This window comes from Pseudomonas sp. AMR01 (assembly GCF_041946035.1).
Classification (GTDB): domain Bacteria; phylum Pseudomonadota; class Gammaproteobacteria; order Pseudomonadales; family Pseudomonadaceae; genus Aquipseudomonas; species Aquipseudomonas antarctica_B.
In genome coordinates this window covers 56113-138375 of sequence record NZ_JAUTYR010000013.1, presented here as the reverse complement: position 1 = coordinate 138375, position 82263 = coordinate 56113, and the positions used below count along the sequence as shown (strand labels likewise).

The following is an 82263-nucleotide window of genomic DNA, read 5'->3' as shown; positions in this document are numbered from 1 at the left end:
CCGAGTGGTGGGGCGGAGCGTTTTTGGTTACTTTTTGCGCTCTTCAAAAAGTGACCCGCTGTAAGAGCGGAACCGATATCAGCCGTTACCCAAATAACGGATATACACACCGACAACCCACCCCCATCACCGCGAAGATCACCCACAACCCCGCCTTTTCGCCAAGCGGCCTGCCGTTCGCCCCGGTTTGTCGTTATACTCGTCGGCTTTCAAAAGTTCGCCAACGAGTGCTGCCCGCCATGGAAATCAACCCGATCCTTAACACCATCAAGGACCTGTCCGAGCGCTCCGAAACTATTCGGGGGTATCTTTGACTACGATCAAAAGCATGAGCGTCTGACCGAAGTCAATCGCGAGCTTGAAGATCCGGCTGTCTGGAACAAACCTGAATACGCCCAGGAGCTGGGCCGCGAGCGCGCTGCGCTGGCGCAGATCGTCGACACCCTCGACGAACTGAACACCGGTCTGGGCGATTGCCGCGACCTGCTGGACATGGCCGTCGAAGAAGACGACGAAGGCGCAGTGGGCGATGTCGTCGCCGAGCTGGCCCGTCTCGAGGAAAACCTCGCCAAACTCGAATTCCGCCGCATGTTCAGCCATGAAATGGACCCGAACAACGCCTACCTGGACATCCAGGCCGGTTCCGGTGGCACCGAAGCCCAGGACTGGGCCAACATTTTGCTGCGCATGTACCTGCGCTGGGCCGACAAGCGCGGTTTCGACGCGACCATCATGGAATTGTCGGCCGGTGAAGTCGCCGGTATCAAAGGCGCGACCGTGCACATCAAGGGTGAATACGCCTTTGGCTGGCTGCGTACCGAAATCGGCGTACACCGCCTTGTGCGCAAAAGCCCGTTCGACTCCGGCAACCGTCGTCACACCTCGTTCAGCGCGGTGTTCGTCTCGCCAGAGATCGACGACAAAGTGGAAATCGAGATCAACCCGGCGGACCTGCGCATCGACACCTACCGCTCCTCCGGTGCCGGTGGTCAGCACGTAAACACCACCGACTCGGCCGTACGTATTACTCACGTACCGACCAACACCGTGGTGAGTTGCCAGAACGAGCGTTCCCAGCACGCGAACAAGGACACCGCCATGAAAATGCTGCGGGCCAAGTTGTACGAGCAGGAAATGCAGAAGCGCAACGCCGCTTCCCAGGCGCTGGAAGACACCAAGTCGGATATCGGCTGGGGTCACCAGATCCGTTCTTATGTGCTTGATGCGTCGCGGATCAAGGATCTGCGCACTAACATCGAACGCAGCGACTGCGACAAGGTGCTCGACGGCGATATCGACGAATACCTGGAAGCCAGCCTGAAATCAGGCCTGTAACCCCTGTAGGAGCCGGTACGCCGGCGATTCCCAGGCCGCAGGCCTGGGGGCAACGAACCTGTGATGGAATTTCAAAAGACATGAGCGACCAACAACTCGACCCGCAAGCCCTGCAACAGGAAGAAAACTCCCTGATCGCCCTGCGCAAGGAAAAGCTGGCCGCCGAGCGCGCCAAGGGCAATGCCTTCCCCAACGACTTCCGCCGCGAAAACTACTGCGATGCCTTGCAGAAGCAATACGCGGACAAGACCAAGGAAGAGCTGGCAGACGCGGCGATCCCGGTCAAGGTGGCAGGTCGCATCATGCTCAACCGTGGCTCGTTCATGGTGATCCAGGACATGACCGGTCGCATCCAGGTCTACGTCAACCGCAAAACCTTGCCTGAAGAAACCCTGGCCTCGGTGAAAACCTGGGACATGGGCGACATCATCGCTGCCGAAGGCACCCTGGCCCGTTCCGGCAAGGGCGACCTGTACGTTGAAATGACCAGCGTGCGCCTGCTGACCAAATCCCTGCGCCCGCTGCCGGACAAGCACCACGGCCTGACCGACACCGAGCAGCGCTACCGCCAGCGCTACGTTGACCTGATCGTCAACGAAGACGTGCGCCAGACCTTCCGCGTGCGTTCGCAAGTCATAGCGCACATCCGCAGCTTCCTGATGGCGCGTGACTTCCTGGAAGTGGAAACGCCGATGCTGCAAACCATCCCCGGTGGTGCTGCAGCCAAGCCGTTCGAAACCCACCACAATGCGCTGGACCTGGAAATGTTCCTGCGTATCGCGCCGGAGCTGTACCTCAAGCGCCTTGTTGTCGGCGGCTTTGAGAAAGTGTTCGAGATCAACCGCAACTTCCGTAACGAAGGCGTTTCGACGCGTCACAACCCTGAATTCACCATGTTGGAGTTCTACCAGGCCTACGCCGACTACGAAGACAACATGGACCTGACCGAAGAACTGTTCCGCGAGCTGGCGCAGCTGGTGCTGGGCAGCACCGACGTGCCGTACGGCGACAAGGTGTTCCACTTCGGCGAGCCGTTTGTGCGTCTGTCGGTGTTCGACTCGATCCTCAAGTACAACCCTGAGTTGACTGCCGACGACCTGAACGACATCGACAAGGCCCGTGCCATCGCCAAGAAAGCTGGCGCCAAGGTGCTGGGCTTTGAAGGCCTGGGCAAACTGCAGGTGATGATTTTTGAAGAGCTGGTCGAGCACAAGCTGGAACAGCCGCACTTCATTACCCAGTACCCGTTCGAAGTGTCGCCACTGGCCCGTCGCAACGATGACAACCCGAACGTCACCGACCGCTTCGAGCTGTTCATCGGCGGCCGTGAAATCGCCAACGCCTACTCCGAGTTGAACGACGCGGAAGACCAGGCCGAACGCTTCATGGCTCAGGTGGCCGACAAGGACGCCGGCGACGACGAAGCCATGCACTACGACGCTGACTTCGTTCGCGCGCTGGAGTACGGCATGCCGCCAACGGCGGGTGAAGGTATCGGCATCGACCGCCTGGTGATGTTGTTGACCAACTCGCCGTCGATTCGGGATGTGATCTTGTTCCCGCACATGCGGCCACAAGCGTAAGCGTAGCGAAATCCGAAGCCGCCTTTTATAAGGCGGCTTTTTTGTGTGGCGTATTCAGCCGTCAGGCGTGATCGTTCCCACGCTCTGCGTGGGCATGCATCTCGTGACGCTCTGCGTCACCAACGGGCGCGGAGCGTCCAAAGCGGTATTCCCACGCGGAGCGTGGGAGCGATCATTCATCGGTGTATAGGAAGGTCCGTTTGAACCGCGTAATGGCTCAAGAAGGCGCCGCCGGCATTGCTGCAGCCGTGGCTGAAAGTGTCCAGTACCAGGGCCGCAAGGCCAGTCGCCGGGGCAGCGAACAGCGCCGGCAAGAAATTCTCGATGCGGCCATGCGCATCGTGGTGCGTGATGGCGTGCGGGCCGTGCGCCATCGCGCGGTGGCGGCGGAGGCCGGGGTGCCGTTGTCGGCCACCACCTACTATTTCAAGGACATCGATGATCTGCTCACCGATACCTTCGCCCAATACGTGGAACGCAGCGCTGCCTTTATGGGCAAGTTGTGGGTGCGCAACGAGGGCCTGCTGCGCGAGATGGTTGCCTACGGCGATGGCAGCCCGCAGTCGCGCTCTCAGTTGGCCGATGACATTGCACGGCTGACCGCTGACTACGTGCAGCGCCAACTGATCAACCGCCGCGAGCACCTGATGGCCGAACAGGCCTTTCGTCAGGAGGCGTTGCTGAACCCGCGCCTGGCCGAGCTGGTGCGGTCCCATCAACAGATCCTGCTGCAAGGCACCGGGCAGTTTTTCCAGATGCTGGGTTCGCGCGAGCCACAACAGGATGCCAAAGTGTTGACGGCGATTATCGGTCGGATGGAATATCAGGGCCTGCTTGGCGGCCCAGAGCCTCTGACCGGTGAAGACATGCTTGAGATCCTCAAGCGCTACATGCATTTGGTATTGGCCTCGGTCTAGCCCTGTGCACACTCTGCTTTAGGTGGGAGCTGATGGGGTATTGGATGAAAACCTGGCGTGTGTTTGTAATCACCTTGTCATTCCTGTTGCTCAGCGGTTGTCTGGTGACATTTAAAGACCCACTGCCAGCCAGCCAAGCCGCGCCCGACGCGTTGATCGGCCGCTGGTCGAGCAAAAACGCCTGGGGCGAACCGCTCAACCTGCAGATTAGCCGCGCCGGTGGGCACCGCTATAAAGCCGTGAGCTACCCTAAGGCCAAACCGGGGCAGCGCGACGAATACCTGTTTAGCGTGTCGCACCACGGCGGCCGCTGGTATTTGTCGGCGCCGTTACCGGCCAAACTGGGTGGGCATTTCATCCTGGCCGGTTTTGAATTCGACGAAAAACACGAATTGGTGGTCTACAACCTGGACCTGGAACAGATTCACCAAGCCATAGGCCAACAGTCATTGCACGGCAGTACCGTGGAAACCGTCGAAGGCGACGGCGTACTGGTCGACAGCCCCATGAGCCAGGTGTTTGCCTACCTGGATGACCCGGCCAATGCCGATGTGTTCGTTGAAGCCGTGCGCTACAAGCGTACGGGCCAATAACGTTTAAAGAGGAAACACCGGGTGGACGATTACCAGCAGACGATACGCACTTTGTCCGATCGCATTGTGCTGGCGCAAACACCGATTCGCGTCCTCGACGCCGTGAAGTGGGACGAGAATATTCGTCAGGGTTTCCTCAAGGCCAAGGGCAAGGAAATGCCTGCCGTGAGCCGCGATTACTACCTCAACCGGCCTTTGTCATTCGACTCCAGCGCGGTGAAACTGGAGTTCCAGAACATCGAGCGTGACATCACTCGGCGCCTCGGCCAGTTCAGCCCGGTGGGGCAGATCATGCGCCGCATGTGCCGGGAATACCGCATGGTGGTGCGCATGCTCGAAGCGCGCGGCACCGAGGACTTTGGCCTGATCTCGCAAGAGCTGTACGGCGCTGCGTCCGATGCGTTTCACGCCGGCGACCCGACCCTGGCCGACCTGGGGCTGATGCTTTCCGACTACTTGAATAACATCGACGGCCGTGGCGACCTCAAAGACGAACCCAAGACCCTCACCGCCAAAGATGCCGTCGCGCTGCTGCAAACCCGTTTGAACAAGGTGTTTGGCGAGGCTGAAGAAACCATCCGCGTGTTTGAGTCCGATGGCATTGTTGCCGACGCCGCGGCGGGCGCCGACTACATCAAGATCCGCGCCGACGCGATGTTCAACGACCGTGACGTGCGCGCCCTCGAAGTGCATGAGGGCCTGGTGCACGTCGGCACCACGCTCAACGGCCAGAACCAGCCGATCTGTACGTTCTTGTCCAAGGGCCCGCCGTCGTCCACCGTGACCCAAGAAGGCCTGGCGATTCTGATGGAGATCATCACCTTCGCTTCCTACCCGAGCCGCCTGCGCAAACTGACCAACCGCACCCGTGCCATCCATATGGTGGAAGAGGGCGCCGACTTCCTGCAGGTGTTCGAGTTTTTCCGCGAGCAAGGTTTTGAAATGGCTGAAAGCTACGGCAACGCCAGTCGCGTATTCCGAGGTTCTACGCCGACTGGTCTGCCATTTACCAAGGATTTGTCCTACCTCAAGGGCTTTATCATGGTCTACAACTACATCCAGCTCGCCGTGCGCAAGGGCAAGCTGGAACAGGTGCCGTTGCTGTTTTGCGGCAAGACCACGCTGGAAGATATGCGAACCCTGCGCCAATTGGTCGACGAAGGTTTGGTGGTGCCGCCCAAATACTTGCCGGAGCAGTTCCGCGACATGAACGCGCTGGCGGCATGGATGTGCTTTTCCAACTTCCTTAATCACCTGAGCCTGGATCGGATCGAGGCGGATTACTCGAATATCCTCTGAAGAAACCGCGTTCAGAATGTGGGAGGCTTGTTGTGGCGAGCAAGCTTGCTTGCGCTGGGGTGCGAAGCAGCCCCAAAAGCCGACTCCAGCTACGCTGTCGAACGGGAGCAAGCTCCCTCGCCACAGCAAGCCCGCTCCCACATTTGGATCTCCACAGGTCTACAAATTTCAGCTCAACAGCGAGGCTTCAACGGATGAGAATCCTCGGCATTCTTTGCCTGCTACTCACATTGAACGGCTGCAGCTCCCTGCTGTTCTACCCCGAGCCCGGCCTGCCGTTTACGCCGCAAAAAGCTCACCTGGCGTATCGCGACGTCACCCTCACCACCGCCGACGGCGTAAAACTGCACGCCTGGTGGCTGCCGGCCAAGCCCGGTGTGCCGCTCAAGGGCACGGTGCTTCACCTGCACGGCAATGGTGGCAACCTCGCCTGGCACCTCGGCGGCAGTTGGTGGTTGCCGGAGCAGGGCTACCAAGTGCTGCTGCTGGACTATCGCGGCTACGGGTTTTCGGAGGGCAAGCCATCGTTGCCGGCGGTCTATCAGGACATCGACGCCGCCTTCAGCTGGCTCGATAAAGCCCCGGAAACTCAGCATCAGCCTTTGATCGTGCTCGGCCAAAGCCTGGGTGGCGCATTGGCGGTGCATTACCTGGCGGCCCATCCCGAGCGCCAAACCCAGCTCAAGGCGCTGGTGCTGGACGGCGTGCCCGCCAGTTATCGTGACGTAGGACAATTCGCCCTCAGCACCTCTTGGTTAACATGGCCGTTTCAGGTGCCCCTGTCGTGGCTTGTGCCGGATGGCGACAGCGCGATCAACGCCATGCCCCGGCTGACCGGTGTGCCCAAATTGCTCTTCCATAGCCTGGATGACCCGATCGTGCCGTTGGCCAATGGCATCCGCCTGTACCAGGCCGCGCCGCCGCCGAGGGTGCTGCAACTGACCCGTGGCGGGCATGTGCAGACGTTCGCCGACAAAACCTGGCAGACCGTCATGCTGCGCTATCTGGACGATCCGCAGCACTTCAACGGCCTGCGCCGCCTGGGCGAAGTTCCGAATTATCCGACTCCAAAAGTTGATTCATCAGAGAGCCCGCAATGAGCGAAGAACGCAACATGATCCCGCTGATCCTCACTGGCATCGGTACCATCATCGGCACCGTTGGTTGCCTGTGGTTCTACGGTTACCTGCATTTTGCCAAGCCTGAGGACGCGTTGCTGCTCAGCGAGTTCACCATGCTCAAGACCGTGCCGGGCGAGGATTACAAGGTCTCTCTGACTCCGGCCGCGCAAGTAGCGCAATGCGTCGACGGCGTGCTGGTGATGTTCGACACCGAGCAAAAAGGCTTGAGTGGTGTGCTGGTCAATAGTCAGAAGCAGGCGGTGCGTTGCATGGGCCAGGAAACACCGCAATTGCAGCAATAACCTTCGCGTTGGAAATATCTGGAACCGTATCCCGTAAGAAGCCACTGACTGGGTTGTCAGTGTTGCTGATAGCCAACTTACGTAGTGCGAATCTGGGAGCGGGATCATGGATATTGCTGCAATTGGCAAGATGTTGGGCATGGCCAGGGGCCAAAGCGAACTGGATCAGGGTGGCGCTCAGGAAGTTGAGCAGCAGGAAAAACAGGAGCCCGACCTGATCAAGAAACTGATGGAAATGTTGTCAGTCGCTGGTGCTCAAGGCGCCGGTGCCTCAGGCTCTGATTCTTCGGATACTCAGAAGAGCCCCGAGGAGCTTGAACAGCTCGCCGCGGGTCGCCAAGGCCTGGAGGCCATGATGCCGGGCAATGATAACGGTCGCCAAATCAACGTCTGACCGGCAATAAAAAACCCCACCATGAAGGTGGGGTTTTTTTATCCAGCGTCAATCAATCAGTTGGCCATCGACGAACGTGGCTTAACCGGCTGGTTGTCATTGGAGATAGTCACTTCAACGCGACGGTTCATGGCACGGCCCGACGCGCTGCCGTTATCGGCAACCGGGTATTCCTTGCCGTAACCCTGGGTCACGATGCGCGAGATATCCACGCCTTGCTGAGCCAGTGCACGTTGTACGGAGGCCGCACGACGCTCGGACAGGCTCTGGTTGTAGGAGTCCGAACCGGTGCTGTCGGTGTAGCCTTCGACGATCACTTTACGGTCCGGGTTGTCGCGCAGGAACTGAGCCAGCTTGGTGATGTTAACCAGACCGGCGGATTTCAGGTCGGACTTGTTGGTGGCGAACAGTACGTCACCGAACGTTACCAGCGTGCCGCGCTCGGTTTGCTTGGCGTTCAGGCTGTTTTGCAGTTGCTTGATCTGCGCATCACGGGCGTCAAGCAGTGCACGGGCGCGTTCGTCACCGGCGTTTTTCAGCTTGGCTTCGGACTCGCGCAACACGATGGTGTCTTTCGCCACTTCAACGCGCTGGTTGGTCAGATAAGCCAGTTGGTCGACTTTCTTCTCGTCTTCCTTGTCGCGGTAAGCCTTGTCAGCCTTGTCCAGCCAATCGCTGGCGTCTTTGGTTTCCAGGGCCGCAAGCTTGGTGGCTTGTGGGTTGGTTTGCAGGGCCGAGTAGTTGGTCCGTGCGTTTTCCAGGTTCGCGTTAGGCGGGGTAGAGCAGGCCGCCAGGGCAACGCTCATCGCCAGCAAAGCAGGGATCATCACTTGTTTACGCATAATCGTGTCGTCCTTTCAATTCGTTATCAGGTGCGATGCAGTCAAGAGGCAGTGGCTTATTGCTGCTGGATAACAGCAGGGCGCATGCCTTCTTTGCGCAGCTCATCAACGGCTTTCTGAGAGTCTTTTACCGCCTGTTGAGCCTTGGCGGCCTGAGATTTACGCTCAGCAACGCGAGCATCCCACTCGGCCTGTTCAGACAGCTGACGGGCCTTTTCGTAGTTCTTGTCGTGCATGGCGATTTCGGCTTCTTTGAACTTGTCCTGAGCCGACTTCATTTCTACAGGTGCGTACTCGGTGCCGCCGGCGCTGACTGCGCTATTCACCGCAGACTGAGTTACAGCGTACTGTTCGGTTGGCGGGTTGCCGGCGCAACCAGCCAAAACAAAGCTGGTGCCGATTGCCAGCGCGGCCAATTTGAGCCCGCGCAGGTGGTTAAACGAGGATTTGGCAGTGCTGGTCTTCATCGTCTTCAACTCCATTAGGTAACTCCTGAAAAACATCAAAATCCATCTGGATGGGGCGGTTGCGGGTCCGGCGGTTAAGCACATGACGCCTATTCAAACGGCCGTTCCAATGTGATGGCTTACCTGCTGTGACCGGAGGCTTTTTTCAAAAGTTCAGCGAAGATGGCGAATTGCCTAAAAAAAATATCTGACCGAATGGTCAGCATGATAACGGTGGAACTTTAGCTGTGCGCAAAGGTACGCCGAGCCCCCGCCAGGCCCGGAATATTTGGGTTAAACCGGCTTTTTGGATGTTTATCAATGGTTCTGTTCGTCGGTACTGTCTGACAAATCATGTAGATAGCGGCGCGATAAAGTCAGAAAGCGCGGGGTAGGGCCGACGTCTTCGTACAGCGGATCGCCCTCTTCATCGGTGGCGACCACATGCTGGCCCTTAACGTATGGAAAGCTCGCTTCAAGCTCTTCAAGCGCGGCGCCGATCAGCTCGCCGAGCAGCTCATCGGTGGTGCGCTTGGGGTACATCTCGGAGATGGCGGCCAGCCGCGCGGCGGACTCCACATCCAGATGAATCGCGTATTCGGTTTGGGTCAGGCGACCCTTGGCATTCTCTTCCCAATGCTGGGCCAGCTCTCGAATTTTCATGGCAACCTCAGTTAAGCCCACAGGTTGCGGGCGGTGATGAGCGACCAGCCGCTCGCGTGGATAAACGCAGCGACTCAGTATTGAGACTAGCTGTAAGTCACAAGGTTTAAAGTCTTGTCAGAAATGGAAGCTGGCGGCACTCTGGACCCCCTGCGCGTCCCGGATTTCTGGCTGGAGATTGGCTGATGAGTGATATCGATGCACGCTTGCGTGAGGATGTTCACCTGCTGGGTGAGCTGTTGGGCAACACCATTCGAGAGCAGTACGGCGATGATTTTCTCGACAAGATCGAGCAGATCCGCAAAGGCGCCAAGGCGGACCGGCGTGGAGCTGACTCGGAGAAAGCCGCAGGCGATGAGCTGAGCGCGAGCCTGAATCAGTTGCAGGAAGACGAGCTGCTGCCGGTGGCGCGGGCCTTCAACCAGTTTCTCAACCTGGCCAACATCGCCGAGCAGTACCAGTTGATTCATCGGCGTGATGAGTCGCAACCGGCGCCGTTTGAATCCCGCGTCTTGCCGGAGTTGCTGGCCCGCCTGCAAAGCGAAGGTCACAGCGATGAATCCCTGGCCCGGCAGTTGGCGCAGCTGGAAATCGAACTGGTGCTGACTGCCCACCCCACCGAAGTGGCGCGCCGTACCCTGATCCAGAAATACGATGCGATTGCCGCGCAACTGGCGCTGCAGGATCACCGTGACCTTACCCCTGCCGAGCGCGAGCAAATCCGCGAGCGCCTGCAACGGCTGATCGCCGAAGCCTGGCACACCGAAGAAATCCGCCGCATCCGGCCCACCCCGGTGGACGAAGCCAAGTGGGGCTTTGCGGTGATCGAGCATTCGCTGTGGCACGCCATCCCGAATTACCTGCGCAAGGCCGACAAGGCGCTGCATGCTGCGACGGGCCTGCATTTACCGCTTGAGGCGGCGCCAATTCGCTTTGCCTCGTGGATGGGCGGCGACCGTGACGGCAACCCGAATGTCACCGCGCCGGTCACCCGCGAAGTGCTGTTGCTGGCGCGCTGGATGGCGGCAGATTTGTATTTGCGCGACATCGATCACTTGGCCTCCGAGCTGTCGATGCAACAGGCGAGCCCGGCGCTGCAAGCCAGGGTCGGCGACTGCGTCGAGCCTTATCGCGCGTTGCTCAAGCAACTGCGTGAACGCCTGCGCGCCACTCGCCAGTGGGCCCACGCTTCATTGACCGCCAGCACCCCGGCACCGGCGGAGGTTTTGCAGGACAACCGCGACCTGCTCGACCCGCTGGAGCTGTGTTTCCAGTCGCTGCACGAGTGCGGCATGGGCGTGATCGCCGACGGCCCGCTGCTCGATTGCCTGCGGCGTGCCGTGACGTTTGGCCTGTTCCTGGTGCGCCTGGATGTGCGTCAGGATTCCAGTCGTCACTCGGCGGCCATGACCGAAATCACCGATTACCTGGGCCTTGGTCGTTATGAGGACTGGGACGAAGAGGCGCGCATCAGCTTCCTGACCAAGGAACTGGCGAACCGTCGACCGTTGTTGCCCGGTTACTTCAAACCGTCGGCAGACACCGCCGAGGTGTTGAACACCTGCAAGGAAGTCGCCGCTGCGCCTGAGGCCTCATTGGGCTCGTACGTCATTTCCATGGCCGGCGCCGCGTCCGATGTGCTGGCGGTGCAACTGCTGCTTAAAGAGTCGGGCGTGCAACGGCCGATGCGGGTGGTCCCACTGTTCGAAACCCTGGCCGACCTGGACAACGCAGGGCCGGTAATGGAGCGCCTGCTGCAACTGCCGGGCTACCGCGCGCGCTTGCAGGGCCCGCAGGAAGTGATGATCGGCTACTCGGACTCGGCCAAGGACGCCGGCACCACCGCTGCGGCCTGGGCGCAGTACCGCGCCCAGGAGCGTCTGGTAGATATCTGCCGCGAACAACAAGTGGAACTGCTGTTGTTCCATGGTCGCGGCGGCACCGTTGGCCGTGGTGGCGGCCCGGCCCACGCGGCCATTCTGTCGCAGCCGCCAGGCTCGGTGGCGGGGCGGTTCCGCACCACTGAACAAGGCGAGATGATTCGTTTCAAATTCGGCCTGCCGGACATCGCCGAGCAGAACCTCAACCTTTATCTGGCAGCCGTGCTCGAAGCCACACTGCTGCCACCACCGCCGCCCGAACCGGCATGGCGTCATTTGATGGACGAATTGGCGGCAGACGGTGTCAGCGCTTACCGCGCCGTGGTGCGGGAAAATCCGCAGTTCGTTGAATATTTCCGTCAGTCCACCCCGGAGCAGGAGTTGGGTCGTTTGCCGCTGGGCAGTCGCCCGGCCAAGCGGCGTGCCGGCGGCATTGAAAGCCTGCGCGCGATTCCGTGGATCTTCGGTTGGACCCAAACCCGCCTGATGCTGCCAGCCTGGCTGGGTTGGGAAGCCGCACTGAGCAAGGCGCTCGAACGCGGTGAAGGTGAGCTGTTGGGGCAGATGCGCGAGCAGTGGCCGTTCTTCCGTACGCGCATCGATATGCTGGAAATGGTGCTGGCCAAGGCGGATGCGGACATCGCGCGCCTCTATGACGAGCGCCTGGTGCAGCCTGATTTGCTGCCGTTGGGTGCGCACTTACGCGACCTATTGTCGCAGGCATGCAGCGTGGTGCTTGGCCTGACTGGCCAGTCGCAACTGCTGGCCCACAGCCCGGACACCCTGGAGTTCATCCGCCTGCGTAACACCTACCTCGACCCCTTGCACCTGTTGCAGGCCGAATTGCTGGCGCGCTCGCGTGAGCAGCAAGCGGCGCAGGACAGCCCTCTGGAACAGGCGCTGCTGGTGTCCGTGGCCGGTATTGCCGCAGGGTTGCGCAACACTGGTTAAGGTTTTCTACGTAATCTCAAAGGCTTGCAGCTGAACCGCGATGGCCGCCCTGAAATGGGCGGCCATTGTTTTTATGGCCGGGTTGCGCCTGGAGACACCCCGGCAATGTGCAGGCACAGCATGGGTTCCTGCGACTTTCGGCGGCTTGTGTGGTTTGGGCCTGCTGTGTATCTTGATCAGCCTTTGGCCGTTTGATCGGCCTGGACCCATATTTACGAGATTTGCCCCCATGCGGTGAATCCGAGCGTCATCTCTATAAAAAATTGAGGAGCACATCAATGCGCGTCATTCTGCTGGGAGCTCCCGGGGCCGGTAAAGGTACTCAGGCAAAGTTCATCACTGAAAAGTTCGGCATTCCACAAATCTCCACCGGCGACATGCTGCGTGCGGCTGTAAAGGCTGGCACCGAGCTGGGCCTGATCGCCAAGAGCGTGATGGACAGCGGCGGCCTGGTTTCCGATGACCTGATCATCAACCTGGTCAAGGAGCGCATCAGCCAGGACGACTGCAAGAACGGTTTCCTGTTCGACGGCTTCCCTCGCACCATTCCCCAGGCCGAAGCCCTGGTGAAAGCCGGCGTTGAGCTGGACGCAGTGGTCGAAATCGCGGTTGAAGACGAAGAAATCGTTCAGCGTATCGCTGGCCGTCGCGTTCACGAAGCCTCGGGCCGCGTGTACCACACCGTCTACAACCCGCCAAAAGTGGAAGGCAAGGACGACATCACCGGCGAAGACCTGGTGCAGCGTAAAGACGACACGGAAGAAACCGTGCGTCATCGCTTGTCGGTCTACCATTCGCAGACCAAGCCACTGGTGGACTTCTACCAAAAGCTGTCCGCTGCCAATGGCAAGCCGAAGTACAGCCACATCCCGGGTGTTGGCTCGGTGGAAGCAATCACCGCCAAGGTACTGCAAGCACTCAGCTGATTCAGTAGTCAGCGGTGTACACAACGGCCCGCTTGCGGGCCGTTGTTGTTTATACTGGCGCACTTTTTTTCGACTTGGACACCCACACCGATGAGCACCCTGCTGGCCCTGGACACCGCGACTGAAGCTTGCTCCGTTGCCCTGCTGCACGATGGCAAGGTCACGAGCCACTACGAGGTGATCCCGCGCCTGCATGCGCAGAAGCTGTTGCCGATGATCAAGCAATTGCTCGAAGACGCGGGCACTACGTTGTCTGCCGTGGATGCTATCGCCTTCGGCCGTGGCCCGGGCGCGTTTACTGGTGTGCGCATCGCCATCGGCGTAGTGCAGGGCTTGGCGTTCGCGCTGGAGCGCCCGGTGCTTCCGGTCTCCAACCTGGCGGTGCTGGCACAGCGCGCGTTGCGTGAGCACGGCGCTGCGCAGGTTGCGGCGGCGATTGACGCGCGCATGGATGAAGTCTATTGGGGCTGCTACCGCGAAACCGCTGGCGAAATGCGCCTCGTGGGCTTGGAGGCCGTGCAGCCACCGGAATCTTCCGTGCTGCCTGCGGACGCCAGCGGTGACTGGTTCGGCGCCGGCACCGGCTGGGGCTACGGCGAGCGCATCGGCGTAAACCCCGCTGGCCAGGACGCTGCCATGCTGCCACACGCCGAAGACTTGCTGACCCTGGCGCGATTCGCCTTCGAACGTGGCGAAGCCATCCCGGCCGATCAGGCTGCGCCGGTCTATCTGCGTGACAAAGTTGCGCAAACCAAGGCCGAACGCGGCCTCTAAGTGTGGCGAGCGATCTTGTTATGGCAAGCAGGTTTGCTGTGGCGAGCGGGCTTGCCCCGCGTTGGGCTGCGAAGCAGCCCCAAAAAAGGCGCCTGCGGTAAGTCAGGTATACATAATTGGCTGATTCAGGGCCGCTTCGCAGCCCAACGCGGGGCAAGCCCGCTCGCCACAAACAATCGCCAATCGTCAGAATTTGCCCGCGCGCTTAAACCTTTTTCAAAATATGTGTTCTAGTTATCACCAGAGCATTTGCGCACTATGGATTGCGCCACTAAAATGCCACCACCGATGCCGAGTTTGTGTCCATGCGTATAGATGGCTTTTCCTCACAGTCCTACCCTATCAAGCGTAAGCCGCGTAAGGCGAACGTCACGGTAGACGAGTCCGTTGAGGATTCGCCGGACTTCATCGAGGTCCATTCCGATGCGCAAGGCTCTACTCAAGCACGTATCAGCGGTCTTCCTGCCCGCCAGCAAGACATGATCTTCCCCCGCTCCATGAGCAAAAGCGTTGCCAACGCCCTGGCCAGCTACCTGACCACCGCCGGCTTTGTGGAATGGGATATGGAAGTGCTGGGTCTCGACATCCATATCTGATGCGCCTGCCTTACTTTATTGGTTGCCCGTCCTGGAGTGAAAACGCCTGGCGCGAGTACCTGTACCCGGCCGATGCACGCTCCAGCGATTACCTCGCCCTGTATTCCCACGTCTTCAACGCCGTTGAAGGCAACACCACGTTTTATGCCCGACCCTCGGCCGCCACGGTGCAGCGCTGGGCTGAAGTCATGCCCGACCATTTTCGCTTCACCGCCAAATTCCCCGGCGACATCAGCCACGGCGGCGACCTGCGCGAGCAGTTGCCGGCTGCCGAGAGTTTCATCGGCTTGATGAGCCCGTTGGGTGAGCGCGTTTCGCCCCTGTGGCTGCAACTGTCGGCGAATTTTTCGCCGCAGCGCCTCGGCGAGTTGGCGGGCTTTATTGATGGCCTTGAACGTCCAATAGCCGTGGAAGTGCGCCACATGGAATTCTTTGCCAAAGGCGATGCCGAGCGCACGCTCAATCGCCTGCTGCGTGACCGTGGCGTCGAACGGATCTGCCTGGACTCGCGCCCGTTGTTCAGTTGCACCTCTACGTCGGCGGCGGTGCTGCATGCCCAATCAAAAAAACCCAAGGTGCCGCCGCGTCCTGCAGCGTTGACCCTGTTTCCCCAAGTGCGCTTCATTGGTCATCCCGAGCTGGAAGCCAATGACCCGTTCCTGATCCCCTGGGTGGAAAAAGTGGCCGGCTGGATCGAAGAAGGCCGCACGCCCTATGTGTTCCTGCACACCTCGGACAACCGCCTCGCCGCACAGCTGGCGCTGCGCTTTCACGACAAGCTGATGGCGCGCCTGCCAGGCTTGCCGCCATTGCCGACCCTGCATCGAGAACCCGAAGCGGAGCAACTGGGGTTACTCTAAGGCTCCTTTTCCGCCAGGAGTCAGTCATGGATGCCCAAACCCTTCGCGCCGAAACCTTCAAGGCCCTGCATGAACGTGATCGTGCGTTCGTGATGCCCAACCCGTGGGACGCGGGTTCCGCCGTCATGCTCGCCAGCCTCGGGTTTGAAGCGCTGGCCACCACCAGTGCGGGTTTTGCGTTCAGCCTGGGGCGGCCGGACGCGGAAGGGGCGTTGTCGCTGGAGGACACCTTGGGCAATGCGTCTGCGATTGTTCGAGCGACCGCGCTGCCGGTGGCGGCCGACCTGGAAAATGGCTTCAGCGACACCCCCGAAGGCTGCGCCCAGACCCTACTGCGCGCGGCGGCCACCGGGATCGTCGGTGGCTCGATCGAAGACGCCACGGGTATTGCCGTCGACCCGATCTATCCCTTTGACCTGTCCGTCGAACGCGTGGAAGCCGCCGTTGCCGCCGCGCGCAGCTTGCCGTTCGCTTTCACCCTGACCGCCCGCGCGGAAAACCTCCTGCACGGTCGCCTGGATTTGCCTGACACCATCCGCCGCCTGCAGGCCTACGCCGAAGCGGGCGCTGACGTGCTGTATGCGCCAGGCCTGCGCAGCGCCGAAGAAGTGCTGGCGGTGGTCAAGGCGGTCGCGCCAAAGCCTGTGAACGTGTTGATGTCCGGCGGTTTGAACCTCAGCGTGGCGCAATTGAGTGAGATGGGCGTGCGGCGCATCAGCGTGGGTTCGGCCATGGCCTTGGCCGCCTATGGCGAGTTCTACCGCGCGGCGCAGGAGGTGTATGAGTTGGGCACGTTCAGCTTCACCGACCGCAAGATGCCGTTCAGTCAGGCCAACGCGTTCTTCAAGGGCTGAGGCGTGCGCTTTATCAACGCAGTGGGCGTGCTGCTGTTGCTGGCCGGAGCAGTCGCGGTGGGGGTGTGGCGCGGCTGGGTACCGCTGCCGGCTGAGTGGAACCCTTGGGCGCCGCTGGATGTGCGCGCCAGCCCGAACCTGCTGACGCGCTTCAAGCTCAGCCGCTTGCAGGATGATCCGGCGCTGTGCGACCAGGTGCTGAAAACCTCCGGTTTACGCGTCAGCCATCAAGCGGATACGCCCGTCGACGTGGCGTGCCCGCTGAGCAATATTTTGCGCGTGCAGGGTGCGGACGTGGCCTTGAGCAGCAGTTTTCTCGCCAGCTGCCCACTCGCCGTAGCATTTGCCCTGTTCGAGCGCCACAGCCTTCAGCCGGCGGCACAGGCGGTGTTTGGCCAGGCGGTGACGCGGGTTGATCACTTGGGCAGCTTTGCCTGTCGCAATATCTACAACCGCGCCGAGGGGCGACTCAGCCAGCATGCGTCGGCCAATGCCCTGGATATCGCAGGCTTTCGGCTCGCGGACGGGCGCAGCATCAGCGTGCTCAAGGATTGGCCAGGGGAGGGTGCCAACGCACGCTTTTTGCGGCAAATTCGCGATGGCGCCTGCGATGATTTCAACGTGGTGTTGAGCCCGGATTACAACGCGGCTCACCGCAACCATTTCCATTTGGACATGGGGCGCTGGGGCGTGTGTCGCTGAGGCTCAGGCGGCCAGGCGCAAGTTGTTGATGATCAACGGGCGCGCCCAGTGGCAGTCGAAGTCCAGGGCTTTCTGCTGCGCGGCCAGCGCTTCAGTCGGGTATGGAACGGCGGCCGGTGGCAACAGATCCAGTTCAAACTCGGCAATCGGAAGGTGCAATGGGCGGGGTGCCGGCGCGGGGCCAGGCTCCGGCAGCGGCTGGCCTGCGGTCAGTACGATCGGGCGTACCCAGCCGCTTTCGAAATTCTGCTGGCGCTGCTGAGTGACGATCTCTTCCGGCGGGAAGGGCACGGCGGCCGGTGGCAGCAAGTCGGTTTCGAGTTCGGCAATGGGCAGGAACAGCGGTTCAGGCGGAGCGATCTCGGTGTCTTTGACGTCGCATTCACGCTGAGTGAGGATCTGCGACAGCAGGTCGGCGCCTTCGCTGGGTTCCACCGCCGGGTCCGCCGGTGCCAGCGCCTTGGCGGCGAGCGCCTCTGGCGTGCCGCCGAGCTGCTCGGCCAACGCACGGGCGAAGAAGTCCTGCCACACATGACTCACCCCGGCCAGCGCTTGAGTATTGCGCAGGCCGTAGTGGTTGTGGGTCGGCAGTACACCGATGGTTAGGGGAAGAATGTCTGACATTTTTTTCGGTCGACGCTCAGCTCTGGCAAAATACCTGACTGTTGTTTTTATCGGCCGCTATTTGCCGATCCTTAATATTTTTGAGCGTAGCTATTGATGAGCGAACAACCAGCGGCCAGCCGCATTCGGGTCGAGGCTTTGGCCGACGGTTTCCAGGCGCGCGCCGAGCAGTGGGCTGACCAGCTTGGCTTGCCTATGCAGCTGGATGCGGCGGACTTTTCCCTGCAAGTCGGGGAGCACGGCCTACAGCTGCAACAGCTCGGGCCTGACGCACCGGGGCCGGTGCGCGTCGACTTTGTCGAGGGCGGCGCGGCGCACCGGCGCTTATACGGCGGGGGCAGCGGGCAGATGATTGCCAAGGCTGTTGGTGTTGCTCAAGGTGTGCGCCCGCGCGTGTTGGATGCTACGGCGGGGCTCGGTAAGGACGCGTTTGTGCTGGCAAGCCTTGGCTGTGAGATGAGCCTGATCGAGCGTCAGCCGTTGATCGGCGCTTTGCTCGAAGACGGGCTGGCACGCGGGGCGGGTGACTTTGAGGTGGCGCCGATTGTGGCGCGTATGAAGTTGCTTAAAGGCAACTCCATTGACGTGATGCTGAGCTGGGAAGGGGAGCCGCCTCAGGTGATCTACCTCGACCCGATGTTTCCGCACCGTGAGAAGACTGCGCTGGTGAAGAAGGAAATGCGCTTGTTTCGGCCTTTGGTGGGTGATGATCCGGATGCGCCAGCGTTGCTGGCTGCCGCTTTAGCCTTGGCCAGCCATCGAGTGGTGGTGAAGCGGCCGCGTAAGGCGCCTTGTATTGAAGGGCCCAAGCCGAGTCATGCGTTGGATGGGAAGTCGAGTCGGTATGATATTTACCCGAAGAAGGCGTTGAAGTCCTGAACCTTCATGGTTGTTCAAGGCCTCATCGCAGGCAAGCCAGCTCCCACATTGAAACGCGACTGCCTGTGGGAGCTGGCTTGCCTGCGATGGCGCCAGTTCAGGCAGAGCAAGGCTTCAGGGCCGATAAGCCCGCATAAACAACCCCACCACCTCCTGCACATGCGCCTCAGCCGCTTCCTCGCTCAACTGCCCGCCGCAGCCGTACAGCAAGCAAAAATTCGCCGCGCCCTTGAGCAGGCAGAAGAAGTGCTCGGCCGCCGTAAACGGTTTGTCGATGCTCAGCGCGCCACTCTCGTCGATCTTGCTAAGCAACCGCTCCATGCCCTGCAGCATGCGCATTGGCCCGGCTTCGAAGAAGATCTGTGAGAGTTTCACGTCCTGATTGCCGGTGGTCATCATCAGGCGATGCAGGTTCACCGACTCCTCACTGTTGATCAGCCGATGAAAGCCGCGCGCTATGTTCAGCAGCACGGTTTCCACCGGCATGCCCACGGGCAGTTCGAAGTACATCACCGGCAATTGCTCCTCGCACTTGGCCACTACGGCGGCAGTGAACAAGGTCTCTTTGTCGGTGAAGTGGCTGTAGACGGTCAGCTTCGACACGCCGGCCTCGAGCGCCACGGCATCCATGCTGGTGCTGGCGTAGCCATTACTCAGAAACAGGGTTTTCGCTGCTTCGAGGATAGCCTGGCGTTTTGCCATGTCCTTGGGGCGCCCAGGGCTATTGGTGTTAGCAGGATTGTCGGACATTTTCACCTTTAATACTGGACTGGTGAGTTTGGTATTAATAACATACCCGCCAGTATAATAATTCCTAGCTCCATTAGCGAAAGGTCCTTCAGCATGCGCAGCACTTTCCTGCCTCTTGCGTTGCCTGTCAGCCTGATCTTCCTGTTGGCCGCCTGCGGCCATGAAGAAGCGGCCAACACCACGATCCGTCCGGCCATGGTGGTGCAACCGCAGCCTTCGGCGCAGGCGATGGACAGTTACCCTGGCGAGGTGCGTGCGCGTTATGAGCCGGACCTGGCTTTTCGCATTGGCGGCAAAGTCAGTAAACGTCTGGTGGAGGAGGGCGAGCGGGTCAAGGCCAATCAGCCGCTGGCAGAACTCGACCCTCAGGATGTGCGCCTGCAACTGGAAGCCACCCGCGCCCAGGTCGCCGCCGCCGAGGCCAACCTGAGCCTGGTGCGCGCCGAGCGTGACCGCTACAAGACCCTGATGGACCGTCAGATGGTCAGCCGCTCGCAGTACGACAATTCCGAAAACCTCTACCGATCCGGTGAAGCACGCCTCAAGCAGATCAAGGCCGAGTTCGATGTGGCCAGTAACCAGGCCGGTTACGCCGTGCTGCGCGCGCCCCAAGACGGCGTGGTCGCCAAGCGGGCCGTGGAGGTTGGCCAAGTGGTGTCGGCCGGGCAGACCGTATTCACCCTGGCCACTGATGGCGAGCGTGAAGTGCTGATCAGCCTGCCCGAGCAAGGCTTTGGCCGCTTCAAGATCGGCCAGCCGGTGTCGGTCGAATTGTGGAGCCAGCCAGATCAGCGTTTCACCGGGCGTATTCGTGAACTGTCACCGGCAGCCGACCCCAAATCACGCACCTTCGCCGCCCGAGTCGCCTTCACCGGCGGCAAAGTCCCGGCCGAACTGGGCCAGAGCGCCAGGGTGTTCATACAGGCTGACGGCGTGATCCCGTTGTCGGTACCGCTGTCTGCCCTCAGTGCGGAGAACGGCGCGTCCTACGTTTGGCGCGTACAACCCGACAACACCCTCAAACGCACCCCGGTACGAATCGGCGCGTTTGGCGAAAAAACCGTGCCGATACTGGAGGGCTTGACCCCCGACGACTGGGTGATCGCAGCCGGCGTGCACGTGCTCCATGAGGGCCAGCGTGTGCGCCCGGTGGATCGCTCTAACCGAGTGGTGAATCTGGCGGCGAACAAGGAGTAGTCCCCATGGGTTTCAATCTTTCCGAATGGGCGCTGCGTAATCGCCAGATCGTACTGTTCCTGATGATTCTGCTGGCAGTGGTTGGCACCTTGTCCTACACCAAGCTGGGACAAAGCGAAGACCCGCCGTTCACCTTCAAGGTCATGGTGATCAAAACCAACTGGCCCGGTGCCACGGCGCAGGAAGTCTCGCGCCAGGTCACCGAGCGTATCGAGAAAAAACTGATGGAGACCGGCGACTACGAGCGCATCGTCTCCTTCTCGCGCCCCGGCGAATCCCAGGTCACCTTTATGGCCCGCGACTCGATGCACTCGGCGCAGATTCCGGACCTGTGGTATCAGGTGCGAAAGAAGATCAGCGACATTCGCCAGACCTTGCCGCCGGACGTCCAGGGGCCGTTTTTCAACGATGAGTTCGGCACCACCTTTGGCAATATCTACGCCCTGACTGGCGACGGTTTTGACTACGCCGTGCTCAAGGACTACGCCGACCGCATCCAGATTCAACTGCAACGCGTGCCGGATGTCGGCAAGGTCGAGTTACTTGGCCTACAGGACGAGAAGGTTTGGATCGAACTGTCCAACCTCAAGCTCGCCACCCTAGGCTTGCCGTTGGCAGCGGTGCAGCAGGCCTTGCAGGAACAGAACGCGGTTTCCACCGCAGGCTTTTTTGAAACGCCCACCGAACGCGTGCAACTGCGTGTGTCGGGTAACTTCAAAACCGTCGAGGAAATCCGTCATTTTCCGATCCGGGTAGGTGATCGCACGTTCCGCATTGGCGATGTCGCCGACATCCACCGTGGCTTCAACGACCCACCGGCACCGCGCATGCGCTACATGGGCGCGGACGCCATCGGCCTGGCTGTGGCCATGCGTGACGGCGGCGATATCCTGGTGCTGGGCAAGGCGCTTGAAAGCGAATTCGCACGCCTGCAAAAGAACCTTCCGGCAGGCATGGAGCTGCGCAAGGTGTCGGACCAACCCGCAGCGGTGAAAACCAGTGTCGGAGAATTCGTGCAAGTACTCGCCGAAGCGCTGGCCATCGTGTTGCTGGTGAGTTTCTTCTCCCTCGGCGTGCGCACCGGCATGGTGGTGGCGCTGGCGATTCCGCTGGTGCTGGCGATGACCTTTGCCACCATGTATTACCTCGGTATCGGCCTGCACAAGATTTCTCTCGGCGCGTTGGTTCTGGCGTTGGGTTTGCTGGTGGACGACGCGATTATCGCCGTGGAAATGATGGCGATCAAAATGGAGCAGGGCTACGACCGAATTAAGGCCGCGAGTTTCGCCTGGACCAGCACGGCGTTCCCGATGCTCACCGGTACGCTGATCACGGCGGCGGGTTTTCTGCCGATCGCCACCGCGCAATCGAGCACCGGCGAATACACCCGCTCGATCTTCCAGGTGGTGACCATCGCGCTGCTGGCCTCGTGGGTCGCCGCGGTGGTGTTCGTGCCGTATTTGGGGGAAAAGCTCCTACCGGACTTGGCGAAAATTCATGCAGCCAAACACGGCACCAATGGGCCGGATCCCTACGGCACACCCTTCTATCAGCGCGTAAGACGTTTGGTCGAATGGTGCGTGCGTCGCCGCAAGACCGTGATCGTGCTGACCCTGCTGCTGTTTGTCGGCTCGGTCGCGCTGTTCCGTTTTGTGCCGCAACAGTTTTTCCCTGCGTCCGGTCGCCTGGAACTGATGGTCGACCTGAAACTGGCCGAAGGTGCCTCTTTGAGCAACACCGCAGATCAGGTCAAACGCCTGGAAGCCTTGCTGAAGGAACACGCGGGCATCGACAACTATGTGGCCTATGTCGGCACCGGCTCGCCGCGTTTTTACCTGCCCCTCGACCAGCAACTGCCGGCCACCAGCTTTGCTCAATTCGTTGTACTGGCCAAAACCATCGAGGAGCGCGAAAGCCTGCGCACTTGGTTGATTGAAACCCTGAACGAACAATTCCCTGAACTGCGCTCGCGCGTCACGCGCCTGGAAAACGGCCCGCCCGTGGGTTACCCGGTGCAGTTCCGTGTGACCGGCGAGCACATCGAAGAAGTCCGCGCCCTCGCTCGGAAAGTGGCGGCCAAGGTTCGCGAAAATACCCACGTGGTCAACGTGCACCTGGACTGGGAAGAACCGAGCAAGATCGTCTACCTGAACATCGACCAGGACCGCGCCCGTGCCCTCGGCGTGAGCACCGCCAACCTGTCGAAGTTTCTGCAAAGCTCCCTGACCGGCTCAACCGTCAGCCAATACCGGGAGGACAACGAATTGATCGAGATCCTCCTGCGCGGCACCGTGCATGAGCGCACTGAGCTGTCGCTGCTGCCGAGCCTGGCGGTGCCGACCGACAACGGCAAAAGCGTAGCGCTTTCCCAGATCGCCACCCTCGAATACGGTTTTGAAGAGGGCGTCATCTGGCATCGCAACCGTCTGCCGACGGTGACCGTTCGCGCCGACATTTACGGTAAGGAACAACCGGCGACGCTGGTCCAACAGATCCTGCCGACCCTTGACGGTGTGCGCGCCGAATTGCCGGATGGCTACCTGCTCGAAGTGGGCGGCACCGTGGAAGACTCAGCCCGTGGCCAGAACTCGGTGAAGGCGGGTGTGCCGCTGTTTATCGTGGTGGTACTGACGTTGTTGATGCTGCAACTGCGCAGTTTCTCACGCACCGCGATGGTCTTTCTGACGGCCCCGCTGGGCTTGATCGGGGTGACCTTGTTCCTGCTGATATTTCGTCAGCCGTTTGGTTTTGTGGCCATGTTGGGGACGATCGCCTTGTCGGGGATGATCATGCGCAACTCGGTGATCCTGGTGGACCAGATCGAACAGGACATCAAGGCCGGCCTTGCTCCATGGCAAGCGATTATCGAAGCCACCGTCCGACGCTTCCGCCCGATTGTTCTTACGGCTCTGGCGGCTGTACTGGCGATGATCCCGTTGTCGCGCAGCGTATTCTTCGGGCCGATGGCCGTGGCGATCATGGGCGGTTTGATTGTGGCGACGGCGTTGACACTGTTGTTTCTACCGGCCCTGTATGCTGCGTGGTTTCGAGTGAGGAAGGACGTCGCCTAATCATGCTGGTCACTGTTTCAGCCCTGATGCTGTTATTGCTCGCCCCCGGCCCGACCAACACCCTGCTGTTTCGCGCCGGGCTGTTGTTCGGGTTTCGAGCCTCAATGACGCTGGCCCTGGTCGAGTGCCTGGCGTACCTGTTACAGGTGTCGCTGTGGGGCGTGGCGTTGCTTTATCTGGCCGCCTTTTCGCCATGGGCGTTGAAAGCTACGCAACTGCTGGCGGCGTGTTACCTGTTGTATGTCGCGTATTCGCTGTGGCAGCGCAAAAACGGTGATATCGACCCCGGAAAGGATCGTTTTTCCGGGCTGTATTTTTTCTGGCTCACCGTGTTGAACCCCAAAGGCTTGCTGATTGTTTTGTTTATCGCACCGGTCGGCGCCTTCGCCACATTGCAGGGCTACATCGGGTTTATGGCAACCCTGGCGCTGGTGGTGATACCGGTTGGCGCGGCCTGGATTGTGTTGGGCAGCCGCTTCGAGGGGGTTCAGAGAGCCTGGCTGACACCGTTGAAGATCAACCGCGCGACGTCGCTGGCGATCTGCTGCTTTGCCACGCTGCTGATGGGGCGCCTGGCTGAGTCGGTTCTGCACTGATCGGTTGCTCGCGGTATTTACATGCGGATGCAAACCTCGATCGCTACCGGCGGAACGTTCCTCTTTTTCACTCCACTCAGAAAAGCCTGATGGACAGGCACGGGTTTCGTCTTTGCCAGTCAGCGGACGAGCCTGTATTCACTGAGTTAACGGAGCGTCATATGTCGTTTTTTAATGCCATTGTAAATTTCAAGTCTGCACTTTTAGAGGCATTGCTGGGCAACCATTCACCTCGCCCGGAATTTGAATCAGCGAAGCCGCAACGGCCAGGGTATGGCAATTCCGGCCATCACCATCACCGTCCTCACACAAGCCAGCCGGCGTATAACTGCCCCCAACCCGCCAAGCCGATTCATCACACGCCACACGCTCACCCGGTCACTGAGCATCAATGGCCCAGCAGGCCGGCGGATCACGTGTGTTCATGGCATCGCTAAGCGCTAGTCAGAGACAACTGCGCCCAGGCCCGCGAAAAGCGGTCTGGGCGCAGTAAGGGGAAGGGAAGGGTTACAACGCGCCAAACACTTTTTTCGCCAAGCTGGTGGCCGCAGCCGCCGGGTTCTTGCGAAGGGTTTCTTCCTGTTGGGCGATCATCTTGAACAGGCCATCCAGGGCTTGCTCGGTCACGTAGTTTTCGACGTTGGCACTTTTTGCATCCACTGCACCAAAGGCCGCGGCCTTGCCGGCCAGAGCGTTGTATTGCTGGGCGACGCCGACCTTGTCGGTGGCTGCCTTGACGATGGGCAGGAACTTGGCGCGGATCTCTTCGCGGCTGCTTTTGTTCAGGTACTGAGTCGCCGAATCCTGACCACCGGCGAGGATGCCCTTGGCGTCAGTCACGCTCATGTTTTTAACCGCATTCACCAGAATCGGCTGAGCCTGGGTCACGGCGGTTTCTGCCGCCTTGTTCATGCTGGTTTCCAGCTGCGTGACCTGGTCACCCATGCCAAACAGTTTCAGTTTGTCGGCGACTTTGCCCAGCTTGCCTGGCAGGCCGATTTTCACTTCAGGGTTATTGCTGAAACCACCGGGTACGCCCAGTTGCTTCACGGCGATTTGTGCGCCTTGGGTCAGTGCGTCCTTGAGGCCGCCGGAAGCGTCGCCCTGGGACAGGCTGGAAAGGTCCAGCGCCATGGCGTTGGCACCGAGCAGCAGGCCGGCGCACAGGGCAGTCAAGCGAAGGGAGTTACGCAGCATGGGTGATTCCTTATAGTCGAATTCAGTGGGCTACAGCGTCCAAGCGCAGGCGCAGCGGTTGTGGATCCTGGCCGTTGAGTTTTACAGCGTGCCGTTCGGTGGTAATAAACAGTAGCTTGCCGTCCAGCTCGATGCGAGCGCTCACCGAGTAAGTGTGGCCCGGTTTGACCTGGGCCGGGTCGTAGCTCAAATGAAACGGCAGCGGCACCTGGCCTTTGACCGGGCCTTTTTGTTCGGCGAGGGTCACGGCTGGCGCGTCCATCAGAGATACGTCTTGCAGGCTGACGCTCAAGATGGCGGCAGGCGGCAGGGCAATGCGTTGCAGGTAGAACACTTCGCCGTCGAGGCTGGCCTTCGGGGCAGGATTCATCGATTGGCAGGCTCCGAGCAGGGCGGTCAGGCCCAGCAGGATGATCTTTTTCATGGTGCAGCTCCTTGTCAACGGCGCCGGCATCCAACCGGCGCCTGTTTAAATCCAGCGGCTTTATTCAGGGTTGACCGGCTCAGGTTCGGCGGGTGTTTCCACCGCACCATCGACGCGGTGCAATGCCACCTGGCGAATCGACAGGCGAATATCCGCCGGCAACACGCGTTTCGCCGCGCCTTCCGCCAGCTCGCCGAGCAGGTCGTGGTAGCTCAACTTGCCGGCCTCATCGCGGCGCAGCACATCTTGCTCCAGCAACGTCTGGATAAAATGTCGGAAAAGGCTCTTGTCGAAAAACTCCGGGGCGTTCAGGCCATGCAGGATCGACAGGCGCTGGGCCATGATCGTGCACAGGTCTTCCAGCTCCTCGGCGCTGATGCTGTTCCGGCCGCTGTTGAGCAGCAGCGAGATCGCCATATAGAAGCGCTGCAGGGTTTGCGCGATGCTCTTGGACAGCAACGTCAGCAGCACAAAGTGCCGCGAACTTGGCGCCGGGCGCAGGTACACCGCGTTCTCGAAACGCAGCAGGCCTTGTTCGACAAACGCCTCCAGCCACTGGTCGACCACCGCGTCCAGATCGTCCAGCGACCAGCGAATAAACAGCTCTGATTGCAGGTACGGGTACAGCGCGCGGGTGTAGCGCAGGATCTGTTCGCGGCTCATGCGCGAGCTGCTCTGGAAGAAACTCGCCAGCAGCGCAGGCAGGGCGAAGATGTGCAGCACGTTGTTGCGGTAATAGGTCATCAGGACGGCGTTCTGCTCGTCCAGGTACAGAATCTTGCCCAGTGCATCGCTCTGTTCCGAGAGCAGGTCCATGTCCTTCACGTGCTTGATCAGCGCCAGGCCATTGCCTTCCGGCAAGGTGGTATGGGGCGAGTAGGGCACGCGGCGCAACAGCGCCAGGTACAGGTCCAGCTGGCGCGCCATGGCTTGTTCATCCAGGGCCAGACGTGTGGTGGACAACAGCGCCAGGGCCACCAGATTGACCGGGTTTACGGCGGCGGCTTCGTTCAAGTGGCGCGCCACCTGCTCGCTGAGGCGATTGGTGGTTTCGTTGAGCCAGGCGGGTTTGTAGTTAGGGCTCAGGTCCTGGGTGCGCCAGTCCGGTTGCTCGGCGTCAAGGAACTGCGCCAGCTTGATCGGCTCGCCAAAGTTGACCGCCACTTGGCCAAAGCGCTGTTTGAGCGCGCCGACCACTTTGAAAATATCGAAGATCGACTCTTTCTTCTTGGTCGCACCGCGCAACTCGCCGAGGTAAGTGCGGCCTTCCAGCACGCGTTCATAGCCGATATACACCGGGACAAACACGATTGGCATGCGCGAGGAGCGCAAAAAGCTGCGCAGGGTGATCGCCAGCATCCCGGTTTTCGGTTGCAGCATGCGCCCGGTGCGTGAGCGTCCGCCTTCTACGAAATACTCCACCGGGAACCCCTTGGTGAACAAGGTGTGCAGGTATTCGTTGAACACCGAGGTGTACAGCGGGTTGCCCTTGAAGGTGCGGCGCATGAAAAACGCACCGCCACGGCGCAACAGGCTGCCGATTACCGGCATGTTCAGGTTGATCCCGGCGGCGATGTGCGGCGGGGTCAGGCCGTTTTTGAACAGCAGATAGGAGAGCAACAGGTAGTCGATATGGCTGCGGTGGCAAGGCACGTAGATCACCTCGTAACCCTGGGCAACCTGTTGCACACCTTCGATGTTATTGACCTTGATGCCGTCGTAGATCTTGTTCCAGAACCAGCTCAGCACCACTTCCAGGAAGCGGATTGCGGTGTAGGTGTAGTCCGAGGCGATTTCGTTGCCGTAGCGCAGGGCCTGAGCCTTGGCTTTTTCCGGGGAGATTTTTTCCCGTTCGGCCTCTTCCGCGATGGCCTGGCGTACCAGCGGCATGTTGACCAGGCCTTTCACCAGGTTGCGCCGGTGGGACAGGTCGGGGCCAATCACGGCGGTCTTCAGGTTACGAAAGTGCACACGCAAGATGCGCTGGGCCATGCGCACGGTGCGTTCGTGACCTTTATTGTGCTCGATCAATTCACGCAGGTTGATAGGCGCGGAGAATTGCACACGGGTCTTGCGGCCAAGGATCAGGATGCTCAACAACCGGCGCAAGCGCCCGGTGACGGCCCAGCTGTCGGCGAACAGCAGTTTCCACGGGCTGGACTCGCTCTCGGGCGACTGCCCCCAGAACACGCTGACGGGAATGATTTGTGCATTCTCTTCGGCGTGATCGGTCAGGGTGTTGACCAGGCGGGTCAAGGTCGGTGGTGCGCCGCGCTTGTCTTGACGGCCCAGCCAGTCGGGTTCCGGGGTGAGGTAGAAGAATGCCGCGGACTCCATCAGCGGGCCAACCGCTACTGGCAGCACCGGGCGCGGCAGGCCGGCCTTGGTGCACTCTTTATCAACCACCGCCAGTTCGCTGAGGGAGGGTGATTGCAGGACGTAGAACACCGGCCGGCTGCGGTCCAGGTTAAGGGTTAGGGACGACTGGTTGGTCGTCTCCGAGCGAACCCAGAGGTACAACAGTCGGCGCAAGGTGCCAAACACCAGACGGCGGAACGGGGAGCGGGTCATAGGCGAGCTGCTTCAAGTGGAAAAAACCGAGCAGGCGCTCGGGCGGGTAGTGTGCCGTATTCGCCGAAAATCGGCAAAAAAGCAGCGATGTAAACTTGAGTTGATCGTTTTGAGCCTGTCTTATACTCGGCAGTTCAATGCGACCCGCTCAACAATAAAAATGCATGTGGGAGTAAGACAAATGGCAACGCGCGAAACCGGCAATGTGAAGTGGTTTAACGATGCAAAGGGCTATGGCTTCATTCAACGCGACGACGGCAAGGATGTGTTTGTGCACTACCGCGCCATTCGCGGTGATGGCCACCGTTCCTTGGCAGAAGGCCAGCAGGTGGAATACGCCGTGGTGACCGGCGAGAAGGGGCTGCAGGCGGAGGATGTGGTGGGTCTTTAAGCATCACCCCGTTCAAGTGTGGGAGCGGGCTTGCTCGCGAAAGCGGAGTGTCAGTCACAACAGATGTTGGCTGATCCACCGCTTTCGCGAGCAAGCCCGCTCCCACATTTAACGGGATTCACCATTCAGAATTTATGCAGTTTTCCAGGTGATTTGCTCTTCACCGTCTGCGCTGATGCGAATCCAGGTGTCGGCGCTTTCCTCACCTTCTTCCTCGACCCACGTCCCCGGCGCGCAGCGCACTTCAACGTTCAGCGCGGCAAAGGCGGCGCGGGCACAGGCGATGTCGTCGTCCCACGGGGTTTCATTGCTTTCCAGGAACAGGCTGTTCCATTTGCCTACAGCCTTGGGTAACCAGGTCACCGGCACGTTGCCGGCCTTGCACTTGTAGGTTTGGCCCTTCTGGACCCAGTCGGTGCACGGGCCCAACGCAGCGCCCAGCCAGGCGGCGATGGCCTTGTGGTCGACGTCGGCGTCCTTCAGGTAAATCTCGATATCAGGTTGGCGCATGGATGTTCCTCGTTGCGGGATTCGAAAATCCATTCGCGGATGCTTAAAAGTCGGTTATTGAAGCACGAAATAATCGTAGCGCATCGACACCGTGACGATCAGCGGCTCGGCCGCCTCAATCACCTGTGCACGGCGCTCGGCGCTGGCGCGCCAGCCGTGAGGCGTCATCGCCAGCAGGTTGGCGCGGTCTGCGGGCTCGGCCAGGCTCAGCGTGAACTCAAGGGTCTCGCTGTGCGCCAGGCTCATGCCGTCCGGCACCAGGGCCAAGTGCTTGTCGTCGGTGTACTCGCGCACTTCGTCGTACAGGCGCTCACGCAGTTCCATCAGGTGGCCGCTGGTGGGTCCGACTTTCATCAAACCGCCGCCAGGTCTGAGCAGGCGCTTGGCCTCTTCCCAGTCCAACGGGCTGAATACGCTGGCGAGGAATTGGCAGCTGGCATCGGCCAATGGCACACGGGCCATGCTGGCGATCAACCAGGTCAGCGCCGGGTTGCGCTTGCACGCTCGCTTGACCGCTTCTTTGGAGATATCCAGCGCGTAGCCATCTGCGTGGGGCAGGGCCTCGGCGATTTGCGCGGTGTAGTAACCCTCGCCACAGCCGATATCCACCCAGCGCGCCGGGGCACGTTCAGCGGCCAGTTCAGCCAGGCGCCTGGCGACCGGGGCGTAATGCCCGGCGTTGAGAAAGTCGCGACGCGCCTCAACCATGGCCAGGTTATCGCCCGGATCGCGGCTGTTCTTGTGCTGCACCGGCAACAAGTTCAGGTAGCCCTGGCGCGCGCGGTCGAAGCGGTGCCCGGCCGGGCACGCCACGCCGTTGTCCACCGCGTTGAGCGGTGCGCTGCAAAGGGGGCACGCGAGCATCAGGCGAGCAACTTGATCAGGGTTTGGTAGTAGATTTCGGTCAGCACATCGAGGTCGCTGGCGAGGATGCGCTCGTTGACCTGATGGATCGTCGCGTTGACCGGGCCGAGTTCGACCACCTGGGTGCCGAGGGTGGCGATGAAACGCCCGTCGGAGGTGCCGCCACTGGTCGACGCCTTGGTCTCGCGACCCGTGATCGCCTTGATGCTGGCGGACACCGCATCCAGCAGAGCGCCCGGCTCGGTGAGGAACGGCAGGCCCGACAGTGCCCACTCCACGTGCCAGTCCAGGCCGTGTTTGTCGAGTATCGCCGCAACGCGGTGTTGCAGGGCTTCGACGGTGGACTCGGTGGAGAAACGGAAGTTGAACACCGCCGTCAGGTCGCCCGGAATCACGTTGGTGGCGCCGGTACCGGAATTGAGGTTGGAGATCTGGAAGCTGGTTGGTGGGAAGAAGGTGTTGCCGTCGTCCCAATGCTCGGCGGCCAATTCGGCCAGGGCCGGAGCCGCGAGGTGGATCGGGTTCTTCGCCAGATGCGGGTAGGCCACGTGGCCTTGCACGCCGCGCACCGTCAGGGTGGCGCCAAGGGAGCCGCGACGGCCATTCTTGACCACGTCGCCCACCAGCGTGGTGCTCGACGGTTCGCCGACGATGCACCAGTCCAGACGTTCTTTACGCGCTGCCAGGCGCTCGATCACTGCCTTGGTGCCGTGGTGCGCCGGGCCTTCTTCATCGCTGGTGATCAGGAAAGCCACCGAGCCCTTGTGGTCCGGGTAGTCAGCGACAAAACGCTCCGAGGCCACCAGCATCGCGGCCAGGCTGCCTTTCATGTCCGCCGCGCCACGGCCGCAGAGCATGCCGTGTTCATCGATCAGCGCGTCGAACGGATCGTTCTGCCAGGCCGTCACCGGGCCGGTCGGCACCACGTCGGTGTGACCGGCGAAGCACAATACCGGGCCTTCGTGCTTGCCGTGGGTGGCCCAGAAGTTATCCACATCTTCAATGCGCATAGGCTCAAGCTTGAAACCGGCGTCGCCCAGGCGCTGCATCATCAGCTTCTGGCAGTCGGCGTCGATCGGCGTCACTGAAGGGCGACGGATCAGGTCGATAGCGAGTTGAAGGGTCGGCGAAAGGTCGGCGTGGGCCGTCATGGGAAAACTCCGGAAAGCGTGTGATGGGCGCAGGACGAAATTGGAATACGGAGCCTATGTGGGAGCTGGCTTGCCTGCGATGCAGACGCCGCGATCCGGCAGGTACACCGCGGCGATGCTATCGCAGGCAAGCCAGCTCCCACACAGACCTGCTCCACATGAAGCATTGGCGCAGGCCAAGTCTTGCAAAACGGCCGTTATCTTATAGCAAAACGGCGGCCAGAGGCCGCCGTTTAGTGCATTGCGCAAGTTTTTACACGACTGGCGCAGGCTCCGGAGCCGGCGCTGGTTTGGGCAGCGACGACAGGAACGCCATGATCAGCGCCGCCACGTACGGCAGCGACTGCACCAGCAGCATCACCACCCAGAAGCGCATGTCATTGCTCGGCAGGCCCTGCACCAGGTAAATCCCCAATGCGGCGCCCCACAACAGCAGCATGATGAACATCTCTTCGCGGGCTTCGGAAATGGCGACCCAGAAGCCGTGGTTATCGGCGTTTTTCGGCGTACGAAAGAACGGAATGCTGGTGGTGAAGAAACCGTACAGCACCGCCTTGGCGATGGTGTGCGACAACGCCAGCCCGGCCAGGGCCGCGCAGAACGCATCTTTCAGGTTAACGCCCACCGCACGGCGGTAGAGGAAGATGATCTTGCCCACTTTGAACACAAACAACGCCAATGGCGGGATCGCGAAAATCAGCAACGGCGGATCAACCCGCGTCGGCACGATGATCATCGCCGCCGACCACAACAGCGCGCCGACGGTGAAGAAGATGTTCATGCCGTCCGCCACCCACGGCAACCAGCCCGCGAGGAAGTGGTAGCGCTGGCCACGGGTCAGCTCGGTGTCCTTGCCGCGCAAGAGACTGGCGGTGTGACGCTTGATGATCTGAATCGCACCGTAGGCCCAGCGGAAACGCTGTTTCTTGAAGTCGATAAAGGTATCCGGCATCAAGCCCTTGCCGTAGCTGTTGTGGTAGTACGCCGCCGACAAGCCTTTTTCGAACACGCGCAGGCCAAGCTCGGCATCTTCGCAGATGCACCAGTCAGCCCAGCCGAGTTCCTCAAGCACCGAGCGACGGGTCATGGTCATGGTGCCGTGCTGGATGATCGCATCGCGGTCGTTACGGGTGACCATGCCGATATGGAAGAAGCCTTTGTATTCCGCGTAGCAGAGCTTCTTGAAGGTGCTTTCGTTCTGGTCGCGATAGTCCTGCGGTGACTGCACCACGGCGATTTTCGGGTCGGCGAAGTGCGGCACCATGTGCTTGAGCCAGTTCGGCGAGACGCAGTAGTCCGAGTCGATCACCGCGATCACTTCGGCGTCCTTGGCGGTGTGCGGCAGCAGGTAGTTCAACGCGCCGCCCTTGAAACCGGCCAGGGGCGAGACGTGGAAGAACTTGAAGCGCGGGCCGAGGATCTCGCAGTAGTCGCGCACCGGTTCCCACACTGCCGGGTCTTTGGTGTTGTTGTCGATGATCAGGACTTCGAAGTCCGGATAATCCAGGGCCGCCAGAGCATCGAGGGTCTGTTTGACCATTTCCGGCGGCTCGTTGTAGCACGGCACGTGAATAGACACTTTCGGGCGGTAGTCCGAATCCCCCTCGACCGGCAGGAATTCACGCCGGCGCTTGTGGGTCCACACCGCCTCGGCCAGTTCGTGGGCCTCGGTCAACAACACGATAAACACGCCCATGGCGCCGAGCGCCAACAGGAAACCCACCGTGAGGCTGAACCAGGTGCTGTATTGCTGGCTGTAGTCGTAACCGATCCACACCAGCACCGAACCGCAGAGGAACGCGATAAAGGTCAGGAAGGTACGGCCACGCTGGCGCAGGGCCGAGCCGTCGATCATCAGCAGCGTCAGCGACAGCAGTGCCAGCACCACCGAACCGATGGCCAGCACGCGCCATTGCGGGATCGCGACCACGGGCCCTTCAAAGTTGAATTTTTGCTGACGTGCGGCGTTGAACACGCCCCAATAAGCGCCCGCCGAGCCTTCGTCGCTGACTTTCCACGGCTGATCGAATGCCTCGATCACGAAGTAGTTATAGCCCTGACGGTTCAGTTTGTTTACCAGCGTGCGCAGGTAAATCGCCTGGTCCGCTGGCGACGTTTCATTGCCACCGCGCATGCGCCCGTTACTCGGCCAGCCAACCTCCGACAGCAGCAGCGGCTTTTTCGGGAACATTTTTTTCAAGTCCCGGGCGCGGTCGAGTACGTATTGGCCGGCCTTGTCCATCGGGATAAATTCCCAGAACGGCAGGATGTGCGCGGCGATCAGGTCGACGTGCTTGGCCAGTTGCGGGTACTTTTCCCAAATGTGCCATTGCTCGGACGTGGTCACCGGCACCTTGACGGCGGCGCGCACGCGGTCCAGCAGCACGATCAGTGCTTCAGGGGTGATTTCTTCACGGAACAACGCTTCGTTGCCGACCACCACCCGCACCACGCTGCGCGAGCTGTTGGCCAGTTCGATGGCGCGCTGGATTTCGCGTTCGTTACGTTCCTGGTCCGGGCTGATCCAGATACCAAGGGTCACGCGCAGGCCGAACTCTTCCGCCAGCTTTGGGATATCGCCCAGGGTGCCGTCGACCGAGTAAGTACGGATGTTGTCCGTCAGCTTGCTCATGATCGCCAGGTCCTCACGCATCTGGTCGTCGGTGGGGTACTGATTTTTCTGCGGGAACTGGCCTTGCTGGAACGGCGAGTAGGAGAACCCGGAGATCTGTTCAGGCCAGTTAGGGGTGGTGACCGGGCGGTTGATCAGCGCCCAGAAACCGGTGAACAGCGCGGCAATAGCCAGCACCACCACCAGGTTGAGTCCAAATTTACGCGATGACATGGCGATTTCGGGTTCCAAAGGGTGCGGAACGAAGAGAGGTGTCGGCATGCGCCGAACGGCGCGCATCCTACACCGGCCTCTCCCTGAGCGTACAGCAGACAGAGAAAAGCCGGACGTTAGTCAGCGAAAGACCATCTAAGTTCTTAACAAGTAACTTGTAGCTTAAAACTTGCCGCTGTGTAGCCCATAATGCGCGCCGGTTTTTGGGGTATTGGTCATGAGCACAGAAGATCCACGGTTTGCAGGCGTCGCCCGCTTGTATGGCATTGAAGGCCTGGAACGCTTGAAAGCGGCCCATGTGGCGATCGTCGGCGTCGGCGGCGTGGGTTCGTGGGCGGCGGAAGCCATCGCTCGTTGCGGGGTGGGGGAGATTTCGCTGTTCGACCTGGACGACGTCTGCGTCAGTAACAGCAACCGTCAGTTGCATGCGCTGGACAGCACCGTGGGCAAACCCAAGGTTGAGGTGATGGCCGAACGCCTGCGCGGCATCAACCCGGACTGCACGGTGCATGCGGTGGCAGACTTCGTGACCCGCGACACCATGGCCGAGTACATCACGCCGAACATTGATTGCGTGATCGACTGCATCGACGCGGTAAACGCCAAGGCCGCGCTGATTGCCTGGTGCAAGCGCCGCAAGATCCAGATCATCACCACCGGCGGCGCGGGTGGGCAGATCGACCCGACGCTGATTCAGGTATGCGATTTGAACCGCACGTTCAATGACCCGCTGGCCTCGAAAGTGCGCTCCACACTGCGCCGCGACTACGGCTTCTCCCGCACTGTGACTCGCCATTACAGCGTGCCGTGCGTGTTTTCCACCGAGCAACTGCGCTACCCGAAGCCGGATGGCAGCATTTGTTTGCAGAAGAGTTTTGTCGGCGATGGCGTGAAGCTGGACTGCGCGGGCGGGTTTGGTGCGGTGATGATGGTGACTGCCACGTTCGGCATGGTCGCGGCGACCAAGGCCGTGGACAAGATTGTGGCCGGGGTGCGCAGGCCGTCGGAGCGGGCCAAACCTGACTGAATCTCACTGCCGAGCATAGATCCAAATGTGGGAGCGGGCTTGCTCGCGAAAGCGTAGTGTCAGTCGATAAATCATTGACTGAACCACCGCTTTCGCGAGCAAGCCCGCTCCCACATTTAGTGTTGTGTACGGCTTAATTTGCGCATGCGTTGCAGTACAGCATTAAGCCCATTGCTGCGCGACGGCGACAGTTGGCGCGAAAGCCCCAGTTGAGTGAACCAGTCGGACAGGTCAACCGCTTGCAACTCACTTGCCGACAACCCATTGACCCGCGCCAACAGCAACGCCACCAACCCCCGAATCATCCGCGCATCACTGCTCGCCGCAAATTGCCAATGGCCGTCCTGCAAACGCCCGACCAACCACACCAGGCTTTCGCAGCCGTGCACCAGGTTGGCCTCGACCTTGTCCTCATCTGCCAAAGGCGGCAGCCGCTCGCCCCATTGCATCAGCATGCGCGCGCGCTGCTCCCAACTGCCCACGGCCTGGAAGGCCTCAAGCGCAGCCGCCGCCTCCATCGGCAAGCTCATCGCAACATGTCCAGTGCCTGGTCCAGCGCTTCAAAAAAGCGCTCCAGATCATCCGAATCGTTATACAGCGCCAGTGACACACGAATCGCCCCCGACAACTGCATCGCCTTGAGCAGCGGCATCGCGCAATGGTGCCCGGCACGCACGGCAATTCCTTGTTCGGTCAGCAGGTGCGCCAGGTCGGCGTTATGCACGCCATCCACCACAAAACTGGCTAACGCCACCTGCGGTGAACCCAATACGCGTATGCCTGTGCGCGCTGTCAGCCCGCGCAACAGGTAGTCATGCAACGCCGCTTCATGGGCGACCACCGCCGGCGGGTCCAGCGAACTCAAGTAATCCAGGCTGGCGCCCAGGCCGATCACACCGGCGATAGGTGGCGTTCCAGCTTCGAAACCCAGCGGGGCAGGGCGGAAGCTGGCGCTGTGGTAGTCCGCCTGTTGCACCATCTCGCCGCCGAACTGCCAGTGACGCAGGTGATGCAACGCCTCGTGGCGGCCAAACAGCACGCCGACGCCGTCCGGCCCGTAGAGTTTGTGACTGGAAAATACATAAAAATCGCACGCGAGGGCCTGCACATCGTGGCGACCATGGACGATCCCCTGGGCGCCATCGACCACAGTCAGGGCGCCGTGAGGTGTGGCCAGCGCTATCAATGCTTCAAGCGGCTGCCAGGTGCCAAGCACGTTGGACAACTGGCTCACCGCCAGCAGGCGCGTGCGCGGGCCTATCAACTCGGCGGCGGCGCGCAGGTCAATCACGCCATCGTCGTCGAGGGGCAACACCACCAGCGTCAGTGCGCGGCGTTTGGCCAGTTGCTGCCACGGCAACAGGTTGGCATGGTGTTCCAGGGCGCTGATCACAATCTCATCGCCCGCATTGAATAAGTGCTCCAGGCCATAGGCCAGGAGGTTCAGCGCAGAGGTCGCGCCGTGGGTAAACACGATGTGCCCGCTGTCACCTGCGTTCAACCACTGCGCGACCTTGCTGCGACTGTCTTCAAACGCCTGGGTCGCATGAGCACCCGGCAAATGCTGGGCACGGTGCACATTGGCTGCGCCACTGGCGTAGTAATGGCTGATGGCGTCCAACAGGGCCTGGGGTTTTTGCGTGGTGGCGGCGTTGTCCAGATAGGTCTGGTCTTGCCGTTGCAGGGTGGCGATGGCCGGGAAATCGGCGCGCCAGGGGGAGGGCACAAGCATGGTTATCAAGACTCGTATAAGCGAGCCCCAGGGTCGGGGCCCGCCAGTGCATCGAGTGGCTGCTTAGTTGTGAGCGTGCAGCGCTTCGTTCAGTTCGATCGCCGATTTGTGGGTTTTGCACTCCACGGCACCGGTTTCGGAATTGCGACGGAACAGCAGGTCCGGCTGGCCGGCCAGCTCGCGCGCCTTGACCACTTTGACCAGCTGGTTCTTCTCGTCCAGCAGTGCAACCTTGGTCCCGGCAGTGACGTACAGGCCCGATTCCACAGTGTTGCGGTCGCCCAACGGAATGCCGATACCGGCGTTGGCGCCGATCAGGCAGCCTTCGCCAACCTTGATCACGATGTTGCCGCCGCCCGACAGGGTGCCCATGGTGGAGCAACCGCCACCCAGGTCCGAACCCTTGCCGACGAACACGCCAGCCGACACACGGCCTTCGATCATGCCCGGGCCTTCGGTACCGCCGTTGAAGTTGACGAAACCTTCGTGCATCACGGTGGTGCCTTCGCCCACGTAGGCACCGAGGCGGATGCGCGCGGCGTCAGCGATACGCACGCCGGTCGGGACCACGTAATCGGTCATTTTCGGGAACTTGTCCACCGAGAACACTTCCAGCAAGTCGCCACGCAGGCGCGCTTCCAGTTGGCGTTCGGCCAGTTCGTTGATGTCGATGGCGCCCTGGCTGGTCCAGGCCACGTTCGGCAACTGCGGGAACACACCAGCCAGGTTCAGGCCGTGCGGCTTGACCAGGCGATGGGACAGCAGGTGCAGCTTGAGGTAGGCCTCAGGCGTGGAGGTCAGTGCCGCGTCTTCGGCCAGCAAGGTTGCGACCAGCGGGGTGTGGCTTTCAGCCAGGCGGTTGAGCAGTGCGGCTTGGGTGGCGTCGACGTTCTTGAGCGCATCCGCCAATTGCAGCGCTTGGCTAATAGTGAACGTGATTGCCTGGTTACCTTCGGTGTAACCCAGGATCGGCGCGATGGCAGCGATAATTTCGGCCGATGGGTTAAGCAACGGTTGTGCGTAAAACACTTCCAGCCAAGCACCTTGGCGGTTCTGAGTGCCGACGCCGAAGCCCAGGCTGAACAGGGAATTGGACATGCTGTTACCTCTACAAAAATGGAAGGCTGACCTACTTGAGGGCCGCCGAATAACTATCTGGCTTGAAGCCAATAAGGGTTCTGTCACCGAGATCGAGCACTGGGCGCTTGATCATCGAGGGTTGTGCGAGCATCAATTCAATGGCTTTCGACTGATCGAGATCGGCTTTGCGTTCGTCTTCGAGTTTGCGAAAGGTGGTGCCCGCACGGTTCAAAACCACCTGCCAACCGTGCTCATTGCACCATTGGGTCAAGTGTTCACGGTCGATACCGGCCGTTTTGTAGTCGTGAAATTCATAGCTCACCGCGTGCTCATCGAGCCAGGTGCGCGCCTTTTTCATGGTGTCACAGGCTTTAATGCCAAAAAGGTGCAACGTTTTGCTTGAAGCGGTCAAGGAATTGCCCCCCTCTGAACGGATGTCGTGTACGAATGAAAACGAAAGGTTACGGATTATGCCACGCCCAGCGGGTTTGGGTGCCGCTCGTCATGCCCATCGCTGAACCGGTGCGACTTTTGTGCAACAGCCATCGCGCAGCATAGGTGGTTAACATAGCCGGGGAATATGGCACTTCAACAGCAAGATGTTGCCTGAGGTGTCTTATTGCAAGTCGATAGTCCGGGAACTCCGCTTTATGCAAACCGCCTACACCGTTCTTATTCTGCTGATGCTGGTCAGCGTTTCGCGTCTTGTCGGGCGTGTCATTCCCCTGCCGTTACCCTTGGTGCAGATAGCGGCCGGGGCATTGTTGGCGTGGCCCACGCTGGGGCTGCATGTGGCATTGGACCCGGAGCTGTTCCTGTTTTTGTTCCTGCCGCCGCTGTTGTTCTCGGATGGCTGGCGCATGCCCAAGCGTGAATTGTGGCGGCTCAAAGGCCCGATATTGACGTTGGCGGTGGGCCTCGTGCTGTTTACCGTGATCGGCGCCGGGTATTTCATTCACTGGTTATTGCCCACGATTCCGCTGCCGGTCGCCTTTGCGCTGGCGGCCATTTTGTCGCCGACAGATGCCGTGGCAGTGTCGGCCATCGCCCAAAATCGCCTGCCCAAGCCTTTGATGCATATGTTGCAGGGCGAAGCGCTGATGAATGACGCGTCGGGCCTGGTGACCTTCAAGTTCGCCCTGGCGGCTGCGTTGACCGGGGTGTTTTCCCTGGCCGATGCAAGCTTGACCTTTGTGCTGGTAGCCGTCGGCGGTTTGGCCGTTGGTGTGGCACTGAGCTGGCTGGTCGGGCGCTTGCGTGCCTGGATGATCGCCCGCGGCTGGGACGACCCGGCAACGCATGTGGTGTTCATGTTGTTGCTGCCGTTTGCCGCTTACGTACTGGCCGAGCGACTTGGAGCGTCGGGCATCCTCTCGGCAGTGGCGGCGGGCATGATGCAAAGCTGGCTTGACTTGCTGCCACGTCAGACCAGTACGCGACTGCTCAATCGCAGCGTGTGGTCATTGTTGGAGTTCGCCTTCAACGGCCTGATATTCCTGCTGCTGGGCCTGCAGCTGCCGGACATTATCAAGGCGGTGGTCAGCCATGAACCGACGTTGTGGCCAAGCCTGCTGTACCGCTGCCTGGACGTGATCGCGATCTTTCTGGTGCTGGTGGTGTTGCGGTTTATCTGGGTGCAGAGCATCTGGCGCCTGTCAGGCCTGATCCGCCGGCTGCGTGGGAAAAGCGAGCTGACGATGGTGCCGACCGCCCGTTCCTGCTGGCTGCTGACCGTCGGCGGCGTGCGCGGTGCGGTGACCCTGGCCGGTGTGATGTCGGTGCCTTTGCTGCTGGCGCCGGGGCAGGACTTTCCTGAGCGTGACATGCTGATCTTCATAGCCGCCGGGGTGATCCTGTTATCGCTGATCGCCGCTTGCATTGCCTTGCCGCTGCTGTTGCGCGGCATCGAAAAAAGCCCGGATGAAAAGCGCCATAACGAAGTGCGCGAAGCCTGGAAGAAAACCGCCGTGGCCGCCATTCACGCACTGGAAGCCGAGGAACCGGCAGAAACCGAGACCCAGGACGCCGCACAGGCGGCCTTGGCCACTGAGCTCAAGGCGCGCCTGATGTCTGAATACCGCCATCAGTTGGACGTGTTCAACGACTCGGCCGAAGCCCAGGCACTGGCGCAGCAGATGGACCTGCTTGAACGCAGGTTGCGGCTCAAGGCCCTGCGCGCGCAGCGCTTGGAGTTATACAGTTTGAGCCGTCATCACCAGATTGGTGATGACGTGCTGCGAGAAGTGTTGGCGGATCTGGACATGAGTGAAGCAAACCTGGGAGCCGTGAATGCGCGCGGTAACGCCTGAATAGCGGGTGGTGTTTCAAACGTTGAGTTTGAGCCTTGTGCTTATAACGCCGGCATTTTTTCCTGCATGCGCGTGGGACGGCAGGTGGCAGTCGGCAAGTTATCGAATGCCTGTCGGTTGTCCTGGACTATGCCCGGGATAAATTGATCTGATGAAGGTTTTATCGTTGTGCGATAACTCGTAATTAATCGGAGCTCGTGACTGCTGCCACAGTAAAAAAGCGGGAAGGTCGTAGTGCATGATCGAGTCCGGGTCATACGCAGAGGTGATGACATCTTTGGGGTCTGCCTTTTTCAAGACTTGCCCATGCGTCTGTTCTTTTGGCCATCCGACATGGCTTCCATAGGTTCTGTATACGGCGGGTACATTGAAGTCCAGGGTTCTGTCGGGGTGTTGATGTTCATGCAGCAGTCCCAGCGCGTGGCCAAATTCGTGCAGTACGGTGCGTTCCAGTATCTCTTCGGTTTTGTGGCGAAGGTCAATGTGCATAGTGGGCTCATCTTTTTTCGCGAGCAGTGCATCGGTTCCACACGCTGACCAGTCACCTTCTATTGTAGGACTGCCAGATATTTTAATATCGGCTCCAGGGCCGGGTCCAAACGCGAGCGTTAAATTGATATAAGGCGCCCACTTTTTAATGGTCTTGATTATAAAGTCTTCGTCTTTTTTACTCATTTCCATAAAGGCAATGGTGAGCGTCGATCTCTGAGGCCATAGCTTGCCAGTTTCCGCCACCCCACGTTTTTTTCTGTTGGAGGATTGTGGTTTGAGCGCCGAGGGGGATGGCTCGGACTCCGTTCCGTGCCCGCTTATGAGTGAGTAAGTGGAGTTGACGTACGATGGATTTATCATGAGAAGGACTCGTGGTGATAACCGCGCTCGGTCGAAGCCCAGGCACTGGTGCAGCACATGGACCTGCTTGAACGCAAAATTGCGGTTCAAGGCCCTGCGCGCGCAGCGCTTGGAGTTATACAATTTGGGGTGACCCGCGTTATGCGCTGTGTTCCGCTAAGCGGGGTGTATATAGCCGTCTGACAGCCTCCTGATCGCCTTGGGACAGGTGAGTGTTTTCAGGGATGGTCTGCCCACTGTTTCGCACGTGAGCCGGCACGTGATAGTGCATTACGGATCGTTGGTCGTAGGGCGTCACCTGCAGTCCGTCGCCGGAAAAAACATCGAGGTATTGCTCATGGATATAGTCGTCGGGGACTGATTCGCTGGCGTATTCGTGAAACACGGCTGGCGTATTCCAGTCCACCGTATTCTCGGGGTGCTGATGCTCGTGCATTAACCCCAGTGCGTGGCCAAACTCATGCAGGACGATACTTCGAAACGCCGTTGAATCATCGGTTCTGTCCAGGTGCATCGTGGGCTGGTTCTTATCGGCCTGTTTTGCGTGTGTGCCGATATAAGACCAATTGCCTTCCAAACGTTCGTCGTCAGATATCCTGATATCGCCCTGGCGGCCTTCAACTATCTGGAAACGCAGTGAAGGGGTGTGGTGTGCCCATTCACGAATGGCATCCACAACCAGCGCTTCACTTTTTGCATTTCTAAGGTCCAGCGCAACTGTGATGACGCCGTCCGGCCATTTATGGGGAAGGTTTGCAACGCTTCTCTGGGTTCTCTTTGTGCGCTCGGGAGCGTCAGTGGTCGCGGTGAAGGGCTGTAGGGCGTTATCAGGTAGCTTGGGGGAAATAGCCATGTTTTGTGCTCGCGAAGAGTTGTTTCCTATTCGTGGCGAGCCGGGAGGTTTGGTTCCGCGTTGCTAAAACCCCCGCACCCCATTTCCATCAGTCGCTAGCAGCGTTCCATCAGTGCGCGCGCCCGCCCTTGGGTAGTGAGTGCTGAGTGAACGGTTCCATGGGGCGCGGATGAACAAGCAACAGTTTGAGCTGTCATCACCGGATGGGTGATGACGTGCTGCGAGAGGTGTTGGCGGATCTGGACATGACCGAGGCGAATCCGGGGTTCAAGCAATAGCGGGTATCGCTTTTGGGTAGGCCTTTTCTGCCCAGGCGATGTCGCCGTCGCTCAGCGACCAGGTTTCAGACTGGCCCCAGTCCCCGTGGGTCAGGGCATAAGGGACTTCATAGTGCATGACCGAGTCGCCATCGTAGGGCAGGAAGTCGTATTGGCTGGATCGAGGCAGAGGCAGTATGTTTTTTTGCACCGCTTGGCGATCCATTCCTGCAATGCGGCTGTAGCCTTCATAGACTTTGTCCATATTCCATGGAATATGGGAGTCCGGGTGTTGGTGGGCATGATGAGCCCCGAGTATGTGTCCGAATTCGTGCATGACTACGTACTTGAATCTGGGGTGCTTATGATTTTCTGGTAACAACATGGTCGGGTAGCCGGGATACACATCGAGTGCTTCTGTTCCGAGGACCGAGGAGCCTCCTCCGTTGTTGCCCATATTCTGTGTGATGCGGACGTCGCCTTCCTCACCAGGTACGAATTCGAACTTTAGATTGATATGCGGCAGCCATTCGCTGGCGGCTTGTTTGACGGCCAGCACGTATTCGTCATCCATGTCGTATTCATACATGGCTATCTTTAGCGTGCTGTTTTGCGGCCAGTATTTGGCCGGTTCGCTAATGTTGCGCCGGCTTCGGGAAAGGGGGTGTCCGGAGTCCGCAGCATTTTCGGTGACGGGGGCGGAAAGTTGGGGCTGAAAAACAGCAGGGGGAGTGGTGCTTATCACGTGTGACTTCCTGCGCTGAGTGAGAACGAATGTTTTGATGTATTCGTTCAGATCGCAGTAAGGTTCCGATCACACTATAAGAAGTTGTAAGCCTGCGTTTACCTGAAGCAAACGCAGGCCGGATACTCAGCGGCGACGTTGAATAAAGTCCCGAATCCGCTCGGCCGCTTCCACGCATTCCGCCAGCGGGGCAACCAAAGCAAGGCGCACACGCCCGGCACCGGGGTTGACGCCGTCTACTTCGCGTGACAGGTACGAGCCCGGCACCACGGTCACGTGCTCTTCCACGAACAAGTCTCGGCAAAAGGCGGCATCGTCGCCTTCGACATTCGGCCACAGGTAGAACCCGCCATCCGGGCTTTGTACGTCCAGCACCGGCTTGAGGATCGCCAGCACGGCGTCGAATTTTTCCCGGTACAGGTCACGGTTGGCCAGTACGTGAGCTTCGTCTTGCCAGGCGGCAATACTCGCCAGCTGGGTTTGCACCGGCATCGCGCAGCCGTGGTAGGTGCGGTACAGCAGGAAGGCCTTGAGGATGTCGGCGTCGCCGGCCACAAAGCCCGAGCGCAGGCCCGGCAGGTTGGAGCGTTTGGACAGGCTGTGGAACACCACGCAACGCTTGAAGTCCTGGCGGCCCAGTTCGACGCAGGCGCTGAGCAGGCCGGGCGGCGGGGTTTGTTCGTCGAAGTAGAGTTCGCTGTAGCACTCGTCGGCAGCGATGACGAAGTCGTATTCATCGGCCAGGGCGATGAGCTTTTTCAGGGTCTCGACCGGGATCAGCGCGCCCGTCGGGTTGCCGGGGGAGCAGAGGAACAGAATCTGGCAGCGTTCCCAGATGTCCGGCGTCACCGCGTCGAAGTCCGGGTTGAAGCCGTTGCTTTCCAGGCACGGCAGGTAGTGCGGCTTGGCACCGGCCAGGAACGCTGCGCCTTCGTAGATTTGATAGAACGGGTTCGGGCTGATGACCAGCGCATCATCGCCACGGTTAACCACGGCCTGGGTGAAGGCGAACAGCGCTTCACGGGTGCCGTTGACCGGCAGAATGTTGCGCGCCGGGTCAAGCCAGCCTTTGGGCACGTTGAAGCGACGCTCGCACCAGGCACCGATGGTTTCGCGCAATGCCGGGATACCCAGGGTGCTCGGGTACACGGCCATTTGGTCGAGGTTGTCAGCCAGTGCCTTGGCGACGAACTCAGGGGACTTATGCTTGGGCTCCCCGATGGACAGGGCAATCGGCCGTTTGTCCGGGTTCGGTTTGACGCTGCCGAGCAGGGCGCGCAGTTTCTCGAATGGGTAGGGCTGCAGTTGGTTCAGGGCGTTGTTCATGAAAGCCTCTATCACGTTGGCCACAGGGATCGTGTTTACAAGGTTAAATAATCAAATAGTCAGGCGCGTCAGCTCGACGCCCGCCTCTTGGGTCACGCTCAACTGCTCGACGATGGCTTCCTGCAAACGCAGACACAGTTCCGGGTCCGACAGCGGCTGGTTGTCGGCGTCGGTAATAAAGAACACGTCTTCCACGCGCTCGCCGAGGGTCGCAATCTTGGCGTTTTGCAACGACAGGTCGAACTCCAGGAAAATCCCGCCGATGCGTGCCAACAACCCTGGGCGATCCGGCGCGCTGAGTTCCAGCACGGTGACCGGACGTTGGGCGTCGTTGGAAATGGTCACCTGAGGCGCAAACGCAAAGTGCTTGAGTTGGCGCGGTACCCGACGCTGGATGATGGTCGGGTAGTCGTCAGGGTTGCGCAGGGCCTCGGTAAGGCCCTCGCGGATTTTTTTCACGCGCGCCGGGTTGTCGCCAATCGAGTCGCCGTCAGTGTCGAGCACGATGTAGGTGTCGAGGGTGAACTGGCTGCTGGAGGTGATAACCCGTGCGTCATGAATGTTCAGGTTGAGCTGGTCCATCGCAGCCACGGTCACCGCGAAGAAGTCGTGCTGGTCCGGCGCGTAGATGAAAATCTGCGTGCCGCCTTCGAATTCGCGCTGCGTGGTTTCCTTGATCAGCACCAGCGGGCCGCCATCAGCGGGCTGTTGCAGGATCGCGTCACTGTGCCAGGCGACGTCGCCAGCGGTGTGGCGCAGGAAGTAATCGTCGCCCAGTTGCGACCACAATTGCTCGACATCGTCCGGGTCGTTACCGCCACGCACGAGGATATCCAGGGCCGCGCTTTGGGTGCGGCGGATCTGCTCTTCGCGGTCCACCGGGTTTTCCAGGCCACGGCGCAAGGCGCGCTTGGTTTCGGTGTAGAGCTGGCGTAACAGGCTGGCGCGCCACGAGTTCCACAGCGTCGGGTTGGTGGCGTTGATGTCGGAAACGGTCAGCACGTACAGGTAGTCGAGGTGGGTTTCATCGCCGACGATCCCGGCGAAGTCGTGGATCACCTGTGGGTCGGACAAGTCCTTGCGCTGGGCAGTGGTCGACATCACCAAATGGTTTTGTACCAGCCAGACGATCAGGCGGCTGTCCCACACGGGCAATTGGTGGCGCTGGCAAAAGGCTTCGGCGTCGACCGCGCCGATTTCCGAGTGGTCGCCATGCCGGCCCTTGCCGATGTCGTGGTACAGGCCGGCCAGGTAGATCAGCTCCGGCTTGGGCAGCCTGGCCATTAGCTTGCTGGCCAGCGGGAATTTCTCTGACACCTGGGTGTACTGCAACTTACGCAGGTGTTTGATCAGATTCAGGGTGTGGGCGTCCACGGTATAGATGTGGAACAGGTCGTGTTGCATTTGCCCGACAATAAAGCCGAATTCCGGCAGGTAGCGCCCGAGTATGCCGTAACGGTTCATGCGGCGCAGGTTGCGGTGAATGCCGATCCTGCACTTGAACAGCTCGATAAACAGGCTGGTATTGCGGATGTCGTTGCGAAAATCGTCGTCGATAAGGTGGCGATTTTCTCGCAGCAAACGGATGGTATCGGCGCGCACGCCTTTGATTTCCGGCTGCTGGGCCATCAGCACGAAGATCTCCAGCATGGCGAACGGGGTGCGGCGGAACACGTTGTCGTGGCGCGCCTCGATGTAGCCGTCGTGCAGTTGGAAGCGTGAGTTGATCGGCTGCGGTGGCGCCTCGTCTTCGGGGGCCAGAATCACTTCTTCGAAGTGCTGGATGATCAGGTCGCTGAGCTGGGCAATGCTCATGACCACCCGGTAGTACTGCTGCATGAAGCTTTCGATGCTGGACTTCGCGTCTTCGCCTTCAAACCCCAGCAGGGTGGCGATGGAGCGCTGATGGTCAAACAGTAGGCGGTCTTCAGAACGCCCGGCGAGCATATGCAGGGCGTAGCGCACTTTCCACAGGAACTCCTGGGAAGAGGCCAGCAGCGCGTTTTCGCTCTCCACCAGGAAGCCTTCACCCGCCAGTGCGCGCAGGTTCAGGGTGCCGTATTGACGACGCGCAACCCACAAGATCGTCTGAATATCCCGCAGCCCGCCGGGCGAGCCTTTGACGTTGGGTTCCAGGTTGTATTCGGTGTCGTTGTACTTGTGGTGCCGGGCCTTCTGCTCGGCGCGCTTGGCCAGGAAAAACTCCTTGCTTGGCCACATGTGCGCGGTGCTGGTGACTTCGAGCATGCGTTGACGCAGGCGCTCGGGGCCGGCAATGGTGCGGCTTTCCATCAGGTTGGTGATGACGGTAAGGTCGGCGCGGGCCTCTTGGGCGCATTCGTCCACCGAGCGTACGCTTTGCCCCACTTCCAGGCCGATGTCCCACAGCAATGTGAGAAAACGCTCGATGGAATCGCGAAAGATCTCATGATCAGCGCTGTCCAGCAGGATCAGCAGGTCGATATCCGAGTAGGGATGCAGTTCGCCGCGGCCATAGCCGCCGACCGCCACCAGAGCGATATCAGCGTCTTCGCTCCAATTGAACTGTTCCCAGGCCTTTTGCAGGATGTTGTCGACGAACCAGGCGCGGTCCTCGATCAGCCGGCGGATGTCCCGCCCGCTGCGAAAGCGCGCATCGAGCACTTCGCGCGCCTGGCGGATAGCCTTCTTGAAGGCGAAAATGGGGCTCGCCTTCAAGGCCAGCTCCGCCTGGAACTGGCCACGGTCGAAGAGTTCGGGATCCACCTGGGGCATCGATCGGCTTTCCTTTCTATCTATAAGTCAGTCACAACACAGCATTGGAAAACCAGGCCAGCCTTTAAGCCGAAACGCGTGGAATCGTGTCGTCGGCGCGCAGGGTAAAGATTTCATAGCCGGTTTCTGTGACCAGCAGGGTGTGTTCCCACTGGGCCGAGAGCTTGCGGTCCTTGGTGATGGCGGTCCAGCCGTCGCCCAGCACCTTGGTGTCGGCCTTGCCCTGGTTGATCATCGGCTCGATGGTGAAGGTCATGCCGGCTTTCAGTTCCATGCCGGTGCCGGCGCGGCCGTAGTGCAAAATTTGCGGCTCTTCGTGGAACACAGTGCCGATGCCGTGGCCGCAGAACTCACGGACCACCGAGAAACCGTTCTTTTCGGCGTGTTTCTGGATCACTTCACCGATGTCGCCCAGGCGGCAGCCGGGTTTGACGATTTCGATGGCCTTGTACATGCATTCCTGAGTCACCTGGGACAGGCGCTCGGCCCAGACCGGCACGGTGCCGACGTGGAACATGCGGCTGGTGTCGCCGAAATAGCGGTCCTTGATCACAGTGACGTCGATGTTAAGGGTGTCGCCATCCTTCAACGGCTTGTCGCCGGGAATCCCGTGGCAGACCACGTGGTTGACCGAGGTGCAGATCGACTTGGGGAAACCCTTGTAGTTCAGCGGCGCAGGGATGGCTTTTTGCACGTTGACTATATAGTCGTGGCAGATCTGGTTCAGCGTGTCGGTGGTGACGCCTGGCTTGACATGCTCGGCAATCATTTCCAGCACGTCGGCAGCCAGTTTGCCGGCTATGCGCATGCCGGCGATGTCTTCGGCGGTTTTCAAACTAACGGTCATACAGGCTCTCTCTAGCGCGAGGCGCTGAAATCAATACGGTGTGCGGGCGTGCGACAAAAGGTTACAGAATTCGCACAAGCCTCAAAAAACGCGATTCTAACAGACGATGGCCTCAAATCATGAGCCCCTGATGATCGCTTCTCTCTATAGGTTAGGGGCATGTTGGCTCTATTCAAGGGGTTACATCAAAGCGGCCTGCAGCAAATGTGAATGCGTGTTCCGTTTTCGAGGATCCTGTGGTATAAAATGCGCCGCTTTCCGGGGATACCCCGCAGAGCTTAAATCCACACACGTGTCGACACGATGACCTGGGTGCCGGAGGCTTGAAGCCGCTGGTTGGTCATTGGGATACGTGGAGGCCAAACCCGACTTATTAAGGAACTATCATGTCCCAAGTCAACATGCGCGATATGCTGAAGGCCGGTGTGCACTTCGGTCACCAGACCCGTTACTGGAACCCGAAAATGGGTAAGTACATTTTCGGCGCGCGTAACAAGATCCACATTATCAACCTTGAAAAAACCCTGCCAATGTTCAACGAAGCTCTGACTTTCGTAGAGCGTCTGGCCCAGGGCAAAAACAAGATTCTGTTCGTCGGCACCAAGCGTTCCGCTGGCAAGATCGTTGCTGAAGAAGCAGCACGTTGCGGTTCGCCGTACGTCGATCACCGCTGGTTGGGCGGCATGCTGACCAACTTCAAAACCATCCGTGCTTCCATCAAGCGTCTGCGTGACCTTGAAGTGCAAGCCGAAGACGGTACTTTCGCCAAGCTGACCAAGAAAGAGGCGCTGATGCGCACTCGCGACCTGGAAAAGCTCGATCGTTCCCTGGGTGGTATCAAGGACATGGGCGGTCTGCCTGACGCACTGTTCGTTATCGACGTTGATCACGAGCGCATCGCGATCACCGAAGCCAACAAGCTGGGCATCCCGGTTATCGGCGTAGTCGATACCAACAGCAGCCCGGACGGCGTTGACTACATCATCCCAGGCAACGATGACGCAATCCGCGCTATCCAGTTGTACATGGGTTCGATGGCTGACGCTGTAATCCGTGGCCGCAACCACGTTGCTGGTGGTACCGAGCAGTTCGTTGAAGAAGCTCCGGTAGCTGCCGCTGAGTAATTGACGCCCTAGCGTTGACTCAGTAAGCAAAAAGGGGGCTTGGCCCCCTTTTTGCCACCTCGAAAACCGTTTGTCGGCACTCACTTGCACTAGCGCAACACAGCGACTGTAACGTGCGGCGGCCTACAACGGAGATTCGGGAAGAATTGATCGCCCGTTTGATCGGGTGGAATGGTTGAAAACCTATCCAAGAGGATTTTGAAATGGCAGAGATTACTGCAGCGTTGGTTAAAGAACTGCGTGAGCGTACCGGCGAAGGCATGATGGATTGCAAAAAGGCCTTGACCAAGGCCGGCGGCGACATCGAAAAAGCCATCGACGATATGCGTGCTTCGGGCGCCATCAAGGCTGCCAAGAAAGCCGGCAACGTAGCGGCTGAAGGCGCTATTGCTCTGGTTGAAGACGGTAAAACTGCCGTTCTGCTGGAAGTGAACTCGCAGACCGACTTCCTCGCTCTGCAAGACGATTTCAAGGCATTCGTTGCTGCCAGCGTCAAGAAAGCATTCGACGACAAGCTGACCACTGTTGAGCCGTTGATCGAAGCTCAAGAAGCGGATCGCCTGGTACTGGTCGGCAAGGTTGGCGAAAACGTCAACATCCGTCGCCTGGCTCGCGTTGAAGGTGATGTTGTTGGTGGTTACCTGCACGGCAACAAAATCGGCGTTGTGGTTGCCCTCAAAGGCGGCGACGTTGAACTGGCCAAAGACATCGCTATGCACGTAGCTGCCAGCAACCCTGAATTCCTGCTGCCATCGGAAGTGTCCGCTGACGCAATCGAGCGCGAGAAAGCCGTGTTCCTGAGCCTCAACGCTGACAAAATCGCTGGTAAGCCAGAGAACATCGTTGAAAACATGATCAAAGGCCGTATCAGCAAGTTCCTGGCTGAGGCTTCCCTGGTTGAGCAGGCGTTCGTCAAGAACCCTGAAATCAAGGTTGGCGAACTGGCCAAGAAAGCCGGTGCTGAAATCGTTTCCTTCACCTACTACAAAGTAGGCGACGGCATCGAGAAGCCGGTCGACGACTTCGCTGCTGAAGTTGCTGCCCAAGTTGCTGCTGCCAAGCAATAAGACGGTTTTTTAACTGTCGCCCGAAAGAGGCTGCCCGCTCACGCGCGCAGCCTCTTTTCAAATGGGAAGGCCGAATTTATTTGGATTCCTGTCGGAACTGGCTTACAAAGCCGTGTTCCGATGGCGCTGTGATAGCGTCCAGCTAGAGTAAACGCAAGCCGTAAACGGCTCGCCAAGAATTTTTAAAAATACGCCGCAGGAGAGATTCGCAATGGCTCAGCAGGGCAGTGGTTATCAGGCTCGCTATAAACGCATTCTACTCAAGCTTAGCGGCGAGGCCCTGATGGGCTCGGAAGAGTTCGGGATTGATCCCAAGGTACTCGACCGCATGGCGCTGGAAGTCGGCCAACTGGTTGGCATCGGCGTTCAGGTCGGCCTGGTTATCGGTGGCGGTAACCTGTTTCGCGGTGCTGCACTGAGCGCTGCGGGTATGGATCGGGTAACCGGCGACCACATGGGCATGCTGGCCACTGTGATGAACGCCCTGGCCATGCGCGACGCCCTCGAGCGAGCCAACATTACCGCTATCGTCATGTCGGCCATTTCCATGGTTGGCGTGACCGATCACTATGATCGACGCAAAGCCATGCGCCACCTCGATTCCAAGGAAGTGGTGATTTTTGCTGCAGGTACCGGTAACCCGTTCTTCACCACGGATTCGGCAGCCTGCCTGCGTGGTATCGAAATCAACGCGGACGTGGTGCTCAAAGCTACCAAGGTTGACGGTGTTTACACTGCAGACCCATTCAAAGACCCGCATGCCGAGAAGTTCGATCATCTGACCTACGATGAAGTGCTGGATCGCAAGCTGGGTGTGATGGACCTGACGGCTATTTGCCTGTGCCGCGACCACAAGATGCCGCTGCGCGTATTTAACATGAACAAGCCCGGCGCCCTGCTGAATATCGTACACGGCGGCGCGGAAGGGACTCTGATCGAGGAAATCGAACAATGATCAACGAAATCAAAAAAGACGCTCAAGAGCGCATGCACAAATCCCTGGAGTCGCTGAACCACGCGTTTGGTCAGATTCGTACAGGCAAGGCACACCCAAGCATTCTGGGTAGCGTGATGGTGCCGTACTACGGCACAGACACCTCCATCACCCAAGTCGCCAACATCACCGTAAAAGACTCGCGCACCCTGCAAGTCGTGGCCTTCGAGCGCAACATGCTCGGTGCTGTCGACAAGGCCATTCAGAGCGCCGGCCTGAACCTCAACCCGACCAACCTGGGCGAGTTGCTGCTGATCTCCATGCCTGCCCTGACTGAGGAAACCCGCAAGGGCTTCACCAAGCAGGCGCGCAGCGCCGCTGAAGATGCGCGTGTTGCCGTGCGTAACATCCGTCGTGATGCGTTGGGTGACTTGAAGAAGCTGGTCAAGGACAAGGAAATCAGCGAAGACGAAGAGCGTCGTGCCATCGCTGATATCGACAAGCTGACCAAGGAATCCGAGGCCCAGATCACCAAGGCCACGGAAGAGAAAGAAAAGGACCTGATGGCCGTATAAGGGATCAGGACGCCTTCATGGAAAAGACCAAGCAGACTGTGCCCTCCGCGGTGCCGCGCCATGTCGCGATCATCATGGATGGGAATAATCGCTGGGCGAAAAAACGCTTTATGCCGGGTGTCGCCGGGCATAAAGCGGGTGTTGATGCGGTACGGGCAGTGATCGAGGTGTGCGCCGAGGCCAAGGTCGAGGTGTTGACCCTGTTCGCCTTCTCCAGTGAAAACTGGCAGCGGCCTGCCGAAGAAGTCAGTGCCTTGATGGACTTGTTCTTCAAGGCCCTGCGTCGTGAGGCCAAGCGCCTTAATGACAACAACATCAGCCTGCGTATCATCGGTGATCGCTCGCGGTTCCACCCGGAACTGCAGGCGGCCATGCGCGAAGCCGAAGCCATCACTGCTGGCGCCAACCGTTTTGTGCTGCAGATTGCCGCCAATTACGGTGGTCAGTGGGACATCGCCCAGGCTGCGCAGCGGCTCGCCCGCGAAGTGCAGGCCGGCCATCTGCGGCCGGATGACATCACGCCTGAACTCTTGCAGACCTGTCTGGTAACCGGCGACCTGCCATTGCCTGACTTGTGCATCCGAACGGGTGGTGAGCACCGCATCAGCAATTTCCTGCTGTGGCAGCTGGCTTACACCGAGTTGTACTTCTCCGACCTGTTCTGGCCGGACTTCAAACACGATGCCATGCGTACTGCGCTGGCCGATTTCGCTTCCCGTCAGCGTCGCTTCGGTAAAACGAGCGAGCAGATCGAAGCTGGAGCCCGGGTTTAAATGCTTAAACAACGAATCATCACAGCACTCATCCTGCTGCCGATTGCCTTGTGCGGGTTTTTCCTGCTCGACGGGTCCGGCTTTGCGCTGTTTATTGGCCTGGTCGTAACCTTGGGTGCCTGGGAATGGGCGCGCCTGGCGGGCTTCAACGCTCAGCTGCCGCGTGTGGTTTACGCCGCAGTCGTGGCGCTGTTGTTGTTCCTGATGCATACCCTTTCCAGCACTGTCGTGCCATGGGTACTTGGCGCTGCGGTGTTGTGGTGGGTGCTTGCCACCTTCCTGGTGCTGACGTATCCGCGTACCAGCGGCCATTGGTCGAGTGTTGCCAGCAAACTGGTGATTGGCTTGCTGGTGCTGCTGCCGGCCTGGCAAGGGTTGGTTGAGATCAAAAATGCACCGATGGGCAACTGGCTCATCCTGGCCGTGATGGTGCTGGTCTGGGGCGCCGATATTGGTGCCTACTTCTCCGGTCGGGCGTTCGGCAAGCGCAAGCTGGCGCCGGCCGTCAGCCCGGGCAAAAGCTGGGAAGGGGTGTACGGCGGTCTGGCATTGACGCTGGTGATCACACTGGTTGTCGGGCTTGTGCGTGACTGGTCGGTGAAGGAAATATTCCTGGCTCTGCTGGGCACGGCCATTGTCGTGTTCATCTCGGTGGTGGGCGACCTTACTGAAAGCATGTTCAAGCGCCAGGCCGGTATCAAGGACAGCAGCAACCTGCTGCCGGGTCATGGTGGTGTGCTGGACCGTATTGACAGCCTTACCGCAGCGATCCCGATCTTTGCCGTGCTGTTGTGGATGACCGCTTCGTGAGCGGCTTGCAACAGGTCACCGTACTCGGTGCGACCGGTTCGGTCGGGCTGAGTACCCTGGACGTCATCGCTCGCCATCCCGATCGTTACCAAGTGTTCGCCCTCACCGGTTTCTCCCGCCTTGATGAATTGCTGGCCCTGTGCGTGCGTCACGTGCCCCGGTTCGCCGTAGTGCCCGAGGCAGTCGCTGCTCGAAGCTTGCAGGACGGCCTGCGCGCCGCAGGCCTTGCCACGCAGGTATTAGTGGGCGAGGAGGGCTTGTGCCAGGTCTCGGCTGACGCCGAGGTGGATACCGTGGTGGCCGCTATTGTGGGTGCGGCAGGTTTGCGTCCGACACTGGCCGCCGTCGATGCCGGCAAGAAAATCCTGTTGGCCAATAAAGAAGCGCTGGTGATGTCCGGCACGCTTTTTATGCAAGCGGTACGCAAGAGCGGCGCCGTTTTGCTGCCCCTCGACAGCGAGCACAACGCGATCTTTCAATGCATGCCCGGCGATTTTGCCCGTGGCCTGAGTCAGGTGGGTGTACGCCGGATTCTTCTGACGGCATCCGGTGGCCCATTCCGGCAAACTCCATTGGCTGAGCTGGAGCATGTGTCGCCGGACCAGGCTTGTGCACACCCGAACTGGTCCATGGGGCGCAAGATTTCCGTGGATTCGGCGAGCATGATGAACAAGGGTCTGGAGTTGATTGAGGCGTGCTGGCTGTTCGACGCACGGCCTGATCAGGTCGAAGTGGTGATTCACCCACAAAGTGTGATTCATTCCCTCGTCGACTATGTGGACGGTTCGGTGCTGGCCCAGTTGGGTAACCCCGACATGCGCACGCCGATCGCCAATGCCCTGGCTTGGCCGGAACGGATAGACTCGGGTGTGGCGCCGTTGGACTTGTTTGCCATTGCCCGGCTGGATTTCCAAGCGCCGGACGAGCAGCGCTTCCCGTGCCTGCGCCTGGCGCGTCAAGCTGCGGAAGTGGGCAACAGCGCTCCGGCGATGCTCAATGCGGCGAATGAAGTGGCTGTGGCGGCGTTTCTCGAACGGCGCATCCGCTTTCCACAGATCGCGAGTATCATCGAGGACGTTTTGAGCCTTGAGCCGGTCGTGGCTGTAGATGATTTGGGGGCAGTGTTCGAAGCTGATGCAAAAGCCCGGGCCCTGGCCGAGCAATGGTTGAACCGCAACGCGCGTTAGTCTGTGGGCAGGTTTGCGCCTTCAGGCACTGGATTGGAATGCGGAGAAATTAGATGAGTGCGCTCTACATGATTGTCGGCACCCTGGTTGCTCTGGGTGTGCTGGTCACCTTCCACGAATTCGGCCACTTTTGGGTGGCGCGTCGTTGCGGCGTCAAGGTATTGCGCTTTTCCGTCGGCTTCGGCATGCCGTTGCTGCGCTGGTACGACCGCCGTGGCACCGAGTTCGTGATTGCAGCCATCCCGCTTGGTGGTTACGTCAAGATGCTTGACGAGCGCGAAGGCGAAGTACCGGCAGATCAGCTGGACCAATCCTTCAATCGCAAGACCGTCCGTCAGCGTATCGCCATTGTTGCCGCCGGCCCGATCGCCAACTTTTTGCTGGCGATGGTGTTTTTCTGGATCCTGGCCATGGTCGGTAGCCAGGAAATGCGCCCCGTCATCGGCGCTGTCGAGGTTGGCAGCATTGCGGCCAAGGCTGGGCTGACCGCCGGGCAGGAAATTGTATCCATTGATGGCGAGCCCACCATGGGCTGGCGCGATGTCAATCTTCGCCTGGTGCGTCGCCTGGGTGAGAGTGGCTCGGTCAATGTCGTGGTGCGCGATCAGGACTCCACCGCTGAAACGCCGCGCGAACTGGCTCTGGATCGCTGGCTTCAGGGTTCCGATGAGCCTGATCCAATCAAGTCCCTGGGCATCCGTCCGTGGCGTCCGGCGTTGCCGCCGGTGCTTGCCGAGCTCGACCCAAAGGGTCCGGCCCAAGCCGCAGGTCTGAAAACCGGCGACCGCCTGTTGGCACTGGATGGTCAGGCGCTCGGCGACTGGCAGCAAGTGGTTGATCTGGTGCGTGTACGCCCTGATACCAAAATTGTGCTGAAAGTTGAGCGCGATGGTGCTCAAATCGATGTCCCTGTGACCCTGTCGGTTCGTGGGGAGGCCAAGGCGGCCGGGGGTTATCTGGGCGCCGGCGTCAAAGGCGTCGAATGGCCACCATCCATGCTGCGCGAGGTGAGTTACGGGCCGTTGGCAGCAATTGGCGAGGGTGCAAAACGCACTTGGACCATGAGTGTGCTGACGCTCGAATCCCTCAAGAAAATGTTGTTCGGCGAGCTCTCGGTAAAAAACTTGAGTGGACCGATAACCATTGCTAAAGTGGCGGGCGCTTCTGCCAAGTCGGGTGTCGCGGATTTCCTGAATTTCCTGGCTTATCTGAGTATTAGCCTTGGAGTTCTGAATTTGTTGCCCATTCCAGTATTGGATGGGGGGCATCTGTTGTTTTATCTGGTCGAGTGGGTGCGTGGTCGCCCCTTATCAGATCGGGTGCAGGGTTGGGGGATACAGATCGGTATCAGTTTGGTGGTCGGGGTGATGTTGTTAGCCCTGGTCAACGATCTGGGACGTCTGTAACGCTTCGCTGAATTGCGAATCTGCCGCATTTTGCGGCAGTTTGTTTATTGCCAGTTGGAATAAGAAAGGACTTCATGAAACGTCTGCTGCTAACTGCGGTTCTCACCGTATTGATGATCGCCGAAGTTCACGCCGAGTCCTTCACTATCTCCGATATTCGCGTCAACGGCCTCCAGCGGGTTTCCGCCGGTAGCGTCTTTGGTGCCTTGCCGTTGAACGTCGGGGAACAGGCTGATGACCGTCGCCTGGTGGAGTCCACTCGTGCGCTGTTCAAAACCGGGTTCTTTCAAGATATCCAACTGGGTCGCGAAGGTAACGTCCTGGTCATCACTGTCGTCGAGCGACCTTCCGTCGCCAGTATCGAGATCGAAGGCAACAAGGCGATCTCCACTGAAGACTTGATGAAAGGTCTCAAGCAATCCGGCCTGGCCGAGGGCGAGATCTTCCAGCGCGCCACCCTTGAGGGTGTGCGTAACGAACTGCAACGCCAGTACGTTGCCCAGGGTCGCTACTCCGCGACCGTGGAAACCGAAGTGATCCCGCAGCCTCGTAACCGTGTCGGCCTCAAGGTCAACATTAACGAAGGCACTGTGGCGGCGATTCAGCACATCAACGTGGTGGGCAACACCAAGTTTGATGATGAAGACCTGATCGGCCTGTTCGAACTCAAGACCACCAACTGGCTGTCGTTCTTCAAGAACGATGACAAGTACGCCCGTGAAAAGCTGTCCGGTGACCTGGAGCGTCTGCGTTCCTACTACCTGGACCGTGGCTATATCAACATGGATATTGCTTCGACCCAGGTGTCCATTACCCCGGACAAAAAACACGTCTACATCACCGTTAACGTTAACGAAGGCGAGAAGTACACCGTTCGTGACGTCAAACTCAGCGGCGACTTGAAAGTCCCTGAAGACCAGGTCAAGTCCCTGTTGCTGGTGCAGAAAGACCAGGTGTTCTCGCGCAAGCTGATGACCACCACGTCCGAGCTGATCACCCGCCGCCTGGGTAACGAAGGTTATACCTTCGCCAACGTTAACGGCGTACCGACTCCGCACGATGAAGACCACACTGTGGACATCACGTTCGTCGTCGATCCAGGCAAGCGTGCCTACGTGAACCGCATCAACTTCCGTGGCAACACCAAGTCTGCGGACGAAGTGCTGCGTCGTGAAATGCGCCAGATGGAAGGTGGCTGGGCGTCGACTTACCTGATCGACCAGTCCAAGACCCGTCTTGAGCGTCTGGGCTTCTTTAAGGAAGTCAACGTCGAAACCCCGGCCGTACCGGGTGTGGATGACCAGGTTGACGTGAACTACGCCGTAGAAGAGCAGGCATCCGGTTCCATCACCGCCAGCGTCGGTTTCGCACAAAGTGCCGGCTTGATCCTCGGTGGTTCGATTACCCAGAACAACTTCCTCGGTACCGGTAACAGGGTGTCCATCGGCCTGACCCGAAGCCAATACCAGAGCCGATATAACTTCGGTTATACCGACCCCTACTGGACTGCTGACGGTGTGAGCCTGGGCTACAACGCCTTCTATCGCACCACCGACTACAAAGACCTCGACGTTGATGTTGCAAGCTATGCAATCGACAGCCTCGGCGCTGGTGTCAACGTCGGCTATCCGATCAGTGAGACTTCGCGTCTGACCTTCGGCTTGACCGCGCAGCAGGACAAGATCAAGACCGGTGTATTCACCGTGGATGAGATCTTCAACTTCGTGCGTAAAGAGGGCGACCAGTTCCTGAACTTCAAGGCATCGGCCGGTTGGTCGGAATCGACTCTGAACAAAGGTGTGCTGGCAACCCGTGGTCACTCCCAGAGCTTGACGGCTGAAGTCACCACGCCGGGCAGCGACCTTTCGTTCTTCAAACTCGACTACCGTGGTCAGTTGTTCCAGCCGCTGAGCGATAACTACACCATGCGCCTGCACACTGAGCTGGGCTACGGCGACGGTTATGGTTCGACCAGTGGTCTGCCGTTCTATGAGAACTATTATGCAGGTGGTTTCAACTCGGTTCGTGGCTTCAAGGACAGCACTTTAGGCCCGCGTGGTACTCCGAGCCGTGGCGTTGCCCAGACTGGTAACGCTGGGACACAACAAGATACGGACAACGATCCGCTGCCGTTCGGTGGTAACGTGCTGATTCAAGGTGGCGCAGAGATCCTGTTCCCGCTGCCATTCGTCAAAGATCAGCGTTCGTTGCGTACTTCGGTCTTCTGGGACGTGGGTAACGTGTTCGACTCCAAGTGCGAGCAGATCATCAATCCGAGCGGCTTGAAGTCCAACACGCAATGCAACGACGTGAGCCTCAGCAACCTGGCGAGCTCGGTGGGTGTAGGCGTGACCTGGGTGACCGCCCTTGGCCCATTGAGCTTTGCTCTAGCCATGCCGGTCAAGAAACCGGATAACGCTGAAACCCAGATTTTCCAATTCTCCCTCGGCCAGACGTTCTAAGCGTCTGACCCAAGATAACGACAACGGATTCTGTAGGAGTACATCGTGCGTAAGTTGACTCAATTGGTTCTGCTGGCCACCGTGCTGGTAACCACACCGGCCTTCGCCGAAATGAAAATTGCCGTTCTGAACTATCAGATGGCACTGTTGGAATCCGACGCGGCCAAACGTTACGCAGTGGATGCCGAGAAAAAATTCGGTCCACAGCTGACCAAGCTGAAGACGCTGGAAAGCAGCGCCAAGGGCATCCAGGATCGTCTGGTAGCCGGTGGCGACAAAATGCAGCAAGGCGAGCGCGAGCGTCTGGAGCTTGAATTCAAGCAAAAGGCTCGTGACTACCAGTTCCAATCCAAGGAGCTGAACGAAGCCAAAGCTGTTGCTGACCGCGAAATGCTCAAGCAGCTCAAGCCGAAGCTCGACAGCGCAGTGGAAGAAGTCATCAAGAAAGGTGCCTTTGACCTGGTGTTCGAGCGCGGCGCCGTGATTGACGTCAAGCCTCAATACGACATCACCCGTCAGGTGATCGAGCGCATGAATCAGCTGAAGTAAGCCATGACCGCGACTATCAAGCTCGGCGAGTTGGCCGAGTTCCTGGGGGCCACCTTGAGTGGCTCCCCGGAGAAAGAAATTACTGGGCTAGCCACCTTGCAGGAGGCTGGCCCAGCTCAGTTGAGCTTCCTCGCAAATCCTCAATACCGTAAATACCTGGTCGACAGCAAAGCCGCAGCCGTGTTGCTCAAAGCTGCTGACGCCGAAGGGTTCACTGGGGATGCGCTGGTGGTAGCTGACCCATACCTGGCCTATGCCCAGGTTTCACACCTGTTTGATCCCAAGCCCAAAGCCGCCGCCGGTATTCATCCGTCTGCGGTAGTGGCCGACGATGCGCAGGTTGATCCTGCTGCTTCCATTGGTGCTTTTGCCGTGATCGAGAGCCGCGCGCGCATTGCCGCCGGTGTAACAGTTGGCGCGCATTGCTTCATCGGCGCGCGCTGTGAAATCGGTGCCGGTGGTTGGCTCGCGCCTCGTGTCACCCTGTACCACGATGTGCGTATTGGTGAGCGGGTCGTCATTCAATCGGGCGCTGTGATTGGTGGTGAAGGCTTCGGTTTTGCCAACTCAAAAGGCATCTGGAACAAGATTGCCCAGGTCGGCGGCGTAGTGATCGGCGATGACGTGGAAATCGGTGTGAATACGGCAGTGGATCGCGGGGCCTTGGCCGATACCGTGATCGGCAACGGCGTGAAGCTCGATAACCAGATCCAGATCGCCCACAACGTGCAGATTGGCGATCACACCGCCATGGCGGCGTGCGTGGGTATTTCCGGCAGCACCAAAATCGGCAAGCATTGCATGCTCGCCGGTGGCGTAGGGCTGGTGGGGCATATCGAGATTTGCGACAACGTGTTCATCACGGGCATGACCATGGTGACCCACTCGATTACCGAGCCGGGTGCCTATTCTTCCGGTACCGCCATGCAGCCGGCGGCTGAGTGGCGCAAAAGTGCAGCGCGGTTGAGGCAGCTCGACGACATGGCCCGGCGCCTCAAACAGCTGGAAAAGCGTGTTGGAGACGTGACCCCTGGCGGTAATGCTTCATCAGAAGGCTGAGACCATTTCCATATCAAGTGTGTACAGCCGCTAGACTGCCTCCTTGATTTGCTAGAGGGGCGTGCTTTTAGTCCGCCCGCCCCCAATCTTTATTACAGGCTTCCCCCCGAAATGATGGACATCAACGAGATTCGCGAATACCTGCCTCACCGCTACCCGTTCCTGCTGGTAGACCGTGTGACGGACCTCAATGTTGAGGAAAAGCGCATTCGTGCCTACAAGAATGTCAGCATCAACGAACCGTTCTTCAATGGTCACTTCCCGGCGCATCCAATCATGCCGGGCGTGCTGATCATCGAAGCGATGGCCCAGGCTGCCGGTATCCTTGGTTTCAAAATGCTCGACCTCAAGCCTGCCGATGGCACGCTGTATTATTTCGTGGGCTCCGACAAGCTGCGTTTCCGCAACCCGGTCACTCCGGGTGACCAGTTGATCCTGGAAGCCAAGTTCATCAGCTGCAAACGCCAGATCTGGAAGTTCGAATGCCAGGCCTCGGTGGATGGCAAGCCAGTGTGCTCCGCTGAGATCATCTGTGCGGAACGCAAACTATGAGTTTGATTGACCCTCGCGCAATCATCGATCCGTCGGCCGTTCTGGCCGCCGACGTTGAGGTCGGCCCTTGGTCGATCGTCGGCGCAGGTGTTGAAATCGGCGAGGGTACTGTCATCGGGCCACACGTGATCCTTAAAGGTCCGACCCGCATTGGCAAACACAATCGTATCTACCAGTTTTCCTCGGTAGGCGAAGACACCCCGGACATGAAGTACAAGGGTGAAGAAACACGTCTGGTAATCGGTGATCACAACATCATTCGTGAAGGCGTGACCATTCACCGTGGCACTGTGCAGGATCGTGCCGAGACCACGCTGGGTGATCACAACCTGGTTATGGCCTATGCGCACATCGGTCATGACAGTGTGATCGGCAACCATTGCATCCTGGTCAACAACACCGCGTTGGCGGGCCATGTGCACGTGGATGACTGGGCGATTCTGTCCGGCTTTACCCTGGTGCATCAGTATTGCCATATCGGCGCCCACAGCTTTTCCGGCATGGGCACTGCCATCGGCAAAGATGTACCTGCGTTTGTTACCGTCTTCGGCAACCCGGCCGAAGCGCGCAGCATGAACTTTGAAGGCATGCGTCGTCGCGGTTTCAGCGAAGACGCGATTCACGCCCTGCGCCGCGCCTACAAGGTGGTTTATCGCCAGGGTCTGACGGTTGAGCAGGCCCTGGCCGAACTAACTGAGCCTTCAACGCAGTTCCCGGAAGTCGCGGTGTTCCGTGACTCGATCCAGGCATCGACCCGCGGCATCACCCGCTAACCATGGCCAATCTGCGTATCGCGCTGGTGGCCGGTGAAGCTTCCGGTGATATTTTGGGCGCAGGCCTGATGCGAGCCCTCAAGGCCCAGCATCCTGCGGTGGAATTTATCGGGGTGGGTGGCCCGCTGATGCAGGCCGAAGGTCTCACCTCCTACTTTCCCATGGAGCGCTTGTCGGTCATGGGGCTGGTGGAAGTGCTGGGCCGTCTGCGTGAGCTGCTGGCTCGCCGCAAGCTGCTGATCCAGACCCTCATCGAAGAAAAGCCCGACGTCTTTATCGGCATCGATGCACCGGATTTCACCCTTAATATTGAGCTCAAGTTGCGTCAGGCCGGGATCAAGACCGTGCATTACGTCAGCCCGTCCGTGTGGGCGTGGCGGCAGAAGCGCGTGTTGAAGATCCGTGAAGGCTGCGACTTGATGCTGACCCTGCTGCCGTTCGAGGCCCGTTTCTACGAAGAGAAGGGCGTGCCGGTGCGGTTTGTCGGCCACACGCTGGCTGACGCCATTCCTCTGCAAGCAGACCGAGCGGCGGCCCGTGCCGAGCTGGGCGTGCCCGACGGCCCGCTCGTTGCGCTGATGCCGGGCAGTCGTGGCGGCGAAGTGGGGCGCCTCGGCGCGCTGTTTTTTGACGCCGCCGAGCGGCTGCAGGTACTCAAGCCAGGTGTACGTTTCGTGCTGCCATGCGCGAGCCCGCAACGTCGTGCGCAAATCGAGACGCTGCTGGCAGGGCGCAACCTGCCGCTGACCTTGCTCGACGGTCAGTCGCACCTGGCCCTGGCCGCCTGCGATGCGGTGCTGATCGCCTCCGGCACCGCGACCCTGGAAGCCTTGCTGTACAAGCGCCCGATGGTCGTGGCCTATCGCCTGGCGCCGCTGACCTTCTGGATTCTCAAGCGCATGGTCAAAAGCCCCTACATCTCCTTGCCTAACTTGCTGGCCCAGCGCCTGCTGGTGCCGGAATTGTTGCAGGACGATGCGACGCCTGAGGCCCTGGCACAAACACTACTCCCCCTGATTGAAGGCGGCGAAGAGCAGACCCGTGGTTTTGACGACATCCATCGCACCTTGCGCCGTGATGCGTCGAATCAGGCGGCGGATGCCGTGCTGACCCTGATTGGCCACACACAGGAAACCCCATGAAGACGCAAATCGGCCTGGATTTCAGCCTGGTTGCCGAAGCCCACGAACTGGTGGCCGGTGTTGATGAAGTCGGGCGCGGCCCACTGTGTGGCGCAGTGGTGACGGCGGCGGTGATTCTTGATCCGAACCGTCCGATTCTCGGCCTCAACGACTCGAAGAAGCTCACCGAAGCGCGCCGTGAAAAGCTCTATGACGAGATTTGCGAAAAGGCCCTGAGCTGGCACATCGCGCGGGCCGAAGTTGAAGAAATCGATAAGCTGAATATTTTGCACGCCACCATGCTCGCCATGCAGCGCGCGGTCGAAGGCCTGCACATCACGCCAAAAATGGCGATGATCGACGGTAACCGCTGCCCGAAACTGGCGATGCCGTCTGAGGCCGTGGTCAAGGGTGACAGCAAGGTGCCGGCCATCGCCGCCGCCTCGATCTTAGCCAAGGTCAGTCGCGACCGAGAAATGGCCGCGTTCGAATTGATCTACCCTGGCTATGGCATCGGTGGCCACAAGGGCTACCCGACGCCCGTTCATCTGGAAGCACTGGCTCGTCTTGGCCCAACGCCGATCCATCGTCGCTCGTTTGCCCCGGTCCGTCAGGCTTACGAGCTGCGCGAGAGCCTCAGCGAGGTTTAGTCGCAAGGCTGATGTTTTGCTCAAGGCCCGGTACAATCCGGGCCTTGTTGTCTCCACGTATTAGAACAGGATCACTATGCCGGCTTCATTCGTTCACCTGCGCCTGCACACTGAATACTCCCTGGTCGACGGCCTGGTACGGATCAAACCGCTGGTCAAAACCCTGGTGGGCATGAACATGCCTGCGGTGGCGGTGACCGATCAGAACAACATGTGTTCGCTGGTCAAGTTCTACAAGAACGCCATGGGCGCCGGTATCAAGCCGATCTGCGGCGTCGACCTGTGGCTGTCCAATAAAGACCCGGATAACCCCCTGAGCCGTATCAGCCTCCTGGCAATGAATGGCGTGGGTTATCGCAACCTCACCGAATTGATTTCTCGCGGTTTTATCGACGGTCAACGCAATGGCTCGATCATCATCGAGCGCGAGTGGGTGGCCGAAGCCAGCGAGGGCGTGATCATGCTCTCGGCGGCCAAAGAGGGCGAAATCGGCATCGCGCTGCTGGGCGGCAACCCCCAGGAAGCCGAGGTGTTGGCCCGCGAATGGATGGGTGTGTTCCCCGACCGCTTCTATGTAGAAGTGCAGCGCACCAACCGTCCCAACGATGAAGAGCACCTGCACGCTGCCGTAGCCCTGGCCGACAAGCTCGGCGCGCCGTTGGTGGCGACCAACGATGTGCGTTTTATCAAGAAAGAAGACTTCGAAGCCCACGAAACCCGCGTGTGCATCGGCGAAGGCCGGGCGCTCGACGACCCGCGCCGCTCGAAAAACTACAGCGAAGAGCAGTACCTCAAAAGCGCCGAAGAGATGGCCGAGCTGTTCAGCGACCTGCCCGAGGCGCTGGAAAACTCCGTCGAGATTGCCAAACGCTGCAATATTGAAGTGAAGCTGGGCAAGCACTTCCTGCCCAACTTCCCGATTCCCGATGGCATGACCATCGATGAGTATTTCCGCAAGGTGTCGTTTGATGGCCTTGAAGATCGCCTGAGCGTTCTGCTGCCCAAAGACACGACCGAGGACTACGACGCCAAGCGCCAGGTGTACGTCGACCGGCTGAATTTCGAGCTGGATATCATCATCCAGATGGGGTTCCCCGGTTACTTCCTGATCGTAATGGACTTTATCCAGTGGGCCAAAAGCAACGGCGTGCCTGTTGGGCCTGGCCGGGGGTCGGGTGCCGGGTCGCTGGTGGCCTATGTGCAGAAGATTACTGACCTTGACCCGCTGGAATATGACCTGCTGTTCGAACGGTTCCTGAACCCGGAACGGGTATCCATGCCCGACTTCGACGTCGACTTCTGCATGGACGGTCGCGACCGCGTGATCGAATACGTGGCCGAAAAATACGGCCGCAATGCGGTCAGCCAGATCATCACCTTCGGTTCCATGGCGGCCAAAGCGGTAATCCGCGACGTGGCGCGGGTGCAGGGCAAGTCCTACGGCTTGGCCGATCGCCTGTCGAAGATGATCCCGTTTGAAGTCGGCATGACCCTCGAAAAGGCCTACGAGCAGGAAGAAATCCTGCGCGACTTTATCAAGATCGATGAAGAAGCCGCCGAAATCTGGGACATGGCGCGCAAGCTTGAAGGGGTTGTGCGTAACGTCGGTAAACACGCCGGTGGCGTAGTGATTGCGCCGACCAAACTCACGGATTTCTCGCCGATCTATTGCGACGAAGAGGGTGGCGGCCTGGTAACCCAGTTCGACAAGGACGACGTGGAGGCCGCCGGCCTGGTGAAGTTCGACTTCCTCGGCCTGCGCACCCTGACGATCATCGACTGGGCGCTCAAGACCATCAACCGCGAGCGCGCCAAGGTCGATGAGGCGCCGCTGGATATCGCGTTTATCCCGCTGGACGACAAACCGACTTACCAGTTGCTGCAAAAAGCCGAGACCACGGCGGTGTTCCAGCTCGAGTCGCGCGGCATGAAAGAGCTGATCAAAAAGCTCAAGCCCGACTGCCTGGAAGACTTGATCGCCTTGGTGGCCCTGTTCCGTCCGGGCCCTTTGCAATCGGGCATGGTTGATGACTTTATCAACCGTAAGCACGGCCGCGCCGAACTGGCTTACCCGCACTCCGATTACCAGTACGAAGGCCTCAAGCCGGTATTGGCGCCGACCTACGGCATCATCCTGTATCAAGAGCAGGTGATGCAGATCGCTCAGGTGATGGCCGGCTACACACTTGGCGGCGCAGACATGTTGCGTCGCGCCATGGGTAAGAAAAAGCCCGAGGAAATGGCCAAGCAGCGCGGCGGTTTCATTGAAGGTTGCGCCAGCAACAACATCGACGCCGACCTGGCCGGTAACATTTTCGACCTGGTGGAAAAATTCGCCGGTTACGGCTTCAACAAATCTCACTCCGCCGCCTACGGCCTGGTGTCGTACCAGACTGCCTGGCTGAAAACCCACTACCCGGCGCCGTTCATGGCCGCGGTACTCTCGGCGGACATGCACAACACCGACAAGGTCGTGACCTTGATCGAGGAAGTGCGCACCATGAAGCTGCGCCTCGACGCGCCGGACGTGAACGCCTCGGAGTTCAAGTTCACGGTGAACGACGACGGCCGCATCATCTATGGCCTGGGTGCGATCAAAGGCGTGGGCGAAGGCCCAGTGGAAGCCATCGTCGAAGCGCGCCAGCACGGGCCATTCAAGGACCTGTTCGACTTCTGCGCGCGGGTTGACCTCAAGCGCATCAACAAACGAACCCTCGATGGCTTGATCCGCAGCGGCGCACTCGACCGCCTCGGCCCCTATTTCCATGATGAGCCGAAGGCTTATCAGGCCAATATCGACCGCAACCGCGCGGTGTTGCTGACCGCCATGGAAGAAGCGATCAAGGCCGCCGAACAAACTGCGCGCACCCACGACAGCGGGCATGCCGACCTGTTTGGCGGGTTGTTCGTCGAAGCCGACGCCGACGTTTACGCCAACCACCGCAAGGCCAAGGACCTGACCCTCAAGGAACGCCTCAAGGGTGAGAAAGACACCCTGGGCCTGTACTTGACCGGTCACCCGATTGACGAATACGAAGGCGAAATCCGCCGGTTCGCCCGTCAGCGCATCATCGACCTGAAACCGGCGCGCGACACCCAGACCGTCGCCGGCATGATCATCGCCCTGCGCGTGATGAAAAATAAGAAGGGCGACAAGATGGGCTTTATCACCCTCGATGACCGCTCGGGCCGTATCGAGGCGTCGCTGTTTGCCGACGCGTTCCACTCCGCCCAATCGCTGCTGCAAACTGACGCGATGGTGGTGGTGGAAGGGGAGGTCAGTAACGACGACTTCTCCGGCGGCCTGCGCCTGCGGATCAAGCGGGTGATGAGCATGGAAGATGCGCGCACCAATTTGGCCGAAAGCCTGCGCCTGAAGGTCAAGACTGAAGCGCTGAAGGGCGATCAGCTACGTTGGTTGGGGGACTTGCTCAAACGCCATCGTGGCGCGTGCCCGGTGACCATGGAGTACACCGGCAATGACGCCAAGGCGATGCTGCAGTTTGGCGAGACCTGGCGAATTGACCCCGCCGATGGCTTGATTCAAGCATTGCGTGACCAGTTTGGCCGTGACAACGTCTTCCTCCAATACCGTTGACGGCCAGGGGATGACAAATCCCCTGATCTCGACCCATTATTTAATCTCGACCTAGACGCGCCTCTCCCTTAAGGTAGGGCGCGAATAGACAACCGGCTGGCCAGGCACTCCTTGGCCGTCGACCCAAGACGGACGCTTATGAACCCGAATTTTCTTGATTTCGAACAGCCGATCGCTGACCTGCAAGCCAAGATCGAAGAACTGCGCCTGGTCGGCAATGACAATTCGCTGAACATCGGCGATGAGATCGCTCGCCTGCAAGACAAGAGCAGCACGCTCACCGAAGACATCTTCGGCAAGCTGACCAGCTGGCAGATCGCGCGCCTGGCCCGCCACCCGCGCCGTCCGTACACCCTGGATTACATTCAGCACATCTTCACCGAGTTCGACGAGCTGCATGGCGACCGCCACTTCTCCGACGACGCGGCCATTGTGGGCGGTATCGCTCGCCTGGACGACCAGCCAGTGATGGTGATCGGTCACCAGAAAGGCCGTGAAGTGCGCGAAAAAGTTCGCCGCAACTTCGGCATGCCGCGCCCGGAAGGCTACCGCAAGGCGTGCCGCCTGATGGAGATGGCCGAGCGCTTCAAGATGCCAATCCTGACCTTCATCGACACTCCGGGTGCTTACCCGGGTATCGACGCCGAAGAGCGTAACCAGAGCGAAGCGATCGCCTGGAACCTGCGCGTGATGTCCCGCCTGAAAACCCCGATCATCGCCACCGTGATTGGTGAAGGCGGTTCCGGCGGCGCACTGGCCATTGGCGTATGCGACCAACTGAACATGCTGCAATATTCGACCTACGCGGTGATCTCGCCGGAAGGTTGCGCCTCGATCCTGTGGAAAACCGCCGAAAAAGCGCCGGACGCAGCTGAAGCCATGGGCATCACGGCCGATCGCCTGAAAGGTCTGGGCATCGTCGACAAAGTCATCGCCGAGCCTCTGGGCGGCGCGCACCGTGACCCGGCTGCAGCTGCTGCGAACATCCGTGCAGAACTGGGCTCGCAACTGGCAATGCTCAAGAAGCTTGATAACGAGGCGCTGTTAAAGCGTCGTTATGAGCGTTTGATGAGCTACGGTCTCTGATCAAATACTGATCTGGCAGACAATGCTGTACTCATGTGGGAGCGGGCTTGCTCGCGAAAGCGGTGAATCAGTCAATATATTCAGTGACTGACACCACGTTTTCGCGAGCAAGCCCGCTCCCACATTTGCTTTGTGTATGCTGGGCTATCGTGTTCCAAGTATGCGGCGACAATGTGTGATGAAACGAACTCTGACCACCAAACTGCTGCAAGCCCTGGGTCCCTGGCAAAATGCACCGGCGTGGCATATCGCTTTCTCCGGCGGACTGGATTCCACTGTCCTGCTCCATCTCCTGGCTTCCCTGCCAGAAACCGAAACTCTCCCGACCCTGAGCGCAATCCATGTCCACCATGGCCTGCAAGCTGCTGCTGACGCCTGGCCAAGCCATTGCCAGTCGATATGCGACAGCCTGGGCGTACCCCTGCGTGTCATGCGCGTACAGGTACAAGCCGGTGCCAGTCTTGAGCGGGCCGCTCGTAATGCGCGTTACCAGGCATTTATAGAGGTGACCGGGGCAGGGGAAGTGCTGCTCACTGCCCAGCACCGCGACGATCAAGCTGAAACCCTGTTATTCCGCCTGCTGCGTGGGGCCGGGGTGCGAGGCTTGGCGGCAATGCCGCCGCATCGCCCGTTGGCAGCTGGTTATCTGGTACGGCCTTTATTGGATGTAGCGAGGGGGGAGTTGGAAGCCTACGCCCACGAGCACCAGCTCAAGTGGATTGAAGACCCGTCCAACGCCGATCAGCGGTTTTCGCGCAATTATCTGCGCCACACAGTGTTTCCAACCCTGACGGAGCGCTGGCCGCATGCAGCCTCAAGCCTGGCTCGCTGCGCCGAGCACCTGAGCGAGGCGCAAAGCCTGTTGGATGAATTGGCGCAGATGGATCTTATGGCAGCCGATGAGCCGTCGCCGTTTCCGTGGCTGCCCTTACCGAGCCTGGCGCTGGCTTCATTGCGCGAACTTTCCGATGCCCGCCAGCGCAACGCCCTGCGTCACTGGCTGACGCCTCTCACGCGCTTACCCGACAGCGACCACTGGGCCAGCTGGCATACCCTGCGCGATGCGAAAAGTGACGCACAGCCCCTCTGGCGTCTTGCCGACGGTGATTTGCACCGCTGTGGTGAGCGTATCTGGTGGTTATCTACCGCGTGGTCGGAATTTTCCGACGTGTCGGTGAGCTGGCCGCACCCGCAAATCCCGCTAGAGTTACCTGGCAATGGCCAACTGAAATTTATCGGCAGTGCGCCAGGAGGCCCGTTGGAGGTGCGCTATCGCCAGGGCGGCGAAATCATGGAAGTGCCAGGTCGCGGTCGACGTGACTTGAAGCGTCTGCTTAATGAAAGTGGTTTGCCGGGGTTCGTCCGTGGCAGATTGCCGCTGCTGTATCAGGGCGAGCAATTGCTGGCTGTGCCAACCCTTGCGGGGTTATGGCCCGGTTCGTCGGATGGCTGGCAATTACAGTGGATGCCACAGACCTGCGATCAAGGTTTGAGCTGATAGAGCCTTTCCGGTAGACTACGCTCCCTTCTTGATACAACTTCTGTGGATTCGCCTGAATCGCAGTAGTTGCCGATTACCAAGCAGTCTTTGCTGGGCGATTCCAAAAAATGTGTAGCGATCAACGTACCGGTGTTTCATTGCTGGTCTGTCACAACGCGGCGGTTTTTTTGAAAGGTGCACTGTGATTAATGCAGGTGATCGGGGGCTTCGGCCTTCCTTCGCTTTCCCCGGCGGCTCGGACCGCTTTAACGCAGACTTCTAGGGTTTTTCATGACGCGCTACATATTCGTCACGGGCGGTGTTGTTTCTTCATTGGGGAAAGGCATTGCCTCCGCTTCATTGGCGGCCATCCTGGAGGCGCGGGGACTTAAGGTCACCATGCTCAAGCTGGACCCGTACATCAACGTTGACCCGGGCACCATGAGCCCGTTCCAGCACGGTGAAGTGTTCGTCACACACGACGGCGCCGAGACCGACCTGGACCTGGGCCACTACGAGCGGTTCATCCGCACGACCATGACTCAGAACAACAACTTCACCACCGGCCGTGTCTACGAGCACGTGTTGCGCAAAGAGCGCCGTGGTGACTATCTGGGTGCAACCATCCAGGTGATCCCGCACATCACCGACGAAATCAAGCGCCGCATCATCAAGGGTGCAGGCGATGCCGACGTGGCGATGGTCGAGATCGGTGGCACCGTGGGTGACATCGAATCCCAACCGTTCCTCGAAGCCATCCGCCAGTTGCGTTTCGAAGTCGGCGCCAAGCGCGCGATGCTGATGCACCTCACGCTGGTGCCGTACATCGCCACCGCCGGCGAAACCAAAACCAAGCCTACCCAGCACTCGGTCAAGGAACTGCGTTCCATCGGCCTGCAGCCGGACGTGCTGGTATGCCGCTCCGATCACCCGATCGACATTTCTTCGCGTCGCAAGATCGCGCAATTCACCAACGTTGAAGAACGTGCGGTGATCGCGCTGGAAGACGCCGACACCATCTACAAGATCCCGGGCATCCTGCATGCGCAAGGCCTGGATGATTTTGTGGTCGAGCGTTTCGGCCTGCAGTGCACCGGCGCGGACCTGTCTGAGTGGGAAGCGGTGGTTGACGCCAAGCTCAACCCTGAGCACGAAGTCACCATCGCCATGGTCGGCAAGTACATGGAGCTGTTGGACGCGTACAAGTCGCTGATCGAAGCGATGAGCCACGCCGGTATCAGCAACCGCACCAAGGTTAACCTGCGCTACATCGATTCCGAAGACATCGAAAACCAGGGCACGGCCTTGCTTGAAGGTGTTGATGCGATCCTCGTCCCCGGCGGTTTCGGCCTGCGTGGCGTGGAAGGCAAGATCACTGCCGTGCAGTTCGCTCGTGAAAACAAGGTGCCGTACCTGGGCATCTGCCTGGGCATGCAAGTGGCGGTTATCGAGTTCTCGCGTAACGTGCTGGGCTGGAAAGACGCCAACTCCACCGAGTTCGATCACACCAGCGGCCACCCGGTCGTGGGCTTGATCACCGAGTGGGAAGACGCCACCGGCGCTGTTGAAACCCGTACTGAAACCTCCGACCTGGGCGGCACCATGCGCCTTGGCGCGCAGGATTGCCTGCTGGAGCCGGGTTCGCTGGTTCACGATTGCTACGGCAAGGACGTGATCGTCGAGCGTCACCGTCACCGCTATGAAGTGAACAACAACCTGCTGCCGCAGATCAAAGAAGCCGGCCTGAAAATCTCCGGTCGCTCCGGTGACGGCAAGCTGGTTGAAGTGGTCGAAGCGCCGGATCATCCGTGGTTCGTGGCCTGCCAGTTCCACCCTGAGTTCACCTCGACGCCGCGCGACGGTCACCCGTTGTTCACCGGTTTCGTTAAAGCAGCACTGACGCAACATCAGAAGAAGGCGTAAACCTGATGGCCCAGAAGATCATTCGCGTAGGCGACATCGAGATTGCCAACGACAAGCCCATGGTGCTGTTCGGCGGCATGAACGTGCTGGAAAGCCGCGACATGGCGATGCAGGTCTGTGAAGAGTACGTCAAGGTGACCGAGAAACTCGGTATCCCTTACGTATTCAAGGCCAGCTTCGACAAGGCCAACCGCTCGTCCGTGACCTCCTATCGCGGCCCTGGCCTTGAAGAAGGCATGCGGATCTTCCAGGACATCAAGCAAGCTTTCGGCGTGCCGATCATCACCGACGTCCACGAGCCTGAACAGGCTGCCGTGGTCGCCGAGGTGTGCGACATCATCCAGTTGCCGGCCTTCCTGTCGCGCCAGACTGACCTGGTCGTTGCGATGGCCAAGACCGGCGCGGTGATCAATATCAAGAAAGCCCAGTTCCTCGCGCCTCAGGAAATGAAACACATCCTGAGCAAGTGCGTGGAAGCGGGTAACGACCAGTTGATCCTTTGCGAGCGCGGTTCGAGCTTCGGCTACAACAACCTCGTGGTGGACATGCTCGGTTTCGGCATCATGAAACAGTTTGAATACCCGGTGTTCTTCGACGTGACCCACGCGCTGCAAATGCCCGGTGGCCGCGCCGATTCCGCCGGTGGGCGTCGTGCCCAGGTGCTGGACCTGGCCAAGGCTGGCATCAGCCAGTCGCTGGCGGGCCTGTTCCTGGAAGCTCACCCGGACCCGGACAACGCCAAATGCGACGGCCCTTGCGCCCTGCGCCTGGACAAGCTGGAGCCTTTCCTGGCCCAGTTGAAGCAGTTGGATGAACTGGTCAAGAGTTTTCCGACAGTAGAGACCGCGTAAGCCGCGTTTCTCCGGTAGACTTTCCCTCGCTTTACGCTCAGGCCTGCGGGCCTGAGCCTTGTCGTCTGCAAGCCTGCCCCGTTGTTCCACCCTTGCGGTCGGTCAAAAGATTTCCTTCAGCTGCGTCGTTTTCGTCAACTTTGGAGTGTTTACAACAATGGCAAAAATCGTCGACATCAAAGGTCGTGAAGTTCTCGACTCCCGTGGCAACCCTACCGTCGAAGCCGACGTGCTTCTCGATAACGGCATCATCGGCAGCGCCTGCGCGCCGTCCGGTGCTTCCACAGGTTCCCGCGAAGCGCTGGAATTGCGTGATGGCGACAAGAGCCGTTACCTGGGCAAAGGTGTACTCAAAGCGGTGGCCAACATCAACGGCCCGATCCGCGACCTGTTGCTGGGCACTGACCCGCTGGACCAGAAAGCCCTGGACCACGCGATGATCAAACTCGACGGCACCGAAAACAAAGGCAGCCTGGGCGCCAACGCGATCCTCGCCGTGTCCCTGGCAGCCGCCAAGGCCGCAGCACAGGACCAGGACCTGCCGTTGTACGCGCACATTGCCAACCTGAACGGCACTCCGGGTGTTTACTCGATGCCGGTTCCGATGATGAACATCATCAACGGTGGCGAGCACGCCGATAACAACGTCGACATCCAGGAATTCATGGTGCAGCCAGTTGGCGCCAAGACCTTCTCCGAAGGCCTGCGCATGGGCACCGAGATTTTCCATCACCTCAAAGCTGTGCTGAAGGCCCGTGGCCTGAGCACTGCAGTCGGTGACGAAGGTGGTTTCGCGCCGAACCTGGCGTCCAACGAAGATGCACTGAAAGTGATCTCCGAAGCAGTGGCCAACGCAGGTTACAAGCTGGGCACCGACGTGACTCTGGCCCTGGACTGCGCGGCGAGCGAGTTCTACGAGGACGGTAAATACAACCTGTCCGGCGAAGGCCACGTGTTCACCTCCGAAGGGTTTGCTGATTACCTGAAAGGCTTGTGCGAACGCTACCCGATCATCTCCGTTGAAGATGGCCTGGATGAGTCCGACTGGGCTGGCTGGAAAGTCCTGACCGACAAGATCGGCGAGAAAATCCAGTTGGTGGGCGACGATTTGTTCGTGACCAATACCAAGATCCTGAAAGAAGGCATCGATAAAAAGATCGCCAACTCGATCCTGATCAAGTTCAACCAGATCGGCACGCTGACCGAAACCCTGGAAGCCATCCAGATGGCCAAGGCTGCGGGTTACACCGCCGTGATCTCCCACCGCTCCGGCGAAACCGAAGATTCGACCATTGCCGACCTGGCCGTGGGCACTTCGGCGGGTCAGATCAAGACCGGTTCGCTGTGCCGTTCCGACCGCGTTTCCAAGTACAACCAATTGCTGCGTATCGAAGAGCAACTGGCAGGTAAAGCCAAGTACAACGGTCGCAGCGAGTTTCGCGGCTGATCGCTACTTGATGTTAAAGCATGGTAAAAAGTCGGCGGATGGCGTCGGAAAATACACGACAGTGTGTGTTTCGACGCTAATCTGATGGCTATCAAGCACAAGCCTGGTCTTTCCAGGCTTCGTGCTATCAGTTGCTTCAAAAGTTTTGCATGGCTGTCTTTTTTTACTGGATACCCGGATTTCGATGCGCAGTCCCAATTGGTTGTTCCTCGTCTTGCTCTTATTGCTGGCTGGCCTGCAGTACCGCCTATGGGTCGGTAATGGCAGCTTTGCGCAGGTAAAAGAGCTGACTCAGCAAATTGCCGACCAGCACGCCGAAAACGAGATTCTGCTGGAGCGTAATCGCGTCCTCGACGCAGAAGTGCTTGAGCTGAAAAAAGGTACGGAGACCGTTGAAGAGCGGGCTCGTCATGAGTTGGGCATGGTCAAGGACGGCGAAACCCTTTACCAGTTGGCCCAATGATCGATTCTCTGCCGGCCTTCTGGGCCGTGATTCCTGCCGCGGGCGTCGGTGCCCGAATGGCCGCAGACCGTCCCAAGCAGTATCTGCAACTGGGCGGGCGCACAATTCTCGAACACAGCCTCGGCTGTTTTCTCGACCATCCCTCGCTCAAAGGCTTGGTGGTCAGTCTTGCAATCGATGATCCCTATTGGCCGAACCTGGCGTGCGCCAACGACCCACGCATTGTGCGTGCGGACGGCGGTGACGAACGCTCCGGCTCGGTACTCAATGCACTGCTGCAACTCAACGCCCTGGGCGCCAGCGATGACGACTGGGTGTTGGTGCACGACGCGGCGCGACCTAATCTGAGTCGCGATGACCTCGACAAGCTGCTGGCTGAGTTGGCGGATGATCCGGTTGGCGGCTTGCTCGGCGTGCCGGCTCGCGACACCCTCAAGCGCGTCGACAAGCACGGTCGTGTGGTAGAGACCGTGGATCGCAGTTTGATCTGGCAAGCTTACACGCCGCAGATGTTCCGCCTCGGCGCTTTGCACCGCGCTTTGGCCGATAGCCTGGTGGCGGATGCGGTGATTACCGATGAGGCTTCGGCCATGGAGTGGTCCGGTCAGGCGCCGCGATTGATTGAAGGGCGTTCGGACAATATCAAGGTGACCCGGCCTGAGGATTTGGAGTGGTTGCGGTTGCGGTGGGCTAACCGGCGGTAGTCGGTTAAACCGAGTCGACTCCTTCGCGAGCAAGCCCGCTCCCACATTTGATCGCATTTCTTCAAAACGAACTCGGTCAAATGTGGGAGCGGGCTTGCTCGCGAAGAGGCCAGCCCCAACACCCCATCATCAACGGCTGTACTCCGGCCGCTCCGCCAACCCCACCTTCAAAAAATCCACCAGCTTGCGCACCTTCGGCGACAAATGCCGCTGCTGCGGGTAGAGCGCCCACACCGCCGTATTCGGCGGCTGATGCGCCTCCAGCAATGACACCAGCACGCCACTGTGCAAGTGTTCCAGCACGTAATAATCCGGCAGCTGGCACAACCCAACCCCTTGCAACGCGGCATCCAGCACCGCCTGCCCACTGTTGCAGCGCCAGTTTCCCTGTACCCGCTGGGAAAATTCGCGCCCGTCCTGGGCCAGTTGCCAGATATCCGAGCTGCCGATCAGGCAATTATGCCGACTCAATTCCGACAAACTATGTGGCCGACCGTACCGTTCGAGGTAGGACGGTGACGCGCACACATACATACGCCGAGGCGCCAGGCGACTGGCGACCATGCGCGAGTCTTGCAGGCGACCCAAACGAATCGCCAGGTCGAGGCCTTCGTGTACCAGGTCGAGCTGGCGATTGCTCAGCTCGATATCCACGCGCAATTGCGGATACACACCCATGAAGCGGGTCACCAACGGCACGATAAACCGTTCGCCGTACGCCACCGCGCAGGTCATGCGCAGCATGCCCTTGGGTTCGCTGGCGAGGTCGCCGACCGCACGTAGCGCTTCTTCGCGACCGTCCTGTAAACGTTGGCAGTGTTGCAGAAACGTCTGACCGGCTTCGGTCAGAGTCACTTTGCGTGTGCTGCGGTACAGCAACCGCGTTTGCAGTCGTTCCTCCAGGCGCGCCACCTGCCGACTGATATGCGACGAAGAAACGCCCAGCCGTTCCGCCGCTGCCGTGAACTGGCTGCATTCGGCAACCGCCACAAACTCGTCAATGCCTTCCCAGCGGTTTTCCAGCATGGCGATTATCCCCGTACAGCAATAAAGTTTTGCTTTCGCCCGGATTATTAATCAGCCAGCCATGTTTTACACTCACCTCCTCAGTTTTTAATTCCATGGAGAAACCCGGATGATCAAGTCCCGCGCCGCCGTAGCCTTCGAAGCCAAAAAGCCCCTTGAGATCGTCGAAGTGGATGTGGCCATGCCCAAGGCTGGCGAAGTGCTGCTGCGGGTAGTCGCGTCCGGCGTCTGCCATACCGACGCCTACACTCTTTCGGGCGCAGACCCGGAAGGCATCTTCCCGTCGATCCTGGGCCATGAAGGCGGCGCGGTGGTTGAAGCGATCGGCGAGGGCGTCACCTCGGTGGCCGTCGGCGACCACGTGATCCCGCTGTACACCCCGGAATGCGGCAAGTGCAAATTCTGCCTGTCGGGCAAGACCAACCTGTGCCAGGCCATCCGTTCTACCCAAGGCAAAGGCCTGATGCCCGATGGCACCACGCGTTTCTCCTACAAAGGCCAGCCGATTTTCCATTACATGGGTACGTCGACTTTCTCCGAGTACACCGTGTTGCCGGAAATTTCGGTGGCCAAAATTCCTAAAGACGCACCGCTGGAAAAAGTCTGCCTGCTGGGTTGCGGCGTCACCACTGGCATCGGTGCGGTGATCAACACCGCCAAGGTCAAGCCAGGCGACACCGTGGCCATCTTCGGTTTGGGCGGCATCGGCTTGTCGGCGGTGATCGGCGCGGTCAAGGCCAAGGCCGGTCGCATCATCGCCGTCGACATCAACCCCGCCAAGTTCGAGATCGCCAAGCAACTGGGCGCCACCGACTGCATCAATCCGAAAGACTACGATCGCCCGATCCAGGACGTGATTGTCGACCTCACCGACGGCGGTGTGGACTTCTCCTTCGAGTGCATCGGCAACGTGCAACTGATGCGCGCCGCCCTTGAGTGCTGCCACAAAGGCTGGGGCGAGTCGGTGATCATCGGTGTGGCCGGTGCCGGTCAGGAAATTTCCACGCGTCCCTTCCAGTTGGTGACCGGTCGCGTCTGGCGCGGTTCGGCATTTGGCGGCGTGCGCGGCCGTACCGAGCTGCCTAGCTACGTAGAAATGGCTAAGACCGGCGAGATTCCGCTGGACACGTTCATCACCCACACCATGGGTCTGGAAGACATCAACAAAGCGTTTGACCTGATGCATGAAAGCAAGAGCATTCGTACCGTCATCCACTTCTGAGGTCGGCCATGAGTCTGGAAAACCTGTCGTGCCAGAAGAGCTTCGGCGGCTGGCATAAACGCTACAAACATCATTCCGATGTGCTGGGTTGCGACATGACGTTCGCCGTCTACCTGCCGCCGCAAGCGGAGTTGGGCGGCAAGCTGCCGGTGCTGTACTGGTTGTCAGGTTTGACCTGCACCGATGAAAACTTCATGCAGAAGGCCGGTGCCCATCGCATCGCCGCCGAATTGGGCTTGATCATCGTCGCGCCAGACACCAGCCCGCGCGGGCCGGGTGTGCCGGATGATCCGGAAAACGCTTATGACTTCGGCCTGGGCGCTGGCTTTTATCTGAATGCCACGCAAGAGCCGTGGGCCAAGCACTATCGGATGCATGACTACGTGGTGCAGGAATTGCCGGCGTTGGTTGAAGCGCATTTCCCTGCTTCGGATAAGCGCGGGGTCAGCGGCCACTCCATGGGCGGCCATGGCGCGCTGGTGTGTGCCTTGCGCAACCCCGGTCGTTACCAATCGGTGTCGGCGTTTTCGCCGATCAACAACCCGATGGATTGCCCGTGGGGCCAGAAAGCCTTCTCTCGCTACCTGGGCGAAGAGCGCGCGAAATGGCGCGAATGGGATGCCTGTGTGCTGATAAGCGAGGCCTCGGAAAAGCTGCCGTTGCTGGTGGATCAGGGCGATCGCGACGATTTCCTTGCCGTGCAGCTCAAGCCCGAAGCCCTGCAACAAGCGGCCAAGGCGGCGGGCCATCCGCTGGAACTGCGCCTGCAGCCGGGCTATGACCACAGCTACTTCTTTATCGCCAGCTTCATCGAAGACCATTTGCGACACCATGGTCGTGCTTTGCTCGGTTAATGTGAGGCAAAAGTAGGTAGAATCACGCCCTGAATTAAATCGGGGCGTTTTTTTATGCGTATTGGCCACGGCTATGATGTGCACCGTTTCGCCGAAGGCGACTTCATTACCCTGGGCGGCGTGCGCATTTCGCACCACCATGGGTTGCTGGCGCATTCCGACGGCGACGTTGTGTTGCACGCCTTGAGCGATGCCTTGCTCGGCGCTGCCGCGTTGGGTGATATCGGCAAGCATTTTCCGGACACCGACCCCACCTTCAAGGGCGCGGACAGCCGTGTCTTGCTGCGTCACGTGGTTGGCCTGATCCACGCCAAGGGTTGGAAGGTCGGCAATGTCGACAACACCATCGTGGCCCAGGCACCGAAAATGGCCCCGCATATCGAATCGATGCGCGCATTGATTGCCGCCGACCTGCAAATTGAATTGGATCAAGTCAACGTGAAAGCCACCACCACCGAAAAGCTCGGGTTTACCGGTCGTGAAGAGGGCATCGCGGTGCACTCCGTCGCCTTGTTGCTGCGCGTATGAATGACCTGCAATTGCTTGGCCCACGAGCCTATGGCGAGGCCTTGGGCAGCGCAGTCCTGAAAGCCACGGCGGAAGATTTTCAGGTAGACGAAGTGCTCGACATCCCGCTGAGCGGCGACGGTGAGCACCTGTGGTTGTGGGTAGAAAAGCGTGGCCTGAACACTGAAGAGGCCGCGCGGCGCATTGCCAAGGCAGCCGGCGTGCCGTTGCGCACCGTCAGTTATGCCGGGCTCAAGGACCGTCAGGCGCTGACCCGCCAATGGTTCAGCGTGCAACTGCCCGGCAAGGCTGATCCGGACATGAGCGGGGCGGAAAACGACACCCTCAAAATCCTCAAGATCGCGCGCCACAAGCGCAAGCTGCAACGGGGTGCGCATTCGGCCAATGGCTTCACCTTGCGCCTGACCCAGTTTGCCGGTGACGCCGCCGCCATCGACGAGCGCTTGCAGTTGATCGCCAAGCAGGGCATTCCCAACTATTTTGGCGCCCAGCGCTTCGGGCATAACGGCGGCAACGTCGTGGACGCTCGCGAGTGGGCGGCGCGCAAGGCCTTGCCGGAACAGCGCAATGTGCGTTCACGGCTGCTGTCCACGGCGCGCAGCTTTTTGTTTAACAAGGTGTTGGCGGCACGCGTGGCCGACGGTTCCTGGCAGCGCGCCCAAGTCGGCGACCTGCTGGCGTTTACCGACAGCCGCAGTTTTTTTCCCGCAGGGGAAGCTGAATGCAGCGACCCGCGCCTGGCGATTCTGGACCTGCACCCCACCGGGCCGCAGTGGGGCGAGGGTGACTCGCCGGCTGGCGGCGCGACCCACGCGCTGGAGCAAGCCGTCGCCGCCAGCGAAGCGGACCTGCGCGATTGGCTGGTGAATGCCGGCATGAGCCAGGAACGTCGCATTCTTCGACTGCCCATTGGCGGGTTGACGTGGCATTATCCCTCGCCTGACATTCTGCAATTGGAATTCGTCCTGCCGGCTGGATGCTTCGCCACTGTCTTGGTGCGCGAACTTGTTGATCTGGTGCCGGTGGGGCAGACGGACAACCCATGCGTATTCTGATATCAAATGATGATGGGGTGACCGCCCCCGGCCTTGCTGCGCTCTATGCTGCGCTGGAAGATTATGCCGAGTGCGTGGTGGTCGCCCCGGACCAGGACAAGAGCGGCGCCAGCAGTTCGCTGACGCTCGACCGTCCGTTGCACCCGCAGGTTCTGGCCAACGGCTTTATCAGCGTGAACGGCACGCCTACCGATTGCGTGCACCTGGCTATTAATAGCCTGTTGGACAAGGAGCCGGACATCGTGGTGTCGGGTATCAACCTCGGCGCCAACCTGGGCGACGATGTGTTGTATTCCGGCACCGTGGCAGCCGCTTTGGAAGGGCGCTTTCTCGGTCGTACCTCGTTCGCCTTTTCCTTCGCCTCGCGGCAACTGGATAACCTGGCGACGGCGGCGTACTTCGCACGCAAGCTGGTGGAGGCTCATGGCTCCCTCGATTTGCCGCCACGCACGGTGCTCAACGTTAATGTTCCCAACTTGCCCCTCGACCATATTCGCGGCATTCAGCTGACGCGCCTGGGCCATCGCGCCCGCGCCGCCGCGCCGTTGAAGGTGGTCGATCCGCGTGGCAGGGAAGGTTATTGGATCGCCGCAGCGGGCGACGCCGAAGACGGCGGCCCCGGCACGGACTTTCATGCGGTGATGCAAGGCTATGTGTCGATTACCCCGTTGCAACTGGATCGCACCTTCAGTGATGCCTTCAGTAGCCTCGATGGCTGGCTTGAGGGGCTGCGTTGATGGGGCGTGAACAAGACGAAATGCTGCGCCGTGGCATCGGCATGACCTCCCAGCGTACCCGCGAACGTTTGATCCAGCGCCTGTACGAAGAAGGCCTGTCCAACGCCCAGGTGCTGGAAGTCATTCGGCGTACACCTCGGCATTTGTTTGTCGATGAAGCCCTGGCGCACCGCGCCTATGAAGACACCGCGCTGCCCATCGGCCATAACCAGACGATCTCCCAGCCGTATATGGTCGCGCGCATGAGCGAGCTGCTGTTGGCGGCGGGGCCGTTGGACAAGGTGCTGGAGATCGGCACCGGTTCCGGTTACCAGACCGCCGTGCTTTCGCAGCTGGTGGAGCGGGTGTTCTCGGTGGAGCGCATCAAGGTGCTGCAGGACCGCGCCAAAGAGCGTCTGGTTGAACTCAACCTGCGCAACGTGGTGTTCCGCTGGGGCGATGGTTGGGAAGGCTGGCCGGCGCTGGCACCCTATAACGGCATTATCGTTACGGCCGTGGCGACCGACGTACCGCAAGCGCTTCTGGATCAACTGGCGCCTGGCGGGCGGCTGGTGATTCCGGTCGGCTCCGGCGAAGTGCAACAATTGATGCTCATTATTCGCGAGGAAGAAGGCTTTTCTCGGCACGTGCTCGGCGCTGTGCGCTTCGTGCCGTTGCTCAACGGCCCACTCGCCTGATCATTTATTCGCCCGCAGTGAATTCTGTTGGCGAGGATGTGTCTTACGGCGGGGTGAGTTGAGTCAACATGATCGGCTACCGGTTTAAAACATGATGAATTTTTCGTTTCAGTCGTGTGCCGGTAAAAAGCCAAGGCCCAGTTATACTTGCGACATATTTCAAGCCTGATACAGGCGTTCATGTTCAGCCACCACAAAGGGAGCGGCGGGTGAGTCTCACAGGTCTTGCGCAGCGTATGAGTAAAACGAGCTTTCAGCGACTGGTGCTTGGCCTTGTCTTGAGTTCCCTGTTGGTGGGTTGCTCCAGCTCGCCGTCCAAAGGTGCTCGGGTTGTCGACCGAAATAACCCCAGCGCCGTGCCGCAAAAACCAACAGTCACCACCGGGCAATATGTGGTGCGCAAAGGCGACACGATGTTCTCGATCGCCTTCCGTTATGGCTGGGATTACAAGGCGCTCGCAGCTCGTAACAATATTCCTGTGCCCTATACGATACATCCGGGGCAGACGATTCGCTTCGATGGGCGCACCGGTTCTGCACCGGTGACAGTTGTGACAAACTCCGGATCTTCATCGTCGTCTTCGAGCAAAACTACCATTACCACTCGGCCTGCAGGCACCGCAGCGCCTTCGGTTGCGAGCAGGCCAGCAGCCGCGCCGCTGCCCCCTGCAGGGCCTGCGCCGACCGGTTGGGGATGGCCTTCGAACGGGGTGTTAATTGGAAAATTCTCTTCAAACGGTAGTTTGAATAAAGGCATTGATATCGCCGGAGATTTGGGACAGCCTGTTTTAGCTGCGTCTGATGGGACAGTGGTGTACGCCGGGAGTGGTTTGCGGGGCTACGGCGAGCTGGTCATCATCAAACACAGTGATACCTACGTCAGTGCTTACGGCCATAACCGTAGGCTGTTGGTTCGGGAGGGGCAGCAGGTCAAAGTCGGACAGACAATTGCCGAAATGGGGTCAACGGGTACAGACCGGGTGAAACTGCATTTTGAGATTCGCCGCCAAGGGAAACCTGTAGATCCGCTGCAATTCTTACCCCGTCGTTGATATGTTGCACAGCCTGTTCCCTCGCGTAGAAGGAACAGGCTCCAGCGTTGCCAAGGATAGAGGCGTCGCTTGAGCTTGAGGTCGAACTCACCAAAGGACTATAACAATGGCTCTCAGTAAAGAAGCGCCGGAGTTTGACATCGACGATGAGGTTCTCCTTATGGAGGAATCCATCGATATGGAATCGATGTCGAATAATGAGGGGGCTGCTGCACCTTCAGTTCGCACCAAATCCAAGAACTCCACCGCATTAAAACAACACAAGTACATTGACTACACACGGGCGCTCGACGCGACCCAGCTGTACCTCAATGAAATCGGCTTTTCCCCCCTTTTGACCCCCGAAGAAGAAGTCCATTTTGCGCGCTTGTCGCAGAAAGGGGATCCGGCTGGGCGCAAACGCATGATTGAAAGCAACCTGCGCCTGGTGGTGAAAATCGCCCGACGCTATGTCAATCGCGGGTTGTCTCTGTTGGACCTGATCGAGGAAGGCAACCTGGGCTTGATCCGGGCGGTGGAGAAGTTCGACCCTGAGCGTGGCTTTCGTTTTTCTACCTATGCCACTTGGTGGATTCGCCAGACCATCGAACGGGCGATCATGAATCAGACCCGCACGATTCGGTTGCCG

Annotated in this window: 77 protein-coding genes (1 of these 77 only partly in view); 54 read left to right on the top strand and 23 right to left on the bottom strand. The window is 59.6% G+C overall.

The genetic code is table 11. The features are described 5' to 3' along the window. The 9 genes from Q7C20_RS14595 to Q7C20_RS14555 form a co-directional block, all read left to right on the top strand. A partial coding sequence (locus Q7C20_RS14595; protein WP_375068247.1) for a hypothetical protein occupies positions 1 to 314 on the top strand: 314 nt, incomplete at its 5' end. Continuing rightward, positions 240 to 1335, top strand: a protein-coding gene (gene prfB / locus Q7C20_RS14590) for a peptide chain release factor 2 (RefSeq protein WP_375068242.1) whose coding sequence is annotated in 2 segments (ribosomal slippage) — positions 240 to 311 and positions 313 to 1335 — 1095 coding nt in all. Because the reading frame shifts where the segments join, the coding sequence is not laid out codon by codon here. The genes Q7C20_RS14595 and prfB, both read left to right, overlap by 75 nt. 80 nt (positions 1336 to 1415) lie before the next feature. Continuing rightward, positions 1416 to 2918, top strand: a complete 1503-nt coding sequence (gene lysS / locus Q7C20_RS14585; protein WP_375068241.1) for a lysine--tRNA ligase — start codon at positions 1416 to 1418, stop codon at positions 2916 to 2918. Between the two features lie 200 nt (positions 2919 to 3118). Next, positions 3119 to 3835, top strand: a complete 717-nt coding sequence (locus Q7C20_RS14580) for a TetR family transcriptional regulator (protein WP_348058335.1) — start codon at positions 3119 to 3121, stop codon at positions 3833 to 3835. Between the two features lie 44 nt (positions 3836 to 3879). Further along, a complete protein-coding gene (locus Q7C20_RS14575) occupies positions 3880 to 4428 on the top strand; it encodes a hypothetical protein (protein WP_375068239.1) in 549 nt (182 codons plus the stop codon). 21 nt (positions 4429 to 4449) lie between these two features. Beyond that, entirely contained in the window at positions 4450 to 5727 is a 1278-nt protein-coding gene (locus Q7C20_RS14570) for a flavohemoglobin expression-modulating QEGLA motif protein (protein WP_348058339.1), read from the top strand. Positions 5728 to 5921: 194 nt separating this feature from the next. After that, positions 5922 to 6827 (top strand): alpha/beta hydrolase, encoded by a 906-nt coding sequence (locus Q7C20_RS14565; RefSeq protein WP_375068236.1) that lies wholly within the window; start codon positions 5922 to 5924, stop codon positions 6825 to 6827. Further along, complete coding sequence (locus Q7C20_RS14560) at positions 6824 to 7150, top strand: hypothetical protein (protein WP_375068234.1); 327 nt, start codon at positions 6824 to 6826, stop codon at positions 7148 to 7150. Before Q7C20_RS14565 ends, Q7C20_RS14560 begins: the two co-directional genes overlap by 4 nt. Positions 7151 to 7256: 106 nt before the next feature. Further along, entirely contained in the window at positions 7257 to 7544 is a 288-nt protein-coding gene (locus tag Q7C20_RS14555) for a hypothetical protein (protein ID WP_375068232.1), read from the top strand. Between the two features lie 56 nt (positions 7545 to 7600). Here Q7C20_RS14555 and Q7C20_RS14550 read toward each other — a convergent pair whose 3' ends face one another. From Q7C20_RS14550 to Q7C20_RS14540, 3 genes are all read right to left on the bottom strand, one after another. Beyond that, positions 7601 to 8386, bottom strand: a complete 786-nt coding sequence (locus Q7C20_RS14550) for an OmpA family protein (protein WP_375068230.1) — start codon at positions 8384 to 8386, stop codon at positions 7601 to 7603. 56 nt (positions 8387 to 8442) lie between these two features. Next, a complete protein-coding gene (locus Q7C20_RS14545) occupies positions 8443 to 8868 on the bottom strand; it encodes a DUF4398 domain-containing protein (protein ID WP_348058348.1) in 426 nt (141 codons plus the stop codon). Between the two features lie 282 nt (positions 8869 to 9150). Further along, the gene (locus tag Q7C20_RS14540) at positions 9151 to 9495 is read right to left on the bottom strand and encodes a pilin assembly protein (RefSeq protein ID WP_375068228.1); all 345 of its coding nucleotides are present in this window, start codon (positions 9493 to 9495) and stop codon (positions 9151 to 9153) included. A 185-nt stretch (positions 9496 to 9680) separates the two neighbouring features. On the opposite strand from Q7C20_RS14540, the gene ppc reads away from it, so the two are divergent. The 7 genes from ppc (at position 9681) to Q7C20_RS14505 (ending at position 17038) form a co-directional block, all read left to right on the top strand. Then, positions 9681 to 12326 (top strand): phosphoenolpyruvate carboxylase, encoded by a 2646-nt coding sequence (ppc, locus tag Q7C20_RS14535; protein ID WP_375068225.1) that lies wholly within the window; start codon positions 9681 to 9683, stop codon positions 12324 to 12326. 278 nt (positions 12327 to 12604) lie between these two features. Continuing rightward, on the top strand, positions 12605 to 13252 hold the full coding sequence (adk, locus tag Q7C20_RS14530; protein ID WP_375068222.1) for an adenylate kinase: 648 nt from the start codon (positions 12605 to 12607) through the stop codon (positions 13250 to 13252). Between the two features lie 90 nt (positions 13253 to 13342). Further along, a complete protein-coding gene (gene tsaB / locus Q7C20_RS14525; RefSeq protein WP_375068220.1) occupies positions 13343 to 14026 on the top strand; it encodes a tRNA (adenosine(37)-N6)-threonylcarbamoyltransferase complex dimerization subunit type 1 TsaB in 684 nt (227 codons plus the stop codon). 305 nt (positions 14027 to 14331) lie between these two features. Then, positions 14332 to 14622, top strand: coding sequence for a hypothetical protein (locus tag Q7C20_RS14520; protein WP_375068218.1), 291 nt, complete (start codon positions 14332 to 14334; stop codon positions 14620 to 14622). Continuing rightward, entirely contained in the window at positions 14622 to 15482 is an 861-nt protein-coding gene (locus Q7C20_RS14515) for a DUF72 domain-containing protein (RefSeq protein ID WP_375068216.1), read from the top strand. The genes Q7C20_RS14520 and Q7C20_RS14515 overlap by 1 nt, the downstream gene beginning before the upstream one ends. A 26-nt stretch (positions 15483 to 15508) precedes the next feature. Beyond that, positions 15509 to 16336, top strand: coding sequence for an isocitrate lyase/phosphoenolpyruvate mutase family protein (locus Q7C20_RS14510; RefSeq protein WP_375068214.1), 828 nt, complete (start codon positions 15509 to 15511; stop codon positions 16334 to 16336). Between the two features lie 3 nt (positions 16337 to 16339). Continuing rightward, complete coding sequence (locus tag Q7C20_RS14505; RefSeq protein WP_375068212.1) at positions 16340 to 17038, top strand: extensin family protein; 699 nt, start codon at positions 16340 to 16342, stop codon at positions 17036 to 17038. Positions 17039 to 17041: 3 nt separating this feature from the next. Here Q7C20_RS14505 and Q7C20_RS14500 read toward each other — a convergent pair whose 3' ends face one another. Beyond that, entirely contained in the window at positions 17042 to 17662 is a 621-nt protein-coding gene (locus tag Q7C20_RS14500; protein ID WP_375068211.1) for an energy transducer TonB, read from the bottom strand. Between the two features lie 96 nt (positions 17663 to 17758). On the opposite strand from Q7C20_RS14500, the gene Q7C20_RS14495 reads away from it, so the two are divergent. Next, entirely contained in the window at positions 17759 to 18541 is a 783-nt protein-coding gene (locus Q7C20_RS14495; protein WP_375068208.1) for a class I SAM-dependent methyltransferase, read from the top strand. A 114-nt stretch (positions 18542 to 18655) separates the two neighbouring features. Here the strand turns inward: Q7C20_RS14495 and Q7C20_RS14490 are convergent, their stop codons facing one another. Next, positions 18656 to 19291: a TetR/AcrR family transcriptional regulator gene (locus Q7C20_RS14490; protein WP_375068206.1), complete on the bottom strand. Its 636-nt coding sequence runs from the start codon at positions 19289 to 19291 to the stop codon at positions 18656 to 18658. Positions 19292 to 19384: 93 nt separating this feature from the next. Here Q7C20_RS14490 and Q7C20_RS14485 point away from each other — a divergent pair, with 93 nt between their 5' ends. The 3 genes from Q7C20_RS14485 to Q7C20_RS14475 are packed head-to-tail and all read left to right on the top strand — an operon-like array spanning position 19385 to position 24155. Beyond that, positions 19385 to 20488 carry an efflux RND transporter periplasmic adaptor subunit gene (locus Q7C20_RS14485; protein WP_375068204.1) on the top strand — a complete coding sequence of 368 codons (1104 nt, stop codon included), beginning with the start codon at positions 19385 to 19387 and terminating at the stop codon, positions 20486 to 20488. A 5-nt stretch (positions 20489 to 20493) separates the two neighbouring features. Continuing rightward, positions 20494 to 23559, top strand: coding sequence for an efflux RND transporter permease subunit (locus tag Q7C20_RS14480; protein ID WP_375068202.1), 3066 nt, complete (start codon positions 20494 to 20496; stop codon positions 23557 to 23559). 2 nt (positions 23560 to 23561) lie between these two features. Then, the gene (locus Q7C20_RS14475; protein ID WP_375068200.1) at positions 23562 to 24155 is read left to right on the top strand and encodes a LysE family translocator; all 594 of its coding nucleotides are present in this window, start codon (positions 23562 to 23564) and stop codon (positions 24153 to 24155) included. A gap of 507 nt (positions 24156 to 24662) precedes the next feature. On the opposite strand, the gene Q7C20_RS14470 is transcribed toward Q7C20_RS14475, so the two are convergent. Genes Q7C20_RS14470 through plsB form a run of 3 tightly spaced genes read right to left on the bottom strand, consistent with a single transcriptional unit; the run spans position 24663 to position 28347 of the window. Continuing rightward, a complete protein-coding gene (locus tag Q7C20_RS14470; protein ID WP_375068198.1) occupies positions 24663 to 25352 on the bottom strand; it encodes a DUF4197 domain-containing protein in 690 nt (229 codons plus the stop codon). Between the two features lie 22 nt (positions 25353 to 25374). Further along, on the bottom strand, positions 25375 to 25776 hold the full coding sequence (locus Q7C20_RS14465; RefSeq protein WP_375068197.1) for a YbaY family lipoprotein: 402 nt from the start codon (positions 25774 to 25776) through the stop codon (positions 25375 to 25377). 60 nt (positions 25777 to 25836) lie between these two features. Then, positions 25837 to 28347: a glycerol-3-phosphate 1-O-acyltransferase PlsB gene (gene plsB, locus Q7C20_RS14460; RefSeq protein WP_375068195.1), complete on the bottom strand. Its 2511-nt coding sequence runs from the start codon at positions 28345 to 28347 to the stop codon at positions 25837 to 25839. Positions 28348 to 28528: 181 nt separating this feature from the next. Here plsB and Q7C20_RS14455 point away from each other — a divergent pair, with 181 nt between their 5' ends. Beyond that, on the top strand, positions 28529 to 28738 hold the full coding sequence (locus Q7C20_RS14455) for a cold-shock protein (RefSeq protein WP_017738302.1): 210 nt from the start codon (positions 28529 to 28531) through the stop codon (positions 28736 to 28738). A 132-nt stretch (positions 28739 to 28870) separates the two neighbouring features. On the opposite strand, the gene Q7C20_RS14450 is transcribed toward Q7C20_RS14455, so the two are convergent. From Q7C20_RS14450 to Q7C20_RS14435, 4 genes are all read right to left on the bottom strand, one after another. Beyond that, positions 28871 to 29248: a hypothetical protein gene (locus Q7C20_RS14450; protein ID WP_348058381.1), complete on the bottom strand. Its 378-nt coding sequence runs from the start codon at positions 29246 to 29248 to the stop codon at positions 28871 to 28873. Between the two features lie 54 nt (positions 29249 to 29302). After that, positions 29303 to 30112, bottom strand: a complete 810-nt coding sequence (locus Q7C20_RS14445) for a putative RNA methyltransferase (protein WP_375068192.1) — start codon at positions 30110 to 30112, stop codon at positions 29303 to 29305. After that, positions 30112 to 31263: a succinyl-diaminopimelate desuccinylase gene (dapE, locus tag Q7C20_RS14440; protein ID WP_348062446.1), complete on the bottom strand. Its 1152-nt coding sequence runs from the start codon at positions 31261 to 31263 to the stop codon at positions 30112 to 30114. Before dapE ends, Q7C20_RS14445 begins: the two co-directional genes overlap by 1 nt. A gap of 253 nt (positions 31264 to 31516) precedes the next feature. Beyond that, a complete protein-coding gene (locus Q7C20_RS14435) occupies positions 31517 to 34108 on the bottom strand; it encodes a glycosyltransferase (protein WP_375068191.1) in 2592 nt (863 codons plus the stop codon). A gap of 217 nt (positions 34109 to 34325) precedes the next feature. On the opposite strand from Q7C20_RS14435, the gene tcdA reads away from it, so the two are divergent. After that, positions 34326 to 35135: a tRNA cyclic N6-threonylcarbamoyladenosine(37) synthase TcdA gene (gene tcdA / locus Q7C20_RS14430; RefSeq protein WP_375068189.1), complete on the top strand. Its 810-nt coding sequence runs from the start codon at positions 34326 to 34328 to the stop codon at positions 35133 to 35135. Positions 35136 to 35251: 116 nt separating this feature from the next. On the opposite strand, the gene Q7C20_RS14425 is transcribed toward tcdA, so the two are convergent. The 4 genes from Q7C20_RS14425 to Q7C20_RS14410 form a co-directional block, all read right to left on the bottom strand. Continuing rightward, positions 35252 to 35665 carry a SufE family protein gene (locus Q7C20_RS14425; protein ID WP_375068187.1) on the bottom strand — a complete coding sequence of 138 codons (414 nt, stop codon included), beginning with the start codon at positions 35663 to 35665 and terminating at the stop codon, positions 35252 to 35254. Further along, positions 35662 to 36867: an aminotransferase class V-fold PLP-dependent enzyme gene (locus tag Q7C20_RS14420; protein WP_375068186.1), complete on the bottom strand. Its 1206-nt coding sequence runs from the start codon at positions 36865 to 36867 to the stop codon at positions 35662 to 35664. The genes Q7C20_RS14425 and Q7C20_RS14420 overlap by 4 nt, the downstream gene beginning before the upstream one ends. A 63-nt stretch (positions 36868 to 36930) precedes the next feature. After that, positions 36931 to 37965, bottom strand: coding sequence for a 2,3,4,5-tetrahydropyridine-2,6-dicarboxylate N-succinyltransferase (dapD, locus tag Q7C20_RS14415; protein WP_348060616.1), 1035 nt, complete (start codon positions 37963 to 37965; stop codon positions 36931 to 36933). Positions 37966 to 37996: 31 nt separating this feature from the next. Then, a complete protein-coding gene (locus Q7C20_RS14410; protein WP_231982825.1) occupies positions 37997 to 38305 on the bottom strand; it encodes an arsenate reductase in 309 nt (102 codons plus the stop codon). Positions 38306 to 38597: 292 nt separating this feature from the next. On the opposite strand from Q7C20_RS14410, the gene Q7C20_RS14405 reads away from it, so the two are divergent. Then, positions 38598 to 40256 (top strand): Na+/H+ antiporter, encoded by a 1659-nt coding sequence (locus Q7C20_RS14405; RefSeq protein ID WP_375068183.1) that lies wholly within the window; start codon positions 38598 to 38600, stop codon positions 40254 to 40256. Between the two features lie 99 nt (positions 40257 to 40355). Here Q7C20_RS14405 and Q7C20_RS14400 read toward each other — a convergent pair whose 3' ends face one another. From Q7C20_RS14400 to map, 6 genes are all read right to left on the bottom strand, one after another. Continuing rightward, on the bottom strand, positions 40356 to 41108 hold the full coding sequence (locus Q7C20_RS14400) for a M12 family metallopeptidase (RefSeq protein WP_375068182.1): 753 nt from the start codon (positions 41106 to 41108) through the stop codon (positions 40356 to 40358). Positions 41109 to 41247: 139 nt separating this feature from the next. Next, positions 41248 to 41961 (bottom strand): M12 family metallopeptidase, encoded by a 714-nt coding sequence (locus tag Q7C20_RS14395; protein ID WP_375068179.1) that lies wholly within the window; start codon positions 41959 to 41961, stop codon positions 41248 to 41250. A 267-nt stretch (positions 41962 to 42228) separates the two neighbouring features. After that, on the bottom strand, positions 42229 to 42963 hold the full coding sequence (locus Q7C20_RS14390; protein ID WP_375068177.1) for a M12 family metallopeptidase: 735 nt from the start codon (positions 42961 to 42963) through the stop codon (positions 42229 to 42231). A gap of 126 nt (positions 42964 to 43089) precedes the next feature. After that, positions 43090 to 44289, bottom strand: a complete 1200-nt coding sequence (dapC, locus tag Q7C20_RS14385) for a succinyldiaminopimelate transaminase (RefSeq protein ID WP_375068175.1) — start codon at positions 44287 to 44289, stop codon at positions 43090 to 43092. A 51-nt stretch (positions 44290 to 44340) separates the two neighbouring features. Beyond that, entirely contained in the window at positions 44341 to 47043 is a 2703-nt protein-coding gene (locus Q7C20_RS14380) for a [protein-PII] uridylyltransferase (RefSeq protein ID WP_375068174.1), read from the bottom strand. 64 nt (positions 47044 to 47107) lie between these two features. Continuing rightward, a complete protein-coding gene (gene map / locus Q7C20_RS14375) occupies positions 47108 to 47890 on the bottom strand; it encodes a type I methionyl aminopeptidase (protein WP_016974402.1) in 783 nt (260 codons plus the stop codon). A 386-nt stretch (positions 47891 to 48276) separates the two neighbouring features. Between map and rpsB the strand changes: the two genes are divergently transcribed. The 23 genes from rpsB to ispD all read left to right on the top strand — a co-directional run bounded on the left by rpsB (position 48277) and on the right by ispD (position 74484). Next, a complete protein-coding gene (gene rpsB / locus Q7C20_RS14370; RefSeq protein ID WP_048719953.1) occupies positions 48277 to 49014 on the top strand; it encodes a 30S ribosomal protein S2 in 738 nt (245 codons plus the stop codon). A 203-nt stretch (positions 49015 to 49217) separates the two neighbouring features. Further along, positions 49218 to 50081, top strand: a complete 864-nt coding sequence (gene tsf, locus Q7C20_RS14365; RefSeq protein ID WP_375068172.1) for a translation elongation factor Ts — start codon at positions 49218 to 49220, stop codon at positions 50079 to 50081. Positions 50082 to 50292: 211 nt separating this feature from the next. Continuing rightward, positions 50293 to 51036, top strand: a complete 744-nt coding sequence (pyrH, locus tag Q7C20_RS14360) for a UMP kinase (protein WP_375068170.1) — start codon at positions 50293 to 50295, stop codon at positions 51034 to 51036. After that, a complete protein-coding gene (gene frr, locus Q7C20_RS14355; protein WP_348061077.1) occupies positions 51033 to 51590 on the top strand; it encodes a ribosome recycling factor in 558 nt (185 codons plus the stop codon). Before pyrH ends, frr begins: the two co-directional genes overlap by 4 nt. A 17-nt stretch (positions 51591 to 51607) precedes the next feature. Then, positions 51608 to 52363 (top strand): polyprenyl diphosphate synthase, encoded by a 756-nt coding sequence (gene uppS, locus Q7C20_RS14350; protein WP_348061079.1) that lies wholly within the window; start codon positions 51608 to 51610, stop codon positions 52361 to 52363. After that, positions 52364 to 53173 carry a phosphatidate cytidylyltransferase gene (locus Q7C20_RS14345; RefSeq protein ID WP_375068166.1) on the top strand — a complete coding sequence of 270 codons (810 nt, stop codon included), beginning with the start codon at positions 52364 to 52366 and terminating at the stop codon, positions 53171 to 53173. It begins immediately after the preceding gene. After that, positions 53170 to 54360 carry a 1-deoxy-D-xylulose-5-phosphate reductoisomerase gene (ispC, locus tag Q7C20_RS14340; protein ID WP_375068164.1) on the top strand — a complete coding sequence of 397 codons (1191 nt, stop codon included), beginning with the start codon at positions 53170 to 53172 and terminating at the stop codon, positions 54358 to 54360. Before Q7C20_RS14345 ends, ispC begins: the two co-directional genes overlap by 4 nt. 53 nt (positions 54361 to 54413) lie before the next feature. After that, a complete protein-coding gene (gene rseP, locus Q7C20_RS14335; RefSeq protein ID WP_375068163.1) occupies positions 54414 to 55766 on the top strand; it encodes a sigma E protease regulator RseP in 1353 nt (450 codons plus the stop codon). A gap of 74 nt (positions 55767 to 55840) precedes the next feature. After that, positions 55841 to 58228: an outer membrane protein assembly factor BamA gene (gene bamA, locus Q7C20_RS14330; RefSeq protein ID WP_375068161.1), complete on the top strand. Its 2388-nt coding sequence runs from the start codon at positions 55841 to 55843 to the stop codon at positions 58226 to 58228. Positions 58229 to 58273: 45 nt separating this feature from the next. Further along, complete coding sequence (locus tag Q7C20_RS14325; protein WP_003189173.1) at positions 58274 to 58777, top strand: OmpH family outer membrane protein; 504 nt, start codon at positions 58274 to 58276, stop codon at positions 58775 to 58777. Positions 58778 to 58780: 3 nt separating this feature from the next. Then, positions 58781 to 59836, top strand: a complete 1056-nt coding sequence (gene lpxD, locus Q7C20_RS14320) for a UDP-3-O-(3-hydroxymyristoyl)glucosamine N-acyltransferase (RefSeq protein ID WP_375068159.1) — start codon at positions 58781 to 58783, stop codon at positions 59834 to 59836. Between the two features lie 111 nt (positions 59837 to 59947). Continuing rightward, entirely contained in the window at positions 59948 to 60388 is a 441-nt protein-coding gene (gene fabZ / locus Q7C20_RS14315) for a 3-hydroxyacyl-ACP dehydratase FabZ (RefSeq protein ID WP_003219309.1), read from the top strand. After that, positions 60385 to 61161, top strand: coding sequence for an acyl-ACP--UDP-N-acetylglucosamine O-acyltransferase (lpxA, locus tag Q7C20_RS14310; protein WP_348061091.1), 777 nt, complete (start codon positions 60385 to 60387; stop codon positions 61159 to 61161). Before fabZ ends, lpxA begins: the two co-directional genes overlap by 4 nt. A gap of 2 nt (positions 61162 to 61163) precedes the next feature. Then, positions 61164 to 62303 (top strand): lipid-A-disaccharide synthase, encoded by a 1140-nt coding sequence (gene lpxB / locus Q7C20_RS14305; RefSeq protein WP_375068157.1) that lies wholly within the window; start codon positions 61164 to 61166, stop codon positions 62301 to 62303. Beyond that, on the top strand, positions 62300 to 62932 hold the full coding sequence (gene rnhB / locus Q7C20_RS14300) for a ribonuclease HII (RefSeq protein ID WP_375068155.1): 633 nt from the start codon (positions 62300 to 62302) through the stop codon (positions 62930 to 62932). The genes lpxB and rnhB overlap by 4 nt, the downstream gene beginning before the upstream one ends. A gap of 76 nt (positions 62933 to 63008) precedes the next feature. After that, a complete protein-coding gene (gene dnaE / locus Q7C20_RS14295) occupies positions 63009 to 66530 on the top strand; it encodes a DNA polymerase III subunit alpha (RefSeq protein WP_375068153.1) in 3522 nt (1173 codons plus the stop codon). A 138-nt stretch (positions 66531 to 66668) separates the two neighbouring features. Continuing rightward, complete coding sequence (locus Q7C20_RS14290; RefSeq protein ID WP_348060680.1) at positions 66669 to 67616, top strand: acetyl-CoA carboxylase carboxyltransferase subunit alpha; 948 nt, start codon at positions 66669 to 66671, stop codon at positions 67614 to 67616. A gap of 178 nt (positions 67617 to 67794) precedes the next feature. Next, a complete protein-coding gene (gene tilS, locus Q7C20_RS14285; RefSeq protein WP_375068151.1) occupies positions 67795 to 69114 on the top strand; it encodes a tRNA lysidine(34) synthetase TilS in 1320 nt (439 codons plus the stop codon). 273 nt (positions 69115 to 69387) lie between these two features. Further along, positions 69388 to 71019, top strand: a complete 1632-nt coding sequence (locus Q7C20_RS14280; RefSeq protein WP_348060684.1) for a CTP synthase — start codon at positions 69388 to 69390, stop codon at positions 71017 to 71019. Positions 71020 to 71024: 5 nt separating this feature from the next. Then, complete coding sequence (gene kdsA, locus Q7C20_RS14275) at positions 71025 to 71870, top strand: 3-deoxy-8-phosphooctulonate synthase (protein ID WP_064451165.1); 846 nt, start codon at positions 71025 to 71027, stop codon at positions 71868 to 71870. Between the two features lie 157 nt (positions 71871 to 72027). Beyond that, the gene (eno, locus tag Q7C20_RS14270; RefSeq protein WP_375068148.1) at positions 72028 to 73317 is read left to right on the top strand and encodes a phosphopyruvate hydratase; all 1290 of its coding nucleotides are present in this window, start codon (positions 72028 to 72030) and stop codon (positions 73315 to 73317) included. Positions 73318 to 73501: 184 nt separating this feature from the next. Further along, a complete protein-coding gene (ftsB, locus tag Q7C20_RS14265) occupies positions 73502 to 73780 on the top strand; it encodes a cell division protein FtsB (RefSeq protein ID WP_078741107.1) in 279 nt (92 codons plus the stop codon). After that, a complete protein-coding gene (gene ispD / locus Q7C20_RS14260; RefSeq protein WP_375068145.1) occupies positions 73777 to 74484 on the top strand; it encodes a 2-C-methyl-D-erythritol 4-phosphate cytidylyltransferase in 708 nt (235 codons plus the stop codon). Before ftsB ends, ispD begins: the two co-directional genes overlap by 4 nt. 129 nt (positions 74485 to 74613) lie before the next feature. Here ispD and Q7C20_RS14255 read toward each other — a convergent pair whose 3' ends face one another. Further along, complete coding sequence (locus Q7C20_RS14255) at positions 74614 to 75510, bottom strand: LysR substrate-binding domain-containing protein (protein WP_348060687.1); 897 nt, start codon at positions 75508 to 75510, stop codon at positions 74614 to 74616. 109 nt (positions 75511 to 75619) lie between these two features. On the opposite strand from Q7C20_RS14255, the gene Q7C20_RS14250 reads away from it, so the two are divergent. From Q7C20_RS14250 to rpoS, 8 genes are all read left to right on the top strand, one after another. After that, positions 75620 to 76732, top strand: a complete 1113-nt coding sequence (locus tag Q7C20_RS14250; protein ID WP_348060689.1) for an S-(hydroxymethyl)glutathione dehydrogenase/class III alcohol dehydrogenase — start codon at positions 75620 to 75622, stop codon at positions 76730 to 76732. A gap of 8 nt (positions 76733 to 76740) precedes the next feature. Continuing rightward, on the top strand, positions 76741 to 77586 hold the full coding sequence (gene fghA / locus Q7C20_RS14245) for an S-formylglutathione hydrolase (RefSeq protein WP_375068143.1): 846 nt from the start codon (positions 76741 to 76743) through the stop codon (positions 77584 to 77586). A gap of 54 nt (positions 77587 to 77640) precedes the next feature. Next, positions 77641 to 78114 carry a 2-C-methyl-D-erythritol 2,4-cyclodiphosphate synthase gene (gene ispF / locus Q7C20_RS14240; protein WP_375068141.1) on the top strand — a complete coding sequence of 158 codons (474 nt, stop codon included), beginning with the start codon at positions 77641 to 77643 and terminating at the stop codon, positions 78112 to 78114. Continuing rightward, complete coding sequence (gene truD, locus Q7C20_RS14235; protein WP_375068140.1) at positions 78111 to 79169, top strand: tRNA pseudouridine(13) synthase TruD; 1059 nt, start codon at positions 78111 to 78113, stop codon at positions 79167 to 79169. Before ispF ends, truD begins: the two co-directional genes overlap by 4 nt. After that, entirely contained in the window at positions 79157 to 79906 is a 750-nt protein-coding gene (gene surE, locus Q7C20_RS14230; RefSeq protein ID WP_375068138.1) for a 5'/3'-nucleotidase SurE, read from the top strand. Before truD ends, surE begins: the two co-directional genes overlap by 13 nt. A gap of 41 nt (positions 79907 to 79947) precedes the next feature. Further along, positions 79948 to 80583: a protein-L-isoaspartate(D-aspartate) O-methyltransferase gene (locus tag Q7C20_RS14225; RefSeq protein WP_010176736.1), complete on the top strand. Its 636-nt coding sequence runs from the start codon at positions 79948 to 79950 to the stop codon at positions 80581 to 80583. Between the two features lie 209 nt (positions 80584 to 80792). Then, positions 80793 to 81635 (top strand): peptidoglycan DD-metalloendopeptidase family protein, encoded by an 843-nt coding sequence (locus Q7C20_RS14220; RefSeq protein WP_375068136.1) that lies wholly within the window; start codon positions 80793 to 80795, stop codon positions 81633 to 81635. Positions 81636 to 81741: 106 nt separating this feature from the next. Next, a protein-coding gene (gene rpoS, locus Q7C20_RS14215) for an RNA polymerase sigma factor RpoS (protein ID WP_375068134.1) crosses the window boundary here: on the top strand, positions 81742 to 82263 show its 5' portion. 486 nt of this gene lie beyond the right edge of the window; 522 of the gene's 1008 nt are visible here — the first part of the coding sequence; the start codon lies at positions 81742 to 81744; the stop codon falls past the right edge of the window.

What these genes read in the sequence shown, in the direction of transcription:
- lysS (WP_375068241.1), top strand. Translation starts at nt 1,416, where the DNA reads ATGAGCGACCAACAACTCGACCCGCAAGCCCTGCAACAGGAAGAAAAC.
- Q7C20_RS14575 (WP_375068239.1), top strand. Translation starts at nt 3,880, where the DNA reads ATGAAAACCTGGCGTGTGTTTGTAATCACCTTGTCATTCCTGTTGCTC.
- Q7C20_RS14565 (WP_375068236.1), top strand. Translation starts at nt 5,922, where the DNA reads ATGAGAATCCTCGGCATTCTTTGCCTGCTACTCACATTGAACGGCTGC.
- Q7C20_RS14560 (WP_375068234.1), top strand. Translation starts at nt 6,824, where the DNA reads ATGAGCGAAGAACGCAACATGATCCCGCTGATCCTCACTGGCATCGGT.
- Q7C20_RS14555 (WP_375068232.1), top strand. Translation starts at nt 7,257, where the DNA reads ATGGATATTGCTGCAATTGGCAAGATGTTGGGCATGGCCAGGGGCCAA.
- Q7C20_RS14550 (WP_375068230.1), bottom strand. Translation starts at nt 8,386, where the DNA reads ATGCGTAAACAAGTGATGATCCCTGCTTTGCTGGCGATGAGCGTTGCC.
- Q7C20_RS14545 (WP_348058348.1), bottom strand. Translation starts at nt 8,868, where the DNA reads ATGGAGTTGAAGACGATGAAGACCAGCACTGCCAAATCCTCGTTTAAC.
- Q7C20_RS14540 (WP_375068228.1), bottom strand. Translation starts at nt 9,495, where the DNA reads ATGAAAATTCGAGAGCTGGCCCAGCATTGGGAAGAGAATGCCAAGGGT.
- ppc (WP_375068225.1), top strand. Translation starts at nt 9,681, where the DNA reads ATGAGTGATATCGATGCACGCTTGCGTGAGGATGTTCACCTGCTGGGT.
- adk (WP_375068222.1), top strand. Translation starts at nt 12,605, where the DNA reads ATGCGCGTCATTCTGCTGGGAGCTCCCGGGGCCGGTAAAGGTACTCAG.
- tsaB (WP_375068220.1), top strand. Translation starts at nt 13,343, where the DNA reads ATGAGCACCCTGCTGGCCCTGGACACCGCGACTGAAGCTTGCTCCGTT.
- Q7C20_RS14520 (WP_375068218.1), top strand. Translation starts at nt 14,332, where the DNA reads ATGCGTATAGATGGCTTTTCCTCACAGTCCTACCCTATCAAGCGTAAG.
- Q7C20_RS14515 (WP_375068216.1), top strand. Translation starts at nt 14,622, where the DNA reads ATGCGCCTGCCTTACTTTATTGGTTGCCCGTCCTGGAGTGAAAACGCC.
- Q7C20_RS14510 (WP_375068214.1), top strand. Translation starts at nt 15,509, where the DNA reads ATGGATGCCCAAACCCTTCGCGCCGAAACCTTCAAGGCCCTGCATGAA.
- Q7C20_RS14500 (WP_375068211.1), bottom strand. Translation starts at nt 17,662, where the DNA reads ATGTCAGACATTCTTCCCCTAACCATCGGTGTACTGCCGACCCACAAC.
- Q7C20_RS14495 (WP_375068208.1), top strand. Translation starts at nt 17,759, where the DNA reads ATGAGCGAACAACCAGCGGCCAGCCGCATTCGGGTCGAGGCTTTGGCC.
- Q7C20_RS14490 (WP_375068206.1), bottom strand. Translation starts at nt 19,291, where the DNA reads ATGTCCGACAATCCTGCTAACACCAATAGCCCTGGGCGCCCCAAGGAC.
- Q7C20_RS14485 (WP_375068204.1), top strand. Translation starts at nt 19,385, where the DNA reads ATGCGCAGCACTTTCCTGCCTCTTGCGTTGCCTGTCAGCCTGATCTTC.
- Q7C20_RS14480 (WP_375068202.1), top strand. Translation starts at nt 20,494, where the DNA reads ATGGGTTTCAATCTTTCCGAATGGGCGCTGCGTAATCGCCAGATCGTA.
- Q7C20_RS14475 (WP_375068200.1), top strand. Translation starts at nt 23,562, where the DNA reads ATGCTGGTCACTGTTTCAGCCCTGATGCTGTTATTGCTCGCCCCCGGC.
- Q7C20_RS14470 (WP_375068198.1), bottom strand. Translation starts at nt 25,352, where the DNA reads ATGCTGCGTAACTCCCTTCGCTTGACTGCCCTGTGCGCCGGCCTGCTG.
- Q7C20_RS14465 (WP_375068197.1), bottom strand. Translation starts at nt 25,776, where the DNA reads ATGAAAAAGATCATCCTGCTGGGCCTGACCGCCCTGCTCGGAGCCTGC.
- plsB (WP_375068195.1), bottom strand. Translation starts at nt 28,347, where the DNA reads ATGACCCGCTCCCCGTTCCGCCGTCTGGTGTTTGGCACCTTGCGCCGA.
- Q7C20_RS14455 (WP_017738302.1), top strand. Translation starts at nt 28,529, where the DNA reads ATGGCAACGCGCGAAACCGGCAATGTGAAGTGGTTTAACGATGCAAAG.
- Q7C20_RS14450 (WP_348058381.1), bottom strand. Translation starts at nt 29,248, where the DNA reads ATGCGCCAACCTGATATCGAGATTTACCTGAAGGACGCCGACGTCGAC.
- Q7C20_RS14445 (WP_375068192.1), bottom strand. Translation starts at nt 30,112, where the DNA reads ATGCTCGCGTGCCCCCTTTGCAGCGCACCGCTCAACGCGGTGGACAAC.
- dapE (WP_348062446.1), bottom strand. Translation starts at nt 31,263, where the DNA reads ATGACGGCCCACGCCGACCTTTCGCCGACCCTTCAACTCGCTATCGAC.
- Q7C20_RS14435 (WP_375068191.1), bottom strand. Translation starts at nt 34,108, where the DNA reads ATGTCATCGCGTAAATTTGGACTCAACCTGGTGGTGGTGCTGGCTATT.
- tcdA (WP_375068189.1), top strand. Translation starts at nt 34,326, where the DNA reads ATGAGCACAGAAGATCCACGGTTTGCAGGCGTCGCCCGCTTGTATGGC.
- Q7C20_RS14425 (WP_375068187.1), bottom strand. Translation starts at nt 35,665, where the DNA reads ATGAGCTTGCCGATGGAGGCGGCGGCTGCGCTTGAGGCCTTCCAGGCC.
- Q7C20_RS14420 (WP_375068186.1), bottom strand. Translation starts at nt 36,867, where the DNA reads ATGCTTGTGCCCTCCCCCTGGCGCGCCGATTTCCCGGCCATCGCCACC.
- dapD (WP_348060616.1), bottom strand. Translation starts at nt 37,965, where the DNA reads ATGTCCAATTCCCTGTTCAGCCTGGGCTTCGGCGTCGGCACTCAGAAC.
- Q7C20_RS14410 (WP_231982825.1), bottom strand. Translation starts at nt 38,305, where the DNA reads ATGAAAAAGGCGCGCACCTGGCTCGATGAGCACGCGGTGAGCTATGAA.
- Q7C20_RS14405 (WP_375068183.1), top strand. Translation starts at nt 38,598, where the DNA reads ATGCAAACCGCCTACACCGTTCTTATTCTGCTGATGCTGGTCAGCGTT.
- Q7C20_RS14400 (WP_375068182.1), bottom strand. Translation starts at nt 41,108, where the DNA reads ATGATAAATCCATCGTACGTCAACTCCACTTACTCACTCATAAGCGGG.
- Q7C20_RS14395 (WP_375068179.1), bottom strand. Translation starts at nt 41,961, where the DNA reads ATGGCTATTTCCCCCAAGCTACCTGATAACGCCCTACAGCCCTTCACC.
- dapC (WP_375068175.1), bottom strand. Translation starts at nt 44,289, where the DNA reads ATGAACAACGCCCTGAACCAACTGCAGCCCTACCCATTCGAGAAACTG.
- Q7C20_RS14380 (WP_375068174.1), bottom strand. Translation starts at nt 47,043, where the DNA reads ATGCCCCAGGTGGATCCCGAACTCTTCGACCGTGGCCAGTTCCAGGCG.
- map (WP_016974402.1), bottom strand. Translation starts at nt 47,890, where the DNA reads ATGACCGTTAGTTTGAAAACCGCCGAAGACATCGCCGGCATGCGCATA.
- rpsB (WP_048719953.1), top strand. Translation starts at nt 48,277, where the DNA reads ATGTCCCAAGTCAACATGCGCGATATGCTGAAGGCCGGTGTGCACTTC.
- tsf (WP_375068172.1), top strand. Translation starts at nt 49,218, where the DNA reads ATGGCAGAGATTACTGCAGCGTTGGTTAAAGAACTGCGTGAGCGTACC.
- pyrH (WP_375068170.1), top strand. Translation starts at nt 50,293, where the DNA reads ATGGCTCAGCAGGGCAGTGGTTATCAGGCTCGCTATAAACGCATTCTA.
- frr (WP_348061077.1), top strand. Translation starts at nt 51,033, where the DNA reads ATGATCAACGAAATCAAAAAAGACGCTCAAGAGCGCATGCACAAATCC.
- uppS (WP_348061079.1), top strand. Translation starts at nt 51,608, where the DNA reads ATGGAAAAGACCAAGCAGACTGTGCCCTCCGCGGTGCCGCGCCATGTC.
- Q7C20_RS14345 (WP_375068166.1), top strand. Translation starts at nt 52,364, where the DNA reads ATGCTTAAACAACGAATCATCACAGCACTCATCCTGCTGCCGATTGCC.
- rseP (WP_375068163.1), top strand. Translation starts at nt 54,414, where the DNA reads ATGAGTGCGCTCTACATGATTGTCGGCACCCTGGTTGCTCTGGGTGTG.
- bamA (WP_375068161.1), top strand. Translation starts at nt 55,841, where the DNA reads ATGAAACGTCTGCTGCTAACTGCGGTTCTCACCGTATTGATGATCGCC.
- lpxD (WP_375068159.1), top strand. Translation starts at nt 58,781, where the DNA reads ATGACCGCGACTATCAAGCTCGGCGAGTTGGCCGAGTTCCTGGGGGCC.
- fabZ (WP_003219309.1), top strand. Translation starts at nt 59,948, where the DNA reads ATGATGGACATCAACGAGATTCGCGAATACCTGCCTCACCGCTACCCG.
- lpxA (WP_348061091.1), top strand. Translation starts at nt 60,385, where the DNA reads ATGAGTTTGATTGACCCTCGCGCAATCATCGATCCGTCGGCCGTTCTG.
- lpxB (WP_375068157.1), top strand. Translation starts at nt 61,164, where the DNA reads ATGGCCAATCTGCGTATCGCGCTGGTGGCCGGTGAAGCTTCCGGTGAT.
- rnhB (WP_375068155.1), top strand. Translation starts at nt 62,300, where the DNA reads ATGAAGACGCAAATCGGCCTGGATTTCAGCCTGGTTGCCGAAGCCCAC.
- dnaE (WP_375068153.1), top strand. Translation starts at nt 63,009, where the DNA reads ATGCCGGCTTCATTCGTTCACCTGCGCCTGCACACTGAATACTCCCTG.
- Q7C20_RS14290 (WP_348060680.1), top strand. Translation starts at nt 66,669, where the DNA reads ATGAACCCGAATTTTCTTGATTTCGAACAGCCGATCGCTGACCTGCAA.
- tilS (WP_375068151.1), top strand. Translation starts at nt 67,795, where the DNA reads ATGAAACGAACTCTGACCACCAAACTGCTGCAAGCCCTGGGTCCCTGG.
- Q7C20_RS14280 (WP_348060684.1), top strand. Translation starts at nt 69,388, where the DNA reads ATGACGCGCTACATATTCGTCACGGGCGGTGTTGTTTCTTCATTGGGG.
- kdsA (WP_064451165.1), top strand. Translation starts at nt 71,025, where the DNA reads ATGGCCCAGAAGATCATTCGCGTAGGCGACATCGAGATTGCCAACGAC.
- eno (WP_375068148.1), top strand. Translation starts at nt 72,028, where the DNA reads ATGGCAAAAATCGTCGACATCAAAGGTCGTGAAGTTCTCGACTCCCGT.
- ftsB (WP_078741107.1), top strand. Translation starts at nt 73,502, where the DNA reads ATGCGCAGTCCCAATTGGTTGTTCCTCGTCTTGCTCTTATTGCTGGCT.
- ispD (WP_375068145.1), top strand. Translation starts at nt 73,777, where the DNA reads ATGATCGATTCTCTGCCGGCCTTCTGGGCCGTGATTCCTGCCGCGGGC.
- Q7C20_RS14255 (WP_348060687.1), bottom strand. Translation starts at nt 75,510, where the DNA reads ATGCTGGAAAACCGCTGGGAAGGCATTGACGAGTTTGTGGCGGTTGCC.
- Q7C20_RS14250 (WP_348060689.1), top strand. Translation starts at nt 75,620, where the DNA reads ATGATCAAGTCCCGCGCCGCCGTAGCCTTCGAAGCCAAAAAGCCCCTT.
- fghA (WP_375068143.1), top strand. Translation starts at nt 76,741, where the DNA reads ATGAGTCTGGAAAACCTGTCGTGCCAGAAGAGCTTCGGCGGCTGGCAT.
- ispF (WP_375068141.1), top strand. Translation starts at nt 77,641, where the DNA reads ATGCGTATTGGCCACGGCTATGATGTGCACCGTTTCGCCGAAGGCGAC.
- truD (WP_375068140.1), top strand. Translation starts at nt 78,111, where the DNA reads ATGAATGACCTGCAATTGCTTGGCCCACGAGCCTATGGCGAGGCCTTG.
- surE (WP_375068138.1), top strand. Translation starts at nt 79,157, where the DNA reads ATGCGTATTCTGATATCAAATGATGATGGGGTGACCGCCCCCGGCCTT.
- Q7C20_RS14225 (WP_010176736.1), top strand. Translation starts at nt 79,948, where the DNA reads ATGACCTCCCAGCGTACCCGCGAACGTTTGATCCAGCGCCTGTACGAA.